Annotated in this window: 81 protein-coding genes, 1 tRNA gene, 1 other RNA gene and 2 pseudogenes; 53 read left to right on the top strand and 32 right to left on the bottom strand. The window is 71.2% G+C overall.

All coding sequences use genetic code 11. The annotated features are described in order from the left end of the window. Positions 1-44: 44 nt before the first annotated feature. Entirely contained in the window at positions 45-632 is a 588-nt protein-coding gene (locus tag AQJ67_RS23535; protein ID WP_062721033.1) for a GNAT family N-acetyltransferase, read from the bottom strand. Positions 633-902: 270 nt separating this feature from the next. On the opposite strand from AQJ67_RS23535, the gene secA reads away from it, so the two are divergent. Beyond that, positions 903-3752, top strand: a complete 2850-nt coding sequence (gene secA, locus AQJ67_RS23530; RefSeq protein ID WP_062721032.1) for a preprotein translocase subunit SecA — start codon at positions 903-905, stop codon at positions 3750-3752. A 184-nt stretch (positions 3753-3936) separates the two neighbouring features. Here the strand turns inward: secA and AQJ67_RS23525 are convergent, their stop codons facing one another. Beyond that, entirely contained in the window at positions 3937-4554 is a 618-nt protein-coding gene (locus tag AQJ67_RS23525; protein WP_062721031.1) for an Rv3235 family protein, read from the bottom strand. A 332-nt stretch (positions 4555-4886) separates the two neighbouring features. Between AQJ67_RS23525 and AQJ67_RS23520 the strand changes: the two genes are divergently transcribed. Next, positions 4887-5402 carry a DUF6912 family protein gene (locus tag AQJ67_RS23520; RefSeq protein WP_062721030.1) on the top strand — a complete coding sequence of 172 codons (516 nt, stop codon included), beginning with the start codon at positions 4887-4889 and terminating at the stop codon, positions 5400-5402. Between the two features lie 87 nt (positions 5403-5489). After that, entirely contained in the window at positions 5490-6155 is a 666-nt protein-coding gene (locus AQJ67_RS23515; RefSeq protein ID WP_062721083.1) for an HAD family hydrolase, read from the top strand. A gap of 129 nt (positions 6156-6284) precedes the next feature. Here the strand turns inward: AQJ67_RS23515 and AQJ67_RS23510 are convergent, their stop codons facing one another. Next, positions 6285-6851, bottom strand: a complete 567-nt coding sequence (locus AQJ67_RS23510) for a DJ-1/PfpI family protein (protein ID WP_062721029.1) — start codon at positions 6849-6851, stop codon at positions 6285-6287. Positions 6852-7750: 899 nt separating this feature from the next. On the opposite strand from AQJ67_RS23510, the gene AQJ67_RS23505 reads away from it, so the two are divergent. Together AQJ67_RS23505 and AQJ67_RS23500 are read left to right on the top strand one after the other, a co-directional pair. Further along, positions 7751-12688, top strand: coding sequence for an NAD-glutamate dehydrogenase (locus AQJ67_RS23505; RefSeq protein WP_062721028.1), 4938 nt, complete (start codon positions 7751-7753; stop codon positions 12686-12688). A gap of 120 nt (positions 12689-12808) precedes the next feature. Further along, positions 12809-14275, top strand: a complete 1467-nt coding sequence (locus tag AQJ67_RS23500) for a hypothetical protein (RefSeq protein ID WP_079056109.1) — start codon at positions 12809-12811, stop codon at positions 14273-14275. A 151-nt stretch (positions 14276-14426) separates the two neighbouring features. Here the strand turns inward: AQJ67_RS23500 and AQJ67_RS23495 are convergent, their stop codons facing one another. The 4 genes from AQJ67_RS23495 to AQJ67_RS23480 all read right to left on the bottom strand — a co-directional run bounded on the left by AQJ67_RS23495 (position 14427) and on the right by AQJ67_RS23480 (position 20307). Next, on the bottom strand, positions 14427-16100 hold the full coding sequence (locus AQJ67_RS23495; protein ID WP_062721027.1) for a glycosyltransferase family 2 protein: 1674 nt from the start codon (positions 16098-16100) through the stop codon (positions 14427-14429). Next, positions 16097-18379, bottom strand: coding sequence for a CDP-glycerol:glycerophosphate glycerophosphotransferase (locus AQJ67_RS23490; protein WP_062721026.1), 2283 nt, complete (start codon positions 18377-18379; stop codon positions 16097-16099). The genes AQJ67_RS23495 and AQJ67_RS23490 overlap by 4 nt, the downstream gene beginning before the upstream one ends. A gap of 226 nt (positions 18380-18605) precedes the next feature. Further along, a complete protein-coding gene (locus tag AQJ67_RS23485; protein ID WP_062721025.1) occupies positions 18606-19391 on the bottom strand; it encodes an ABC transporter ATP-binding protein in 786 nt (261 codons plus the stop codon). Continuing rightward, entirely contained in the window at positions 19384-20307 is a 924-nt protein-coding gene (locus AQJ67_RS23480) for an ABC transporter permease (RefSeq protein ID WP_062721024.1), read from the bottom strand. The genes AQJ67_RS23485 and AQJ67_RS23480 overlap by 8 nt, the downstream gene beginning before the upstream one ends. A 256-nt stretch (positions 20308-20563) precedes the next feature. Here AQJ67_RS23480 and AQJ67_RS23475 point away from each other — a divergent pair, with 256 nt between their 5' ends. Together AQJ67_RS23475 and AQJ67_RS23470 are read left to right on the top strand one after the other, a co-directional pair. Then, positions 20564-21190 carry a TetR/AcrR family transcriptional regulator gene (locus AQJ67_RS23475; RefSeq protein WP_062721023.1) on the top strand — a complete coding sequence of 209 codons (627 nt, stop codon included), beginning with the start codon at positions 20564-20566 and terminating at the stop codon, positions 21188-21190. A 34-nt stretch (positions 21191-21224) separates the two neighbouring features. After that, positions 21225-21869: a response regulator gene (locus AQJ67_RS23470; protein WP_062721022.1), complete on the top strand. Its 645-nt coding sequence runs from the start codon at positions 21225-21227 to the stop codon at positions 21867-21869. A gap of 45 nt (positions 21870-21914) precedes the next feature. On the opposite strand, the gene galE is transcribed toward AQJ67_RS23470, so the two are convergent. From galE to AQJ67_RS23455, 3 genes are all read right to left on the bottom strand, one after another. Then, positions 21915-22895, bottom strand: coding sequence for a UDP-glucose 4-epimerase GalE (gene galE / locus AQJ67_RS23465; RefSeq protein ID WP_062721021.1), 981 nt, complete (start codon positions 22893-22895; stop codon positions 21915-21917). Between the two features lie 29 nt (positions 22896-22924). Further along, the gene (locus AQJ67_RS23460; RefSeq protein ID WP_062721020.1) at positions 22925-24553 is read right to left on the bottom strand and encodes a glycosyltransferase family 2 protein; all 1629 of its coding nucleotides are present in this window, start codon (positions 24551-24553) and stop codon (positions 22925-22927) included. A 242-nt stretch (positions 24554-24795) separates the two neighbouring features. After that, positions 24796-25290, bottom strand: coding sequence for a MarR family winged helix-turn-helix transcriptional regulator (locus AQJ67_RS23455; protein WP_062721019.1), 495 nt, complete (start codon positions 25288-25290; stop codon positions 24796-24798). 126 nt (positions 25291-25416) lie between these two features. Between AQJ67_RS23455 and AQJ67_RS23450 the strand changes: the two genes are divergently transcribed. After that, positions 25417-25830: an organic hydroperoxide resistance protein gene (locus tag AQJ67_RS23450; protein ID WP_062721018.1), complete on the top strand. Its 414-nt coding sequence runs from the start codon at positions 25417-25419 to the stop codon at positions 25828-25830. Positions 25831-25863: 33 nt separating this feature from the next. Here AQJ67_RS23450 and AQJ67_RS23445 read toward each other — a convergent pair whose 3' ends face one another. From AQJ67_RS23445 to AQJ67_RS23410, 8 genes are all read right to left on the bottom strand, one after another. Further along, on the bottom strand, positions 25864-27567 hold the full coding sequence (locus AQJ67_RS23445; protein ID WP_244190557.1) for a hypothetical protein: 1704 nt from the start codon (positions 27565-27567) through the stop codon (positions 25864-25866). A gap of 50 nt (positions 27568-27617) precedes the next feature. After that, positions 27618-29870, bottom strand: a complete 2253-nt coding sequence (locus AQJ67_RS23440; RefSeq protein WP_062721017.1) for a bifunctional glycosyltransferase/CDP-glycerol:glycerophosphate glycerophosphotransferase — start codon at positions 29868-29870, stop codon at positions 27618-27620. A gap of 1 nt (position 29871) precedes the next feature. After that, positions 29872-32073 (bottom strand): CDP-glycerol glycerophosphotransferase family protein, encoded by a 2202-nt coding sequence (locus AQJ67_RS23435; RefSeq protein WP_062721016.1) that lies wholly within the window; start codon positions 32071-32073, stop codon positions 29872-29874. Between the two features lie 37 nt (positions 32074-32110). Next, positions 32111-34465, bottom strand: coding sequence for a bifunctional glycosyltransferase/CDP-glycerol:glycerophosphate glycerophosphotransferase (locus AQJ67_RS23430; RefSeq protein WP_079056108.1), 2355 nt, complete (start codon positions 34463-34465; stop codon positions 32111-32113). A gap of 168 nt (positions 34466-34633) precedes the next feature. Then, positions 34634-35491, bottom strand: a complete 858-nt coding sequence (locus AQJ67_RS23425) for a carbohydrate ABC transporter permease (RefSeq protein WP_062721015.1) — start codon at positions 35489-35491, stop codon at positions 34634-34636. After that, entirely contained in the window at positions 35488-36834 is a 1347-nt protein-coding gene (locus AQJ67_RS23420) for a carbohydrate ABC transporter permease (RefSeq protein ID WP_425264174.1), read from the bottom strand. Before AQJ67_RS23420 ends, AQJ67_RS23425 begins: the two co-directional genes overlap by 4 nt. Positions 36835-36838: 4 nt before the next feature. Further along, positions 36839-38221: an ABC transporter substrate-binding protein gene (locus AQJ67_RS23415; RefSeq protein ID WP_062721013.1), complete on the bottom strand. Its 1383-nt coding sequence runs from the start codon at positions 38219-38221 to the stop codon at positions 36839-36841. A gap of 242 nt (positions 38222-38463) precedes the next feature. Continuing rightward, positions 38464-41940 carry an FHA domain-containing protein gene (locus tag AQJ67_RS23410; protein WP_062721012.1) on the bottom strand — a complete coding sequence of 1159 codons (3477 nt, stop codon included), beginning with the start codon at positions 41938-41940 and terminating at the stop codon, positions 38464-38466. A gap of 360 nt (positions 41941-42300) precedes the next feature. Between AQJ67_RS23410 and AQJ67_RS23405 the strand changes: the two genes are divergently transcribed. The 4 genes from AQJ67_RS23405 to AQJ67_RS46950 all read left to right on the top strand — a co-directional run bounded on the left by AQJ67_RS23405 (position 42301) and on the right by AQJ67_RS46950 (position 47857). Continuing rightward, positions 42301-43983 (top strand): serine/threonine-protein kinase, encoded by a 1683-nt coding sequence (locus tag AQJ67_RS23405; RefSeq protein ID WP_062721011.1) that lies wholly within the window; start codon positions 42301-42303, stop codon positions 43981-43983. A gap of 135 nt (positions 43984-44118) precedes the next feature. After that, on the top strand, positions 44119-45363 hold the full coding sequence (locus AQJ67_RS23400; RefSeq protein ID WP_062721010.1) for a serine/threonine-protein kinase: 1245 nt from the start codon (positions 44119-44121) through the stop codon (positions 45361-45363). 451 nt (positions 45364-45814) lie between these two features. Next, the gene (gene prfB / locus AQJ67_RS23395; RefSeq protein ID WP_062721009.1) at positions 45815-46921 is read left to right on the top strand and encodes a peptide chain release factor 2; all 1107 of its coding nucleotides are present in this window, start codon (positions 45815-45817) and stop codon (positions 46919-46921) included. 294 nt (positions 46922-47215) lie between these two features. Then, positions 47216-47857: an LPXTG cell wall anchor domain-containing protein gene (locus AQJ67_RS46950; protein ID WP_062721008.1), complete on the top strand. Its 642-nt coding sequence runs from the start codon at positions 47216-47218 to the stop codon at positions 47855-47857. 89 nt (positions 47858-47946) lie between these two features. Here the strand turns inward: AQJ67_RS46950 and AQJ67_RS23385 are convergent, their stop codons facing one another. Next, positions 47947-48138 (bottom strand): hypothetical protein, encoded by a 192-nt coding sequence (locus tag AQJ67_RS23385; protein ID WP_048586204.1) that lies wholly within the window; start codon positions 48136-48138, stop codon positions 47947-47949. 297 nt (positions 48139-48435) lie between these two features. Here AQJ67_RS23385 and ftsE point away from each other — a divergent pair, with 297 nt between their 5' ends. From ftsE to dacB, 8 genes and pseudogenes are all read left to right on the top strand, one after another. Next, positions 48436-49125: a cell division ATP-binding protein FtsE gene (gene ftsE, locus AQJ67_RS23380; protein WP_062721007.1), complete on the top strand. Its 690-nt coding sequence runs from the start codon at positions 48436-48438 to the stop codon at positions 49123-49125. A 37-nt stretch (positions 49126-49162) separates the two neighbouring features. Beyond that, entirely contained in the window at positions 49163-50080 is a 918-nt protein-coding gene (gene ftsX / locus AQJ67_RS23375; RefSeq protein WP_062721006.1) for a permease-like cell division protein FtsX, read from the top strand. A gap of 68 nt (positions 50081-50148) precedes the next feature. Further along, positions 50149-51312 carry a S41 family peptidase gene (locus AQJ67_RS23370; RefSeq protein WP_208615026.1) on the top strand — a complete coding sequence of 388 codons (1164 nt, stop codon included), beginning with the start codon at positions 50149-50151 and terminating at the stop codon, positions 51310-51312. Between the two features lie 59 nt (positions 51313-51371). After that, positions 51372-51917, top strand: coding sequence for an SsrA-binding protein SmpB (gene smpB, locus AQJ67_RS23365; protein ID WP_062721004.1), 546 nt, complete (start codon positions 51372-51374; stop codon positions 51915-51917). A gap of 108 nt (positions 51918-52025) precedes the next feature. After that, positions 52026-52394, top strand: a transfer-messenger RNA (tmRNA) gene (gene ssrA, locus AQJ67_RS23360). Between the two features lie 154 nt (positions 52395-52548). Then, positions 52549-53628: a DUF4232 domain-containing protein gene (locus tag AQJ67_RS23355; protein ID WP_062721003.1), complete on the top strand. Its 1080-nt coding sequence runs from the start codon at positions 52549-52551 to the stop codon at positions 53626-53628. Positions 53629-53734: 106 nt separating this feature from the next. Further along, the gene (locus AQJ67_RS23350) at positions 53735-53980 is read left to right on the top strand and encodes a hypothetical protein (RefSeq protein ID WP_208615025.1); all 246 of its coding nucleotides are present in this window, start codon (positions 53735-53737) and stop codon (positions 53978-53980) included. Between the two features lie 109 nt (positions 53981-54089). Further along, positions 54090-55640, top strand: a pseudogene (dacB, locus tag AQJ67_RS50745) (D-alanyl-D-alanine carboxypeptidase/D-alanyl-D-alanine endopeptidase). Positions 55641-55653: 13 nt separating this feature from the next. Here dacB and AQJ67_RS23340 read toward each other — a convergent pair. Continuing rightward, positions 55654-56499, bottom strand: a complete 846-nt coding sequence (locus AQJ67_RS23340) for an SDR family oxidoreductase (RefSeq protein ID WP_062721001.1) — start codon at positions 56497-56499, stop codon at positions 55654-55656. 109 nt (positions 56500-56608) lie between these two features. On the opposite strand from AQJ67_RS23340, the gene AQJ67_RS23335 reads away from it, so the two are divergent. Further along, positions 56609-56974, top strand: a complete 366-nt coding sequence (locus AQJ67_RS23335; RefSeq protein WP_062721000.1) for a winged helix-turn-helix transcriptional regulator — start codon at positions 56609-56611, stop codon at positions 56972-56974. Between the two features lie 21 nt (positions 56975-56995). Here the strand turns inward: AQJ67_RS23335 and AQJ67_RS23330 are convergent, their stop codons facing one another. The 3 genes from AQJ67_RS23330 to yicI form a co-directional block, all read right to left on the bottom strand. Next, positions 56996-57778, bottom strand: a complete 783-nt coding sequence (locus AQJ67_RS23330) for a DUF899 domain-containing protein (protein ID WP_062720999.1) — start codon at positions 57776-57778, stop codon at positions 56996-56998. A 336-nt stretch (positions 57779-58114) separates the two neighbouring features. Next, a complete protein-coding gene (locus tag AQJ67_RS23325; protein WP_062720998.1) occupies positions 58115-59125 on the bottom strand; it encodes a LacI family DNA-binding transcriptional regulator in 1011 nt (336 codons plus the stop codon). After that, positions 59125-61377: an alpha-xylosidase gene (gene yicI, locus AQJ67_RS23320; protein ID WP_062720997.1), complete on the bottom strand. Its 2253-nt coding sequence runs from the start codon at positions 61375-61377 to the stop codon at positions 59125-59127. Before yicI ends, AQJ67_RS23325 begins: the two co-directional genes overlap by 1 nt. 144 nt (positions 61378-61521) lie before the next feature. Between yicI and AQJ67_RS23315 the strand changes: the two are divergent. Next, a pseudogene (locus tag AQJ67_RS23315) lies at positions 61522-62745 on the top strand (cytochrome P450). Between the two features lie 81 nt (positions 62746-62826). Here the strand turns inward: AQJ67_RS23315 and AQJ67_RS23310 are convergent. Further along, positions 62827-64137, bottom strand: coding sequence for an MFS transporter (locus AQJ67_RS23310; RefSeq protein WP_062720996.1), 1311 nt, complete (start codon positions 64135-64137; stop codon positions 62827-62829). A 101-nt stretch (positions 64138-64238) separates the two neighbouring features. Between AQJ67_RS23310 and AQJ67_RS23305 the strand changes: the two genes are divergently transcribed. The 13 genes from AQJ67_RS23305 to AQJ67_RS23245 all read left to right on the top strand — a co-directional run bounded on the left by AQJ67_RS23305 (position 64239) and on the right by AQJ67_RS23245 (position 81554). After that, a complete protein-coding gene (locus AQJ67_RS23305; protein WP_062720995.1) occupies positions 64239-65204 on the top strand; it encodes a LysR family transcriptional regulator in 966 nt (321 codons plus the stop codon). Between the two features lie 529 nt (positions 65205-65733). Next, positions 65734-66813, top strand: coding sequence for a hypothetical protein (locus tag AQJ67_RS23300; RefSeq protein WP_062720994.1), 1080 nt, complete (start codon positions 65734-65736; stop codon positions 66811-66813). After that, on the top strand, positions 66813-69011 hold the full coding sequence (locus tag AQJ67_RS23295) for a bifunctional polysaccharide deacetylase/glycosyltransferase family 2 protein (RefSeq protein ID WP_062720993.1): 2199 nt from the start codon (positions 66813-66815) through the stop codon (positions 69009-69011). Before AQJ67_RS23300 ends, AQJ67_RS23295 begins: the two co-directional genes overlap by 1 nt. Then, the gene (locus AQJ67_RS23290; RefSeq protein WP_062720992.1) at positions 69008-70246 is read left to right on the top strand and encodes an acyltransferase family protein; all 1239 of its coding nucleotides are present in this window, start codon (positions 69008-69010) and stop codon (positions 70244-70246) included. The genes AQJ67_RS23295 and AQJ67_RS23290 overlap by 4 nt, the downstream gene beginning before the upstream one ends. A 159-nt stretch (positions 70247-70405) precedes the next feature. Further along, entirely contained in the window at positions 70406-71377 is a 972-nt protein-coding gene (locus tag AQJ67_RS23285; protein WP_062721080.1) for a hypothetical protein, read from the top strand. A 170-nt stretch (positions 71378-71547) separates the two neighbouring features. Beyond that, a complete protein-coding gene (locus AQJ67_RS23280) occupies positions 71548-72930 on the top strand; it encodes a nitrate/nitrite transporter (protein WP_062720991.1) in 1383 nt (460 codons plus the stop codon). 165 nt (positions 72931-73095) lie between these two features. Further along, entirely contained in the window at positions 73096-74247 is a 1152-nt protein-coding gene (locus AQJ67_RS23275) for a uroporphyrinogen-III synthase (RefSeq protein ID WP_062720990.1), read from the top strand. Between the two features lie 156 nt (positions 74248-74403). Next, positions 74404-75000, top strand: a complete 597-nt coding sequence (locus tag AQJ67_RS23270) for a CGNR zinc finger domain-containing protein (protein ID WP_062720989.1) — start codon at positions 74404-74406, stop codon at positions 74998-75000. A 319-nt stretch (positions 75001-75319) separates the two neighbouring features. Beyond that, positions 75320-75841 carry a sigma-70 family RNA polymerase sigma factor gene (locus tag AQJ67_RS23265; protein ID WP_010039908.1) on the top strand — a complete coding sequence of 174 codons (522 nt, stop codon included), beginning with the start codon at positions 75320-75322 and terminating at the stop codon, positions 75839-75841. Positions 75842-75900: 59 nt separating this feature from the next. Further along, positions 75901-76677: an anti-sigma factor family protein gene (locus AQJ67_RS23260; RefSeq protein WP_062720988.1), complete on the top strand. Its 777-nt coding sequence runs from the start codon at positions 75901-75903 to the stop codon at positions 76675-76677. A gap of 70 nt (positions 76678-76747) precedes the next feature. Beyond that, positions 76748-79162, top strand: coding sequence for a HelD family protein (locus AQJ67_RS23255; protein WP_062720987.1), 2415 nt, complete (start codon positions 76748-76750; stop codon positions 79160-79162). Between the two features lie 314 nt (positions 79163-79476). Then, positions 79477-80901 carry an NAD-dependent malic enzyme gene (locus tag AQJ67_RS23250; protein WP_062720986.1) on the top strand — a complete coding sequence of 475 codons (1425 nt, stop codon included), beginning with the start codon at positions 79477-79479 and terminating at the stop codon, positions 80899-80901. A gap of 371 nt (positions 80902-81272) precedes the next feature. Next, complete coding sequence (locus tag AQJ67_RS23245; protein ID WP_007498188.1) at positions 81273-81554, top strand: HU family DNA-binding protein; 282 nt, start codon at positions 81273-81275, stop codon at positions 81552-81554. A gap of 126 nt (positions 81555-81680) precedes the next feature. Here AQJ67_RS23245 and murA read toward each other — a convergent pair whose 3' ends face one another. Then, positions 81681-83021, bottom strand: coding sequence for a UDP-N-acetylglucosamine 1-carboxyvinyltransferase (murA, locus tag AQJ67_RS23240; protein WP_062720985.1), 1341 nt, complete (start codon positions 83019-83021; stop codon positions 81681-81683). Between the two features lie 254 nt (positions 83022-83275). Here murA and AQJ67_RS23235 point away from each other — a divergent pair, with 254 nt between their 5' ends. The 10 genes from AQJ67_RS23235 to AQJ67_RS23190 all read left to right on the top strand — a co-directional run bounded on the left by AQJ67_RS23235 (position 83276) and on the right by AQJ67_RS23190 (position 95822). Further along, the gene (locus AQJ67_RS23235) at positions 83276-83848 is read left to right on the top strand and encodes a YqgE/AlgH family protein (RefSeq protein ID WP_062720984.1); all 573 of its coding nucleotides are present in this window, start codon (positions 83276-83278) and stop codon (positions 83846-83848) included. Positions 83849-83877: 29 nt separating this feature from the next. Next, on the top strand, positions 83878-84174 hold the full coding sequence (locus AQJ67_RS23230; protein WP_062720983.1) for a DUF3039 domain-containing protein: 297 nt from the start codon (positions 83878-83880) through the stop codon (positions 84172-84174). Between the two features lie 189 nt (positions 84175-84363). Further along, a complete protein-coding gene (locus AQJ67_RS23225) occupies positions 84364-85656 on the top strand; it encodes an extracellular solute-binding protein (RefSeq protein ID WP_062720982.1) in 1293 nt (430 codons plus the stop codon). Further along, complete coding sequence (locus AQJ67_RS23220) at positions 85653-86660, top strand: carbohydrate ABC transporter permease (RefSeq protein ID WP_062720981.1); 1008 nt, start codon at positions 85653-85655, stop codon at positions 86658-86660. The genes AQJ67_RS23225 and AQJ67_RS23220 overlap by 4 nt, the downstream gene beginning before the upstream one ends. A gap of 5 nt (positions 86661-86665) precedes the next feature. Further along, on the top strand, positions 86666-87508 hold the full coding sequence (locus AQJ67_RS23215; RefSeq protein WP_062720980.1) for a carbohydrate ABC transporter permease: 843 nt from the start codon (positions 86666-86668) through the stop codon (positions 87506-87508). 63 nt (positions 87509-87571) lie between these two features. Beyond that, positions 87572-89197 (top strand): beta-N-acetylhexosaminidase, encoded by a 1626-nt coding sequence (locus AQJ67_RS23210; RefSeq protein WP_079056104.1) that lies wholly within the window; start codon positions 87572-87574, stop codon positions 89195-89197. Between the two features lie 226 nt (positions 89198-89423). Then, a complete protein-coding gene (locus tag AQJ67_RS23205; protein ID WP_062720978.1) occupies positions 89424-90317 on the top strand; it encodes an FAD binding domain-containing protein in 894 nt (297 codons plus the stop codon). Next, a complete protein-coding gene (locus AQJ67_RS23200; protein ID WP_062720977.1) occupies positions 90314-91930 on the top strand; it encodes a 2Fe-2S iron-sulfur cluster-binding protein in 1617 nt (538 codons plus the stop codon). Before AQJ67_RS23205 ends, AQJ67_RS23200 begins: the two co-directional genes overlap by 4 nt. Next, positions 91927-94236 (top strand): xanthine dehydrogenase family protein molybdopterin-binding subunit, encoded by a 2310-nt coding sequence (locus AQJ67_RS23195; RefSeq protein ID WP_062720976.1) that lies wholly within the window; start codon positions 91927-91929, stop codon positions 94234-94236. The genes AQJ67_RS23200 and AQJ67_RS23195 overlap by 4 nt, the downstream gene beginning before the upstream one ends. 362 nt (positions 94237-94598) lie before the next feature. Beyond that, positions 94599-95822, top strand: coding sequence for an SUKH-4 family immunity protein (locus AQJ67_RS23190; RefSeq protein WP_062720975.1), 1224 nt, complete (start codon positions 94599-94601; stop codon positions 95820-95822). A 112-nt stretch (positions 95823-95934) separates the two neighbouring features. Here AQJ67_RS23190 and AQJ67_RS23185 read toward each other — a convergent pair whose 3' ends face one another. The 3 genes from AQJ67_RS23185 to AQJ67_RS23175 all read right to left on the bottom strand — a co-directional run bounded on the left by AQJ67_RS23185 (position 95935) and on the right by AQJ67_RS23175 (position 98328). After that, positions 95935-97185 (bottom strand): COG1361 family protein, encoded by a 1251-nt coding sequence (locus AQJ67_RS23185; protein ID WP_062720974.1) that lies wholly within the window; start codon positions 97183-97185, stop codon positions 95935-95937. 133 nt (positions 97186-97318) lie between these two features. Then, a complete protein-coding gene (locus AQJ67_RS23180; RefSeq protein WP_062720973.1) occupies positions 97319-97981 on the bottom strand; it encodes a neutral zinc metallopeptidase in 663 nt (220 codons plus the stop codon). A gap of 275 nt (positions 97982-98256) precedes the next feature. Then, positions 98257-98328: transfer RNA gene (locus tag AQJ67_RS23175), tRNA-Cys, on the bottom strand. 251 nt (positions 98329-98579) lie between these two features. On the opposite strand from AQJ67_RS23175, the gene AQJ67_RS23170 reads away from it, so the two are divergent. From AQJ67_RS23170 to AQJ67_RS23135, 8 genes are all read left to right on the top strand, one after another. After that, positions 98580-100040 carry an MFS transporter gene (locus AQJ67_RS23170; protein ID WP_062720972.1) on the top strand — a complete coding sequence of 487 codons (1461 nt, stop codon included), beginning with the start codon at positions 98580-98582 and terminating at the stop codon, positions 100038-100040. Between the two features lie 32 nt (positions 100041-100072). Further along, entirely contained in the window at positions 100073-100270 is a 198-nt protein-coding gene (locus AQJ67_RS23165) for a hypothetical protein (RefSeq protein WP_062720971.1), read from the top strand. After that, a complete protein-coding gene (locus tag AQJ67_RS23160; protein WP_062720970.1) occupies positions 100270-100638 on the top strand; it encodes a type II toxin-antitoxin system death-on-curing family toxin in 369 nt (122 codons plus the stop codon). The genes AQJ67_RS23165 and AQJ67_RS23160 overlap by 1 nt, the downstream gene beginning before the upstream one ends. A gap of 121 nt (positions 100639-100759) precedes the next feature. After that, positions 100760-102553 (top strand): DEAD/DEAH box helicase, encoded by a 1794-nt coding sequence (locus tag AQJ67_RS23155; protein ID WP_062720969.1) that lies wholly within the window; start codon positions 100760-100762, stop codon positions 102551-102553. Positions 102554-102907: 354 nt separating this feature from the next. Beyond that, positions 102908-103549 carry an IclR family transcriptional regulator gene (locus AQJ67_RS23150; RefSeq protein WP_062720968.1) on the top strand — a complete coding sequence of 214 codons (642 nt, stop codon included), beginning with the start codon at positions 102908-102910 and terminating at the stop codon, positions 103547-103549. A 53-nt stretch (positions 103550-103602) separates the two neighbouring features. Further along, positions 103603-104376 (top strand): hypothetical protein, encoded by a 774-nt coding sequence (locus AQJ67_RS23145; RefSeq protein ID WP_062720967.1) that lies wholly within the window; start codon positions 103603-103605, stop codon positions 104374-104376. Next, entirely contained in the window at positions 104373-105482 is a 1110-nt protein-coding gene (gene menC, locus AQJ67_RS23140; protein WP_062720966.1) for an o-succinylbenzoate synthase, read from the top strand. Before AQJ67_RS23145 ends, menC begins: the two co-directional genes overlap by 4 nt. Before the next feature lie 66 nt (positions 105483-105548). Beyond that, entirely contained in the window at positions 105549-106340 is a 792-nt protein-coding gene (locus AQJ67_RS23135) for a S16 family serine protease (protein ID WP_062720965.1), read from the top strand. A gap of 40 nt (positions 106341-106380) precedes the next feature. On the opposite strand, the gene AQJ67_RS23130 is transcribed toward AQJ67_RS23135, so the two are convergent. Genes AQJ67_RS23130 through AQJ67_RS23115 form a run of 4 tightly spaced genes read right to left on the bottom strand, consistent with a single transcriptional unit; the run spans position 106381 to position 110147 of the window. After that, positions 106381-107340: a glycine betaine ABC transporter substrate-binding protein gene (locus AQJ67_RS23130; RefSeq protein ID WP_062720964.1), complete on the bottom strand. Its 960-nt coding sequence runs from the start codon at positions 107338-107340 to the stop codon at positions 106381-106383. Continuing rightward, positions 107337-108272 carry an ABC transporter permease gene (locus AQJ67_RS23125; protein WP_425264173.1) on the bottom strand — a complete coding sequence of 312 codons (936 nt, stop codon included), beginning with the start codon at positions 108270-108272 and terminating at the stop codon, positions 107337-107339. The genes AQJ67_RS23130 and AQJ67_RS23125 overlap by 4 nt, the downstream gene beginning before the upstream one ends. Then, positions 108269-109507 carry a betaine/proline/choline family ABC transporter ATP-binding protein gene (locus AQJ67_RS23120; protein ID WP_062720963.1) on the bottom strand — a complete coding sequence of 413 codons (1239 nt, stop codon included), beginning with the start codon at positions 109505-109507 and terminating at the stop codon, positions 108269-108271. The genes AQJ67_RS23125 and AQJ67_RS23120 overlap by 4 nt, the downstream gene beginning before the upstream one ends. After that, complete coding sequence (locus AQJ67_RS23115; protein WP_062720962.1) at positions 109497-110147, bottom strand: ABC transporter permease; 651 nt, start codon at positions 110145-110147, stop codon at positions 109497-109499. The genes AQJ67_RS23120 and AQJ67_RS23115 overlap by 11 nt, the downstream gene beginning before the upstream one ends. Between the last annotated feature and the right edge of the window lie 36 nt (positions 110148-110183).

Genomic DNA, 110183 nt, shown 5'->3' with positions numbered 1-110183 from the left:
GCGGCCCCCAGACCCCCGCTGTCGGCCCCGAAAGGGCCTCGTCCTCAAACGCCGGACGGGCTGGTGGGTGCGGGCAGATACGGTGCCGTCGACGGTAGGCCCAGGTCCGAGGGGAGCAGGGAGCCCAGCCAGCAGTCTCGGCGTACGCCCTGGTGGATCAGGGCGGAGCGGAGGGTGCCCTCCAGGGTGAAGCCGGTGCGGACCGCCACGGCGCGGGACGGGGTGTTGCCGACCTCCGCGCGCCATTCCACGCGGTCGATCGACAGGTGGACGAAGGCCCAGCGGGAGGCGGCGAGGACGGCCTCCGTGACGTAGCCGTTGCCGCGGTGTTCTTTCGTGCCCCAGAAACCGATCTCGGCGCTGCTCATGGAACGCATCGTGAGGCCGAGCATGCCCACCAGTTCCTCCCCTTCGGGGAGGAAGAGGCCCCAGGTGAACATCGAACCGTTGGCCCAGCCGTCGGGGGCCAGCTGTTCCGTGAAGCTCTGGGCGTGTTCGTACAGATAGGGCGAGGGGATCGCCGTCCAGCGCTGGATGTCGGGGTCCTGGGCGGCCTCGTACACGGTATGGGTGTCCTTCGGGCCGACCGTGCGCATGAGGAGGCGGCCGGTGGAGAGCGTGACGGGTTCCATCGGCCGATTCTGCTCGGGGTGCCGTAGCAAGCGCCATCCCTTATGCGGTGTGTGAGCGCGCGAACGCATTTCGCACAATTCGTTGGCGGAACGCGGCACCATCCGCGACCCCCGGCCGTTGTCCCTTTGACGGAGATTTGAAGCAGCTGACGTTCGGCGTCCACGGCAGGCTCCCGACGCGGCGGGGTCCTCGCATACGATGGCCGTTGCTCAGTCAAGTCAAATGGAAACCGACCGTCCCAGGCCCGACCGGCAAGGAGACCAACCCCCGTGTCCGTCCTCTCGAAGATCATGCGTGCAGGCGAAGGCAAGATCCTGCGCAAGCTGCACCGCATCGCGGACCAGGTCAACTCCATCGAAGAGGACTTCGTCGACCTCTCCGACGCCGAGCTGAGGGCACTCACCGATGAGTACAAGCAGCGCTACGTAGACGGTGAGAGCCTGGACGACCTGTTGCCCGAGGCCTTCGCCACCGTCCGCGAGGCCGCCAAGCGCGTTCTCGGACAGCGTCACTACGACGTCCAGATCATGGGTGGCGCGGCCCTGCACCTCGGCTATGTGGCCGAGATGAAGACCGGTGAGGGCAAGACCCTCGTCGGCACGCTGCCCGCTTATCTGAACGCGCTGTCCGGCAAGGGCGTGCACCTGATCACGGTCAACGACTACCTGGCCGAGCGCGACTCCGAGATGATGGGTCGCGTCCACAAGTTCCTGGGCCTGAACGTCGGCTGCATCCTCGCCAACATGACGCCGGCCCAGCGTCGCGAGCAGTACGCGTGCGACATCACCTACGGCACGAACAACGAGTTCGGCTTCGACTACCTGCGCGACAACATGGCGTGGTCCCAGGACGAACTCGTCCAGCGCGGCCACAACTTCGCCATCGTCGACGAGGTCGACTCCATCCTCGTCGACGAGGCCCGTACGCCGCTGATCATCTCCGGCCCGGCCGACCAGGCCACCAAGTGGTACGGCGACTTCGCCAAGCTGGTCATCCGCCTGAAGAAGGGCGAGGCCGGCAACCCGCTCAAGGGCCTCGAGGAGACCGGCGACTACGACGTCGACGAGAAGAAGCGCACGGTCGCCATCCACGAGTCCGGTGTCGCCAAGGTCGAGGACTGGCTGGGCATCGACAACCTCTACGAGTCGGTGAACACACCTCTGGTGGGCTACCTGAACAACGCCATCAAGGCGAAGGAGCTCTTCAAGAAGGACAAGGACTACGTCGTCATCGACGGCGAGGTCATGATCGTCGACGAGCACACCGGCCGTATCCTCGCCGGCCGCCGCTACAACGAGGGCATGCACCAGGCGATCGAGGCGAAGGAAGGGGTGGACATCAAGGACGAGAACCAGACCCTCGCCACGATCACCCTGCAGAACTTCTTCCGCCTCTACAAGCGCTACGACCACAACGAGAAGGAACAGCCCGGCCTCTGCGGCATGACCGGTACGGCGATGACCGAGGCCGCCGAGTTCCACCAGATCTACAAGCTCGGCGTGGTCCCGATCCCGACGAACCGGCCGATGATCCGCAAGGACCAGTCGGACCTGATCTACCGCACCGAGGTCGCGAAGTTCGAGGCGGTCGTCGACGACATCGTCGAGAAGCACGAGAAGGGCCAGCCGATCCTCGTCGGTACGACGTCGGTCGAGAAGTCCGAGTACCTGTCGCAGCAGCTCTCCAAGCGCGGTGTGCAGCACGAGGTGCTGAACGCCAAGCAGCACGACCGTGAGGCGATCATCGTCGCCCAGGCCGGCCGCAAGGGCGCCGTCACCGTCGCCACCAACATGGCCGGTCGCGGCACGGACATCAAGCTCGGCGGCAACCCCGAGGACCTCGCCGAGGCCGAGCTGCGTCAGCGCGGTCTCGACCCCGAGGAGCACATCGAGGAGTGGGCCGCGGCCCTGCCCGCCGCCCTGGAGAAGGCCGCGCAGGCGGTCAAGGCCGAGTTCGAGGAGGTCAAGGACCTCGGCGGCCTCTACGTCCTCGGTACCGAGCGGCACGAGTCGCGCCGTATCGACAACCAGCTGCGCGGTCGTTCCGGCCGTCAGGGCGACCCGGGCGAGTCCCGCTTCTACCTGTCCCTCGGTGACGACCTGATGCGGCTCTTCAAGGCCCAGATGGTCGAGCGCGTGATGTCCATGGCGAACGTGCCGGATGATGTGCCGATCGAGAACAAGATGGTCACGCGCGCGATTGCGTCCGCCCAGTCGCAGGTCGAGCAGCAGAACTTCGAGACCCGTAAGAACGTCCTGAAGTACGACGAGGTCCTCAACCGCCAGCGCGAGGTCATCTACGGCGAGCGGCGCCGCGTCCTGGAGGGCGAGGACCTGCACGAGCAGGTGCAGCACTTCATGGACGACACCATCGACGCCTACGTCGGCGCGGAGACCGCCGAGGGCTTCCCGGAGGACTGGGACCTGGAGAGGCTGTGGGGCGCGTTCAAGCAGCTCTACCCGGTGAAGGTCACCGTCGACGAGCTGGAGGAGGCGGCCGGCGACCGGGCCGGACTGACCGCCGAGTTCCTCTCCGAGTCCATCAAGGACGACATCCACGAGCAGTACGCGTCGCGGGAGGCGCAGCTCGGCTCCGAGATCATGCGTGAGCTGGAGCGCCGGGTCGTGCTGTCGGTCCTGGACCGCAAGTGGCGCGAGCACCTCTACGAGATGGACTACCTCCAGGAGGGCATCGGCCTGCGCGCGATGGCGCAGAAGGACCCGCTGGTCGAGTACCAGCGCGAGGGCTTCGACATGTTCACCGCCATGATGGAGGGCATCAAGGAGGAGTCCGTCGGCTACCTGTTCAATCTGGAGGTCCAGGTCGAGCAGCAGGTCGAGGAGGTCCCGGTCGAGGACACCAAGCCGGTGGCCGACCTGGAGAAGAAGGACGCGGTGCCGGCGCAGGCGGGTGCCCGTCCCGAGATCCGCGCCAAGGGCCTCGAAGCTCCGCGCCGCCCGGACCGGCTGCACTACACCGCCCCGAAGGTCGACGGCGAGGGCGACATCGTCGAGGGCGACTTCGACAACGGCGACGAGCCGGTGCGCTCCGAGGCCGACGGCCTCACGCGCGCGGAGCGGCGCAAGCAGGCCCGCGGTGGGCGCCGCCGTAAGAAGTAGCGCCGGCGTGATCGCGGCGTCGTAGCGGCTGGAAGGGCCGGGTCTCCTCTGGGGGCCCGGCCCTTCGGCTTGCGTGCTTCCCTGCCGGGGTTCTGAGGGCCTCTGGGGCCTGCCAGAAGGCCCTGGTCCGCCCGGGCCCTCAGCGGGCCCGGGCGGACCGGCGGCGCTCGCGGGTCAGCCGAGGTCAGTCGTCGTCCGTACGTGGCCTGCGCGGGCCGCCCAGTTCCACCGCCGTGCAGCGCCAGCGCAGGTCGCCGCCCTGTTCCAGGCGGAACGCCATGGCGCGCAGCTGGTCGCCGGCGCCGATCCGGGCGAAGGCCTCGATGGCACCCGTGCGGGGTTCGAAGTAGCCGATGTCGCGGACGACGGGGCGGGCGCCTCGGGTGCGCAGGGGGCCGCGTTCCGCCAGCCGGGCGAGTTCGTCGTAGGCGCGGCCGGCGGTGTGGCGGAGCATCGAGTGGACGGGGCGTTGGCCGCTCAGGACGAGGACCAGGCGGTCGGCGAAGACGTCGGTGGGGCGGGGCTGGGGGACGGCGTGCCCGCAGAGGGGGGCTTCGTTCGCGGGCGGCACGGTCGCTCGCGGCTGGGTGGGAGCGGTGGGCGGGCGGGTGTCGGTGGGGCTGGTGCGGGCGTGGGGGCCCTGCGTGCTGGGTGAGCCGGGTGGGCGGCCGCCGGAAGGCGCCGTACGGGATGTGCCGCCGGTCGGTGTGCGGGGCGGGGCGCCGCCGGGGCGGCGGGTGTCGCGGCGGCTCGGCGGGCGGGTGCCGGGGCGTTGCTGGGTCCTGGTCATGACCTTGTTCATGGGGTCCCCGTTCGGTGGGTCCGGTGGATACCGGTCAGTAACTTCGAGGTTGGTGATCTTGTACGGCCTTCCGGGCCGCGGAAGCAAGGAAGCGGGGATCCCGATCCGGCGGGCGGAATCTTCACTTATCTGGGTGACGCGAACGTGCGGAAGGCCGTGGTGGCGGGCCGGTACCGGGTGAATCCGTGGATCGGGGTGGACGCCGGGCGAGGGGGTGAAGGGGACTCGAAAGGGGACGCCCGCACGTATCCTGAAGGCCCTCCGGAAGGGGCGGGGCCGCCCTCTCCTCTCCGGGTCCTTGTGGAGCCTCTCGAGTACGAAAGCGGTCAGTCATGCGCGTCTACGTCCCCCTGACGCTCCCCGGTCTCGCCGAGGCGTACAAGACGGGCGAACTGGGGGCCGGGCCGCTCGTCGCGTACGCCGTCACGCCCGCGTTGCGCGAGTGGTACCTCTCCGACGACATCGAGGAGTTGGAGTACGCGGCGCTGAACCGGGCCGCGCTCGCCTCGCTGCGGCTGCTGGCGGCGGACGGCGCCGCGGCACGGCGCCGGGTCGTGGTCGCCGTCGACGTGCCCGACGGGGCTGCTGTCGCCGACCCGGACCGGGGGCTGGACCCGGCGGCGCTGGGCGAGGTGCGGATCGCCAAGGGCGTGGCGCTGGCCAAGGCCGCCGCCGTGCACGTCGACTCGGGCGACGCGGAGGCGGATGTGGCGGCGGCCGCGGAGGCGCTGGCCGCGGCGGACGGCGGGGACGACGACGCGCAGTTCGTCGTGGACGGGGCCGAGGACCACGAGCTGCTCTGGTACGCCACCCAGGAGATCCCGAACCTGGTGGAGCCGACGGGCTGATCCCCGTGCCCGTGCCCGTGCCGATGTCCCCGCCTCGTTGACCTGCCGTTCTCTTGATTGTCAGTGGTGGCGGGTACGGTTTTTGGCATGGGGAAGCAGGTAGGGGCACACATCGTCTGGGACTGGAACGGGACCCTGTTCCACGACAACGACGCGATCATCGGGGCGACGAACGCGGCGTTCGGCGAGCTGGGACTCGACCCGATCACGATGGAGCAGTACCGGGCGCTGTACTGCGTGCCGGTGCCGAAGTTCTACGAGCGGTTGCTGGGGCGGCTGCCGACCGATGCCGAGTGGGAGGTCATGGACGAGACCTTCCACCGGTACTACACCGAGCACCGGGTGAGGTGCGGGCTCACCGAGGGTGTTTCGCAGCTGCTCGTGGAGTGGCGGTCGGCGGGGCGCAGTCAGTCGATCCTCAGCATGTACGGGCATGACGAACTCGTGCCGCTGGTGCGGGGGTTCGGGATCGAGGAGCACTTCATACGCGTCGACGGGCGGACCGGGCCGTCCGGGGGCAGCAAGGCCGAGCACATGGTGCGGCACATCGCGGCGCTCGTGAGCGTGGACCCCGCGCGCACGGTGGTGATCGGGGACGCGGCCGACGACGCGGTGGCGGCGCTGCATGTGGGGGCGCGGGCCGTGCTCTACACCGGGGGGTCGCACAGCCGGGCGAGCCTTGAGGAGGTGGGGGTGCCGGTGGTGGACACGTTGGGGGAGGCGGTCGCGGAGGCGGAGCGGTTGGCGGCTTAGGCGAGCGGCCCAGGGCTGGGTGCCGCCGGTGCCGGCGCCGGTGCCGGTGCCGGTGCCGGGCACGGTCCGATGGTGCCCGGCAGTGAAGTCGGCCTGGGTTTGCGACTGCGTCGACTGCGTCGGCTCCGGTTACGTCACCGGTGCCTTCGCCCTCAGTACCGTCAGGAACTCGCGCATCCAGCTGGAGTGGTCCGGCCAGGCGCGTGAGGAGACCAGGGTGCCGTCGACCACCGCCTCGGAGTCCTGGAAGGTGGCGCCGGCTGCCTGCATGTCGAGTTCCAGGGCGGGGTACGCCGTGACGCGGCGGCCGCGGAGGCTGTCGATCGCCGCGGTGAGCAGGGGGCCGTGGCAGATCTGGGCGACCGGCTTGTCGGAGTCGAAGAACGACTTGAGGATCTTGCGGAGTTCGGGGTCGTTGCGGAGGTACTCGGGGGCTCGGCCGCCGGGGATGACCACGGCGGCGTAGTCGCCGGGGTCCACTTCGGAGAAGGCGAGGTCGGCGGGCCAGGTGTAGCCGGGTTTCTCGGTGTAGGTGTCGAAGCCGGGCTCGAAGTCGTGGACGACGAACTGGAGCTGCTTGCGGGTGGGGGCGGCGATGTGGACGTCGTAGCCCTCTTCGCGGAGGCGCTGGTAGGGGTAGAGGACCTCCAGTGACTCTGCGGCGTCGCCGGTGACGATGAGGATTTTCGCTGTCATGTCGGGTGCGCTCCTCTTTTGGCCGGGGTGTGTTGCGACTCCGTCGGGGCTCAGGGGCAACGTGCCTCGGGGGCGGGGGTTTGCCAAGGGGGGCGGCGGCTTGGGGGGCGCCGGGAGGGGGGATTCCGTTGCTGGTGGTCGGTGGGTGCCCGGCGTTGCGGCTGAGGCAGGGTGGGTCGCGCGGCCCGGCGCTTACGGGGTGCCGCCTGCGCCCACCCGTGCCGCCCCAGCGGCACGACTGCCCGCAGGCTGGGGCTGGGTGGGTGACGTTGCCCCGGCCGTGGGTCTCCCGGAGGGTGCACAGCGGCCGTGGACCCGACGAGTCTGGGCGCGGTTGTTTTCGGACACGGCGCGTCTCCCGAGGGCGTGGTTCTGCCTCGGTTTCCTGTTCGTGCCCCGGGGGCGGCCCACATCCCAGCCTCCCCCTCCGTGTCCCGCCCCGCCAGTTACGCCCTGCGCGCCCCGTTTGCCCCTGTGCAGAACGTCAAAGTTCCACCCCCGGTTTTGTACACATACGGCTCATGACGGGCCCCCTGTAAGGAGCGATAGCCTTAGTGGCGTGATCAGCGCGATAGCTCGCGGGGGCAGTGTTGCCCCTGCCCAGCGCCCGGGCAGCACGGACGACATCCGTGGCCGGGCGGCGGTCGCTGGTCTTCGCGGGCGGGAGGGGGGCGTAAGGGCCCCCGGGACGTCATTCACACCCCGGGCCCGGACGTCGCAGAGAGCAGCGTCACACCCCGTGGGCAGCTCAAGATTGGCTCATATATCCCCGCTCATCTCACCTCGCGGCATAGCGTCGAAGCAGACCGGACACCCCGCGTCACGGCGTTACACCGGAGGGGAAGAGACCGTACTTCCTTCTACGTCACGCAACGGCGCGCGACAGGAGCCAGAGGACAATGCAGACCAAGCTGGACGAAGCCAAGGCCGAGCTGCTCGAGAGGGCCGCCCGGGTAGCTGAGAACAGCCCGGTCGGGGGGTACCTACCGACCGGGACGACGGACGAGAGCAGCCCCGGCACCCCGGACCACGACACCGTGCTCTCGTTCCTCCAGCGCTACTACCTGCACACCGCCCCGGAGGACCTGGGCGACCGCGATCCGGTCGACATCTTCGGAGCCGCCTTCTCGCACTACCGGCTGGCCGAGAACCGCCCCCAGGGCACGGCCAACGTGCGGGTGCACACGCCCACCGTGGAGGAGAACGGCTGGACGTGCAGCCACTCCGTCGTCGAGGTCGTCACCGACGACATGCCCTTCCTGGTCGACTCCGTCACCAACGAGCTGACCCGGCAGGGACGCGGCATCCATGTGGTGATCCACCCCCAGGTCTTCGTCCGGCGTGATGTCACCGGCAAGCTCATCGAGGTGCTCACCGCGGCGCCCGCGGACGAGCAGCCGCACGACACGCACACCGAGTCCTGGATCCACGTCGAGTTCGACCGGGAGACCGACCGCGGTGACCTGAAGCAGATCACCGCAGACCTGCTGCGCGTCCTGTCCGACGTCCGAGAGGCCGTCGAGGACTGGAGCAAGATGCGGGACCTGGCCGTGCGCATGGCCGACGAGCTGGTCCAGGAGCCCCATTCCGACCTGCGGGAGCAGGAGTTCGAGGAGGCCCGCGAGCTGCTGCGCTGGCTGGCGGACGACCACTTCACCTTCCTGGGCTACCGCGAGTACGAGCTGCGCGGGGACGACTCGCTGGCCGCCGTGCCGGGCACCGGGCTCGGCATCCTGCGCGCCGACCCGCACCACTCCGAGGGCGACAGCCACCCCGTCAGCCCCTCCTTCGAGCGGCTGCCCGCCGACGCCCGCGCCAAGGCCCGCGAGCACAAGCTGCTCGTCCTCACCAAGGCCAACAGCCGGGCGACCGTGCACCGGCCCTCGTATCTCGACTACGTCGGCGTGAAGAAGTTCGACGAGAACGGCGAGGTCGTCGGCGAGCGCCGCTACCTGGGGCTGTTCTCCTCGGCCGCCTACACCGAGTCCGTCCGCCGGGTGCCCGTCATCCGGCGCAAGGTGGACGAGGTGCTGGAGGCCGCCGGGTTCTCGCCCAACAGTCACGACGGCCGCGACCTGCTCCAGATCCTGGAGACCTACCCGCGCGACGAGCTCTTCCAGACGCCGGTCGACGAGCTCCAGCACATCGCCACCTCCGTGCTCTACCTGCAGGAACGCCGCCGACTGCGCCTCTATCTCCGCCAGGACGAGTACGGCCGCTACTACTCGGCCCTCGTCTACCTCCCGCGCGACCGCTACACCACCGGCGTCCGGCTGCGGATCATCGACATCCTGAAGGAAGAGCTCGACGGCACCAGCGTCGACTTCACCGCCTGGAACACCGAGTCGATCCTCTCCCGGCTGCACTTCGTCGTCCGGGTCCCGCAGGGCACCGAGCTGCCGCAGCTCAGCGACCAGGACAAGGAGCGCATCGAGGCGCGCCTCGTCGAGGCCGCCCGCTCCTGGGCCGACGGCTTCGCTGACGCGCTGAACGCCGAACTCGGCGAGGAGCGCGCCGCCGAGCTGCTGCGCCGCTACTCGGGCGCCTTCCCCGAGGGCTACAAGGCCGACCACACCCCGCGCTCCGCGGTCTCCGACCTGGTCCACATCGAGCAGCTCACCGAGGAGAACAACTTCTCGCTGAGCCTGTACGAGCCGGTCGGCGCCTCCCCCGAGGAGCGCCGGTTCAAGATCTACCGCAAGGGCGCGGCCGTCTCCCTGTCCGCCGTCCTGCCGGTCCTCACCCGGCTCGGCGTCGAGGTCGTGGACGAGCGGCCGTACGAGCTGCGCTGCTCCGACCGCAGCGTCGCCTGGATCTACGACTTCGGTCTGCGCATGCCCAAGACGGCGGGCGGCGCCGGGGACTACCTCGGTGACGACGCGCGCGAGCGGTTCTCGGAGGCCTTCGCCGCGACCTGGACCGGCAAGGCGGAGAACGACGGCTTCAACGCCCTCGTGCTGAGCGCCGGGCTGACCTGGCGGCAGGCGATGGTGCTGCGGGCGTACGCGAAGTACCTGCGCCAGGCCGGCTCCACCTTCTCGCAGGACTACATGGAGGACACCCTCCGCAACAACGTCCACACCACCCGCCTCCTCGTCTCCCTGTTCGAGGCGCGGATGTCGCCGGACCGCCAGTCCGCCGGCCGGGAGATCGTGGACGCGCTGCTCGAAGAGGTCGACGCGGCGCTCGACCAGGTCGCGAGCCTCGACGAGGACCGGATCCTGCGGTCCTTCCTCACCGTCATCAAGGCCACGCTGCGCACGAACTTCTTCCAGGAGGCGGCGGGCGGCAAGCACCACGACTACGTCTCCATGAAGTTCGACCCGCAGGCCATCCCCGATCTGCCCGCGCCGCGCCCGGCGTTCGAGATCTGGGTCTACTCGCCGCGCGTCGAGGGCGTCCACCTGCGCTTCGGCAAGGTCGCGCGAGGTGGTCTGCGCTGGTCCGACCGGCGTGAGGACTTCCGTACCGAGATCCTCGGCCTGGTCAAGGCGCAGATGGTGAAGAACACCGTCATCGTGCCGGTCGGCGCCAAGGGCGGCTTCGTCGCCAAGCAGCTGCCCGACCCGAGCGTGGACCGGGACGCGTGGCTCGCCGAGGGCGTGGCGTCGTACAAGACGTTCATCTCGGCGCTGCTCGACATCACCGACAACATGGTCGCCGGCGAGGTCGTGCCGCCGCAGGACGTCGTCCGGCACGACGAGGACGACACCTACCTCGTCGTCGCCGCCGACAAGGGCACCGCGACCTTCTCCGACATCGCCAACGGGGTCGCCGAGCAGTACAACTTCTGGCTCGGGGACGCCTTCGCCTCCGGCGGCTCGGCCGGCTACGACCACAAGGGCATGGGCATCACCGCCCGCGGCGCCTGGGAGTCCGTCAAGCGGCACTTCCGCGAGCTGGGCGTGGACACCCAGAGCGAGGACTTCACGGTCGTCGGCATCGGTGACATGTCCGGTGACGTCTTCGGCAACGGCATGCTGCTCAGCGAGCACATCCGCCTGGTCGCCGCCTTCGACCACCGGCACATCTTCATCGACCCGAAGCCCGACGCGGCCACCTCCTACGCCGAGCGCCGCCGCGTCTTCGAGCTGCCCCGCTCCAGCTGGGAGGACTACGACACCGAGCTGATCTCGACCGGTGGCGGTGTCTTCCCGCGCACTGCCAAGGCGATCCCGGTCAACGCGCACATCCGCGAGGCCCTCGGCATCGAGGGCAAGGTCGCCAAGATGACGCCGGCCGAGCTGATGAAGGCCATCCTCAAGGCGCCGGTGGACCTCCTGTGGAACGGCGGCATCGGTACGTACGTCAAGGCGTCCACCGAGACCCACGCGGACGTCGGCGACAAGGCCAACGACGCCATCCGCGTCGACGGCGCCGACCTGCGCGTCCGGGTCGTCGGCGAGGGCGGCAACCTCGGTCTGACCCAGCTCGGCCGGATCGAGTTCGCGCTGCAGGGCGGCCGGATCAACACCGACGCCATCGACAACAGCGCGGGCGTGGACACCTCCGACCACGAGGTGAACATCAAGATCCTGCTGGGCGCCCTGGTCTCCGAGGGCGACATGACGGTCAAGCAGCGCAACAAGCTGCTCGCCGAGATGACCGACGAGGTCGGCCGTCTGGTCCTGCGCAACAACTACGCCCAGAACACGGCCATCGCCAACGCCCTGGCCCAGTCCAAGGACATGCTCCACGCCCAGCAGCGCTTCATGAAGCACCTGGTCAGGGAGGGGCACCTGGACCGTGCGCTGGAGTTCCTGCCCACCGACCGCCAGATCCGCGAACGCCTCGGCTCCGGCCACGGCCTGACCGGTCCGGAGACGGCCGTCCTGCTGGCGTACACGAAGATCACGGTCGCCGACGAGCTGCTGCACACCTCGCTGCCCGACGACCCGTACTTGAGCACCCTGCTGCACGCCTACTTCCCGACGGCGCTGCGCGAACAGTTCCCGGAGTACCTGGTCAGCCACCCGCTGCGCCGTGAGATCACCACGACCGTGCTGGTCAACGACACGGTCAACACGGGCGGTACGACGTATCTGCACCGGCTGCGCGAGGAGACCGGTGCCTCGCTGGAGGAGATCGTCCGGGCGCAGACCGTGGCCCGCGCGATCTTCCGCTCGGCGGTCGTGTGGGACGCGGTCGAGGCGCTCGACAACAAGGTCGACGCCGTCGTCCAGACCCGGATCCGGCTGCACTCGCGCCGCCTCGTCGAGCGCGGCACACGCTGGCTGCTCAACAACCGGCCGCAGCCGCTGGAACTCGCCGACACCGTCGACTTCTTCGCCGACCGCGTCGAGCAGGTCTGGTCGGAGCTGCCGAAGCTGCTCAAGGGCGCGGACCTGGAGTGGTACCAGCAGATCTACGACGAGCTGACCGGCGCCGGCGTCCCGGCCGAACTGGCCACCCGGGTGGCCGGCTTCTCCTCCGCCTTCCCGACGCTGGACATCGTCTCGGTGGCCGACCGCGTGGGCAAGGACCCGATGGACGTCGCCGAGGTCTACTACGACCTCGCCGACCGGCTGCGGATCACCCAGCTCATGGACCGCATCATCGAGCTGCCCCGCGCGGACCGCTGGCAGTCCATGGCCCGCGCCTCCATCCGCGAGGACCTCTACGCCGCCCACGCGGCCCTGACCTCGGACGTCCTGGCGGCCGGCAACGGCACCGCGACGCCCGAGCAGCGGTTCAAGGCGTGGGAGCAGAAGAACGCGGCGATCCTGGGGCGGGCGCGGACCACGCTTGAGGAGATCCAGGGGTCGGAGGCGTTCGACCTGGCCAACCTGTCGGTGGCGATGCGGACCATGCGGACGCTGCTGCGGTCGCACACGTAGGCGGTACGACGGGACGGTAGGCGGTGACGCCTTTCCGGCCGTACGGATATCAGGCGCCCCGGACTCTCGCAGTCCGGGGCGCTCGTACATTTCGGGCAAAACGGGAATTACAGTGCTCGCGTGAGTACGATCCGGGACGCGCTGCGCAGGACGACGGTCGTTCCGCAGATCGCTGCCGCGCTGGTCGTTCTGCTGCTTGTGCTGGTGATCGTCCGGCTGCCGTGGGCCGGTGACCTCGGGATGCACGCGGCGACCGTCGAACGTCTGCGGCACAGCCTGGTCGACCCCGGCAATCCGCTGGTCGACGCGGACACGCCGAGCCCGTACTACTCGCCTTGGATGCTCGTGCTCGGGTGCGTCGCGCGGGTGACGGGCTTCTCGGTCTTCGTCGTGCTGCGGATCGGGGCCGTGGTGGGGCTCGGGCTGCTCGTCAGCGGGGTGTGGCGGTACGTGCGGACGCTGAGCGCGCATCGGGCCGCGCCCGCGCTCGCCGTGCTGTGCCTGGTGTTTCTGTGGGGGACTTCGCTGTTCGCGTGGAGCGGGTTTCTCGGGCTGAACTCGCTGGCGTTGACCGTGTCGTATCCGAGTGTGTTCGCGCTGGGGCTGGCCTTTCACTTCTGGGCGTGGCTGGCGGGGGCGGTGCGGGGCGTGGCCGGGTGGGGGGTGTGGGTCGGGCTCGGGGCGCTGTGGGCGGTGATTCTGCTGTGCCATCAGTTCTCGGGGGTGGTGGCCACGTTGGGGGCGTTGGCCACGGTGGTCGCTGCGCGGGCGGGGCGGGGGGTGTGGCTGCGCCTGGCCGGGGGCTTGTTGGTGGGGGTGGGGGTGTTGTGGGGGTGGCCGTACTACGACTTCTTCGCGTTGTTCGGGGCCGGCGGGGAGTTGGAGGCGGTGCATCGGGGGCTGTACCGGGGGCTGGTGGGGCGGTACTGGCTGGTGTCGGTGGGGGTGGTGGCGTTGGGGGTGCGGTGGTGGCGGGACCGGTGGGATCCGCTGGTGCTGTTCTTCGTGCTGGGGGTGGGGGTGGTGGGGCTGGGTGGGGTGAGTGGGCACTACTCGTGGGGGCGGGCGTTGCCCGCGGTGGTGATTCCCGCGCAGGTCGCTGCCGCGGTGGTGGTGGTCGAGGTGCGGGGGTGGTGGCGGGGGGTGTGGGTGGGGGTGCTGGGTGGGGCGCTGGTTCTGGGGGCGTGGGCGCAGGTGGGGACGGTGGGGTACGTCGTTCCGCGGGGGGTGTTGCCGGGGGTGGTGGCGGGGAAGTACCGGGCGCCTTGGGTGGGGTACCACTGGGTCACGCCGTGGGTGAAGTACGGGGATGTGGTCATGGCGCGGAGGGGGGTGGCTCGGCAGATTCCGGCGTATGGGGCTTACACGGTGGCGCCTGGGTATCCCGACTTTTTCCTGCCGGATGAGGGGCGGCGGGTGGCGGATGTGCGGAGGTATTTCGCGGTGGGGACGGGGGAGGGGGTGCGGCGGGGGATTGTGCGGGCTTATGGGGTGCGGTGGGTGGTGGGGCGGGGGGTGGTGGGGCGTGGGTTGCGGGTGGTGGCTCGGGGGCCGGGTGGGGAGGTGCTGTATGAGGTGGTGCGGTGAGTTTTTCGCCCCCGCCGCCCCTACCCGTCCCATCCCTTGAAGGGGCTCCGCCCCTTCGACCCCGCTGTCGGCCCTTCGGGCCTCGTCCTCAAACGCCGGACGGGCTGAAAATGCGGCTCGTCCTCGGACGTCGGACGGGCTGGAAGCCTGCCTAGCGCAGCGCGCTTCTCAGCAAGCGGGCCGCTCGTCTCACCCTTGGGCGGGCCAGGCGGCGTACCAGTGGGCGGATCAGACTTGCCGTGATGCCTGTTGGTTGCCAGCGGATCTGGAGGCGGCCGGGGCCTCTGCCCTCCGGTTCGATGGTGACGCGGTGGGGGGCCGTGTTGGTGTGGTAGTTGATGCGGGTGGTGAGGGGTGGGAAGGAGAGGGGGGCCAGGAGGACGGCGGTGTGGGGCTGGCCCTGGTGTTCGATGCGGAGCAGGGGGTGGCGGACGCCGGCGAAGCCGTGGTGGGGGACGGGGGCCGTGGTCAGGTCCAGGTGGACGTGGCCCTCGTAGACGCCGGGGCGGGTCGGGGTGAGGCGGAAGGGGACCTTCAGGCGCTGTCGGCCGGGGGTGAGGAGGAGGGCGGCGCGGTGGGGGCCCACGGGGAGGCGTAGGCCGGGGTCGTAGGTGCGGATGGTGAGGTCGATCGAGGCGCCGGGACCTCGGGTGAGCTCGGTGATCTCGTGGCGGAACTGGGCGCTGCGGAAGGGGCGGGTGTCCAGCTCCAGGTCGGAGACGTCGAGTTCGCGGCGGGCCCAGGTGGAGGTGGGGAGGGCGGTGCCCCAGTACAGGCGGCCGTCCGCGTCCGGTGTCACGTGCCGGGGCGCCACCGCGCGGCCGAGGCCCCGGGCCGCCGACCGGGCCTCGTGGAAGCGGTGTTCGCGGATCAGCTGCAGGACCACGCGTTCCATGCGGGGCAGGCGGGCGTAGGCGGCGGGGGAGAGGGTCTCCAGGTAGGGGGCGGTGATGTCGGTGAAGGACGACATCCACTCCTCGTCGCGGTAGGGGAGGTCTCCGGCGTACATCCGGAAGTCGTGCTTGAGGAACTTGTAGTCCTTGTCCTCACGCAGCCCGGCGTGGCCGCTCTCGACGAGGAAGTCGTCGATGAGGCGCTGGACGTGGACGCGGTCGCGGACGTTGTCCAGTTTGTGGCGCTGGTTGGAGATCGAGGCCGCCTCGGTGGCCGCGTACGGCGCGATGTACCAGCGGTACACCGGCTCCGGGATGATCGTGAACTCCTTGGCCAGACAGTACGCCTGCGTCGAGAACAGCTGGTCCTCGTAGTGGATGCCCTCCGGGAAGCGGAGGTCGTAGCGGTCCAGGAAGGCGCGGGCGTACATCTTGCTCGTCGACAGGTGCTCGAAGAGCAGGCGGGGTTCGGACTCGATGCCGATCACGGTGCGGCGCTCCGCGACCAGGTGCGGCATCCACTTCGTACGGCGGCCGCTGTCCTCCCGGACCCGCACGACCGCCCCCATCGCGAAGTCGATCTCCCGCTCGCGGTGGGCCGCCAACAGCAACTCGACCGCGTTGTCCGGCAGTTCGTCGTCGCTGTCCAGGAACATCGCGTACGGTGCCCGGGCGATCTCCAGGGCCCGGTTGCGCGGGGCGCTGCAGCCGCCGCTGTTCCGCGGCAGGCGGAGGTGGCGGATACGGGGGTCCTGGGCCGCCAGGTCCGCGGCGACCTGCGGGGTCTCGTCCGTGGAGTGGTCGTCGCTGATGATGATCTCGATGTTGGCGTGGGTCTGACGGCGTACCGACTCCACGGCTCGGGGGAGGCGTGCGGCGTCGTTGTAGACGATGACCGTCACGGTGACGTCCGGGGGCGCGTCGGGGGTCATGCGGCCTCCTCCGGGGTCGGCGCCGGTGTGCGTTCCTCCAGCGGGGTGACCGGGGGCAGGGCGTCCTCGCTCTCGGCCAGGAACACCCGCCGTACGACCCGTTCGGCGGCGTGGCCGTCGTCGTACTCGCAGAAGCGGCGGCGGAAGGCGGCCCGCGCCTTCGCCGCGCCCTCGTCGCGCCAGGCCGTGGTGGTGAGGATCTCGGTGAGCTCGGGCTGGGTGCGGGCGACCTGGCCGGGCGGCTCGGCCGTCAGGTCGAAGTAGACGCCGCGGGTGGAGCGGTACGTCTCCCAGTCGTCGGCGTAGACGACGATCGGGCGGTCGAGGTTGGCGTAGTCGAACATGATGGACGAGTAGTCCGTGACCAGCGCGTCCGCTGCCAGGCACAGGTCCTCTACGGGGTCGTACGCCGAGACGTCGATGACCCGGCCGGTGCGGCGCAGGGCGGTCAGCGGGGACGGGGTGCCGCCGTAGAAGTAGTGGCCGCGGACCAGCAGGACCGTGTCCTCGCCGAGTTGGTCGGCGAGGGTGGCGAGGTCGAGGCGGGGGGTCCAGCCGGCCTCGTAGTCGCGGTGGGTGGGGGCGTAGAGGATCGCGCGGTGGGCCGGGGGGATGCCGAGGCGGGCGCGGATCGACCGGATGTCGGGCGCGGTGGCCGTGTAGTAGACGTCGTTGCGCGGATAGCCGTGGTCCAGGGAGACGAAGCGGGAGGGGTAGGCGCGCTCCCACATCCGGGTGGAGTGGCTGTTCGCCGAGACGCTGAAGTCCCACTTGTCGATCCGGGCGAGCAACGCCTCGAAGTCCAGCCCCTTCGCCGCCGCGGGGAACTCCATCTGGTCCACGCCCATGCGCTTGAGCGGGGTGCCGTGGTGGGTCTGGAGGTGGACGGCGTCCGGGCGTTTCACGATCGCGTTGGGGTAGTTGACGTTGTTGACCAGGTACTTGGCCGTGGCCAGCACCTCGCGGTAGCGGCGGGTGCCGGGGAGCACATGGTCGGTGTGGGGCGGCAGGAGCGGGGCGTTCTCGGGGGTCACCACCCACACCGGGTGGATCTGGGGGGCGAGTTCGGTGAGCTTGGCGGCGATGGCCGCCGGGTTGCAGGCGACTCCGCGGTTCCAGTACGCCGAGAAGACGGCCAGGTGGGGGTCGACCGGGCGGGACAGGGCCGTGCGGTAGTGGCGGTCGCCGAGGGCGGCGGCCACCTGGCGCCTACGGGTTCGTACGGCCGACTTCGCGGCGCGGCGGGCGCGGTTGGCGGCCTGGAAGGCGCGGTACCTGGTGTACGCGTTCTCTTCGAGCAGGGCTCGGCGGATGCCCTCCGGGCCGGCGGGGCGGCGGTACCCGGGCGGGCGCAGACGGACGGCGGCGTCGGCGGCGCGGCGGAAGAACTCCCTGGCCACGGGGTCCGGCAGGGGCGTACGGGCGAAGGTGCGCAGGCAGTCGCGGACCATGACGTCGTAGAGGACGGCGTGGCAGGGGGAGCGAGGGGTGGTTTCGGGGGTGGTCTCGGGGGTGGTTCGGGGGGGCGTCCTGGTGGTGGCCCGGGACGCGTCGGCACTGTTCCGGACGACGGCCAGGGCGATGGCCAGGAGCCTTTCGTAGCGGTCGACCAGGGCGTAATGCTTCTCGGGCGTGACCGGTGGCAGGCTCTCGGGGCGCAGCTCGTGGTGTTCGTACGCCACTTGGTTCAGGGCGGCGACGTGGTCGGCGAGGAGGAGTGCGGCGTAGGCGGCGTACGGCTCGTCCGGGGTGGTGAGTTGGGGTTCGTGCGCCTGCCAGAAGGAGGTGCGCAGCGCGCGGTTGCCCAGCAGGGGCGTGATGCGCAGGGCGCTGCGGGCGAGGTCGTCGATGCGGTGCGCGGCGCGACCCGCGCGGGCCAGCCGGGGGCCGTCCGGGGCGGGGAGGCCGGAGGTCTCCCAGGTGGAGCGGACGTGGTCGAAGAGGAGTACGTCCACCTCGTCCGGCAGTTCCGCGGCACGCTCGGCGACCAGGCGCGGGCCGCCGACGGGGAGTCCGTCCTTCGCGTGCACGAAGTGCAGCCAGCGCCCGGTGGCCCGGGCCGCCCCCGCCGACCGGGCCGTGGCGTCGTCCGTCCCGTCCGGCAGGGGCAGCACCAGCATCTCGGGGGCGTGGGCCCGGGCCGTCTCCTCGGCCCAGGGGCCGACCGCGGCCACGATCACCTCGACCTCGGGGTGGGGGTGGGCGGCCAGCGAGGCGAGGAGTCCGGTCAGCCGGTCCTGGGTGTTCGGTCCGTGGACGATGACGCTGAGCTCGGGCATCGCGGGGACTCCTTCACCTTCTCCATCGCGCCGGGCGCACCCTGTCGGCGTTCAACCCGATCTAGGACATAGTGACACTAATGGGATGAAAGGGTGACTCGCGGTTGCGCCGTACGGGGGAGGCTTCAGGAGGGAAGAGGGGCGGGCGCCGATTCTGTTGGGGCTGGGGCTGGGGCTGGGGCTGGGGCTGGGGCTTCAGGCTCGGCTTGGCCGCCGGCTTGTCGCTCTAGCGGCCCGTGAAGGCCTCGTACTCCTTCAGGACGTCGTTCGTCGGCCCGTCCATACGCAGCTCGCCGCGCTCCAGCCACAGGACGCGGTCGCAGGTGTCGCGGATCGACTTGTTGTTGTGGCTCACCAGGAACACCGTGCCCGCGTGCTTGCGCAGCTCGCGGATCCGGGCCTCGGAGCGCTTCTGGAACGAACGGTCGCCCGTCGCCAGCGCCTCGTCGATGAGCAGCACGTCGTGGTCCTTGGCCGCGGCGATGGAGAAGCGCAGCCGGGCCGCCATGCCGGAGGAGTACGTGCGCATGGGGAGGGTGATGAAGTCGCCCTTCTCGTTGATGCCGGAGAAGTCGACGATCTCCTGGTAGCGCTCCTTGACCTGCTCGCGGGACATGCCCATCGCGAGGCCGCCGAGGTGGACGTTGCGCTCGCCGGTGAGGTCGTTCATCAGGGCCGCGTTCACGCCGAGGAGGGAGGGCTGGCCGTCGGTGTAGATACGGCCGTTCTCGACCGGGAGCAGGCCCGCGACCGCCTTGAGCAGGGTCGACTTGCCGGAGCCGTTGGTGCCGATGAGGCCGATGGCCTCGCCCTTGTACGCCACGAAGGACACCTTCTTGACGGCGTGCACCTTGCGCACCCCGGCCGCCTTCTCGGTCTGCTTGCGGCGCAGGATGCGGTTGAGGGCGGCGGTGGCGGAGCCGCGGCCGGCGCCGGTGCCGTTGACGCGGTAGACGATGTCGACGCCGTCGGCGATGACGGTGGGGATGTTCTCGCTGGTGTTGTCAGCCACGGCCGTACGTCTCCTCAGCCTTCCAGAAGTAGATGAAGCCGCCGACCCCGGCGAGCAGGGCCCAGCCCGTCGCGATGGCCCACACGTGCGGCGGGAGCTGGTCGCCGCGGAAGCTGTCGATGAGCGCGAAGCGCATCAGGTCGATGTAGACGGCGGCCGGGTTGGCCTGGAGCGCCGACGTCACCCAGGACGGCGTGTCCGTGTGCTTGGCCATCATGTGGCTGATGCTGAACATCACGCCCGACGCGTACATCCACGTACGCAGCACGAACGGCATCAGCTGGGCGATGTCCGGCGTCTTCGCGCCCATCCGGGCCATGATCATCGCGACGCCGGCGTTGAAGACGGACTGAAGCACCAGCGCCGGGACCGTCAGCGCCCAGGAAGCGGTGATCGGCATGCCGAGGCAGAGCAGGATGACGACCAGGGCCACCATCGAGAACAGCAGCTGCTGGAGCTGTTGCATCGCGAAGGAGATGGGGAGTGCGGCGCGCGGGAAGTGCAGGGCGCGTACGAGGCCGAGGTTCCCGGAGATCGCGCGGGTGCCCGCCATGATCGAGCTCTGGGTGAACGTCCACACGAACACGCCCGTCACCAGGAACGGGATGTAGTCCGGCACACCGCGGCTGGTGCCCATCAGCTTGCCGAAGATGAAGTAGTACACCGCCGCGTTCAGCAACGGCGTCAGCACCTGCCAGACCTGTCCGAGCTTCGCCTGGCTGTACTGGGCCGTGAGCTTCGCGGTGGAGAACGCCCCGATGAAGTGACGGCGCGCCCACAGCTCGCGGACGTACTGGGGCAGGGAGGGGCGGGCGCCACTGACCGCCAGTCCGTGCCGGGCGGCGAGCGCCGCGAGGTCGGTCTCGGGGGGTGGGACCGGGGCCGTGGTGGGCGGTGTGTGGAGGGCCTGGCTCACATCCGCTGCTTTCGTTCGGGGGTGGGGGGTGAGGGGTGGGCTGCGACGTTCCGTTCCGTTCCGTTCTCTTCTCTTACGTGACTCTTCACGTTTCCTTACGTCGGGACGGGACCGTATCGTCGCAACGTGAGCGTAGGACGCGTTGGCGTCGGAACGCAACCGTTTCGTCGTGACGTGTGCGACGTTTTGCTCCCGGCCCCCGCGAGGCCGTTCGTGGGGACGGGACCGTATCGTCGCTACGCCCTATGCTGTCCGCATGACGACGAACGCCGGCCAGCCCTCGACGAGCCCGCGCCGCCGGACCCCCGCCGGGGCGGCCGTACTCCGCGAGGACGTGACGGAGGCCATCCGGGCGGCGGTCTTCGAGGAGCTGGCGGCCGTCGGCTATGCGCGGATGTCGATAGAGGGCATCGCGCGCCGCGCGGGTGTCGGCAAGACGGCGGTGTACCGGCGTTGGCGTTCCAAGCTGCACCTGGTGCTCGACGTGGTCTCGGCGGTCGCGGTCATGGGGCTGCCCACGCCGAACACGGGCTCGCTGGAGGGCGACCTGCGGATGCTGTACGAGGTGACCTCGCGTGCCCTGCGGCACCCCGTCGTCTCGCAGATCATCCCCGACCTGCAGGCGGAGGCGGCCCGCAACCCGGAGATCGCCGAGGCGCTGCAGAAGGCGCTGGAGCAGGGCCAGGAGGGGGTCGCCAGCAAGATCCTCGCCGGAGCGGAGCAGCGCGGCGAGGTGCGTGCGGGCCTCGACGCCGAGCTGGCCCTCGACCTGATCTCGGGCCCGTTGTACTGGCGGATGGTGGTGGCCCGCGGCCGGAAGCTGCCGAAGGGCTATCTGGACGCCTTGGCCAGGTCCACCACGCAGGCGCTCAAGGCGCTGTGACCCGTACGGCGACCGGAGTAGAGGCGGAACTGCCGTGAGAGTCGTGATCGCCGAGGACAACGCGCTGCTGCGCGAGGGCCTCGTCCTCCTCCTGACGTCGGCCGGACACGAGGTCGTGGCCGTCGCCGGCACCGGCCCCGAGATCCTGCCGGCGCTCCTCGAACACCGCCCGGACGCCGCCGTGCTCGACGTACGGATGCCGCCGAGCTTCCGCGACGAGGGCCTGCGCGCCGCCCTCGCCGCCCGCAAGGAGCTGCCGGACCTGCCGGTCCTGGTCCTTTCCCAGTACGTCGAGGAGTCCTACGCCGCCGAACTGCTCGCCGGCGGCGCGAGCGGCCTCGGCTATCTGCTGAAGGACCGGGTCGGCCGGGTCGACGAGTTCCTCGACGCCCTGGAACGGGTCGCCGCCGGCGGCACCGCCCTGGACCCCGAGGTCGTCACCGAACTGCTGACCCGCCGCCGCGACTCCCCCCTCGACTCCCTCACCCCACGCGAACGCGAGGTCCTGTCCCTGATGGCCGAGGGCCACGACAACGCGACCATCGCCAAGACCCTCGTCGTGACGGAACGCGCGGTCCACAAGCACATCGGAAACGTCTTCCTCAAGCTGGGCCTGCCCCCGAGCGACAGCGGCCATCGGAGGGTACTGGCCGTGCTGACGTACCTGAAGAACTCCTAGCCGGCGCTCAGCCGCCGCGCCGGCTCGCCCGGCGAGGGATCCGGATCAGTCACGCGCCGCCTCCGGATGCAGGCGGATCCAGCCGTCCCAGGCCGACGTGATCATGTCCTGGACGTCGTGTTTGGCCTTCCAGTCCAGTTCGGTGGCGATGCGGTCGGCGGAGGCGACGACGCGGGCCGGGTCGCCGGGGCGGCGGGGGGTGACGGTCGGGGGGTGGGCGTGGCCGGTGACGGCGTTGATGAGGTCGATCATCTCGCGGACGGAGACGCCCTCGCCGCGGCCGATGTTGAGGGTGAGGGTGTGGCCGGGGGAGGAGCGCAGGGCGCGGGCCGCGGCCACGTGGGCCTCGGCGAGGTCGACGACGTGGATGTAGTCGCGGATGCAGGTGCCGTCGGGGGTCGGGTAGTCGTCGCCGAAGATGCGCGGGGGCGCGTTCTCGGTGAGCCTCTCGAAGACCATCGGGATGAGGTTGTAGACGCCGGTGTCGGCGAGTTCGGGGGTGGCCGCGCCCGCGACGTTGAAGTAGCGGAGGGACGCCGTGGACAGGCCCGTCGCGCGGCCCGTCGCCCGGACCAGCCACTCGCCCGCCAGCTTGGTCTCGCCGTACGGCGACATCGGCACGCACGGCGTCTCCTCCGTCACCAGGTCGACGTCCGGCATGCCGTACACCGCCGCCGAGGAGGAGAAGACGAAGGACGGCACGTCCGCCGCCGTGACGGCCTCCAGCAGGACGCGCAGGCCCTCGACGTTCTCCCGGTAGTAGTGCAGCGGGAGGTCGACCGACTCGCCGACCTGCTTCTTCGCCGCCAGGTGGACCACGCCGGTCACGCCGTGGTCCGCGAGGGCACGGGCGACGCGCTCGCCGTCCAGGGTGGAGCCCACGACCAGCGGGACGCCGTCCGGCACGCGGTCGGCGATGCCGGTGGACAGGTCGTCGTACACCACGGCGTGCTCGCCCGCCTCGGTCATCGCCCGTACGACGTGCGCCCCGATGTAGCCGGCGCCGCCGGTGATCAGCCAGGTCATGTGCGGCCGTCCCCTCGTGACAAGTGAAGTCAGTGACAGTGAAGCAGGCGGCGGAGTCTGCCGCGCAGAACCGACAGCACCCCCCGTGAGCCGTGGGCGACGCGCAGTGCCAGCGCCCCCGAGTGGGTGGCGTACGGCTGGACGAGGACGACCGCGTGCCCGGCGCCGATCGCGGCTCGTCGGCGCAGCAGACCGGCGCCCGTCACCGCGTGCGCCGTGACCTCGCGGTACGCGCCGCCCCGGAAGCGCACGCGCAGCCGGAGATCCCACGTGCCCGCCCGGAACGCCGCCCAGTACACCGTCACCTCCGCCGACCGGACACCTTCCTCGTCAGCGGGGCACGACCCGAGCGGCACCCTCGTACGCGCCCCCGCCTCGACCCCCGTCTCCCGGCACCGCCACTCCACCTCCAGCGCCTCCGGCCCCGCCTGCGCCACCCTGCCGTACAGCTCGTGCAGGCGCAGCCGCAGCAGGGCGGTACGCGCGCGTGGGCGCAGTTCCGCGTCGACGGCGAGCGGGAGGACGTGGACGGGGCGGGTCAGCAGCGGCTCCAGGGTGACCTCGGGCAGGTCGGCCGACCAGACGGGAGTGCCGTCGGGCGAGCGGGCGTACGGCGGGAGGAGGCGGGCCGGGCGGGAGGCCAGGTCCCGCAGGCGGGGGAGGTCGCGGGGCTCGGGGGAGGCCAGGACAACCCGGCCGATGAGGCGGCCGGGCGCCGTGGGGTTGTGGGCCCAGTCGGACGTGTCGTACTCCGCGAGACACGCCCGCGTGTGCGCCCACCACGCGCGCCGGTACCGCTCGTGGCGCAACCCCAGCTCACGGGCGTATATCCGCAGCTCGTGGTCGAGGAACTTGGCGCGTGCCGCCCGCGCCAGCTCCTTCTGTCCGGCGCCCAGCAGGATCTCGTACGCCAGCCGGCACGCCTCCGTGCGCGCCCGCCAGTTGGCGATGTCGGCGCGGTCCAGGGAGATCGACAGCCGGTCGGCCGAGCGGCGCACGTGCCAGACGTACACCCGGTCCGGGACGAGGGCCATGCGCGGCCGGGCGGCGAGCACGCGCGCGGTGAAGACGAAGTCCTCGTAGGGGAAGCGGCCTTCGGGGAAGCGGATGCCGTTCTCGCGCAGGAAGTCGGTGCGGTAGAGCTTGTTCACGCAGAGGGTGTCGTGGACCAGGCGCGGGCGCTGAGCGGGGTGTTCGAGGACGGCGTGCGTGGCGTACAGGGGCGCCTGCCAGGGCACTTCGCGCCGTCCGGGCAGCTCCCGCCGCACGCACAGCCCGCCCGCCACCTCCGCGTCCGCCCCCGTCGCCGCCGCGAGCAGCGCGTCCACCGCGCCCGGCGGCAGTACGTCGTCGCTGTCGAGGAACATCACGTACGGCGAGGTCACCCGGTCGAGCCCGGTGTTGCGCGGGCTGCCGCAACCGCCGCTGTTGACCCGGCGCCGGACCACCTTCAGGCGTGGATCGGTCGCGGCGAGGCGGTCGAGCAGGCCCACGCTGTCGTCCGTCGAGCAGTCGTCCACGGCGACGACCTCACGGACTGCGGGCCCCTGCGCCAGTGCCGAGCGGACGGCGGTCGTCACATGCGCGGAGTCGTTGTAGCCGATGACGATGACGCCGACCTGGGGGGCGCGCGCGAGGCGGGGGGCGTGAGCGTGCATAGAGGCCACGTTCCGGAATCGTAGGAATAATGCGCAATCGCCCGTTAGGGGGGACTTGGGGCGCGTTCCGGAAGACGTCGGGAGGTGAAGGCGGGTTCACTCGCGTGCGGCGGCGTTTCGGAGACGGCGGCCTCATCGGCCCTCAGGGCGTCACCGCCCCTGCGGCCTCACCGCTCCCACGGCACGGCCTCACCGCTCCCACGGCACGGCCTCACTGCCCTACGGCCGCGAACCCCGGCAGGCTACGCGCCGCGCCCCGCTGCCGCCGCCTCCGCGGCCGCCTCCTCCGCCGCGGCGGCGTCCAGCGCCTCGGTGAGCTGGTCCAGCCGTGCCCGCAGCGCGCGGATCTCGTCCACGTCGAAGCCCGTCGCGGTGGCGATCCGGCGCGGCACCTGAAGCGCCCGTTCGCGCAGCGCCGTGCCCTCCTCGGTCAGCCGCACCTCCACCGAGCGCTCGTCGCGGGCGCTGCGCTCCCGGCGTACCAGGCCCGCCGCCTCCAGCCGCTTGAGCAGTGGCGACAGGGTGCCGGAGTCGAGGCGCAGGTGTTCGCCCAGCTTCTTCACGGGCAGGTCGCCGTGCTCCCAGAGCACCAGCATCACCAGGTACTGCGGATAGGTGAGCCCGAGGTCCTTCAGGACCACGCGGTAGACGCCGCCGAAGGCGCGGGACGCGGCGTTCAGGGAGAAGCAGATCTGCTGGTCGAGGCGGAGCCAGTCGGCCGCGGGCGTGGTCGTCATGGTTCCAGGGTAACTCGTGCCCATCATTTAGTTGTGCCCAATTGAATTGTGTGCTCTACTTGTGGTCGTGCGGCGGCCGAAGACCGAGCCGCCGACCGTGACTCGACTCGAGAGGGATGGTTTCCCATGGACGCGCTCTACACCGCTGTCGCCACCGCCACCCACGGCCGCGAGGGCCGCGCCGTCACCAACGACGGCAAGATCGACCTCGCGCTCGCCATGCCGGTGGAGCTCGGCGGCAACGGGCAGGGCACCAACCCGGAGCAGCTCTTCGCCGCCGGGTACGCCGCCTGCTTCGGCAGCGCCCTCGGCCTCGTCGGCCGCGCGGCCAAGGTCGACGTCTCCGACGCCGCCGTCACCGCCGAGGTCGGCATAGGCAAGCAGGGCGAGGGCTTCGGCCTGAAGGTGACGCTGCGCGTCGAGCTGCCCGACGCCCTGGACGAGGCGACCGGCCGCAAGCTGGTCGAGCAGGCCCACCAGGTCTGCCCCTACTCCAACGCCACCCGCGGCAACATCGACGTCGACCTCGTCATCGAGTAACCGTCATCGAGTAACCCCACCCCGGACCGACGGTCACCCGATCCGCGCCAGCACCTCCCCCGTCTCCCGGCTCCACGCCACCACCACCGCCTCCTCCGGCACCCGCTTCCACCGCGTCAGCAGCAGCCAGCGCGCGTGGTAGCGCCGGGCGACGGCCGTGCGCCCGGCGCGGGTCGAGTCCGGGGCGAGGTAGGCGCGGACATCGGCGAGCCGGCGCTCGCGTTCCCGCTCGTCCAGGGCGGGGTCGGGCCAGATCGGCGCGGCGAGGTTCGGCCCGTATCCGGGCAGCGAGCGCGGCGCGAAATGCCCGTCCGAGATGACCACCTCGCCCTTGGCGACATGCCGTGCCACCCACGCGTACGACGGCCAGAGCGACGGCTGCTCCAGCCCGACCGGGTCCAGCACGCGCGGCACGACCGCCCCGCCCTGCACGGTCAGGAACCCGACGCACGCCCCGACGGCCGCCGCCCCGCCCAGCACCCGCCGCACCCTGCCCCACGGCCGGGGTGCCGCCAGCTCCACCGCGAGCGCGAACTGCAAGGGCACGAGGGTGAGCCCGAGGATCCTGCCGTACGTGTAGTGGCCGCTGACCCAGCCGTACGCCACCACCAGGCAGTCGAGGGCGAACAGCAGCACCAGCGGATCCTGCCGGGAACCCCTCCGCCACCGCAGCCACAGCGCCGGCAGTCCCAGCAGCGCCAGCCAGAACTGCCCACCGAGGTCCGCGTACAACCGCTGGTGCATCCAGTCCACGCTGCTGTCCCCGGCCAGCGCGAACACGTCGAAGTACGGCCACCCCCCGGCGACCAGCACCGCCGCGGCCGCCATCGCCCCCCACCGCACCCCCACGGCACCCCGCCGCCACCCGCGCTGCCACCCGGCGACGAACGCCACCGCCCCCAGCACCGCCGCCACCGCGGTGATCGGATGGATCAGCAGGACCAGCCCGTACAGCGCGCCCAGCCCCACATACCCGGCAAGACCCGGCAGCCCGCTCGGACCGACGTACCGGACGGCCCCCCGGCCCTGCCGACGCCCATTGCCGTGTTCCCCCTCCTGCCCCCGTGCCCGCGCCCGCGCCCCCGTCAGCGCCCATGCCCAGAAGGTCAGCCCGATGGCGAAGGCCGAGGGGTAGCCGAGGTTCCCGGTCATCGACATCAGGTTCAGATAGCCGCTCCACCAGGCCCGCTCGGTCCCCCACAGCAGCGTCATCGCCCCCAGCGCCAGCACCGGCGCCCACGGCCTCGGCGTCAGCACCCGCACGAGACGGCCGATGCCGGTCAGCAGCACGAGCAGGTTGAGCACACCGGCCAGCCGCACCACCTCCCAGCCGCCCAGCCCCGTCAGCCGGGCGAACGCGCCCTGCGCGACCGCGTACGGCGAGTAGTACGGGCTGCCCGCGCCCGGCAGATCCGCCATCGGATGGCGCGGGTGCAGCAGGTTCGCCTTGAGGCGTTCCACGACCGCCGCGTGCTGACCCGCGTCGCAGCACAACGGCACGGCCCAGTACGCCAGCAACATCACCAGGAAGAAGGCGAAGCCGAAGACCTGGTACGGCGTCGGACGCCAACTGCGGCCGCCGCGCAGGGCACCAGGGCGTGTTGCGAAAGCCCCGCCTGCCGGGCGGACGACGGGACTTTCGCAACACGCCCTAGCGCCGCGCACGGTCCTCCGGACGAGGACACCGACGGACGCGCCCGCGGCTCTGGTCGTGGAGTCTGTGTGGGTTTGAGGCATTTGCCGTATGTTCCCGGCCGAACCGGTCGGGGCAACGGCTTCGCCTCACATCACCTCATCGAGTGAGCCCCCGGTGCCGCCGGAGCCGGCACCCGCCCCACCCCTCCCGGCTCCACCCCGCCCGGCGGCTCCGGCATCCGCTCACCCAGCATCAGCGTCCGTACGACCCGCTCGGCGGCCAACCCGTCGTCGAACTCGCAGAACCGCTCCCGGAACCCGGCCCGCAACCGCGCCGACTCCCCGTCCTGCCACGTCCCGGACGCGAACAGCCACGCCAACTCCCGGTACGAGCGCGACACATGGCCCGGCGCGTCGGCCGTGATGTCGAAGTAGGCGCCCCGGCTCGCCACGTACGCCCCCCAGTCGTCGGCGTGGATCACGATCGGCCGGTCCAGGTTGGCGTAGTCGAACATCAGGGCGGAGTAGTCGGTGACCAGGACGTCGGCGGCGAGCAGCACGTCCTCGACCCGCGGTTCGTCCGTCGCGTCGATCAGCACGCCCCGCCGGTGCAGATCGGCCAGCCCCGTCCCGCGAGCCGTGCCCTGCGCCAGCGAGGGATGCAGGCGCACGACGAGCGTGTGGCCCGGACCCAGGTCCCGGGCGAACCGGGCCAGGTCGATCCGGTCGACATGCCCGCCCCTGCGGTACTCGCGACGGGTCGGCGCGTACAGCACGACGGTGTCCCCCGCGGGCACACCGAGCCGCGCGCGGGCGGCCTCACCGGCCTGTGGACCCGCGTTGACCAGCACGTCGTTGCGCGGGCTGCCCGTGCGCAGCGAGGTGAAGTGACACGGGTACGCCCGCTCCCACGCCAGCTCCGAATGCCGGTTGGCGACCAGGCTGTAGTCCCAGCGGTCGGCCCGCCACAGCATCTTCGGCACGTCGAAGCCGTGCCGGGCGCCGGGCTTGGTCAGCAGGTCGGCCGCCATGTACTTGAGCGGGGTGCCCTGGTGGGTCTGGACGTGGACGGTGCCGGGGCGCTTGGCCAGGGTGCCGGGCCAGTTGACGTTGTTCACCCAGTACGTGGCCCGCGCCATGACCTCGTGGTAGCGCCGCGAGCCCGGAACCACGAAGTCTGTGCCGGGCGGCAGCGTGTCCACCGCGTCCTCCTGCACCACCCACACGCCCTTGATGTGCGGGGCGATCTCACCGGCCTTGGCGTGGATCGCCGCCGGATCACCCAGCACCCCGCGATGCGAGAACGCCGAGTACACGGCCAGGTCGGGATCGAGCGGCAGCCTCGACCGGACGGCGTACCAGGCCCGTTGGGCCCGCTGCGACGCCGCCCGCGTCACCCGCCGCTTACCGGCCCCCGCCACCCGCCGCACCTCGCGCAGCCCACGTGCCACGGCGTACGACGCGTAGGGCGCCGTCGCCAGCAGCCGCATCTCCTGACCGCGCCATCCGTCGGGCAGGGCGAAGCCCCCCTCCGGGACGTGACGGGTGTGGAAGGAGCGGATCTCGCGGTAGAAGTCCGGCCGGTCGGCGGGCCGCACCCGGTCCTCGCGCGCGAGCACGAACAGCATGTGGTCCAGGGCCCGTTCGAACAGCAGCGGACGCGCCCACTCCAGGTCCGGCCGAGCTTCGACGAACCTGAACAGCCCCTCGTACTGCGGGAAGATGTCGAAGTGCCGCCGCCCCGGCGTCCTGGTGATCGCCCCCTGCCGGCGCTGCCGGTACTCCACCCCGATCCGCTCCAGACAGGCGACGCGGTCGGCCAGCACCATCGAGCGGTAGGTGACGGGCGCGTCCTCGTACAGCCCCGGCGCGTAGCGCAGCCCGTGCTTCAGGAAGAAGTCCCGCCGGTACGCCTTGTTCCAGGCGACCAGGAACAGATGCAGGTACTCCGGCTTCTCGCGGACGCTGAAGGTGCCCGTACCGGCCGCGGCCAGCAGGTCCGCCGCCGTACTGCGGCCGCCGCGTCCCCACCAGTGGGTGCGTACGTGGTCGAAGACCACGATGTCCGGGTCGTCGCCCGCCTCCAGACGCGCGGCCACGGCGGCCAGCAGACCCGGCGTGTAGCAGTCGTCGCTGTCGAGGAACAGGACGTAGTCGCCGCTCGCCTGCTCAAGGCCGGCGTTACGGGCCCGGCCGAGGCCGACGTTCTCCGGCAGGTGCAGCACGCGCACGCGTGCGTCGCGCCCGGCGTAGCCGTCCAGGATGGCGGGGCAGCTGTCGGGGGAGCGGTCGTCGACCGCGATCACCTCGAAGTCGGGGTACGACTGCCCGAGCACCGAGTCCAGGCACTCCCGCAGGAAGCCCTGCACCTTGAAGACGGGCACGATGATGCTGAAGCGGGGCACGTCAGTTCCTCACTAGGGTCGCGGCGGCGGGGGCGGGGATGCGCTCGGCGAGCGGGATCACCGGCGGGATCGCCTCGGGCGGCTCGCCCAGCAGCACCCGGCGGACGACCCGCTCGGCGGCCTGTCCGTCGTCGAACTGGCAGAACCGCTCCCGGAACGCGGCCCGCAGCGCCCCCGCCTCCTCGTCCGCCCACGAGCCGTCGCGGAACACCGCCGCCAGCTCCCCCGGCGTCCGGGCCACCCGCCCCGGCGGCTCCTCCATCAGGTCGAAGTAGACGCCCCGCAGCTCCCGGTAGACCTCCCAGTCGTCCGCGTACACCACGATCGGCCGGTCCAGGTTGGCGTAGTCGAACATGATCGAGGAGTAGTCGGTGATCAGCGCGTCGGCGGCCAGGCACACGTCCTCCGACGAGCGGTGCCCGGTGACGTCGATGACCCGGCCGCCGCCGCGCGCGCCGCCCCGGTCGTAGAAGTAGTGGGCGCGCAGCAGCACCACGTACTCGTCGCCGATCTCCTCGCACAGCGCGTCGAGGTCCAGGCCCGTCTCGAAGCCGGTGGCGTGGTCGCGGTGCGTCGGCGCGTAGAGCAGGGCCTTCTTGCCCTCGGGGACGCCGAGTTCGCGGCGGACGCGGGCCACGTCGGCGGCGGTCGACGTGTAATAGGCGTCGTTGCGCGGATAGCCGTACTCAAGGGTCTCGTGCGCGGCGGGGTACGCGCTCTCCCACATCTGCGTGGAGTGCCGGTTGGAGGTGAGGTTGTAGTCCCAGCGGTCGACGCGGGCCAGCAGCCTGGCGAAGCTGCCGGTCGCCGCGGCCACCACGGGGTACGTCGCCTGGTCGGCGCCCATCTTCTTCAGCGGGGTGCCGTGCTGGGTCGACAGATGCACACTGCCCCGGCGCTTGACCACGGCGTCCGCGAAGTTGGCGTTGTTGACCAGGTACTTGGCCCGCGCGAGCACGTCCCAGTACTTGGGGCTGCCGATGACCGCGTACTCCACGTCGCTCGGCACACTGTCCACCGCGTCCGGCTCGACCAGGAACACCGCGCGCAGATGCGGGGCCAGTTCCCGCGCCTTGGCGTGGATCGCGGCGGGGTTGCAGGTGTAGCCCCGGCCCCAGTACGCGCAGTACACGGCGAGGTTCTGGTCCAGACGGCGGCGCAACTGCACGCGGTAGCGCAGTCGGGTGCGCAGCCCGCGCGGCCGCGGAACGGACGAAGTGACCTTCACCGCTGCCTGGTTGGCGCCGCGCAGCGCCCGGAACGCCGCGTACGCCCCCCGCGCCAGCAGCCGGTGCTGGACCCCGACGCTCCCGCCCGGCGCACGGAACCCGGCGGGCCGGTACCGCCGGTAGAGCCCGCTCGCCCGCCGGAAGAAGGCACGGCGCCGGCCCGGCAGCCGTCGCGGATGGGCCGCCGTCTTCAGCACGGCGGCGAAGAGCTGCTCGAACAGCGGCCCGAGCCGTCGCGCGGACAGCCCGTGCCCGGCGGCCCGCGCCAGCACCAGCTCGACCTGGTCGAGCAGCTCGAAGTGGTGCTCCCCCGGGAGGTTCAGCCGGTTGCCCTGCCGCCGCAGCAGATGCCGTACGACGACCTGCCGCAGCACCGCCATGCGCTCGGCGCACAACACGACCAGACCGCCGAAGCCGACGTCGGTGAAGTGGCCGTCGGGGAAGGCGAGTTCCTGGTCCAGGAGGAAGACCCGCCGGTAGGCCGCACTCCACGCCGGGAGCTGGACGCCCGTCAGCCCGGCCGCCTCGCGCGGCGCGAAGACCCCGCCCGGCGCCCGTGCCAGCAGCAGCGCGGCCGGGTTGCTCGGCTCGCCCGTCCACCACGGGGTCCGCTCGTGCTCGAAGTACAGGACGTCCACGTCACCGGTCTCGCGCAGCCGGGCGTCCAGCGCCGCCAGCGCGCCCGGCACCAGCACGTCGTCGCCGTCCAGGAACAGCAGCCAGTCGCCCAGCGCCGCCCGCAGCCCCGCGTTGCGCGCCCCCGCCAGACCGGCCGCCGGGGGCGCGTGCACGGGCGCCACCCGGCAGTCCCGCTCGGCGTACCCGGCGGCCACGTCCGCCGCCGGTGAGCCCGGGGCGTCACAGACCGGGATCAGCTCGAAGTCGCCGAAGGACTGGCCGAGCACCGAGTCCAGCGCCTGGGACAGCCGGCCGGCGACCCCATGGGACGGAACGATGATGCTGAAGCGGGGCATACTGCTCTTTCTGTCGAGGTTCTGGCAGCCGGGTTCTTCAGGAGGCCGAGTCGGCTTTCGTCTCAATAAGCGGGACCGCATCGCCCCTCAGGGGCGCGGGGAACTGCGCGACCCGCCACGACGGCGCGGCAGACGACCGACGACCTGTCGCGGCACCCTCCGCGGCGCGCTCCGCGGCACCCTCCGCGGAGCGCTCCGCGGCCGGGGACGGAACGGGGTGGCGCCGGTCCAGCGGCACGACCGGCGGCAAGTCGGTCTCGCCCAGCACCACATGGCGGACGACCCGCTCGGCGGCGCGCCCGTCGTCGTGCGGGCAGAACCGCTCCCGGAACGCCGACCGCAGCTGCACGGAACGCGAGCCCCGCCAGTGCCCGGTGGCGAAGATGTCGATCAGCTCGTCCTCACTGCGCGCCACCGCACCAGGCGGGAAGGACCGCAGGTCGAAGTAGGTGCCGCGCGCGGCCTCGTACGCCTCGGCGTCGTCGGCGTGGATGACGATCGGCCGGTCCAGGTTGGCGTAGTCGAACATGAGGGACGAGTAGTCGGTGACCAGGGCGTCCGAGGCGAGGCACAGCGACTCGACGCTCGGGTGGTCGGTGACGTCGATGAGCCGGCCGGGCTCGGTGGCGTCGGTGAGCGGGCCACCGTGCCGGCGGTGGGCGCGGGCCAGGACGACGTAGCGGGGGCCCAGCCGGCGCAGGACGCGGGGCAGGTCGAGCGTGCTGCGCTGGGTGCGGCGGTAGTCGCGGTGGGTGGGTGCGTAGAGGATCACCACCGAGCCCTCGGGGATACCGAGCTGCTCACGGATCCGGGCCACGTCGGCCGACGTCGCCTGCTGGAAGACGTCGTCGCGCGGGCTGCCGTACTCCAGGGTCCGGTACGTGCCCGGGTGGACGCGTTCCCAGGTCAGGGTGGAGTGGCGGTTGGCGGAGACCACGTAGTCCCACTTGTCGACGTTGTCGAGGAGCTCGTCGACGTCCAGGTCACCCGCGGCGGCCGGGCGTTCCCGCAGGTCCAGGCCCTGGTGCTTGAGCGGGGTGCCCCGCTGGGTCTGCACGAAGACCTGGCCGGGGCGCTTGACCAGACGACGGTCGAAACCGGCGTTGTGGACGAGGTACTTGGAGCGGGCGAGGGCCGTCCAGTAGGCGGCCGAACCGGGCCGCAGCCGGCGGGTGCCGGACGGGACGGCGTCGGCCTGCTCGGCCTCGGCGACCCAGGCCGTGCGGATGTGCGGCGCGTGGGTGCGGAACGCCTGCTCCAGGGCGCCCGGGTGACAGCCGTGACCGCGGACGCCCTCGGCGGCGAACACGGCACGGTCGGCACGCACGGGCAGGCTGCGCTGGATGCGGTAGTGCAGCCGCAGGACGGCCGAACGCAGACCCTTCAGCAGCCGGCCCGTGACCTTGGCGGTACGCCGGGCCAGGGCGAACGTCAGCTGCAGGGCGCGGTACGTGCGGTGCAGGCCCAGCCGGATCAGGGTGTGGTGGACCCGGGCGCGCGGCGGTACGGGGACGCCGGGGGAGCGGTAACGGCGGTAGTGGGTGCGGGCCTTGCGCAGGAACGCGGCGCGGCTGCGGCGCGGGAGACGGTCGCGCCGGGCGAACACCACCACCAGGTGGTGGACCATCCGACGGAACAACATCGGCCGCCACCGGGCGAGTTCGGGGTTCTGGTCGACGTAGGCGAAGACCCGCTCGTACTGCTCGAAGATGTCGAAGTGCCGCGGGCTGACCGTGCCGAGGATGGCGCCCCGGCGCCGCTGCCGGTAGTGCACGCACACCCGGTCCAGGGTCGCGATCGACTCCGCCGTCATCAGTACCGGGTACGTCCACGGCGTGTCCTCGTAGTAGCCGGGCGGGAAGGCGAAGCCCTCCTGCTCGACGAACTCCCGGCGGTACGCCTTGTTCCAGGCGACCATCAGCAGCCGCAGCAGCCCCGGCCGGTCCGCCAGCCGGAACGGCGCCGGGCCCTCCTCCGAGAGCAGGGTCGCGACCTGGTTGCGGACGGTCTCGCCGGTCCAGAAGGTCCGCGCGTAGTCGTAGACCAGGACGTCCGGCTCACCGGTCTCCTTCAGCCGGTCGGCGATCGTGTGCAGGGCGTCCGGGGTGAGGGTGTCGTCGCTGTCCAGGAAGATCAGGTAGTCGCCGGTGGCCGCCGCGACACCGGCGTTGCGAGCGGGCCCGAGGCCCTGGTTCTCGGCGAGGTGCACGGGACGTACCCGCTGGTCGCGGGCCGCGAACTCGTCGATGATCGCGCCGCACGCGTCCGGCGAGCAGTCGTCGACGGCGATCACTTCGAGATCGGGGTACGACTGGGAGAGCACAGATTCCAGGCACTCGTGCAGGTACGCCTGAACCTTGTACGCGGGGACAATGACACTGAACCTGGGCAAGGGACATCCACTTGGTCGACCGGGACGGTAGGCGGCGAGCGCGCCTTGCCCGGCAACGGCCAAAGGAGTGACTTGGTTACGGAGAGGTACGGCATACGGGGGATCACGGATGAACGAACGGGGGCGGACCGATGACGGCCCGCCCCCTCAAGTGTGCTTGTCCTTGCGCTACTTGACCGCGCCCGCCATCACGCCGGACACGAACTGCCGCTGGAACGCGAAGAACACGACCAGCGGGATCACCATGGAGATGAACGCGCCGGGCGCCAGGATGTCGATGTTGTTGCCGAACTGCCGTACCTGGGTCTGCAACGCGACCGTGATCGGCTGGCTGTCGGCGTCCGTGAAGATCAGCGCGACCAGCATGTCGTTCCACACCCACAGGAACTGGAAGATGCCGAGCGCGGCGATGGCCGGACCGCCGAGCGGCATCACGACACGGAAGAACAGCCGCAGTTCACCGGCGCCGTCCAGCCGCGCCGCCTCCAGCAGCTCCCTCGGGATCTCCGCGAAGAAGTTCCGCAGCAGGAACACCGCGAACGGCAGCCCGAAGCCGACATGGAAGAGGATCACGCCGATCAGGGAGCCGAAGATGCCGATGTTGCCGAACAGTTCGGCGATCGGGATCAGCGCCACCTGCACCGGCACCACCAGCAGCCCGACCACGCCCAGGAACCACCAGTCGCGGCCCGGGAACTCCATCCACGCGAACGCGTAGCCCGCGAGCGAGCCGATGACGACGACCAGGACCGTCGCCGGGACGGTGATCAGCACGGTGTTGAGGATCGAGTCGGTGATGTCGCTGTTGCCGAGGAGCTTGTCGTAGCTCTCGAAGGTGAGCTGGGAGGGCTTGCTGAAGACCTCCCACCAGCCGCTCACCGTCATCTCCTCCGGCGGCCGCAGCGACGACAGCAGCAGACCGATCGTCGGGACCAGCCAGAACAGGCCGACGACGACCAGGAACACCCGCACCAGCCCACCGCTGACGAAAGAGGCCAGCCGGGAGCCGAGGGACTCCTTACTCATCGCCGCACCTCCCGTCGCAACCTACGGACGTTGAACCACATGACCGGGATCACCAGCAGCAGCAGGAACACCGCGATGGCGCTGGCGATGCCTGGCTGGTCCTCGGAGAAGCCCTTGCGGTAGAGCTCCAGGGCGAGGACGTTCGCGTCGTCCTGGGAGGAGCCCGGGGCGATGATGAAGACCAGGTCGAAGACCTTCAGGACGTTGATCATCAGGGTGACGGTGACGACCGCGAGCACGGGTGCCAGCAGGGGCACGGTGACCCTGCGGAACACCTGCCACTCGCCCGCGCCGTCGACACGGGCCGCCTCCAGCAGGTCGCGCGGGATGCCCGCCAGCCCGGCCGCGATCAGCACCATCGCGAAACCGGCCCACATCCAGATGTACGAGACGATGATGGACGGCGTGACGAGGGACGGGCCGAGCCAGTCCACGCCGTTGTACGGCTCCTTGAAGTTGTCCGGCGGCAAGCGCAGTTGGGCCCCTTCGGCGGCGGCCGGCAGCGTGAACGTACCGTCGTCGGCGGCGTTCGTGGAGGCGACCACCTTGCCGTCCTTGACGGCCTCGATCCTCAACCCGGCGTATCCCAGCTCGGACGCGTCGACCCCGCCGAGCGTGCCCACGCCCTTGCCGCGTGTGAAGTCCTGCCAGGTGGTGCCGGTGATCCCGTCCGGATCGGCCTTCGCCTGTACGGCCCTCTTGGCGTCGTCCGGCATCTGGTCGGGGGCGACGCCCACGAGGGGCAGGGTGACCGGCGTGCCGGCGCTCACGGTGGCCTTGGTGATGAACCCGCCGCCCGGTGCCGCTTCGAGCGGCGACTCCCGGCCCGGATGGGCCTTCGGGAACGCCGACGACTGCGCGAAGGTGTCATGGACGCCCACCCACACCGCGTTCGCGACGCCCTTGTCCGGGTCCTGGTCGTAGACCAGCCGGAAGATGATGCCCGCCGCCAGCATCGAGATCGCCATCGGCATGAAGACGACCAGCTTGAACGCCGTGCCCCAGCGGACCCGTTCGGTCAGCACCGCGAAGATCAGACCGAGCGCGGTGGCGACGGTCGGGGCGAACACCACCCAGATGACGTTGTTCTTGAGGGCCGTGCGGATGCCGTCGTCCGTGAAGAGCGCCTGGTAGTTGTCGAACCCGGCGAACCCGTCGCCGGACTGGTCGTAGAAGCTGCGGATGACCGAGTACCCGATCGGGTAGACCACGAGCGCGCCGAGCAGCACCAGGGCGGGCAGCAGGAACAGCGCCGCCACGGCCCTGCGGGTGCCGGTCACGCTCCTGCGCGACTTGGGTGCGGCAGGAGGCGCGCCGCCCCCTGCCGCCTGTGTCGACGCCATCGCGTCAGTTTCCGTACGCCGCGGCCGCGTCGGCTTCCAGCTTCGCCTGCGTGCCCGCGATGTCCGACGGGTTCTTCAGGAAGTCCTGCAGGGCCTTCCACTCGCCCTTGCCGGGCGTACCGCCGAAGGCCTGCGGGGCCTGGTCGGACATGTCGAAGCGGAAGTCGTCACCGGAGTCGATGAGCGCCTTGGCGATCTTCCGCTGGACGTCGTTCGGGTACGCCGAGTTGTCGACGTTCTTGTTCGGCGAGAGGTAGCCGCCGAGCTTCGCCTGGATCGTCGCCGCCTCCGGGGAGGCGAGCCAGGTGGCCAGGGCCTGCGCCGCCTTGGAGTCCTGGAGGATGACGGCCGCGTCGCCGCCGGACACGACGGGCGCCGTGTCACCGACGGTCGGGAACGGGAACACCTTCGCGTCCGTGCCCACCTCGGCCTTGGCCTGTGTGATGTTGACCTGCGCGAAGTCGCCCTCGTAGACCATGGCGGCCTTCGGCTGGTCGCCACCGGTGAAGGTCTGGGTGACGGAGGCCGGGAAGTCCGTCTGGAGCGCGCCGGTCGCGCCGCCCGCCACATAGTCCTTCTTGCCCCACACCTGGGCGAGCGTGGTCAGCGCGTCCTTCACGGACGGATCGGTCCACTTGATCTCGTGCTTGGCCAGCTGGTCGTACTTCTCCGGACCGGCCTGGGAGAGATAGACGTTCTCGAACCAGTCGGTGAGGGTCCAGCCCTCGGCGCCGCCGACCGAGAACGGTGTGACACCGGAGTCGTAGACGGTCTGGGCGGTGGTGAGCAGCTCGTCCCACGTCTTGGGCTCACTCGCCCCGGCGTTCTCGAAAACCTGGTTGTTGTACCAGATCAGGGACTTGTTGGCGGCCTTGTAGTAGACGCCGTACTGCTTGTCGTCGACCTTGCCGATGTTCTGCCAGCCCTGCGAGTAGTTCTCCTGGAGCTCCTTGATCGCGTCGGCGCCGAGGGGCTTGGCCCACTTCTTTTCGACGGCCTGCTTGATCGCGCCGGGCTGCGGAAGCATCGCGATGTCCGGCGGCTGGCCGCCCGCGACCTTCGAGCCGAGGAAGTTGATGATCGGGTCCTGTGCGGGCACGAAGGTCACCTTGGCGCCCGTGCGCTTCTCGAACTCCGCGAGGACCTTCTTGAAGTTGGCCTGTTCGGCACCGGTCCAGACGGCGGCGACCTCAAGGGATTCGCCGTTCAGCTTGGGAAGGGTGACGGTGCTGCCGGTCTCCTGACCGGTCCCGCCCTGTTCGTTGCCACTGCCGTTGTCGTCGTCGCCACCGCATGCGGTGAGCGAGACCGCGAGGGCGCCCGCGAGTACGGCCGCCGCGGCCCGTGCGGCCCTGCTTGTCCGGTTCCTGCTGCTCGTGCTGCGCATGACTGCCCCGTTCTTCGTGCCTCGTCGAACGTTCGAGCGCTGTCCCGTGCGATCTGGTCTACGCCTTGGGTTTGGGGTCGGCAAGACCGCGTCCGCTGTCAAGCAGGGGATCGTGACCGCCTCGTGACCAGGCACCCAGCGTTGGTGTGAACGTCGCTGAGGGCTGCCGCCCCCAGACCCCCGCTATCGGCCTGAACGGCCTCGTCCTCAAGCGCCGGACAGGCTGAAAACGCCGACCCGCGTCACAGGAGCGACGGCACCTCGGTCGCCGATACCTCCCGTGCCGCCCGCTCCAGCGCACTGGCGAGCAACGCAAGATCCGTGGGCCCGTTGCCCAGCTCGCGGACCGGGCGGCGGGCCGGCGGGTCGCCCATGCGGTGCCACTCCAGCGGCACGACCGTGGGCCGCAGCGTCGCCGTCCGCGGGATACGGCCCGTGACCCGGCCGCCCTGGAACGGCACCGCTCTGCCGTCCGCCCGGGTCAGCCGCCCACGCCCCGGCGCCGGCTCGTCCGGCCCCGCCGTCACCGCGTCCAGCGTCACCCGCAGCGTCGCCCGGCGGGCCGGCTCCGACTCCGCCGTACGGCCCCCGACGCCCGCGGCGGCCACCAGATGCACCCCGAGCCGCTCGCCCTCCCGGGCCACCGCCTCCAGCGCGCGGATCACCGAACCCGCGGCGGGCCTGCCGGTCGAACCCAGCGCGGGCGACACCAGCGCGTCCAGGTCGTCCACGACCACGACGAGCCGGGGCAGTGGTGGCACGGCCTGCGCCTCGGCCTGCCGACGGGCCGCCCCCGGCCGCAGCCGGATCGTCGAACTGGGCGGCGAGTCCAGATCCCCGGTGAAGTCACCGCCCCCTGCACCGCCCCCTGCACCGGCCCCGGCGCCGCCCGCCGCGCGCTGTGCGACCACCCGGCCCGACAGCGCACGCCCCGTGTGCCACTCGGCGAAGTCGGACCGCCCCAAGAGCTCGGCGCGCCGCTTCAGCTCCGCGCTCAGCGACTGGGCGAACTCCCGCATCCGGACGGGGTCGTTGGCGGTGAGGTGGGTGGTGACATGGGGCACGTCCGTGCAGACCCGCAGCCCGTCGCCGTGCGCGCCGCCCGCGCCGACGCCGTCCCGGCCGTCTATCAGCACGACGCCCAGCCGGTCCGGCCGCTCGGCCGCGGCCAGCGAGGCGACGACGGCCCGCAGCAGCTCCGTACGCCCGCTGCCGGGCGGCCCCTCGACCAGCAGGTGCGGTCCGTCGGCCCCGAGGTCCACGCCGACCGGGCCGCGCGGTCCGGCCCCGAGCACGGCACACGCGCGCCCGCCGAGGGCCTCCGGATCGTCGGCCGCGTCGGCCCAGCGCGCCATCAGCGACGCCGGGGTGGCCCGGGCCAGCCCCAGCTCGTCCAGCAGCCGTGCCGCCTGAGGCAACGGCACCGACACACGCGCGTGCCGCTCCCCGACGGCCCCCTCCGTACGCAACGGCGCCAACGCCCGCGCGAACCGCTCCGCCCAGGCGAGCGAGACGGCGTCCACCGCGGCGACGGTGCCGTGCCCGACGGGACCGTGGGCAGGGGAGGCAAAAACGGAGGCGGGGGCGGGGCCGTGGTCCGGGGAGCTGTGTCCGGGCGGGTTGTGTGCGCTGCCCGAGCTGTGGCCGGCCATGTCACCGGGTGCCTGCCCGGCCGTCGGGACCGCCCCGCCCCGAGCCACCCGCACCAGCCGCAGCGCCGTCGCCACATCACCGCTCAGCAGCCCGACCGCCCCGCACTCGCGGAACGCCGGCGCCACCGTGCAGGCCGCTTCATAGGTCTCCGTCACCGGTGACGCGGGCGAGGCCGCGGCCGTCTCGGCGAGGCACACCACGTGAATACCGGCCCGCGGGCCCTCCAGCGCCAGCCGCGCCACCGCCTCCCGCAGATCGGTGCCCCCGGGGTCGCCGTCCACGACGACCACGGTGTACGGCCCCGCGAACCCGTCCGCCGTCCCGTCGCCCGACTCGTCGTCCCGCGCCCAGGAGGGCCGGCGACCGGCACGCCGGTCCGGGACCTGGCCTTCCGCGCCGGCGACCGTCGTCCGGGCCGGACTCGCGCCCGCGGCCCCGTCCGCCGACTCCGCCGTCAGGTCCTCCAGCCGCCGCAGCAGCTCCTCCGTGCGGGCCGCCGCCTGTTCGCGGTCGTAGGCCAGCAGCAGCCGGCAGTCCTGGCCGTGCCCGGGCCGGACATGCGGGAGCCAGCCCAGCCAGGCCCACTCCGCGGTGCGCTCCTCCACGGACCGGGAGCGGTCCGCGCTGATCAGGACCGTCTCCAGCACGTCCGGCGAGTGCAGCGCGGCGAGCTGGGCGATCACCGCGCGGGCCAGCCCGGCGAGCCGCTCGCGCGGGCCGGCCAACCCCAGCGCCCCGACCTCCCGCAGATCGGCGGTCACCGGTACGGCGGGCAGCAGCCCCGAGCCGTCGGGCGCCGCGCGGTCGGCGGTGCCGAGCCGCACCGTGAGCGCCTCCGGGTGCCCCGGTGCGCGCTCCCACAGCCGGGGTCCGGGGCCGAGGGCCGTCAGCAGCAGTGACGCCGGGTCCGGCCAGGTCTCCGGCTGCCGGGAGCCGGTCGTCGCCGTGGGGAGCCCGAGCGCCTCGGCTGGCGGCATCTCGTCGTCGTACGTCTCGTGCCCGGTCGCCGCGCCCTGCTCGCCGCGTCCGCCCGTCAGCCGTCGCGCCCATGCCGTGAGCCCGCCGCGCCTGCGCACACCGGGCGGCACGTCGGTGCCCCGCAACGGAGTGCCCTTGCGGCGGCTGCCGGCGCCCCCGCCCTCGGGGCTGCCGTCCTCGTCCTCGTCACCCTCGTCGAGCGCGCCCACTCCGAAGCCGGCGCCGTGGGTGTCGCCCGCGCGCGGTGCCGGGAGCGTCCTCCCGGACCCGCCGTCCCGTTCGATCCGCGGCGCCCTGCCCTGCACCGGCACGCCGGACGGCTCGACCGGGCCGCGGTCCCGAGCCGTCGTGTCGCCGCCGTCCGCCACACGCGCGTGAGGCACCGGCGCCCCGGCTCCCGAGGGCGGGCCGTCCGGCGCGTCGACGCCCTGGCCGGCGGCCGGGACGCGGGTGTGCCCCTCGCCGTCCGGCTCCGTCCGCACGCGCGCCCCCGGGCCCCCGGTCGGAGCCAGCCGCAGCGCCGACTCACCGATCCGCAGCAGCGCGCCCGGCGCGAACCGCACCGGGCGGGTGGTCACGCGGGTGCCGTCCAGCGTCGTGCCGTTGGTGGAGCCGAGGTCGGCGACCGAGACGCGGCCGTCGGAGGCGACCGTGACCGCGCAGTGCAGCCGGGAGACGTCCGGGTCGTCGAGCGGTACGTCGGCCTCGGCGGAGCGGCCGATGCGGATCTCGCCGCCGTGCAGCAGATGGACCCCGCCCGCGTCCGGGCCCGCCACGACCTGGAGCTGGGTCGGGGCGTCGTCCAGCTCGGGGTGGGGTTCGGGGGCAGCGGGGGCGCCCAGGGACAGCATCGCGCCGTCTGTCAGAGGGGGTTCGCCGAGAGTGCTGCGCCGGTCGTCGAGCCGCTCCGCGCCCGCGTACAGCACGACCGGGCCGTCGCCCGCGGACACCGCCGAGGCGAGCGCCGACGCCACCGCGGCCAGGGCCGTACCCGCGGGCGCCGTGACCAGCACGTCGCAGCTCGCGGCGCGTCCTCGCGCCGGGGTGGACGGGGCCAGCGGGTCTACGACGGTCAGCCGGATCTGCATCGGCGTCAGCGGTCCCTTCTGCGAGGGCGCCAACCACCCCCACCCCACACGAGCACATCGGCCAGTACTCCACGCACTGCAGGCATCCTCGCACCTGCCACTGACAACGCGCCCCCCGCCCGAAGGCAAGTGATCTTGATTGGTCGGCTCTGCCCGCAAAAGTGCCTGACAACTGCACCGCCGGCGATCAGTTGAGATCGCTCACTTCCGCTTGCGGCAACCACGAGACAGAGCCGAGCGTCTTTCCTTCGAACATGTGCGGGAAGCCATACGTAAGACGCACAGAATGACGACAAGCCGGTGCCCGGGGGCACGGCACTACAGTGGTTCGGAACGTAGGCAAGCAGCAGGGAGCGCGACGTGCGGCCGGTAGGCAGCAAGTACTTCCTCGAGGAGCCGCTCGGTCGCGGCGCCACGGGGACCGTCTGGCGAGCCCGCCAGCGGGAGACCGCGGGCGCCGAGGCGGCCGTGCAGGGCCAGCCCGGCGAGACCGTCGCGATCAAGGTCCTCAAGGAGGAGCTCGCCAGCGACGCCGACATCGTCATGCGGTTCCTGCGGGAGCGCTCCGTCCTGCTGCGGCTGACCCACCCGAACATCGTCCGGGTCCGCGACCTGGTCGTCGAGGGCGAGCTGCTGGCCCTGGTCATGGACCTCGTCGACGGCCCCGACCTGCACCGCTACCTGCGCGAGAACGGCCCCTTCACCCCGGTCGCCGCATCCCTGCTCACCGCGCAGATCGCCGACGCCCTCGCCGCCAGCCACGCCGACGGCGTCGTCCACCGCGACCTGAAGCCCGCCAACGTCCTGCTGGAGCAGAACGGCGGCCAGATGCACCCGATGCTGACCGACTTCGGCATCGCCCGCCTCGCCGACTCCCCGGGCCTGACCCGCACCCACGAGTTCGTCGGCACGCCCGCGTACATCGCGCCCGAGTCCGCCGAGGGCCGCCCGCAGACCTCCGCGGTCGACATCTACGGCGCCGGCATCCTCCTCTACGAGCTGGTCACCGGCCGTCCGCCGTTCGGCGGCGGTTCCGCCCTGGAGGTCCTGCACCAGCACCTGAGCGCCGAGCCGCGCCGCCCGTCCACGGTCCCCGACCCGCTCTGGACGGTCATAGAACGCTGCCTGCGCAAGAACCCCGAGGAACGGCCCAGCGCCGAGAACCTCGCCCGTGGCCTGCGCGTCGTCGCCGAGGGCATCGGCGTGCACGCGAACTCCGCGCAGATCGCCGCCGCCGAGGGCGTCGCCGCGCTGCTCGCGCCCGACCCCGCGCCGGCCGCCGTGCCGGGCTCGGCCGACCCCACCCAGGTGATGCAGCACGGCTCGGCGCCGGGAGCGTACGACCCGAACGGCGCGACCAGCGTCCTGCCGCACACCGGTGCCCCCGGCCCGACGGGCGCCGCCGACCCTACGGCCGTCATGCCGTCGATGCCGCCGGGCCCGCCCGGACAGCAGCCAGGTCAACCCGGCCCCGAGGAGCCGCACCCCTGGCAGAACCAGCTGCGGGCCGCCCGGGACCGCAACGAGCAGACCCAGGTCCAGTACCTCGACCCCAACCAGGACCCGCTGCGCCGCCGCCCGCAGCGCCAGGTCGCCCACCCGCAGCAGCCCCAGCAGCCGCCGCACCCCCAGCAGCAGCGACCCCCGCAGGGCCGCGGTCAGCAGGGCTACGGCCACCCGCAGCAGCAGCCGCAGCAGTACGCCCCACCGCGCCAGCCGCAGCAGCAGCCTCAGCAACAGCCCCAGCGATACGCCCCGCGGCCCACGCCGGAGCCGCAGCGGCCGCAGCGCGAGCCGCGTCAGCCCCGGCAGCGCAGCGCCAACCCGATGCGGATCCCCGGGCTCGGCTGCCTCAAGGGCTGCCTGTTCACGATCATCATCCTGTTCGTCGCGGGCTGGCTGATCTGGGAGCTGAGCCCGTTGCAGGACTGGATCGGCACGGGCAAGGGCTACTGGGAGCAGCTCAGCGACTGGTTCAGCAGTGTGTCCGGGTGGATCGGGGACCTGGGCGGGGGTTCGGGCGGAGGCTCGGGCACCAACTGACCCTGGGTCACCACCCGGCCCGCGTCGGCTGGTTTGGTTATTTGTCGACATCTGGCGGGTGATTTCCGCCTCGGCGGTGAAGGTTGGCTCTCCGGACGCGTAGTTTTAGCGACACACGCGTCTGTAGGAGCAGCCTTGGCACGGAAGATCGGCAGCCGGTACACCGCCAACCAGATCCTGGGGCGGGGCAGCGCCGGCACGGTGTGGCTGGGCGAGGGGCCCGAGGGGCCCGTCGCCGTCAAACTGCTGCGCGAGGATCTCGCGTCCGACCAGGAGCTCGTCGGACGCTTCGTGCAGGAGCGCACGGCACTGCTCGGTCTGGAGCACCCGAACGTCGTCTCCGTGCGCGACCTGGTCGTCGACGGCAACGACCTCGCGCTCGTCATGGACCTGGTCCGGGGCACCGACCTGCGCACCCGGCTCGACCGCGACCGGCGGCTCTCGCCCGAGGCGGCGGTGGCGATCGTGGCGGACATCGCCGACGGCCTGGCGGCGGCGCACGCGGCCGGGGTGGTGCACCGGGACGTCAAGCCGGAGAACGTCCTCCTGGACATGCAGGGCCCGCTGGGCCCGGGCGGCGCCCACCCCGCCCTGCTGACGGACTTCGGCGTGGCGAAGCTCATCGACTCACCGCGTCGTACACGCGCCACGAAGATCATCGGGACCCCGGACTACCTGGCGCCGGAGATCGTGGAGGGCCTGCCGCCGCGGGCCGCGGTCGACATCTACGCCCTCGCCACGGTCCTGTACGAGCTGCTGGCCGGCTTCACGCCGTTCGGCGGCGGCCACCCCGGAGCGGTCCTGCGCCGCCACGTCACGGAGACGGTGGCGCCGCTGCCCGGCATCCCCGACGAGCTGTGGCAGCTGCTCATCCAGTGCCTCGCGAAGGCGCCGGCCTCGCGGCTGCGGGCGTCGGAGCTCGGGGCGCGGCTGCGGGAGCTGCTGCCGTTGGTCGCCGGGATGCCGCCGCTGGACGTGGACGAGCCGGACGCGGAGTCCGCGGAGGACGAGGCTCCGGTGGTGGCGGAGGAAGCGGCGCCGGCGGGGGAGCGGGTGCGGCGGCGGGGTGCGGTGCCGTTGGTGCCGGGGGCGAAGCCGGCCGACTCCAACCGGGACACGCATACGTCGATGAGGGTGCCGGGGCCCGACGAGCTGGCCGGGGGTGCGCGGGGTACGGCCCGGGTGCCGCGGGCCGCCGGGGCGCCCCGGCCGGGGTCGGCGCGGCATCGGGCGGTGGCCCGGCGGCGGCGGGTGGCCTTGGGGGCGGCCGCGGTGGCGCTGGTCGCGGCGGCGGGGGTGGGCACGTGGCTGGCGACCTCCGGGGACGACGCGGACGCGACCCCGCAGGACACGAACAACTCGGCCCCGGCAAGCCCCTGACCTCCCTCGCCCCCGCCGCCCCTACCCGTCCCATCCCTGGGGGCTGCACCCCCAGACCCCCGCTGTCGGCCCACCGGGCCTCGTCCTCAAACGCCGGACGGGCTGGAAATGCCTGGGTCGGTGTAGTCCCCTGTGGGTGGGTGGGGGCTGGGGGCGGCTGAGACTTGTCCTCAAAACGTCGGACGGGTTGAAAGATCCAGGCCCGGCGCCCCCCGCGGGTGGGTGAGGGCTCGGGGCAGGGCCTCGTTCTCAAATGCGGGACGGGCTGAGGGGGACGGTTGAGTCCCGAGGTTTCGAGTCCGGCCTCTTGGCCGACCGAGTCGGGCGGTGGGTGGGCAAAGGTCCGGGGGTCCAGGGGGCGGAGCCCCCTGGTGCGCCAGCGGTGATGCCGGGTGCGGCTCGGCCAAGGGCGGCGGGGTCCGGCGCTTGGCGGAGCCGTTACGCTGGAGGCGTGGCAGTCGTCGATGTATCCGAAGAGCTCAAGTCCCTCTCCTCGACCATGGAGTCGATCGAGGCCGTTCTGGACCTCGACAAGCTGAGGGCAGACATCGCCGTGCTCGAGGAGCAGGCGGCCGCGCCGTCCCTGTGGGACAACCCGGACGAGGCGCAGAAGATCACCAGCAAGCTGTCCCACCTCCAGGCGGAGGTGCGGAAGGCCGAGGCCCTCCGCGGTCGTATCGACGACCTCGGCGTTCTCTTCGAGATGGCCGAGGAGGAGGACGACCCGGACACCCGTGCCGAGGCCGAGTCCGAGCTCGCCGCCGTCCGCAAGGCGCTGGACGAGATGGAGGTGCGGACGCTCCTCAGCGGTGAGTACGACGCCCGTGAGGCGCTCGTCAACATCCGCGCCGAGGCCGGCGGCGTCGACGCCGCCGACTTCGCCGAGAAGCTGCAGCGGATGTACCTGCGCTGGGCGGAGCAGAAGGGCTACAAGACCGAGATCTACGAGACGTCGTACGCCGAAGAGGCCGGCATCAAGTCGACCACCTTCGCCGTGCAGGCGCCGTACGCCTACGGGACCCTCTCCGTCGAGCAGGGCACCCACCGGCTCGTCCGTATCTCGCCCTTCGACAACCAGGGCAGGCGGCAGACCTCCTTCGCGGGCGTCGAGATCCTCCCCGTGGTCGAGCAGACCGACCACATCGAGATCGACGAGTCCGAGCTGCGCGTGGACGTGTACCGGTCGTCCGGCCCCGGCGGTCAGGGCGTGAACACCACCGACTCCGCGGTGCGACTCACCCACCTCCCCACCGGCATCGTCGTCTCCTGCCAGAACGAGCGGTCGCAGATCCAGAACAAGGCGACCGCGATGAACGTCCTCCAGGCCAAGTTGCTCGAGCGGCGCCGCCAGGAGGAGCAGGAGAAGATGAACGCCCTCAAGGGCGACGGCGGCAACTCCTGGGGCAACCAGATGCGGTCGTACGTGGTGCACCCCTACCAGATGGTCAAGGACCTGCGCACCGAGTTCGAGGTCGGCAACCCCGAGGCCGTGTTCAACGGTGAGATCGACGGGTTCCTCGAAGCCGGAATTCGCTGGCGCAAGCAGCAGGAGAAGTAACTTTGTCGACAAGGCAACTGCCGCCACCTCGGCGGCGGTTGCCTTTTCTGTGCCTGCATGTCTGGGTTTTACATCACACTCACAGGCTCCAACCCCTGTCATAGCTCCCGTATTTGGACATGGCGCCCGCAAACGGCCTTGACGTGTCTTTGAAAAATGGGAAGGGTAAAGCGTGGCATGCGTATCTCTGGGGCGCATGTGAACCGGGGGGCTTGAGTTTCAGTACTACCTCCGTCGATCACGGCCCCCGAGCGCCGCCTCACTGACGATTCAGCTACTGGGGGTAGCAACCACATGACGAAGAAGACGCGGGTCCGTATCGCGCGCCTCGCGGCCGGTGCCGTGATCGCGGCTGGTGCTTCGATCACCGCTGCGGGTGCCGCATCCGCCGCGCCGTCGGAGGACTGCCTGCTCGGCATCTGCCTCGGAGGCCCGACCGACCCGACCGACCCGCCGGTTCCCACCGACCCGCCGGTTCCGACGGACCTCCCGACCGACCCGGGCATCCCCACCGAGGAGCCCACCATCCCGACGGACCCGACGGTGGACCCGACGGAGCCGCAGGAGCCCACCCAGGACCCGACCATCGACCCGACCGACCCGGGTGACGACGGCAACGGGAACGGGAACGGGAACGGCAACGGGAACGGCAACGGCAACGGCAACAACGGCGGCGGTAACGACAACACCGACCCCGACGGTGGCACGTCCCCGCAGGAGGAGGGCTCCTCTTCCCTGACGGACACCGGCACGGAGACCACCGGTACCGGCACGGGTGCCAGCACCTCGGCCCAGGGCGGCGGTGACGAGCTCGCCGAGACCGGTGCCGCTCAGACCACGTTCCTGCTGGTCGGCGCTGCCACGATGATCGCCGGCGGTATCGGCTTCCGTATCCTGCCGCGCCTCGTGAGCGGCCGTGGCGGTGCGGCTGCCTGACGGTAGCCGGTCGCCCACGCTGCGTGATATCACGCCGTACGGCCGAGGGGCCCGGAGCGCCTACGCTCCGGGCCCCTCGTCATGTCCGCCTATGCGGTCTGGTGCGCCAGCAGAGCCACCGCCGCGATCAGCACCGCCAGCAGGGCGATCAGCGTCATCGGGTTCAGACCCGCGAACGGGTTCTCCTGCTGGAGCCGCTCTCGGTTCGCCCGGCACACGGGGCAGCGGCCCTCACTCACGGGTGCGGCACAGTTCGCGCACACCAGCCGGTCGTACGTCATGCGCCACCCTTTCCCTCCGGGGGTTCAACGGATGCGGCCCCGAGAATGTTCCCCTCCCTCTACTGTGCCAGGTTCCTCCTGGGAGGGCGCGGGCGCTCTCGGAGGGGTGGTTTCCCATTGTCTCGCGGCCGCGGGCCGTATGGGGCTGGTCGCGCAGTTCCCCGCGCCCCTTTGGGGCGTCCCCCTCATCCGGCACAAATGTGCACAACCCTTGCGCAACCCCTTCCGGCGACTGCGCCTCCGCCCCCGGTTCGCGTATGGTCCCCCCATCTACCCCCGGCGACCCATGGTGCACCCGTGATCCGACTCGACAACGTCTCCAAGGTCTACCCCAAGCAGACCCGCCCCGCACTCAGGGATGTGTCCCTGGAAGTGGAGAAGGGCGAGTTCGTGTTTCTCGTGGGGTCCTCGGGCTCCGGAAAGTCCACCTTCCTGCGGCTGATCCTCCGCGAGGAGCGGTGCAGTCACGGGCAGGTGCACGTTCTGGGCAAGGACCTCGCGCGCCTGTCCAACTGGAAGGTGCCGCAGATGCGGCGCCAGCTGGGGACGGTGTTCCAGGACTTCCGGCTGCTGCCGAACAAGACGGTCGCCGAGAACGTGGCCTTCGCGCAGGAGGTCATCGGCAAGTCCCGCGGCGAGATCCGCAAGTCCGTCCCGCAGGTGCTCGACCTCGTCGGCCTTGGCGGGAAGGAGGACCGGATGCCCGGTGAGCTGTCCGGTGGTGAGCAGCAGCGGGTGGCCATCGCGCGCGCGTTCGTCAACCGGCCCAAGCTGCTGATCGCGGACGAGCCCACGGGCAACCTCGACCCGCAGACCTCCGTCGGCATCATGAAGCTGCTCGACCGGATCAACCGGACCGGTACGACGGTCGTGATGGCCACGCACGATCAGAACATCGTGGACCAGATGCGCAAGCGCGTCATCGAGCTGGAGAAGGGCCGCCTCGTCCGCGACCAGGCGCGCGGCGTCTACGGCTACCAGCACTGACCCCCGTAGAAGTCCGGAAAGGCCTGAAGAAGCCGCCATGCGCGCCCAGTTCGTACTCTCCGAGATCGGTGTCGGTCTCCGCCGCAATCTGACGATGACGTTCGCCGTCGTCGTCTCCGTCGCCCTGTCGCTCGCCCTGTTCGGCGGGTCGCTCCTGATGAGCGACCAGGTCAACACGATGAAGGGCTACTGGTACGACAAGGTCAACGTCTCGGTCTTCCTGTGCAACAAGGCCGACGCCGAGTCCGACCCCAACTGCGCCAAGGGCGCGGTCACCGAGGACCAGAAGAAGCAGATCCTCACCGACCTGGACAAGATGACGGTCGTCGACAAGGTGACGTACGAGTCGCAGGACCAGGCGTACAAGCACTACAAGGAGCAGTTCGGCGACTCCCCGCTGGCCGCCTCGCTCACGCCTGACCAGCTGCAGGAGTCGTACCGGATCAAGCTGAAGGACCCCGAGAAGTACCAGGTCGTCGCGACCGCCTTCAACGGGCGGGACGGCGTGCAGTCCGTGCAGGACCAGAAGGGCATCCTGGACAACCTCTTCAAGCTGCTCAACGGCATGAACTGGGCGGCGCGCGCGGTGATGGCGCTGATGCTCGTCGTCGCGCTGATGCTGATCGTCAACACGGTGCGTGTCTCGGCGTTCAGCCGTCGGCGGGAGACCGGGATCATGCGCCTGGTCGGCGCCTCCGGCTTCTACATCCAGGCGCCGTTCATCATGGAGGCCGCGGTCGCCGGCCTCATCGGCGGGACGGTCGCCTGTGCGTTCCTGGTCATCGCGCGGTACTTCCTCATCGACCACGGCCTCGCCCTGGCCGACCAGCTGACCTTGGTCAACTTCATCGGCTGGGAAGCCGTGTTGACCAAGCTCCCGCTCATCCTCGCGACGAGCCTGCTGATGCCCGCGTTGGCGGCGTTCTTCGCGCTGCGCAAGTATCTGAAGGTGTGACCAACGCCAAGGGGGCCGTACGGGCAACGGACCGTGCGGCCCCTTCGCGTTGTCCTAGACTCACCGGCATGTCAGGTCGTGACCTGTTCTGTCAGCCCCGCCGCTTCGGCCGCGGGGCCGCCCTGACATTGGTGTTCGCGAGCGTGCTCGTCGCCGGTGCGGCGACCGGCTCCCTGCCCGGCGACCGGAAATCCTCGGCCGACGCGGCCGGTTCGGCCGCCCCCGCGGGCCGGCGTGTGGACGTCGCCGCGGCGGCCGCCGAGGCCATGGCCGCCGGCAAGTCCCCCGTGGAGGCCGCCGAACGCGCGGTCAGCCGCAGCGGGGACCGCTGGGGCGCCGTCTACTCCGAGGGCGAGTACGAGGAGTTCGAGGAGGCCCTCGACGGCGAGTACACCGGCGTCGGGCTGTGGGCCCGGCGCGAGCGGGGCGGCCGTATCGAGGTGACGAAGGTGCGGGCCGGGTCGCCCGCCGCCACCGCCGGGATCCGCTCCGGCGACCTGTTGCGCAGCGTCGACGGCAGGACGGTCGACGGGCGTCCGGTCACCGAGGTCCTCTCGTTACTGCGCGGCGACGCGAAGGACGCGCCCGCCGGGACGCCGGTGAAGGTGGGCCTGGAGCGCGGCACGCGCGCGTGGGACCTCACGCTGCGCCGCGCCCGGCTGTCCACCGACTCGGTCACCGTCTCAGAACTCGCCGGCGGCATCACCGTCATCCGGATCTCCTCCTTCACCAAGGGCTCCGGCGACGCGGTCCGCGACGCCGTCCGGCAGGCCCCCGCCACCGCCGGCGTCGTGCTGGACCTGCGCGGCAACTCCGGCGGCCTGGTCACCGAGGCCGTCACCGCCGCCTCCGCCTTCCTCGACGGCGGCCTCGTCGCCACCTACGACGTCGACGGCGAGCAGCGCGCCCTGCACGCCGACCAGGCCGGCGACACCGGCAGACCCCTGGTCGCGCTCGTCGACGGCGGCACGATGAGCGCGGCCGAGCTGCTCACCGGCGCCCTCCAGGACCGCGGCCGCGCGGTCGTCGTCGGCGCCCGCACCTTCGGCAAGGGCTCGGTCCAGATGCCGAGCCGCCTGCCCGACGGATCCGTCGCCGAGCTGACCGTCGGGCACTACCGCACCCCTTCCGGGCGGGCCGTCGACGGCCGGGGCATCACTCCCGACCTGGAGGCCGACCGAGGCGTCCTGGAGCGGGCCGAGACGGTCCTCAGCGGACTCGGCGACTCGTAAAAGGGCTTTCCGCCCACCCCCCGCGTAGTGCGAAAATGGACGGCACTATGAGCAAGGGAATGTACGTACCGAAGGAGTCCCAGCCCAAGCAGGGCGGGACGGCGGGCGCGAAGGCCAGGGACGGCGAGAAGGGCGGCAAGCGCAAGATCGTCGCCCAGAACAAGAAGGCCCGCCACGACTACGCGATCATCGACACCTTTGAGGCCGGTCTGGTGCTCATGGGCACCGAGGTCAAGTCGCTGCGCGAGGGCCGGACGTCGCTGACCGACGGCTTCGTCCAGATCGACCGGGGCGAGGCGTGGCTGCACAACGCCCACATCCCGGAGTACCACCAGGGCAGCTGGACCAACCACTCCGCGCGCCGCAAGCGCAAGCTCCTGCTGCACCGCGAGGAGATCGACAAGCTGGAGGCCAAGTCCCAGGAGACGGGTCACACGATCGTGCCGCTCGCCCTGTACTTCAAGGACGGCCGGGCCAAGGCCGAGATCGCGCTCGCGCGAGGCAAGAAGGAGTACGACAAGCGGCAGACCCTGCGCGAGAAGCAGGACCGGCGGGAGTCGGACCGGGCCATCGCGGCGGCGAAGCGGCGGCAGCGGGGCGTCTGACGGGCGGGAATACAGTGGCATCGGCGTGCGTTGGTCACGTACGATGGCACCAACACCGGCCAGGCTGGTGGGCGCATTGAGCTGTTTTTAATTGAATAGTGGCAACATGGGGATGATCGGTTTCGACAGCGGCTGTTGAAACAGGGGAAGCGTGTCGAGGAAGCGGCAATGATCTCGTAAACCATATGTCGCAAAAAATAATCGCCAACACCAAGCGCGATTCCTTCGCCCTCGCTGCCTAAGTAGCGACTTGCGAAGTGTCAGCCCGGGGCTGTTCCCGACCCGGATCCTGGCATCAGCTAGGGAACTAAACCTTGATCCCGGTCACGGGGTGAAGAGGGAAATCTAACAGTGACTGGGCCCGTCGGCGACTTGTTCGCGTGATCGCCGGGGCCGAGAAAATCACAGCGAACTGCACACGGAGAAGCCCTGATTCTGCACCGTTGGACGCGGGTTCGATTCCCGCCATCTCCACGATCAGGAGGTTTTCGGACCTCCAGTCACCCATGTGGGCAAAGGCCCCGCCGCCTTCGGGCAGCGGGGCCTTTGTCATGTGATCTGTGACAGCGCTGTGGCCGGAGGTATGGCTTCCGTCACAGCCTGCCGGGCGCCACCCTGGTGAGCTGGGCGGATGCCTACCGCCTCGCGCACCGTCCCCGCCGCCTTCGCCGGTGTCCTGCTGCTCGCCGCCTGTGGTTCCCAGAGCGCCACGCAGGGCGATGACGCGGCACGGGCGGGTGGCGCCGGTGCGCCGGTCAACGCCGCCGCGCTGTGCCCCTCGGGCTACTCCCAGTACGGCAGCCTGCCGTCCTCCGCCGGGGACGATCCGTCCGTCGCCCCGTCCGGTACGCCGACGCCGCTGCCCCTGCCCTCTCTCACCGGTCCGGACGAGGACGGCGTGCAGGTCACCGGCCTGTACGCCTGGGAGGCGGGGAGCGGCTGCCAGGCCGACTACTCGGCCGCGTTCGAGATCACCAACTCCGGGACAAGGAAGGCCACTTACACGGTGACCTTCTCCTTCCTCTCCTCGTCCGGCGGCGCCGTCGACAACGTTGAGCAGACCGTCCAGGACGTAGCGCCGGGGCGGACCGTCAAGGGGGCCGTCGCCATGAAGGGGGAGGTCATGCACACGCCCGAGGTGTCGGGCGTCGACGTGCTCAAGGTGCGCAGCGTTCCCGCCGACGAGGCGCCGTCCGCCTCGGGGCCGTGCCCCGCGTCCGGGGTGCATGTCTACGCGGACCAGGGGGACGCCGCCATGGGCCTGCGCGTCGTCGGACTGCGTCTCGTCAACTGCGGCACCAAGACCTACGAGCTCAACGGCTACCCGGAGCTCGAACTCCTCGACGAGCGCCACGGCTCGGTGGACGGTGTGCGGATCCTCCAGGGGACCGGCCGGATCAGCACCGCCGTCGGCGGGGGCGACAGCCCGCGGCCCGTGACCCTGCGGCCCGGCGAGGCCGCCCAGTCGACGCTCGCATGGCGGAACACCACCGGGTTCGGCGATCCGGTGAACGTGCCGTACGTCCGGGTGCGGGCGAAGTCCGGTGCCGCCCCCGTGATCGTGCAGCCGGAGCTGGACCTCGGGACGACGGGGCAGCTCGGCGTCGGACCGTGGCAGAAGGACGAGACGTCCCGCGCGACCGGCACCGGAGCCGAGCGGCCGACGTCACCGCTCCCGTCCCCGGTCTCGCCGACCTTCCCCTCCCCGTGAACCGCCACCGCGCCTCCCTCACCGTGTGAACCACCATGGCGGAGGCGTCCGTTGTGGTGTCCGATTCCATATCGACGGGTCGTTCGTGCTTCTACGGTCCCTCCGCATGACACAGACCCGAGCCGCAAACCGTCGCATTCTCCTGGGGGCGACTCTTCTCGTCGCCGCCCTGATCGCCGCCTTCCTCTCGCCGGGCAGAGCCACGGCCGCCTCGCTCCAGGAGGTGACCGGGTTCGGCGCCAACCCCGGTGCGCTGCGCATGTTCCGGTACGTCCGGGGCACGGGCAGCCCGTCGACCCGGGGAGCGGGAGCGAGCAGTGCGGGAGCGCCGGGGCGTATGTCCTGGACGTGAACCTGTGCGCCGCGTACCGGACGGGGCGGGCCTGGGGACTGGGCTGAGCCGGTCGCGGGAGCGGAGGCGCTCTGTTGCCGGGGGCGGTTGTCCGGAATGCTGCTGAGGCATGAGCGGACCCGTGGGAACGTCCGGGAGAGGCTTCAACTCCCGTGGAAGAAGATGGATTTGGCCCGTCGCCGTGGCGCTCGTCGCCGCCGTTCTCGGGCCCGGCGCGCAGGCCGGTGCGGACGCGGACCGTACCGGCCTGCCGGAGGCCGTCGACACCGTTCTGGGCGATACGCGGATGGAGGGCGGCGTGGCGAGCGTCGTGATCGCGGACGCCGGCACCGGTGAGCTCCTCTACCAGCATCTGCCCTCGACCCGGCTGATGCCCGCCTCCAACACCAAGCTCGCCACCTCGGCGGCGGCCATGGAGATCCTCGGGCCGGAGTACCGGTTCACCACCGATGTGCTGGCCACCGGACGGCGGCACGGCTCCGTGCTGCGCGGCGACCTGTATCTGCGCGGCACCGGAGACCCGACCCTGCTCGCCGACGACTACGACGGACTGGCCGCGCGCATCGCCGCGGCCGGGATCAGACGCGTGGAGGGACGGCTGCTCGCCGACGACACCCGGTTCGACGACGTACGGCTCGGGCGGTCCTGGGCCGCCGACGACGAGACCTCCTACTACTCCGCGCAGATCAGCGCGTTGAGCGTGGCGCCGGACACCGACTACGACACCGGACGGTGACTGTGCAGGTCACGCAGGGTGCGCAGTCCGGGGTCCAGCTGCACGGCACAGTGGTCTGGGGTCGGCTGCGTCTCCGCGACGACAGAGGCGCCGGTCACCCGTGCGAGTGATGGTCAGGTGCAACCTCACCACGGGGCTGTCCATTCGCTACGGTACTCGGTGTTCGAGGGCGTCAGCGCCTTCGGCCTACCGCCGGGCTGGCGGGAAGTCAGGTCTGTGGAGTCGACGTAAGACCACTGGGCGGTACCCCGTCCCTAGCCTTGACCGGGGTGGCAGTTGGCGGTGAAGCAGAAAAGCCTGGTCCGCGAGGGCCGGAATCGGCTCTGTTCGCGGGGACGATGAGGTCAAGAAGCTCTCCAACAACAGGAGGAGCACCCCGGGCGCCTTTGCCGGGCTTCGTTCGTGAGGCCCGGCGCGCCCGGGCTCGCCGCGGTCAGCGGCTACCTCAAGGGCGTCGGCGTCGACTCCGGGAAGGTGCGGCAGGTCGACGGGTCCGGGCTCTCGCGGATGGACAACTTCCCCGCCGGGCAGCTCGTCGAACTGCTCCTCGCCGTGCGCGCCGAGCCCTGGTACGCCGACTGGTACCGCTCGCTGCCCGTCGCCTGCGCGCCCGACAGGTTCGTCGGCGGCACCCTGCGCTCACGGATGTGCGGGACGCCCGCCGCGCTCAACGCCCGTGCCAAGACCGGGTCGTTGACGGGGGCGTCGGCGCTCTCCGGGTACGTCACCGGTGCCGACGGACGGGAGCTCGTCTACGGCATCGTCCTGAACAACTATCTGGCCTCGTCGGTGAAGCCCCTGGAGGACGCCATCGTGGTGACGCTGGCCCGCTCGACCGCCGAGGCCGCGACACCGGCCGCCACGCTCAGGAGCGACGCGAGGGCCGACGTCGAGTGCTCGTGGCGCAAGCCGCTGTCCTGCTGAGACGGCACGGGCGTCACGCGAAGGCGTGGGCGTGGCGCCGTGCCCACCCCGCGAACGGGCCGGCCGGGCGGCCGAGGAGCTTCTCGACGTCGGGGCTGACCCGCTGTTCGGCGGGGAGGGGCTCGCCGAGGACGTCGAGGGTGCCGTCGATCACCGGCTCGGGCATGAACCGTGCCATGTGCTCACGCGCCTGCGCACGGGTCAGCTCCACGAAATCGACCTGCTCGCCGAGCGCCTCGGCGAGCGCCGCCGCCTGCCGGCGCGGGGTGACGGCGACCGGTCCGGTCAGTTCGTACGTCTGTCCCGCGTGGCCCTCGTCGCGCAGGACCAGGGCGGCGACCTCGGCGATGTCCGCCGGGTCCACGACCGGGAGGGCGACGTCGGCGAACGGGGCGAAGACCGTGCGCCGGGTGCGGACGGTCTCGCTCCAGGCGTAGGCGTTGGAGGCGAAGCCGCCCGGCCGCAGGATCGTCCAGGCCAGTCCCGAGGAGCGTACGGCCTGCTCGAACTCCCGTAGCCGGCCGTGTGAGGGGGCGTCCGGGCGGGTGCCGTTGATCTGCGAGGAGAGCAGGACGACGCGTCGCACGCCGGCCTCCCCGGCGGCCGACAGCACCTCGGCCGCGGGCGGGCCGCCGCCGAGCAGCTCACCGGCGGGCAGGAGGAACAGGGCGTCCGCGCCGTCCAGGGCCGGGCCCAGGGTGGCGGGATCGGCGAGGTCGGCGCGGACATGCCGGGCGCCCTCCGGGAGGTCGTGGGGGAGGGGGTTGCGGGACACGGCCGTCACCTTCTCGCCCGCGAGGGCGAGCGCCTCGACGAGCGGGCGGCCGATGTTTCCGGATGCTCCGGTCACGGTGATCACGAGAACTCCCAAAGTTGGTGAAAGCGGGTGGAGTTGAGCGATGTCCGTGACGCTAGCATCCTCGGTATAGTAGGTACCTAGAAGAAAGTGACTTCCCTGGGAGGGCCTGATGGGCGGTGACTCGGAGCAGGCGTGTCCCGTCTCGCCGGTCGTGGATCTCGTCTTCAGCCGCTGGACGACGCCGATCCTGTGGACGCTGAACGAGTTTGGCCGGCAGCGTTTCGTCGAACTCCAGCGCGCCATCGGCACCATCACACCGAAGGTCCTCACCCAGCGGCTGCGCCAGATGGAGCGCGACGGCCTGGTCGTGCGCACGTACCACCCCGAGGTGCCGCCCCGGGTCGAGTACGAGATCAGCGACCTCGGCCGCAGCCTGGCCCCGGTCTTCGCCCACCTCGCCGACTGGTCCGCGCAGAACCTTCCGAAGGTCGAGCGGGCCAGGCAGGAGTTCGACGCGGCGGGCGAAACGCGGTAGGGCTCCTTCGCCGCCCAGGCGTCAGTGGTGGTGGCCCTGCCGGCCGAGGGTGTCCACGGGGGTCGCGCCCGGGCGGGTCCACTGGGGGACGGGGCGGCTGGTCGGGCCCCAGGTGGCGTTTCCGTCCGCGTCCGAGCGCCAGGACCAGCACGCGTTGCCGCCCTTGGGCCAGTCCTCGGGGTTGTCCTCCCAGGTCTCGCCGCGGCCGTAGGGCGTCATGTCGAGCAGGCCGAGGGAGCCGTTGACCCGCTCGTTGCCGCGACCCGTCGTGGAGTAGGTCAGGAACACGCGGTCGCCGTCGCGCAGATAGCTGGTGAGGTACCCCATGTCGCCGCCGGCCGGCCCGTCCACGCCGCGCACCGAGTACCAGGGCTGGGTGTAGCCCATGAACTCGACGTAGGCGGCCACCTCGTCCCAGCGGCCCGTGGTCAGGACGGCGAACGACACACCGCGGGCGTTGAGGTAGGCGGCGTCCGTCAGGTGCCAGGCCGTGGTGGTGCAGCCCTCGCACTGGCCCTGGTGCGGCGCGCCGTCGTACCACATGTGCTTGTAGACCACGAGCTCCTCGCGCCCCTGGAACAGGTCCAGGAACGGCACCGGCCCGTCCGGCCCCACGACCTCGACGGTCCCGTCGAACTCCACCATCGGCAGCCGCCGTCGGGCCGCGGCGATGGCGTCGCCCTCGCGGGTGTGGGCCTTCTCTCGGACCAGCAGCTCGTCGCGGGCGGCCTGCCAGGTGGCCAGGTCGACGACGGGCGGGCGGCCGGGCAGCTCGGTGTTCGGTTCGTCCGGCGTGGTCGTCATGGCGTCCTCCGTGGCGTCTGGTGTCGCGGGCACCGGCGTAGCCGTCCTACGCCGGTCGCCGGTCACCACACCAGACTCCCGGCCGGCCCGAAACTCATCGCGACGCCGCGCCCTCCCCGCCCCGAGGCCCCCTCACGCGACGGCCCGCGACGTCGCGCTCCCTCCGAGCCGCCCTCACGCGACCGCCCGCGGCGCCGTGCTCCCCCGTTCCGTCATCCGCGGCGGCAGCAGCGTCGCCTCCGGTACGGCCGTTCCGTCCAGCTTTCTCATCAGCAATTCCACGGCCCGCGTGCCGACCTCGTCGCGACGCCGCGCCCTCCCCACCCCGAAGCCCCCTCACGCGACCGCCCGCGGCGCCGTGCTCCCCCGTTCCGTCATCCGCGGCGGCAGCAGCGTCGCCTCCGGCACGGCCGTTCCGTCCAGCTTCCTCATCAGGAGCTCCACGGCCCGGGTGCCGACCTCGTCGGCGGGCAGCGCGATCGACGTGACCGGCACTCGCAGGGAGGCGGCGACCTCGTCCGGGCAGATGGCGGTGATCGACAGGTCGGCCGGCACCCGCAGGCCCAGCTCCTCGAACGCGTCGATCAGGGGCTCCAGGACCGTCTCGTTGTGGACGACGACCCCCGTCAACCCGGGCTGCTCCCGCAGCAGTCGCTCGGCGACCGCCCGGGCGGCCTCGGGCGAGGCCTCGCACGGGTGCACGGCGGAGGCGAGCCGCCCCCGGTCCGCGGCGGCGGTGAAGCCGCGCACCACCCGCTGGGCGAACGCCGTCCCCCGGACGTACACCTCCGGCGGCGACCCCACCAGCGCCACCGCCCGGTGGCCGAGCCGCGCCAGATGCTCCACGCACGCCTCACCCGCCGCCGTGAAGTCCAGGTCGACGCAGGTCAGACCCTCCGGATCCGCCGGGAAGCCGATCAGCACCGACGGCCGGCCCAGGCCGCGTAACAGCGCCGGCCGGGGATCGTCCAACTGCACGTCCATGACGATCAGCCCGTCCACCCACGCCGTGTCCACGACCCGCCGCAGCCCCTCCGGACCCTCGTCCTGGGTCAGCAGCAGCACGTCATGGCCATGGCGCCGGGCCGTCGTCACCACCGACACCGCGAACCGCATCGCCACCGGCACGTCGATGCCCGGCCGCAGCGGCACGGCCAGGGCCAGCACGTTCGACCTGCGGCCGGCCAGGGCACGGGCGCCGGCGTGCGGGCGGTAGCCGAGCCGGCGGACGGACTCCTCGACGCGGTGCCGGGTCTCGTCGGAGATCGGCCGCTTGCCGCTGAGCACGTACGACACGGTGCTGGGGGAGACCCCGGCATCCCGCGCCACGTCCGTGATCCTCACCATCAGCCCAGCTCCAGGGAGAGGAACCCGGTCCCCGCCTGCGCCCGCACCTCGCGCTCGCCCGCCGCCAGCCCCCAGGGCGCGGCCGGGTCCCCGCACGACGCCCGCAACGTGTCCCCTTCCCGTACGACCGTGAAGACCACCTCCCCGACCCGCACCGCCACCCGCGCGCCCCGCTCCAGCCCGAACGCCCGCAGCGTCACCCCGTCGGCGTGGTCGTAGTCGGGCCGGTCGTCCACCGCGCCCACCGGGATCACCGCACCCGGCCGCACCAGCAGCGGCACGCTTGTGAAACCGTGCTTCTCGCGCACCCACCGGGGCCCGGTCACCGTCCGCCCGCCGAGCAGGTCGGTCCAGGTGCCCTCGGGGACGTAGTACGAGACGTCCCCCTCGTCGCTGAAGACGGGCGCCACCAGCAGGTCGGACCCGAGCATGTACTGCCGCTCCAGATGCGCGCACCCGGGATCGTCCGGGAACTCCAGGACCATCGCCCGCATCATCGGCACGCCCTCGGTGTGGGCGGTGCGGGCGGCCTCGTAGAGGTAGGGCATCAGGCGCAGCTTGAGGCGGGTGAAGTGGCGGGTCACGTCCACCGACTCCTCGTCGAACTGCCAGGGGACGCGGTACGACGACGACCCGTGCAGCCGGCTGTGCGAGGACATCAGTCCGAACGCCAGCCACCGCTTGAACAGCGCGGCCGACGGCGTGCCCTCGAAGCCGCCGATGTCATGGCTCCAGTACCCGAAGCCGGACAGGCCCAGCGAGAGACCGCCGCGCAGCGACTCCGCCATCGACTCGTAGGTGGCCTCGCAGTCGCCGCCCCAGTGCACCGGGAACTTCTGACTGCCCGCCGTCGCCGAGCGGGCGAAGAGCACCGCCTCGTCCTCGCCCCGGTGCTTGCGCAGCACGTCGAAGACGGTGCGGTTGTAGAGGTACGTGTAGTAGTTGTGCATCCGCTCCGGGTCGGAGCCGTCCGACCAGACCACGTCGACCGGCACCCGCTCGCCGAAGTCGGTCTTGAAGCAGTCGACGCCCTGCGCGAGCAGCGCCTCCAGCTTCGCCGCGTACCAGTCGCGGGCGGCCGGCAGGGTGAAGTCGACCAGCGCCATCCCCGGCTGCCACAGGTCCCACTGCCAGACGCTCCCGTCCGGCCGCTTCAGCAGGTACCCCAGCTCCTTGCCCTCCGCGAACAGCGGGGAGCGCTGGGCGATGTACGGGTTGATCCAGACGCAGACCCGCAGGTCCCTCGCCTTCAGCCGGGCCAGCATCCCCTCGGGGTCGGGGAAGACGCGTGGGTCCCACTGGAAGTCGCACCAGTGGAACTCCCGCATCCAGAAACAGTCGAAGTGGAAGACGGACAGCGGCAGTTCACGCTCCCGCATGCCGTCCACGAACGACGTCACCGTCTCCTCGTCGTACGACGTGGTGAAGGACGTCGACAGCCACAGGCCGAACGACCACGCGGGCGGCAGCGCGGGGCGGCCGGTCAGGGCCGTGTACTTGCGCAGGATGTCCTTCGGCGTCGGGCCGTAGACGACGTAGTACGTCAGCTCCTGGGTCTCCGCGCTGAACTGCACCCGGGAGACGACCTCCGAGGCCACCTCGAAGGAGACCTTGCCCGGATGGTCGACGAAGACGCCGTAGCCCGCGTCGGTCAGGAAGAACGGCACGTTCTTGTACGCCTGCTCGCTGCACGTGCCGCCGTCGGCCTGCCAGATGTCGACGACCTGCCCGTTCTTCACCAGCGGTCCGAAGCGCTCGCCGAGGCCGTAGACGGACGTACCGACACCGAGGTTCAGCTGTTCGCGCAGATAATGCGCCCCGCTCGCGTCCCGCATGATGCCCATGCTCTTGGGGCCGCTGGAGGTGAGCGTACGGCCGCCGGCCAGGAAGTCGACCTGCCAGGAACCTGCGCGCGCGACGCGGACCGACAGCGCGCCGGAGGTCAGGGTCGCGTGCTCGTCGTCGTACGAGATCTGCGGCACCGTCTCCGCCGACTCGGTGAGCTCGAACTCGGGGCCGCGCGGCTGCTCACCGCTGAAGTGGGTGAGGGTGAGGCCGATGACGTCGGGCATCGGGGTGTGGGCGTTGATCGTCATGACCGGTCCCGTCATCAGGTCGCCGCGCGAGCGGATGGGCCGGGTCGGCGCGTGGATCTCCAGGGCGCCGGCCGACTCGGTGACGTCCAGGACTTCGGCCGGGTGGGCCGCGGTGACGCCTTCGCGCAGCAGCCAGTAGCCGTCGGTGAACTTCATGTGGGGGGTCCCTTACAGCGTCCGGTCCTCGGTCCTCGGTCCTTTGTCGAATCGTTTCGATCAAGATTGTCGAAGCGCTTCGATTGGCGAAGGTATGTGCGACCGGAGGGTGAGTCAATGGGGCGACACGGGAAGGGGGGCACCATGACGATGACGACGACGGCCGCCCAGGCGCCGATCGTGACGGGGAGCGCGTTACTCGGCTCGATGAGTGCCCTGCTGAACGATCCTCTCGCCGCCTATCTGCGAGCCCGCCGCGACCATGGCGACGTGGTGCGCTTCCGGGCCGGACCCCCGGGACTGCGGTCCGAGATCTACGCGGTCTTCTCACCCGAGGGCGCCCAGCAGGTGCTGGCCACCCAGGCCGCCAACTTCCGCAAGGACAACACCTTCTACGAGGAACTGCGCCAGTCCGTCGGCAACGGGCTGCTCACCAGCCAGGACGACGCCTACCTGCGCCAACGGCGCCTCGTGCAGCCGCTGTTCACCCGCCGCCGGGTGAACGGGTACGCCTCCCAGGTGGCCGAGGAGGCGACCGTGCTGGCCGCCGCCTGGCGGGGGGCGACGGGCGGCGGTGACGGCGCCGGGACCGTCGAACTGGTCGGTGAGATGCATCGGTTCGCGCTGCGCGTCGTCGGCCGGATCGTCTTCGGTACGGATGTGGAGCAGGCCTTCGAGGTCGTCGGGCGCACCCTGCCCGCACTCCAGGAGTACTCCCTCAAGCGCGGCTTCTCCCCGCTGAAGCCGCCGCGCACCTGGCCCACCCCCGCCAACCGCCGCGCCGGACGCCTCCAGGCGGAACTGCACGCGCTGTGCGACGGGATCGTCGCCGGCCGCCGGGACTGCACCTCCTCGCCCGGCACCCCGAGGAACAGCGGCGCGTACGGGACGAGGTGGACCAGGTGCTCGGCGGCCCCGGCGGGCGGGCGCCCACCGCGGACGACATGGAGGCGCTGCCGTATTTGGCGATGGTGCTGAAGGAGGCGATGCGGCTGTATCCCTCCGCGCCCGTGATCGGCCGCCGGGCGGTCGCCGAGGCGGAGATCGACGGCGTACGGATACCCGCCGGCGCCGACCTCCTGGTCAGCCCCTGGGTCACCCAGCGCCACCCCGACCACTGGCCGGACGCCGAGCGGTTCGACCCCTCCCGCTTCACGCCGGAGGCGGAGGCGGGGCGGCCTCGGTACGCCTGGTTTCCGTTCGGCGGGGGGCCGCGGGCGTGTATCGGGCAGCATCTGTCGATGCTGGAGTCGGTGTTGGGGCTGGCAGGGGGAGGTCCCGTTGGGGGCGGGGATCACGCTGATGGCGAAGGGGCCGGCATCCGTACGGGTTGCTCCGCGGGTTCAGCGGGTGGGGGGTGCCGTGTGAGGGTTGTTCTTTGGGTGCGGCGCCGTGGGGGCTTGTCGCGCCCACGCGGCGGAGCCGCATATTGATGCAGCCCCGCGCCCCTTAGGGGGTTGTTGCCAGGGTGATGAGTAGTGCTGTTGCGGCTGCTGTGAGGGGGACTCCGTAGGCGGCTGTCGGGGTCAGGTGCTCTGCCGTCCAGCCTCCGATCGCGCTGCCGCACGCGATGCCGCCCAGGAGGGCGGTCACCGCCAGGGTCATGCCCTCGTTGAGGCGGTCGGGCGGGGTGCGGTGCTGGACCAGGGCCATGTTGGTGATCATGGTGGGGGCCGTGGCCATGCCGGCCACCAGGAGGGCGAGGGCCAGCAGGGGGAGGGAGCCGGTGAGGGTGGCGGTCAGGAGGGGCAGGGTCAGGAGGGCGGTCATCGCCGCCAGGCACCAGGGGTAGCGGTACTCGGCGGGGCCCGAGAGCCTGAGCCGGCCGTACAGCAGGCCCGCCGCGCAGGAGCCGGCCGCCTGGAGTGCGAGCACCACGCCTGCCGCCGTGCGGTGGCCCGAGGTGTCCGCGAAGGCGATGGTGACGACCTCCGTCGAGCCGAACACGGCGCCCATGGCGAGGCAGACGGCCAGCAGCGAGGGCATGCCGGGGGCGCGCAGCGGCGACTGCACGGCCGTGTGTTCCCGGGGCGGCGGCTCCGTGGAGCGCTGGGCCGCGAAGAGCAGCACGCCGGTCACCAGGAGCACCGCCCCGACCAGCGTGCCCGCCTCCGGGAAGAACGTTCCGCACAGGAAGGCCGCGAGCACCGGGCCCAGCATGAAGCACAGTTCGTCGGCGGCCTGCTCGAAGGAGTTCGCCGTGTGCAGGGACCCGGGGTCGCCCTTCAGCAGGTGGGTCCACCGGGCGCGGGACATGCCGCCGGTGTTGGGGGTGGTCGCCGTGGCGGCGTACGCGGCGAAGAGGGTCCAGGCCGGGGCGTCGTAGCGCACGCACAGCAGCAGCGCGAGGCTGCCCAGCGCGGCGACGAGCGTGGCGGGCACGGCGACCCGCGCCTGTCCGTACCGGTCGACGAGCCGTGCCGTCCAGGGGGCGACCAGCGCGGTCGCCGCGAGGCCGGTCGCGGTGACGGCGCCGGCGAGGGCGTACGAACCCCGGGTGCCGGCGATCATCACGACCGCGCTCACGCTGAACATGCCCATGGGCAGACGGGCGGTCAGGTTCGCCAGGGTGAAGGCACGGGTGCCGGGGTGGGCGAAGAGCCGGCGGTACGGGCCGGGGGGCCGGTTCCTCGTGCGGGAGCCGAAGTCGACGGCCACGATCGTGTCGGCGGTGAGGGTGAGCAGGGGGGCTTTCGGAGTGTTCAGGGAGTTCGTGGTCTTCGTGGTCTTCGGGGCTTCTCTGTACGACGGTTGCGGCATGAATCAACCGTCGCCCCGAGTGGATCACGGGGTCCAACACCTGCTGGGCGCTGATTCACGCACCTGTGTTGTGAGACGGGCGTGAGCTGTATGTTCCCGGCATGCCCGCACACCTCGACCCCCGGCTCCTGCGCGCGTTCCTCGCCGTCGCGGAGGAACTGCACTTCACGCGTGCCGCGGCGCGGCTGTACGTCGCCCAGCAGGCGCTCAGCCGGGACGTACGGCGGCTGGAGCGGGAGTTGGGCGCCGAACTGTTCGTGCGGACGACCCGGCAGGTCACGCTGACGGGGGACGGTGAGCGGCTGGTGCCGTACGCGCGTCGCGCCCTGCAGGCCCAGGACGACCTGCTCGCCGCGTTCGCGCAGGCGCGCGCCCTGCTGGTGGACCTCAACTCCCCGGGCCTGCGCACCCCGCGCCGGGTCCTGCACCGGGCCCGCGAACTCGCCCCCGAGTACGAACTGATGGCCCGCTACGAGAGCGGCCTGACGTGGGCGGCCGGCGAGATGGTCGCCGGGCGGTTGGACGCGTCCTTCGGGCGGTTCGCCGGTCTGGACCCGGCGCTGCGGGCGGCGCTCGACCATCAGCCCGTCCGCTACGAGCCCATGGCGATCCTGCTCCCCGAGGACCATCCGCTCGCGGCGCTGGAAGCGGTGCCGCTCGCCGCGCTCGCGGGTGAGGTCGTCTACGCCGGGGCCGGGAACCCCCGTACCCCGGAGTGGACCGACCTCGCGCGCCGGCTGTTCGAGGGGCGGGGCATCGAGCTCGCGGCACCCGCTCCGCTCGCCGTGGGCGACGAGGAGTTCGAGCGGCTCATGGCCAAGACGCGGACGCCCGTGCTCGTCGTCGTGGACTTCCCGCCCATGCCCCGGACCGTGCTGCGTCCCCTGGTCGATCCGGTGCCGCTGTCACCCGTTTCCCTGGTCTGGCGAAAGGGGCTCGCGCACCCCGCTTTCGACAGCCTTCGACGGGCTGCGGCCCAGGTGGCGGCCGAGGAAGGCTGGCTGCGGAGGCCTGCGGACGGGTGGCTTTCGGCCAAGGATTCGGCCACTATGAGCGCGCAGGATTGACACATCGCAAACACGAAACCTCCGCGTGCGCTACATTCATGGCCTGAGCACGGTGTGGTAATGGGGGGCGCTCGGCCGGGTGGGGGCTCGGTACGGCGACGGGTGCTCAGTGTCGTACGCGCACCCAGAACGGTCCCGTGGGGGGATGTGCGTGCGCGTGAAGAAGTGGCGAGAAGAAGCCCAACCGGAGTGGCCCGAGATCGCGGGGGGCTCCGGAGGCGGCTCTTCCGTGGGGGGCTCCCGGGCTGACACCCAGGCCTTCCCGGCGACCGGGGAGACCGAGGTTCCCGGTCGGGGCCATCGCTCCCGGTCCGAGGCAAGGGAGACGGAGATACTCCACGGTGGCGGACGCGCGTCCTCGGACGCCGACGAGACACAGGTCCTGGGGGGCGGTTCCGGTTCGTCCGCTTCCGGTTCCTCTTCCGGTGGTTCCTCCACCGGTGGTTCCTCTTCCGGTGGTTCCTCTTCCGGGGGGTCCGCGTCCGACGCGGACGGGACCGCGGTGCTTCCGGCGATCGGGAGACCGGCGGTGGGGGGTTCCGCCCGGCCCACGGGGAAGACGGAGGCCTGGTCGGCCTTCGACCGACGTCCGCCGACTCGCGGAAGCGACGGGGCGCCGGCGGTCGGGGGTGACGGGTTCCGTGCTTCCGGCCACGCGTCGCAGGCCTCCAGGGCCGACGCACCCCCGGCCTCCCCGGCCTCCAGGACCGACGCGTCCGGCGCCCCCGGGTTCGACGCGTCCCCGGCTTCCCGGAACGCTCCGTTCCAGGCGCCCGGTGAGACGCGGGTCGCCCCCGCCGTCCGTGACCCGTGGGCCGAGGGCGACGCACCCTCCGAGGTAGCCGCCCAGGCGGTCGCGGGGGCCGGTGCGCCCGGTGCCACCCATGACCCGCACGAGGTCACCATCCAGCTCGACGGCGTCGGGCTGCAGCTGGACAACATGCTGCGCGCGGCGAAGGACGCGCCGGGCGGGGGCGGCGAGGGGTCCGACGGGCCGGTGTTCGTCGACGAGTCGGGGCGTCGTAGTCGTCGTTTCCGCCGGATCGGCATGGCCGTGGCCCTCGCCTGCGCGGTGTACGCCATCGTGATCGTCGCCACCGTGCTGTCCGGCAACTCCGACGCGCCGTGGCTGCCCGTGGAGGGCCCCAAGGAGCAGCCGGCCGGTCAGGTCGACACCCCGCCACTGCCCGCCGAGTCGGCACCGGTGCCCTCCGGCACGGGCAGCGTCTCCCCGGGCGTCTCCCCGACGGCCGACGCCGGTACGACCCCGTCCCCGGGCGCCGGCGTGTCCGCACCCGGCGCGTCGGCCGGCGCCGAGAGCCCGGGCGCGTCCGCCGACCCGAAGCCGAGCGCCACCAAACCCAGCGTGAAGCCGGACACGGATCCCACCCCGGATCCCGACCCGACCGTCGAGCCCACCGTGCCCGACCCCGACCCGACCCCGACGGACGGCGGCGGCCCCACCGAGGAGCCGACCGACACCCCGACCGTCGACGAACCCGGCACCGGCACGGTCGCCGACGGTCCGAGCGACCCGTCACCCATCGCCCAGGAACCGGGCGCCACCGCTTCCGCTCCCGCCGCCCCGTCCCCGGAGTACACCCTCTGATGGCATCCCGCACCCGCCGTCAAGGCCCCGCGAAGGGAGCCCCCGACGGCTCCCGGCGCCGCCGCGTGCCCATGCGCCTGCTGCTGCCCTGCCTCGTCCTCGTCGCGCTGATGGCGATGCTGATGCTGCGGGGCTACGTCCACAGCGAGATCCTCGCCGACTACCGGGTGGCGCCCGCCGCCGCCAACGACAAGGTGCCGCGGGACGTCCTCAAGGGCGGCCCCGTCATCGACACCCGCGGCGGCAAGGCCACCACCCTGCGCGTGCCGGACGACAGCGTCGTCCTCACCTTCGACGACGGCCCCGACCCCGAGTGGACGCCGAAGGTACTGGACGCCCTGAAGCGCAACGACGCGCACGCCGTCTTCTTCATCACCGGCACGATGGCCTCCCGCTACCCGGACCTCGTCCAGCGCATGGTGGACGAAGGCCACGAGATCGGGCTGCACACCTTCAACCACCCCGACCTCTCCTACCAGTCCAAGAAGCGCGTCGACTGGGAGCTCTCCCAGAACCAGCTCGCGCTCGCGGGCGCGGTCGGCATCCGCAGCTCCCTCTTCCGGCCGCCCTACTCGTCCAAGTCCGAGAACATGGACAACAACTCCTGGCCGGTCACCGAGTACATCGGCAGCCGCGGCTACATCACGATCGTCAACGACACCGACAGCGAGGACTGGCGCAAGCCCGGTGTCGAGGCCATCGTCCGCAACTCCACGCCCAAGCCCGGCAAGGGCGCGATCGTCCTGATGCACGACTCCGGCGGCGACCGGCACCAGACGGTCCGGGCCCTGGACCGGCTCATCCCCCAACTCCAGGGGAAGGGCTATGAGTTCCAGAACCTCACCGAGGCCCTGGACGCCCCCAGCGCCCACACCGAGGTCACCGGCCTCGACCTGTGGAAGGGCAGGGCCTGGGTCTTCCTCGTCGACGCCTCCGACAACATCACCGCGATCCTCGTCGTCGGCCTCGCCGCCATCGGCTCCCTCGTCATCGCCCGCTTCGGCCTGATGCTGCTGCTCTCCGGCCTGCACGCCCGCCGCACCCGCCGCCGCGACTTCAGCTGGGGCCCGGGCGCGCCGGTCACCGAGCCGGTGTCGGTGCTGGTCCCGGCGTACAACGAGGCCAAGTGCATCGAGAACACCGTGCGGTCCCTGATGCGCAGCGAACACCCCGTCGAGATCATCGTCATCGACGACGGCTCCAGCGACGGCACGGCCCGGATCGTCGAGGGCCTCGGCCTGCCGAACGTCCGCGTCATCCGCCAGCTCAACGCGGGCAAGCCGGCCGCCCTCAACCGCGGCCTGGCCAACGCCCGGTACGACCTGATCGTGATGATGGACGGCGACACGGTCTTCGAGCCGTCCACGGTCCGCGAACTCGTCCAGCCGTTCGCCGACCCGCGCGTCGGCGCGGTCGCCGGCAACGCCAAGGTCGGCAACAAGGACACCCTCATCGGCGCCTGGCAGCACATCGAGTACGTGATGGGCTTCAACCTGGACCGCCGTATGTACGACGTCCTGCAGTGCATGCCGACCATCCCCGGCGCCGTCGGAGCCTTCCGGCGCTCGGCCCTGGAACGGGTCGGCGGCATGAGCGACGACACCCTCGCCGAGGACACCGACATCACCATGGCGATCCACCGCGACGGCTGGCGCGTGGTGTACGCCGAGAAGGCCCGGGCCTGGACCGAGGCCCCCGAGTCGGTCCAGCAGCTGTGGTCCCAGCGCTACCGCTGGTCGTACGGCACCATGCAGGCGATCTGGAAGCACCGCAAGGCACTCGTGGAAGGGGGCCCGTCGGGCCGCTTCGGCCGGGTGGGTCTGCCCCTGGTGTCCCTCTTCATGGTCCTGGCCCCGCTGCTGGCCCCGCTGATCGACGTCTTCCTCATCTACGGCCTGATCTTCGGCCCCACCGAGAAGACGATCCTGGCCTGGTTCGGCGTCCTCGCCATCCAGGTGGTCTGCGCGGCCTACGCCTTCGTCCTGGACCGCGAGCCCCTCACCCCCCTCATCTCGCTCCCGCTCCAGCAGATCCTCTACCGACAGCTCATGTACGTCGTCCTGCTCCAGTCCTGGATCACCGCCCTCACCGGCGGCCGGCTGCGCTGGCAGAAACTGCGGCGCAAGGGCGGGGTGTCCGCCCCGCCGACCGTTCCGGCCCAGCGTCGGCAGATCATGGACGAGAGGCCGGTCCGATGAACCCACCCACCCCCGCGACCGCACCGACGTCCGAAGCGACCACCCCGCTCCCACCGGAGACGGCGCCCGAGCAGACCGCCCGCAGAGCCCCGGTACGGGACCGCTACTTCGACCTCCTGCGCGCCCTCGCCCTGTTCCGCGTGGTCCTCTACCACCTGACGGGCTGGGCCTGGCTGCCGCTGGTCTTCCCCTCCATGGGCGTGATGTTCGCCCTCGCCGGCAACCTCATGGCCCGCTCCCTGAAGCGCCCGGCCCTGCAGGTCATCAGGAGCCGCATACGCCGGCTGCTGCCCCCGCTGTGGCTGCTGGGCGTGGTCGGCGTCACCGGCATGGTGATCCAGGGCTGGGGACCGGACGCCGACGGCCACCCCGGCTGGTGGTGGATCCACCTCGCCTACTGGGCCGTCCCGCTCAGCGACCCGCCCTACGGCGAGGGCCTCCCCGGCCTGCACGGCTTCATCGGCGAGAACTGGGCCTCCGACCTCGCCGGACCGCTCTGGTACATCCGCGCCTACCTCTGGTACGTCCTGCTCTCCCCGTTCCTGCTCAAGGCCCTGCGCGCGATGCCGCTGGCCACCCTCCTCGCGCCGCTCGCCCTGTCGGCGGCCTTCGAGCTGGGCTACCTCAACCTCCCCGGCGAGCGGATCCCGTCCGCCCTCACCGACTTCAGCACCTTCGGCGCCTGCTGGATCCTCGGCATGGCCCACCAGGAGGGCATCCTGCGCCGGCTGCCCCGCTACGTCGTGCCGTCCGTGGCCCCGGTGTTCGCCCTGGTCGGCCTCTGGTACGCCCTCCACCACGACTTCGGCGAGGGCAACGACCTCGACAGCATGCCCCTGGCCCAGGCCCTCTGGTCCTTCGGCACGGTCCTGCTCCTCCTCCACCTCAGCCCCTCCTGGTCCGAGTGGCCACGCCGCCTGCGCCGCTGGGACCGACTGATCACCCTGCTCAACTCCCGCGCGGTGACGATCTACCTCTGGCACAACACCTGCATCCTCATCGCCGCGACCATGTGGGACCAGCTGTGGGGCATCGACCTGATGTGGATGCACTTCTCCTGGCTCCTCGAAAGCCCCTGGCCGGTCCTGGCCTTCACCTGGGTACTCATCGGAAGCTGCATCGTGTGGTTCGGGTGGGCGGAGGACCTGGCGGCGAAGAGGAGGCCGCAGTTGTGGCCGGACGGTTCCACGAAGCGGACGGGCGGCCGCAGGGCCAAGGGCGCCAAGCGGCACTGAACCTGTCAACTCAGGCAAGGTTCCCCCAAGATCCTGTGAACCCACCGGCCGAGATACCTGACTGTCAGACCCCCGTGGAACACTGATCGCGTTGCGGAAGTGAACGGGGCGGCCCTGGTGGCCGGGTGGGCCCAGGTGGCCGGTGGGGAGCAGGGACTGATGAGCAAGCGGCAGGTGCAGAAGATGCTGCGGCTGATGGCGAGCGGGGAGCCGGTCGAGCTCACCAGCCCGCTGGCCTCGGTGAAGAAGCTCGCCAGGCTCGCCTTCATCGCCCAGCAGTTCGGGTACGAGTACGCGGACGTACGGCAGAGCGCCGGGCGGAACAACGCGCTCGTCATGCTGATCGCCCCCGACCCCAGCCCCCAGGCCCGCGCCCGCGCCGGGCAGAACTGGGCGCAGTACCCGAACGCCGGCGACGGGGTGTCCGTACCGCCCCTGATCCCCGACGCCTTCGAACTGCTCAAGGCCCGGATCAACTTCGACCTCACCGGCAAGAACGCCGAGAAGCGGATGGGCTACGCGGCCATCGGCCTCACCATCGGCGCCGTGATCCTCGGGCTGCGGCTCGGCGCGGACGGTGCCGCCTGGATCGCCGCGTTCCTCACCTGGGCGTTCTTCATGGCGATCGTCGGCATCGGCTTCGCCGTGACCCGCAAGCGCAACGCCAAGTTCGCGGCCCGCCTCCAGGCCGCCGGGTTCACACCGATCACCGACCAGGCGGGCCGGGTGCGCTATCTGCCGCCCGGCGCGCAGATCCCGGGGCAGCACAACCCCTTCGCCTCCGGTCCCTACGGCAACCAGCCCCCGCCCGCCCCCGCCGGTTACGGCCAGCAGCCACCGCAGCAGCCGTACGCCGCGCCGGCCCCGGGCCCGTACGGCGGCGCCCCCCAGACCCCCGGCCCGTACGGCGGCGCCCCCCAGACCCCCGGCCCGTACGGCGGCGCCCCCCAGCAGCCGCCGTACGGCCAGCCGCAGCCACCGCAGCAGCCCCAGCCCCACCCGCATTACGGTCAGCAGCCTCAGCCCCACGTGCCCTACGGTCAGCAGCCTCAGCCCCAGCCCCAGCCGCCGTACGGCCAGCCCCAGCCCCACCCCCAGCAGAACCCCCACTGGCAGCCCCCGCAGCGCTGACACGCGCCCCTCCAGAGGGCCCGGCCGGTAAACCTCTCATCCACCCCCCTCGCCGGGTGAGAGCAAAGTTCCTTTCCGGTCACTCGGTGCCACAGCGCGGAAACGAGCCCTCTCTACCTTCGGGATCAGTCACCCGTACCGCGACCGGGCCCGAAGACCGTGGAGGCGTCATGACAGCCAGTAGCACAGCCCCCGCTGCAAGCAGGGGAGGCCGCTGGATCGAGCACTGGGATCCCGAGGACGAGACCTTCTGGAACGAGACCGGGGAGAAGATCGCCAAGCGCAACCTCTTCTTCTCCGTCCTCTCCGAGCACATCGGTTTCTCCATCTGGACCCTGTGGTCGGTGATGGTGCTGTTCATGGGCCCGGAGTACGGGCTCACCCCCGCCGACAAGTTCACCATCGTCTCCATGGCCACCCTGGTCGGCGCCGTCGTCCGCGTGCCCTACACCTTCGCCGTCGCCATCTTCGGTGGCCGGATCTGGACGGTCGTCTCGGCGAGTCTGCTGCTCGTGCCGACCGTCGCCGCGTTCGCCGTGATGGAACCGGGGACGTCCTTCGGCACCTTCCTGGTGTGCGCGATGCTGGCCGGTGTCGGCGGCGGGAACTTCGCCTCCAGCATGACCAACATCAACGCCTTCTTCCCGCTCCGGAAGAAGGGCTGGGCGCTCGGACTCAACGCCGGCGGCGGCAACATCGGCGTCCCCGTGGTCCAGCTCATCGGCCTCGCGGTCATCGGCGCGAGCGGCGGCCCGCGCCTGCTGCTCGGGATCTACATCCCGTTCATCGTGATCGCCGCCGCCCTCGCCTGGCTGAAGATGGACAGCATCGCGTCCGTCAAGAACGACACCGGCGCCGCCCGGGACGCGGCGAAGGACGCCCACACCTGGATCATGTCCTTCCTCTACATCGGGACGTTCGGCTCGTTCATCGGCTACAGCTTCGCGTTCGGGCTGGTCCTCCAGACCCAGTTCGGCCGTACGCCGCTGCAGGCCGCCTACGTCACCTTCATCGGCCCGCTCCTCGGCTCCCTGATCCGCCCCGTCGGCGGCTCGCTCGCCGACCGGTTCGGCGGCGCGAAGATCACGCTGTGGAACTACGTCGCCATGGCCGCCGCGACCGCCGTCGTCGTCGTGGCCTCCATGCAGAAGTCGCTGCCCCTGTTCACCTGCGCCTTCATCGCCCTGTTCGTCCTCAGCGGGCTCGGCAACGGCTCGACGTTCAAGATGATCCCCGGCATCTTCCACAACAAGGCCCTCGCCAAGGGGCTCACCGGTGAGGAGGCCGCCGCCTACGGGCGCCGCCTGTCCGGCGCCTCCATGGGGCTCATCGGCGCGGTGGGCGCGCTCGGCGGGCTCGGCATCAACCTCGCCTTCCGCCAGTCCTTCCTCACCGTGGGCTCCGGCACCGGCGCCTTCCTCGCCTTCCTCGCCTTCTACGGCGTCTGCTTCGTGGTCACCTGGGCCGTATACCTTCGCCGCCCGGCGGCCCCCGAGACCGACACCACAACGGCGACGGAGGAAAAACCGCAGCTCAGCTACGCGCAGGTGTGACGTAACACCGCCGACATCCAGCCGAACCGAGCCTGTCACGCACCGTTGACAGGCTCGCTCGGCATGCAGGTGTAACCACCAAGGGTGCGATCAGTAAGCACCTCCGGCCACCCTTGGTGTGAGCATCTGGCGCAAGCACCACGACTCGAGTGCGGGACGAGAGTTATGTACGACGAACAGCAGCAATCCCAACACGGGCCCCTTGAGGGGTTCACCGTGGGCGTCACCGCCGCGCGCCGGGCCGACGAGCTCGGGGTGCTGCTCCAGCGGCGCGGCGCGGCCGTGCTGCACGCCCCTGCCCTGCGCATCGTGCCGCTCGCCGACGACAGCGAACTGCTCGCCGCCACCAAGGAGATCATCCAGCGCACGCCGGACGTCGTGGTCGCCACGACCGCCATCGGCTTCCGGGGCTGGATCGAGGCCGCCGACGGGTGGGGGCTGGGCGAGGACCTGCTGGCCCGGCTGCGCGGCGTCGAGCTGCTCGCGCGCGGGCCCAAGGTCAAGGGCGCGGTACGGGCCGCCGGGCTGACCGAGGACTGGTCGCCGTCCAGCGAGTCCATGGCCGAGGTGCTGGACCGGCTGCTGGAGGAGGGCGTCGAGGGACGCCGGGTCGCCATCCAGCTGCACGGGGACCCGCTGCCCGGGTTCGTGGAGTCGTTGAAGGCCGCGGGAGCGGAGGTGCTCGGGGTGCCGGTGTACCGGTGGCTTCCGCCGGAGGACATCGGGCCGGTCGACCGGCTGCTGGACGCCGCGGTCTCGCGCGGTCTGGACGCCGTCACCTTCACCAGCGCCCCGGCCGCCGCGTCCCTGCTGTCGCGGGCCGAGGAGCGCGGCCTGCTTCCCGAGCTGCTCGCCGCCCTCAACCACGACGTCCTGCCGGCCTGTGTCGGGCCGGTCACCGCGCTGCCCCTGCAGGCCCTCGGCGTCGACACCGTCCAGCCGGAACGCTTCCGCCTCGGGCCGCTGGTCCAGCTGCTGTGCCAGGAGCTGCCCGGACGGGCCCGGTCCCTGCCGATCGCCGGGCACCGGGTGGAGATCCGCGGTCATGCCGTGCTGGTCGACGGGGTGCTGCGGCCGGTGCCGCCGGCGGGGATGTCGCTGCTGCGGGCGCTGTCGCGGCGGCCGGGATGGGTGGTGCCGCGGGCGGATCTGCTGCGGGCGCTGCCGGGGGCCGGGCGGGACGAGCACGCCGTGGAGACGGCGATGGCCCGGCTGCGTACGGCTCTGGGGGCGCCGAAGTTGATCCAGACGGTGGTGAAGCGGGGGTACCGGCTGGCGCTGGACCCCGCGGCGGACTCCAAGTACGCGGACGTGTGACCCCGCCGGCCTGGCCGGTCCGGGCCGGGCCGGTCAACCGCCGGTACGAGGGGTTCCGGCTCCGCCGCCGGGCAGGCACTGTTAGAGGGAACGGTTCCCCCAGCTCTCCTCACCGACCCCTCCTTACCGGGGTGACCCCTAGGCGGTGACAGGCACATGGCACTGGGTTCGGCCACGGGCGCGTACGAGCTGCGGTTCGACGCGGGGCGGCTCTGTCTGGATCTCCTCGCGACCACGCACCCCGAGGAACGGTTCGACTCGGTCGAGGTGTTGTGCGCCTGGATCGTCGGGGCCGGCCTCGCGCCGCCGGGCACACCGCTGAGCCACGCCGACGCCTCCTGGCTCGTCGACTTCCGTGAACTGCGCGGAAGAATCGGGCAGTTGGTGCGCGGCGGACTCGCGCCCGAACCCTGGCCGTCATACGACATCGCGCTCGCCCGGGTCAACGACATCGCCCGCGCGGCACCGCCCGCGCCGCGTGCCGTACGCGCGGAAGACGGCACCCTCGTCCGGCAGTTGGATCATCCGCCCGAGTGCGCGGCGCTGCTCGGCGCCCTCGCGCGGGACGCCCTGGAACTGCTCACCGACCCCCTCGCGCGGGCCGGCCTGCGGGAGTGCGAGGGCGACAACTGCCCGATCGTTTATGTCGATACGTCCCGGGGACGCAGGAGGCGCTGGTGCTCCAGTGAGGTCTGCGGGAACCGGGAAAGAGTGGCCCGGCACCGTCGTCGAGCCGCCCTCGCCCGCGCCTGACGGTCCGTTATGCGGCTTCTGCGGAACGGCTGTCGAAGTGATTTCGATTACATGCCGTTTACCTACGCACCCGTAGGGAAGCCCGCTTTCGATCTTGCCGATGTGACGGAAATGTAAAGATCGCACGGTGAGAATGTGCTGCCATGTCCCGCTCGTCACGTCACTCCGAAGAAAAGTGTCGCCTCGGTTTGAACACTCAACGGGCCGCTTCCGTACGGGTGGTCGAGCGACCGACTGGGGGAACCCCCGGACATCGGAGGTGGGCGTGCGCAAGGATTCCGTCGTGGCCAATGAACGTGGATCGAGGGCCCGACATCGCATGTCCCAGCCCTCGGAACCTGATGAGGAGCTGATGCGTGCGCTGTACAGAGAGCACGCCGGACCCCTCCTTGCGTATGTCCTTCGACTGGTCGCCGGTGACCGGCAACGAGCAGAGGACGTCGTGCAGGAGACGCTCATCCGTGCCTGGAAGAACGCCGGACAGCTCAATCGAGCGACCGGATCGGTACGCCCCTGGCTGGTGACGGTCGCCCGGCGCATCGTCATCGACGGCCACCGCAGCCGGCAGGCCCGGCCGCAGGAGGTCGATCCGTCGCCGCTGGAGGTCATCCCCGCGGAGGACGAGATCGACAAGGCGCTGTGGCTGATGACGCTGTCGGACGCACTCGACGACCTGACCCCCGCCCACCGGGAGGTCCTGGTCGAGACGTACTTCAAGGGGCGTACGGTCAACGAGGCGGCCGAGACGCTGGGCATACCCAGCGGCACCGTTCGCTCAAGGGTTTTCTATGCCCTGCGGTCGATGAAGCTGGCTCTGGAGGAGCGGGGGGTGACGGCGTGATGAGTGTTTACGGGGGAAACCAGGGATTCGGGATGGGCGGTTCGGGTATGTCTGGACCCATGCAGGGACATTCGGCCCCGAGCGAGCACGAGACCGTCGGCGCCTACGCCCTCGGGATCCTCGACGACGCCGAGGCAACCGCTTTCGAGGCCCACCTCGCGACCTGCGAATGGTGCGCCCAGCAGCTGGACGAGCTCGCCGGCATGGAGCCGATGCTGGCCGCGCTCGCGGACCTGCCCGGCGCCGGTACGCCCGCGATCGGTGACTCCCTGTCCGCCAAGCCCAGCCCGCGCCTGGTGAACAAGCTGGTCGACGAGGTCGCCGAGCGCCGCGCCCAGAAGCGCCGGCGCAGCTTCTACATGGTGGCCGCGGCGGCCGCGCTCATCGTCGGCGGCCCGTTCGTGGCCGTGGCGACCAACGGCAGCGACGGCGGCGGCGGTGGCACCGAGGGCAACAACACCGTGGCGGCCGCCAACCCCGCCAAGGACCTGTTCGACAGCATCAAGAACAAGGCCTCGGGCAACGACACGACGACCGGCGTCAGCGCGACCGTCGCCATGTCGGAGAAGCTCTGGGGCACCGAGACGGCCCTTGAGCTCAAGGGCGTCAAGGGACCGCTCAAATGTTCCCTGATCTTCGTCAGCAAGAGCGGCGAGCGCGAGACGGCCGCCTCCTGGTCCGTCCCGAAGTGGGGCTACGGCATCCCGGACGCCAAGACCGAGCAGGCCAGGAACCCGCTCTACGTCAGCGGCGGCGTGTCCATGTCCCCCGACGACGTGGACCACGTGGAGGTCATGGACTTCGACGGAAACAAGCTGGCCGAGGTCGACGTATAGCGTGCCGTAGCTTTTCCGGGTCCCCTTCGCGTACGGTTGACGGCTGCCCAGCACGTCAGAAGGGGGCCCGGTGGCCGCTCAGGCTCCACAGGAAACCGCGCTCGAAGACTCCTCGAGAGACCGCGAGATCGGCGTCGAACAGGAACACCTGGACCGGGTGTACCAGCGGCTCGAGGAGAAGATCCACGAGGCCGAGTTCCTCATGAACGACGCGGCCAAGCGCGGCCAGGTCGGCACGCCCGGCGCACTCGCCGAGCGCGACGCACAGGTCTTCCGCGCGGGTGTCCACCTCAACCGGCTCAACAACGAGTTCGAGGACTTCCTCTTCGGCCGGATCGACCTGCTCCTCGGCAAGGACGGCAAGAAGGGGCCCGACGGCGCCTACACCGCCGTCGAGCCCGCCGAGGGCGCGGTCCGCGAGGACAACACCGCCGACATCGCCGAGACCCTGCACATCGGCCGTATCGGCGTGCTCGACCAGGACTACGCCCCGCTGGTCATCGACTGGCGGGCCCCGGCCGCGGCGCCGTTCTACCGCTCCACCCCGGTCGATCCCGGGCGGGTCGTACGGCGCCGGGTCATCCGCTCCAAGGGGCGCCGCGTGCTCGGCGTCGAGGACGACCTCATGCGCCCCGAGCTCAAGGCCTTCCTCGGCGGCGACGAGCTGGCCGTCATCGGCGACGGCGCCCTCATGGCCGCCCTCGGCCAGGCCCGCAGCCACACCATGCGGGACATCGTGGCCTCCATCCAGGCCGAGCAGGACCTGGTCATCCGCGCGCCCGCCGCCTCCGTGACGTACGTCGAGGGCGGCCCCGGCACCGGCAAGACCGCCGTGGCCCTGCACCGCGCCGCCTACCTGCTCTACCAGGACCGCCGCCGCTACTCGGGCGGCATCCTGATCGTCTCCCCGACCCCGCTGCTCGTCGCGTACACCGAGGGCGTGCTCCCGTCGCTCGGCGAGGAGGGCCAGGTCGCCATCCGGGCGATCGGCTCGCTCGTCGACGGTGCCGAGGCCACGCTGTACGACGCCCCGTCCACGGCCCGCGCCAAGGGCTCGTACCGCATGCTCAAGGTGCTGCGGAAGGCGGCGCGCGGCGCGCTGGAGCTCGGGCCGGGCGGCCGGGCCCCGCAGGGCCGACCCGCCTCCGGCGGCACGGCCGCGAACCGGACGGGCCAGCTCGCCTTCGGCGACGACCCGGGCGACGACGACACCGGTACGCCCGCGCGGACCCCGGCCGGGCCGCCCACCCGGCTGCGCGTGGTCGCCTTCGGCCGCCGTCTCGAACTGGAGGCCGCCGAGCTGGAACGTGTCCGCCGCACCGCCCTCGGCGGCACGGCACCCGTGAACCTGCTGCGCCCGCGCGCCCGCAAGCTGCTGCTCGACGCCCTGTGGACCCAGTCGGGCGCCGGCACCCGCCACAGCGACCCCGAGCTCGCCGCCGAACTGCGCTCCTCCTTCGACGAGGACGTCAGCACGGAGGACAGCTTCATCGCCTTCCTCGACGCCTGGTGGCCGGAGCTGACCCCGCAGGCCGTCCTGGCCGCGATGGCCGACGAGCGCCGCCTCGGCCGCTGGGCCCGCCGCATCCTCAACCCCGGCGAGGTCCGCAAGGTGGCCCGCTCGCTCAGGCGGGACGGGTACTCCGTGCACGACATCGCCATGCTCGACGAACTCCAGGCGATCCTCGGCACCCCGGCCCGCCCCCGGAAGAAGCGCGACCTCGACCCGCTCGACCAGCTCACCGGCCTGGAGGAGCTGATGCCGGTCCGCGAGGAGTCGCAGCGCGAGCGCGCCGAGCGGCTGGCCGCCGAGCGCACCGAGTACGCCCACGTCATCGTCGACGAGGCCCAGGACGTCACGCCGATGCAGTGGCGGATGCTCGGCCGCAGGGGCCGGCACGCCACCTGGACGGTCGTCGGCGACCCGGCCCAGTCGTCCTGGTCCGACGTGGACGAGGCGGCCGAGGCCCGGGACGAGGCGCTGGGCACCCGCCCGCGCCGCCGCTTCCAGCTCACCGTGAACTACCGCAACCCGGCCGAGATCGCCCAGCTCGCGGCCAAGGTGCTGGCCCTGGCCATGCCCGGCTCGACCTCACCGTCGGCTGTCCGCTCCACGGGCGTCGAGCCACGCTTCACGGTCGTACGGGACTCTCTCGCACAGACCGTCCGTGAAGAAGCCGCGCGTCTGCTCGACCGTGTCGACGGCACGGTCGGCGTCGTCGTCGCCATGCAGCGGCGCGAGGAGGCGGCCAAGTGGCTGGCGGGGCTCGGCGACCGGGTCGTGGCGCTCGGCAGCCTGGAGGCGAAGGGGCTGGAGTACGACGCGACGGTCGTCGTCTCCCCGGCGGAGATCGCGGACGAGTCACCGGCCGGACTGCGCGTGCTGTACGTCGCGCTCACCCGGGCCACCCAGCAGCTCACGGTCGTGTCCGGGGACCGGGACGAACCGGACGACTGCGGTGTGCCGGACCTGCTCAGGGATTGATCCGCAGGAACCACTGTTGGGGGAATGGCCTTACGGGATCCGTTTGTTAGCCTGGGTGTGGCACCGGCTCGATCCAAGCCCCCGGGCCCAACCTTCGTCGCTACGAGCGACCACCCGCCGCGAGGCGAGCATGGCGGGCCGGTGTCATGAACGAAGAGAAGAGACCCACGTCACCAAGTGACGTGGGTCTCTTTTCATGAGAAGGCGTGGCGAACAATACGTTCGCAATTCAAGCCCGGCTAACTCCTACTCGGCGGTAGGTGCGACGATCGGACGGCATCCAGCGTCACAGGTGAAAGCAGAGGAAGTCGGCCATGGCAACGGCGCCCAGCGTCTCCTACTCGATGACGGTCCGGCTGGAGGTGCCCGCGAGCGGAACCGCGGTCTCCCAGCTCACCACGGCCGTGGAGTCCCACGGAGGCTCGGTAACCGGCCTCGACGTCACCGCTTCCGGGCACGAGAAGCTCCGGATCGACGTCACCATCGCCGCCACCTCCACGGCGCACGCCGACGAGATCGTCGAGCAGCTGCGCACCATCGAGGGCGTCACGCTCGGCAAGGTCTCCGACCGTACGTTCCTGATGCACCTCGGCGGCAAGATCGAGATGGCGTCGAAGCACCCCATCCGCAACCGTGACGACCTGTCGATGGTCTACACGCCCGGCGTGGCCCGCGTCTGCATGGCGATCGCCGAGAACCCCGAGGACGCGCGCCGCCTGACCATCAAGCGCAACACCGTTGCGGTCGTGACGGACGGGTCCGCGGTCCTCGGCCTCGGCAACATCGGCCCGATGGCCGCCATGCCGGTCATGGAAGGCAAGGCAGCTCTCTTCAAGCGCTTCGCTGACATCGACGCCTGGCCGATCTGCCTGGACACCCAGGACACCGACGCGATCGTCGAGATCGTCAAGGCCATCGCCCCCGGGTTCGCCGGCATCAACCTGGAGGACATCTCCGCGCCCCGCTGCTTCGAGATCGAGGCGCGGCTGCGCGAGGCCCTCGACATCCCCGTCTTCCACGACGACCAGCACGGCACCGCGATCGTCGTCCTGGCCGCCCTCACCAACGCACTTCGCGTGGCGGGCAAGGCGATTGAGAACATTCGTGTCGTGATGTCCGGTGCCGGCGCGGCCGGTACGGCCATCCTCAAGCTGCTGATCGCCGCCGGCGTGAAGAACGCCGTCGTCGCCGACATCCACGGCGTCGTGCACGCCGGCCGCGAGGACCTGCGGGACGCCCCCGCGGACTCGCCGCTGCGCTGGATCGCCGACAACACCAACCCCGAGGGTCTGACCGGCACGCTGAAGGAGGCCGTGCGCGGCGCGGACGTCTTCATCGGCGTCTCCGCCCCGAACGTCCTCGACGGCGACGACGTGGCCGCCATGGCCGAGAACGCGATCGTGTTCGCGCTCGCGAACCCGGACCCCGAGGTGGACCCGGCAATCGCCCGTCAGACGGCCGCAGTTGTGGCCACGGGCCGCTCCGACTTCCCGAACCAGATCAACAACGTGCTGGTCTTCCCGGGTGTCTTCCGCGGTCTGCTGGACGCGCAGTCCCGCACGGTCAACACCGACATGATGCTCGCGGCCGCGAAGGCGCTGGCGGACGTGGTGACCGAGGACGAGTTGAACCCGAACTACATCATCCCGAGCGTCTTCAACGACAAGGTCGCGGGCGCGGTCGCGGGCGCGGTGCGCGAGGCCGCGAAGGCCGCCACGGCCGCGGGCGCGGGCGAGTAATCAGCCGGAATCTCAGCCGGAATCAGTGCCTCACAGCCCGCGAAGTGTGCGCGGGCTGTGAGGATCGCCACGGCAAGCCCTTGTAACGGCGCGTCGTGGAACCTGGGTCCTTGGGACGCCGTTTATCGTGACGGCCAAGTTCAGGCCCTCTCTTCGTGTGACTCCCAAGGGTTGTCTCACGACTCCTCCGGGCGCCGGATTGGCTTTCCCGCCGCAGGTAGGGGCAGGATGCGTCTCTGGGCGCGAGGGTCTGACGACGGACCCGGGTCCCGGGTCTCACCGAGGACCCTGGCAGCATCGACATCGCTGTGCCCGACATGCGGCTTCGCCGCGTGGCACGCCTCAAGGCAAATGAACACGGGAGTAACAACATGAACCGCAGTGAGCTGGTGGCCGCGCTGGCCGACCGCGCCGAGGTGACCCGCAAGGACGCCGACGCCGTGCTGGCCGCGTTCGCCGAGACCGTCGGCGAGGTTGTCGCCAAGGGCGACGAGAAGGTCACCATCCCTGGCTTCCTGACCTTCGAGCGCACCCACCGTGCCGCTCGCACCGCCCGCAACCCGCAGACCGGCGACCCGATCCAGATCCCGGCCGGCTACAGCGTGAAGGTCTCCGCGGGCTCGAAGCTGAAGGAAGCCGCGAAGGGCAAGTGACCTTGCCGTCTGTACGCCACGGGACGGCGTGCGGCTTGTAGAACGCCGATGGGGCGGCGCCCGGTTCTCGGGTGCCGCCCCATCGTGGTTGCTCACCAATGGCCTCAAACGCCGGCCGGGCTGGAACTACCCGAGTGCCTTGCCCGGCAGCTCGACCTTCGCGCCCAGTTCCACGAGCTTCTCCATGAAGTTCTCGTAGCCGCGGTTGATGAGGTCGATGCCGTGCACCCGCGAAGTGCCCTGGGCGGCCAGGGCCGCGATGAGGTATGAGAAGCCGCCGCGCAGGTCGGGGATGACCAGGTCGGCGCCCTGGAGTTTGGTGGGGCCCGAGACGACCGCGGAGTGCAGGAAGTTGCGCTGGCCGAAGCGGCAGTCGGAGCCGCCGAGGCACTCGCGGTAGAGCTGGATGTGGGCGCCCATCTGGTTCAGGGCGGAGGTGAAGCCGAGGCGGGACTCGTAGACCGTCTCGTGGATGATGGACAGGCCCGTCGCCTGCGTCAGGGCCACCACCAGGGGCTGCTGCCAGTCCGTCTGGAAGCCCGGGTGCACGTCCGTTTCGAGCGCGATGGACTTCAACTGGCCACCGGGGTGCCAGAAACGGATGCCCTCGTCGTCGATCTCGAAGGCGCCGCCCACCTTCCGGTAGGTGTTGAGGAACGTCATCATCGAGCGCTGCTGGGCGCCACGGACGTAGATGTTGCCCTCGGTCGCGAGCGCCGCGGACGCCCAGGAGGCGGCCTCCAGGCGGTCCGGGAGGGCGCGGTGGGTGTAGCCGCCGAGCGAGTCCACACCGGTGATGCGGATCGTGCGGTCGGTGTCCACGCCGATGATGGCGCCCATCTTCTGCAGGACGCAGATGAGGTCCTCGATCTCCGGCTCCACGGCCGCGTTCGAGAGCTCGGTGACGCCCTCGGCGAGGACGGCCGTCAGCAGGACCTGCTCGGTCGCGCCCACGGACGGGTACGGCAGCCGGATCTTCGTGCCGCGCAGCCGCTGCGGAGCCTCCAGGTACTGCCCGTCGGCGCGCTTCTCGATCGTCGCGCCGAACTGCCGCAGCACCTCGAAGTGGAAGTCGATGGGCCGGCCGCCGATGTCGCAGCCGCCGAGGCCCGGGATGAAGGCGTGCCCGAGGCGGTGCAGCAGCGGACCGCACAGCAGGATCGGGATCCGGCTGGAACCCGCGTGGGCATCGATGTCAGCGACGTTCGCGCTCTCCACGTGGGAGGGATCCATCACCAGTTCGCCCGGTTCCTCACCCGGACGGACCGTCACCCCGTGCAGCTGGAGCAGACCGCGGACGACCCGCACGTCACGGATGTCCGGCACGTTGCGCAGTCGACTTGGCGCGCTGCCCAGCAGGGCAGCCACCATGGCCTTCGGTACGAGGTTCTTCGCACCGCGGACACGGATCTCGCCCTCCAGCGGGGTTCCGCCGTGGACAAGCAGGACATCGTCGTTGACGGTCATGTATCTCGCGTTCCGATGAGTTGGGCAGGGGCCAGAAGGGAAAGGGTAATCGCCGCCGCCCCCCCTTCAGTAAGCCCAAGGACGGCTCAGGAACGTCATAGCTCTGTCACAACACGATCCGTTCCACGTCGGGCACGAGCGGTTACCGACCCCGGCCGCGCGCCGGGGGGCGCTCCTTTCCGCCCTGAGCTGCATTCACTCCCGAACCGGCATTGCCTCCCCAGATGAAGGGAAGATGCGGGATCATGTCTGGCATGACCGAGGTGTCCTCGCTCACAGGGCGGCTGCTCGTGGCAACGCCCGCCCTGGCGGACCCGAACTTCGACCGCGCTGTGGTGCTCCTTCTCGACCACGACGAGGAGGGCTCCCTCGGTGTCGTCCTCAACCGTCCGACGCCCGTGGACGTGGGCGACATCCTGGAAGGCTGGGCGGACCTCGCCGGTGAGCCCGGTGTCGTCTTCCAGGGCGGCCCGGTCTCCCTGGACTCGGCGCTCGGCGTCGCCGTCATCCCCGGTGACGCGAACGGCGAGACCGCACCGCTGGGCTGGCGCCGGGTGCACGGCGCGATCGGGCTCGTGGACCTGGAGGCCCCGCCGGAACTGCTCGCCTCGGCCGTCGGATCCCTGAGGATCTTCGCCGGATACGCCGGCTGGGGACCCGGCCAGCTGGAGGACGAGCTGGTGGAGGGCGCCTGGTACGTCGTCGAGTCCGAGCCGGGAGACGTGTCCTCGCCGTCGCCGGAAAGACTCTGGCGCGAGGTCCTGCGCCGGCAGCGCAACGAGCTCGCGATGGTGGCCACGTACCCCGACGACCCTTCGCTCAACTGATGCCTGTGAGCTTCAGTACTCTTGGCGTTATGAGCACTCTCGAGCCCGAGCGCGGGACTGGTACGGGGACCCTCGTCGAGCCCACGCCGCAGACTTCCCACGGCGACGGCGACCACGAGCGCTTCGCCCACTACGTCCAGAAGGACAAGATCATGGCGAGCGCCCTCGACGGGACCCCCGTCGTGGCGCTGTGCGGCAAGGTCTGGGTGCCCGGCCGCGACCCGAAGAAGTACCCGGTGTGTCCCATGTGCAAGGAGATCTACGAGTCCATGGGCGCCGGCGGCGACGACAAGGGCAAGGGCGGCAAGGGCGGCGACAAGAAGTAGCCCTCCCCTCGGCCTGAGGTTTCGCAAGGCCCCCGAGGCGCGTTTTGGCGCGCCCCGGGGGCCTTTCGCGTGTCACGAAGTGGTTGAGACCTCTTGTGGACATGTTCACGCAGTCCCTAGGCTCCGATGCGTTGTGCAGAGCGAAACCGTCATTGCATATGCTGCAACGCACGCCCGGAGGACCGCTCCATGAAGCTCGCCCCCAGACTCGCCGTACTGCTCACCGCCCTCGCCGTCACCGCCTGCGCCCCGCAGACCTCCACCAACTCCTCCTCCGACAAGGACGACAAGACCGGCACCCTGCGGGTCTGGCTCTTCCAGGAGGTCGGCAACAAGCCGAAGGAGAAGGTCGTCGACTCCGTCGTCACCGCCTTCGAGAAGGCCCACGACGGCACGAAGGTCGACGTCGAGTACATCCCGGTCGAGACCCGCGCCCAGCGCGTCAAGGCCGCCTTCAACGACCCCGCCTCCGCGCCCGACGTCATCGAGTACGGCAACACCGACACCGCCGGCTATGTGAAGGACGGCGGACTCCTCGACGTATCGAAGGAGTTCGGTGACTGGACCGAGGCGAAGGACACCGACCCCACCGCCAAGCAGTCCGTCACCGTGGACGGCAAGGTCTACGGCGCCCCGTTCTACGTCGGCGTCCGCGCCCTGTACTACCGCACGGACGTCTTCAAGGAACTCGGCCTCGAAGTCCCCAGGACCATGGCCGAGTTGGCGACCACGGCGCGCAAGATCCGCGCCGAGAAGCCCGAGCTGTACGGGCTCGTGGTCGGCGGGGCGTACACGTACGGCGCGATGCCGTTCGTCTGGGCCAACGGCGGTGAACTCGCCACCGGCGAGGGCGGCTCGTACACCTCCGCTATCCACAGCGCGGCCGCCCAGAAGGGCATCAAGGCGTACACGTCCCTGTTCGGCGACGACAACTGCCCCGCCGCCAAGTGCGCGGGCATGGGCGGCAACGACACGATCACCGCGTTCGCGGCCGGCAAGGCGGGGATGGCGATCGGCGGCGACTTCAGCCACACCGCTGTGGAGGCCGGGAAGGTCAAGGGCAAGTACGCGGTCGTGCCGCTGCCCGGCGTGAAGGCGGGGTCCGTCGCGCCGGCGTTCGCCGGGGGCAACAACATCGGGGTGCTCAAGAGCACGTCTCATCGGACGCGGGCGGTTCAGCTGATGGAGTCGCTGGCCTCTAAGGAGACGCAGGCCTCGATGTTCGAGGCGATGGGGTTCTTGCCGACGTTCTCCGACGTGCGGCAGCGGGTTGCGGCGGAGCAGCCGTATGTGAAGCCGTTCGCGGAGACGCTCGCCGCGGGGACCAAGTTCGTGCCTGCCTCGCCCGCGTGGGCCCAGATCGACTCGTCGCTGGTGTTGCCGACCATGTTGCAGGAGGTCATCAGCGGTAAGAAGGATGTGGCTGGGGCTTCGGGGGATGCGGCGAAGAAGATGGACGAGGCGTTTGGCTCCGCCGGATGACACCGGGTGCGCCCAGTAGCTCGGGGGTTCTGGAGCGTCGGCGGGTGCGGCAGGGTCGTGGCTTGTCGCGCCCACGCGGCGGTAGCCGCAAATCCAACACAGCCCCGCGCCCCCAGGGGCGTCGCCGTGGGCGGAGTCAGAGGACACCCTGGCTCTATCTCGCCCCCGCCCTCGTCGTTCTCGGCGGGCTGCTTGTCTATCCCGTCTATCAGCTTGGGCTGATCTCCTTCTTTCAGTACACCCAAGCGCAGGTCAGCGGGGGTGAACCGACCACCTTCGAAGGGTTCGGGAACTACGCCGAGCTCTTCGGGGACCGGCAGTTCTGGGAGGTGTTGCTGGCGACCGTGCTGTTCGCGGGCGCCTGTGTCGTGTCCACCCTCGCCGTCGGCTGTTCTCTCGCCGTGCTGCTCACCCGCGTACGTGCCGTGCCGCGGCTTGCCTTGATGCTGGCCGCGCTGGGGGCCTGGGCGACCCCGGCCATCACCGGGTCGACTGTGTGGCTGTTCCTCTTCGACCCGGACTTCGGGCCGGTGAACCGGATGCTGGGGCTCGGGGACTACTCCTGGACGTACGGGCGGCTCAGTGCCTTCTTTCTCGTGCTGCTCGAAGTGGTGTGGTGCTCCTTTCCGTTCGTGATGGTGACGGTGTACGCGGGGATCAAGGCCGTTCCCGCCGAGGTGCTGGAGGCCGCCGCGCTGGACGGGGCCTCGCAGTGGCGGATCTGGCGGTCGGTGCTGGCGCCGATGCTGCGGCCGATCCTGGTGGTTGTCACCATCCAGTCGGTGATCTGGGACTTCAAGGTCTTCACGCAGATCTATGTGATGACCAACGGGGGCGGCATCGCGGGGCAGAACCTGGTCCTGAATGTGTACGCCTACCAGAAGGCGTTCGCGTCCTCGCAGTACAGCCTGGGTTCGGCGATCGGTGTCGTGATGCTGCTGATCCTGCTGGCCGTGACGCTCGTATATCTGCGGCTGCTGCGCAGACAGGGGGAGGAGATGTGAGGTCCTTGAGTTCCGTGCGTCTCGTACGGCGGCCCTGGCGCCTGTTCGCCGAGGCGTCCGCGCTGCTGATCGCCGTGGTGGTGGCGTTTCCGCTGTACTGGATGGTGCTCAGCGCCTTCAAACCGGCCGGGGAGATCGAGTCGAGCGAGCCTCGGCCGTGGACGCTGGCGCCCTCCTTGGATTCCTTCCGGCGGGTCTTCGAGCAGAACGAATTCGGCCGGTACTTCCTCAACAGCCTCGTCGTCGCGTGCAGTGTCGTGATCGTCTCGGCGTTGATCGCGTTTCTCGCCGCGACCGCGGTGACACGATTCCGCTTCCGCTTCCGGACCACCCTGCTGATCATGTTTCTGGTGGCCCAGATGGTGCCGGTGGAGGCCCTGACGATCCCCCTGTTCTTCCTCATGCGGGACTTCGGCCAACTGAACACGCTGGGCTCGCTGATCCTGCCGCACATCGCCTTCTCGCTGCCGTTCGCGATCTGGATGCTGCGGGGGTTTGTGAAGGCCGTTCCGGAGGCGCTGGAGGAGGCCGCGTACATGGACGGGGCGAGCCGCTCGCGATTCCTGTGGCAGATCCTTTTCCCGCTGGTCTTCCCGGGGCTGGTGGCCACCAGCGTTTTCTCCTTCATCTCCGCCTGGAACGACTTCCTGTTCGCCAAGTCCTTCATCATCAGCGACACCTCGCAGTCCACGCTGCCGATGGCCCTGCTCGTCTTCTACAAGCCGGACGAGCCGGACTGGGGCGGCGTGATGGCGGCTTCCACGGTGATGACGATTCCGGTACTGGTCTTCTTCGTGCTCGTGCAGCGCCGGCTGGTGTCGGGGCTGGGCGGAGCGGTCAAGGACTGAATCAAGGACCGAGTCAAGGACCGAGTCAAGGACCGAGTCAAGGGCTGAAAGGTCTGATCATTCATGGATCTCATTCCGGCACCTCGCCAGATGGAGCGGGCCGAGGGTTTCTACGAACTCGGTGACGGCTTCGGGATCGAGGCCGGGCCGGGCACCGAGGACGTCGCGCGCCGGCTGCGCGGGACGCTCGGCGCGGCGACCGGGCTGGCGCTGCCGCCCAAGAAGGGAGACGAGCACGACGTCCTCCATCTGTCCGTCCAGCCCGGCCTCGACTCCGTGGAATACCGCCTCGTCGTCGCCCCCCACGGCGTCCACATCCAGGGCGGCTCGCCCGCGGGTGTCTTCTGGGGCGCCCAGACGCTGCGCCAGCTCCTCGGCCCCGACGCCTTCCGGCGCGCACCCCTTCCCGGCCGTACGTGGCGGCTGCCGCTGACGGAGATCCGGGACTCGCCCCGCTTCCGCTGGCGCGGCCTCATGCTCGACGTGGCCCGGCACTTCATGCCCAAGGACGGTGTCCTGCGCTACCTGGACCTGATGGCCGCCCACAAACTCAACGTCTTCCACTTCCATCTGACGGACGACCAGGGCTGGCGCATCGAGATCGAGAAGTACCCGCGGCTGACGGAGGTCGGCTCCTGGCGGGCCCGTACGAAATTCGGCCATCGGGCCTCCCCGCTGTGGGAGGAGAAGCCGCACGGCGGCTACTACACCCGGAACGACATCCGCGAGATCGTCGCCTACGCCGCCGAGCGGCATATCGCCGTCGTCCCCGAAATCGACGTACCCGGCCACTCGCAGGCCGCCATCGCCGCGTATCCGGAACTCGGCAACACCGACGTCACCACCGCATCCATTGAGGGGGGCACCGTCCTCTCCGTCTGGGACACCTGGGGGATCAGTCCGAACGTACTCGCCCCCACTGACAACACCCTGCGCTTCTACGAGGGGGTCCTCGAGGAAGTCCTGGAGCTGTTCCCGTCGGAGTTCGTTCATGTCGGAGGTGACGAATGCCTCAAGGACCAGTGGCGGCGGTCGCCGACCGCACAGGAACGCATCCGGGAACTCGGGCTGAGGGACGAGGACGAACTCCAGGCCTGGTTCATCGGCCACTTCGACAAGTGGCTGACCGCGCGCGGGCGCAGGCTCATCGGCTGGGACGAGATCCTGGAGGGCGGTCTCGCCGACGGGGCGGCCGTGTCGTCCTGGCGCGGGTACGCGGGCGGCATCGCGGCGGCCCGCGCGGGTCACGACGTCGTCATGTGCCCGGAGCAGCAGGTGTACCTGGACCACCGTCAGCACGCGGGCGCCGACGAGCCGGTGCCGATCGGCTATGTGCGCACCCTGGAGGACGTCTATCGGTTCGAGCCGGTGCCACCGCAGTTGACGTCCGACGAGGCCCGGCACGTGCTCGGTACGCAGGCCAACCTGTGGACCGAGGTGATGGAGGACCAGGCGCGCGTGGACTACCAGGCGTTCCCGCGCCTCGCCGCCTTCGCCGAGGTCGCCTGGAGCCGCCTGCCCGCCCCCGCGGAACGGGACTTCGCCGACTTCGAGCACCGGATGGCCACCCACTACCGGCGGCTCGACGCCCTGGGAGTCGCCTACCGTCCGCCGACGGGACCGCGGCCGTGGCAGCGGCGCCCCGGCGTGCTCGGCCGCCCGATCGACGGCCCACCCCCGAACAGGTAATTGAAAAAAACCGGCAAGGGGTCACCGAAGAGTGTCAATCGGTAAACACCGGTGATGCCGTACGAAAACGGACCATCTCCCCGATGAGGTGGGCGAATGCCTCCTAGCGGACCCCTGTCCTCGGGTCCTGCGAAGATGTGCCAGAGTTGCCACGTCCGCCCTGTCAGCACGTACCGTACGGCAGCACAGGTGGGACCAGGTGGGGCAGCGGGAAGGGGCAGCCGGTTTGACCACGAGCGCACCGCAGGCGGCGCAGGCCGTCACGCTGCCCACGACGCTGGACGAGGCCGTGGCGGCACTCGCCGCCGTGCCCGCCGCCGTGCCCGTCGCGGGCGGCACCGACCTCATGGCCGCCGTCAACTCCGGGCAGCTCAGGCCCGCCGCACTGGTCGGCCTCGGCAAGATCAGCGAGATCCGCGGCTGGCAGTACCAGGACGGTCACGCCCTGCTCGGAGCGGGCCTCACGCACGCGCGTATGGGTCGCCCCGACTTCGCCGCCCTGATCCCGGCGCTCGCGGCCGCCGCACGCGCCGCGGGCCCGCCGCAGATCCGCAACGCGGGCACCCTGGGCGGCAACATCGCCTCGGCGTCCCCGACCGGTGACGCGCTGCCGGTCCTCGCCGCCCTCGAAGCGACCCTGATCATCGCGGGCCCGGGCGGAGCCCGTCGGGAGATCCCGGTGTCGCACCTGCTGGCCGGCATGGACATGCTGCGGGCCGGTGAACTCATCGGCTACGTGCGCGTGCCGCTGCTGCACGCCCCGCAGGTCTTCCTCAAGGCCACCGGCCGCACCGGCCCGGGGCGCGCCATGGCATCCGTCGCCGTCGTGCTCGACCCGGCGCGGCGCGGCATCAGGTGCGCCGTCGGCGCCATAGCGCCGATGCCGCTGCGGCCGCTGGACGCCGAGCACTGGGTCGCCCAGCTGATCGACTGGGACAACAACCGCGCGATCGTCCCCGAGGCCCTGAACGCCTTCGGGGAGTACGTCGCCGCGGCCTGCATCCCGGACCCGGCCCCGGCCGAGGACGGCTCCGTACCGCAGCATCCGCCCGCCGTACTGCACCTGCGGCGCACCGTCGCCGCGCTGGCCCGACGAGCACTGGGGAGGGCGCTGTCGTGACCGACGACCAGCACGGAGAGGGCACGCCCCAGGGCGGCGGTCGCTGGGACCCGCTGCCCCAGGGCGACTACGACGACGGCGCCACCGCCTTCGTCAAGCTTCCCGAAGGGGGCGTCGACGCCCTCCTGGCCTCCTCGGACACCCCGCTCGCCGCGCGCGGCCACGGCTATGTGCCCCCGCAGATAACGGCCACACCGGGACCGGCCGGGAACGCCGACCCCGCGGCCCCGGGCGGCTGGCCGGTCGCGGGCCCGCCCGGCGACGGCAACCAGTGGCCCGACCCGAACGCCATGGCGCAGGGCGCCGGCACCGGCCAGTTCGCGTACAACCCCGGGGCGACCCAGCAGTGGGACTTCTCGGAGACCGCGCAGGGCCAGGCCGGCCCGGCGGGTCACGAGGCCGCTGCCGCGCCCGGTCACGACGTCACCGGGCAGTGGTCGATCCCCGTCGCCGATGGTGACCTTCCGGATGAATCGGGCGAGTTCACCACGTCGTCGCTCGTCGAGCAGTGGGGCGGAACCCCTCCGGCCACCCTGCCCGGCGGCGCGCCCGCGCCCTGGGCGACGCAGCCGACCGGGCAGCCGTGGGGTCAGCAGGCCGAGGCCGCCGCGACGGCCGAGGAGGCGGTGGGAGCCGGGTCCGCGGCCGGGCACGTGCACGGGCAGCCGCCGCACCCCGACGCGTACGCCGCCGAGCAGCCCGTCCCGCACCCGCACGAGCATCAGGCCCAGAGCGCGCCCGAGTTCACGCCCGAGCCGCCCGCCGAGGAGTCCGCCGAGAGCCCCTCAGAGCCCGCACAGGCCTCACAGACCGCCCCCGGGCCCGGTGAGGTCGCCCCGGACACCCAGGGCGCCCCAGAGGCCGCAGAGGGCCCGGCAGAGGCGTCCGCCGAGACCGCCCCGGCCGAGGACGGCGCCCCCGCCGAGGAACCGGCCCGGACCGCCGCCTCCGACGGCGTACCGGCCCCCACCGGCGAGGAACACCCCCTCGCCTCCTACGTCCTGCGCGTCAACGGCGTCGACCGGCCCGTCTCGGACGCCTGGATCGGTGAGTCGCTGCTCTACGTGCTGCGTGAACGGCTCGGCCTCGCGGGCGCCAAGGACGGCTGCTCGCAGGGCGAGTGCGGGGCCTGCAACGTGCAGGTCGACGGACGGCTCGTGGCGTCCTGCCTGGTGCCCGCCGTCACCGCCGCGGGCAGCGAGGTCCGTACCGTCGAGGGCCTCGCCGAGGACGGGCAGCCCTCCGACGTGCAGCGGGCGCTCGCGCGGTGCGGCGCCGTGCAGTGCGGCTTCTGCGTGCCGGGCATGGCGATGACCGTGCACGACCTGCTGGAGGGCAACCCGGCGCCCAGCGAGATGGAGACCCGCCAGGCACTCTGCGGCAACCTCTGCCGTTGCTCCGGATACCGGGGCGTGGTCGAGGCCGTCAAGGAGGTCGTCGCCGAACGCGAGGCCCACACGGCGGCCGGCGACGGCGAACAGAACGGCGACGAGCCACGTATTCCCCACCAGGCGGGCCCCGGGGCCGGCGGGGTCAACCCGTCGGCGTTCGAGGCACGCGGCCCCGGGGGACCGCATGACCAGGCGTACGGACAGGACGGAGGCCAGGCGTGAGCAACGAAGCCGCCACCGCGACCACAGCCGCGGAGGCAGCACCCGCCCCCGAGCCGATCCCGCACGGCCTCGGCGCCTCCCTGCCGGCCGCCGACGCCCGCGCCAAGACCGAGGGCACGTTCCCGTACGCGGCCGACCTGTGGGCCGAGGGCCTGCTGTGGGCGGCCGTACTGCGCTCGCCGCACCCGCACGCGCGCATCACGTCCATCGACACCTCCCACGCGCGCGAGATGCCCGGCGTCCGGGCCGTCGTCACGCACGAGGACGTGCCGGGCAGCCCTCTGCACGGCCGCGGCACACCGGACCGCCCGGTCTTCGCCTCCGAGGTCGTACGCCACCACGGCGAGCCCATCGCCGCGGTCGCCGCCGACCACCCGGACACCGCGCGACTGGCCGCCGCCGCCGTCATCGTCGAGTACGAAGTACTCGACCCGGTCACCGACCCCGAGCAGGCCTTCGAGGCCGAGCCGCTGCACCCCGACGGCAACCTGATCCGCCACATCCCGCTGCGCCACGGCGACCCCGACGCGGCCGGCGACATCGTGGTCGAGGGCCTGTACCGCATCGGCCGCCAGGACCCCGCCCCCATCGGCGCCGAGGCGGGCCTCGCGGTCCCGCGTCCCGACGGCGGCGTGGAGCTCTACCTGGCCTCCACCGACCCGCACACCGACCGCGACCGGGCCGCCGCCTGCTACGGCCTGGAACCCGAGCGCGTCAAGGTCGTCGTCACCGGCGTCCCCGGCGCCACCGCCGACCGCGAGGACCAGGGCTTCCAGCTTCCGCTCGGCCTGCTGGCGCTGAAGACCGGCTGCCCGGTGAAGCTGACGGCCACGCGCGAGGAGTCCTTCCTGGGCCATGTGCACCGCCACCCGACGCTGCTGCGGTACCGCCACCACGCGGACGCCGAGGGCAGGCTGGTGAAGGTCGAGGCGCAGATCCTGCTGGACGCGGGCGCGTACGCGGACACGTCCGCCGAGGCCCTGGCCGCCGCCGTCGGCTTCGCCTGCGGTCCCTACGTCGTCCCGAACGCCTTCATCGAGGGCTGGGCCGTGCGCACCAACAACCCGCCCTCCGGCCACGTGCGCGGCGAGGGCGCCATGCAGGTCTGCGCCGCCTACGAGGCGCAGATGGACAAGCTGGCCAAGAAGCTCGGCGTGGACCCGGCGGAACTGCGCCTGCGCAACGCCATGGCGACCGGTGACGTCCTGCCGACCGGCCAGACGGTGACCTGCCCGGCGCCGGTCGCGGAACTGCTCCAGGCCGTACGGGACTACCCGCTGCCCGCCCTCCCCAAGGACACGCCCGAGGACGAGTGGCTGCTGCCCGGCGGCCCCGAGGGCGCGGGCGAACCGGGTGCCGTGCGGCGCGGCGTGGGCTACGGCCTGGGCATGGTGCACATGCTCGGCGCCGAGGGCGCGGACGAGGTCTCCACGGCCACGGTGAAGGTGCACGACGGGGTGGCCACGGTGCTGTGCGCCGCCGTCGAGACCGGCCAGGGCTTCGCGACGCTGGCCCGGCAGATCGTCCAGGACACGCTGGGCATCGACGAGGTGCACGTGGCGCCCGTCGACACCGACCAGCCCCCGGCGGGCGCCGGCTGCCGAGGCCGTCACACCTGGGTGTCGGGCGGCGCGGTGGAGCGCGCGGCCAAGATGGTCCGTACGCAACTGCTCCAGCCCCTGGCGCACAAGTTCGGCATGTCCACCGAGCTGCTCCAGATCACCGATGGCAAGATCACGTCGTACGACGGCGTCCTGTCGACGACCGTCACCGAGGCGCTGGACGGCAAGGAACTGTGGGCCACGGCCCAGTGCCGCCCCCACCCCACCGAACCGCTGAACGAGACGGGTCAGGGCGACGCCTTCGTCGGCATGGCCTTCTGCGCGATCCGCGCGGTCGTCGACGTCGACATCGAGCTGGGCTCGGTCCGCGTGGTCGAGCTGGCCCTCGCCCAGGACGTCGGCCGGATCCTGAACCCGGCCCAGCTGGAGGCGCGGATCGAGGCGGGCGTGACGCAGGGCCTGGGCATCGCGCTCACCGAGAACCTGCGCTCGGCCCGCGGCCTGATCCGCCACCCCGACCTGACGGGCTACTCCCTGCCGACGGCCCTGGACGCCCCCGACATCCGCATCGTGAAGCTGGTCGAGGAGCGGGACGTGGTCGCGCCCTTCGGCGCGAAGGCGGTGAGCGCGGTCCCGGTGGTCACCTCCCCGGCGGCCATCGCCTCCGCCGTACGCGCGGCGACGGGCCGCCCGGTCAACCGCCTGCCGATCCGTCCGCAGGCGGCGGTGGTGACCGGGCAGTGACCGGCACGCCCCGGATGCCGCGACGGCTGTGACGGACGGCGTCGTCCTGGCGTCGGGTGCCGCGGATCGGGTTGTGGCCAGCAGGAGGTTGGCGGACTCCTCGGAGCTGACCGTGGCGCAGACCGTCGCGGCGATTGTGGCGCAAAGGCAACGTGCGAGGGTGCCCTGAGCGTCTACTGAGGTGAAGCGCTGTCAGTGGGTGTGCCGGGCCGGGGGAGTTGCCGGCGGCCGGGCTGATCCGGGGGCGTTGTCAGTGGTGGCGCGTAGTGTTCTGGGCAGTGGGGACGGCGGCTGGGTCCGGCGGGCCGGGCGGTCGGCCGTGTCCCGCCCTGGGGCGGTGAGCAAGCGCATGCGGGGGAGCCATGAGCACGACGATCACGACACACGCCGGTGATACGGCGATCATCCTGACCGAGGCCGAGCTGGAGCCTTACGTCACGCACGCGGAGACGCGGCGCTGGCTGACGGGCCCCGGACTGCCCTGCGACAGCGGCGTGTTGAGCTTCGCCGAGCTCTGCCGGGAGGACCGGCAGGACCAGGAGGGCCGCGAGGTCCTGCGGACCGTGGCGCAGACGACGGGCGATCCGGGCGACCGGCTGGCGGCGGAGCTGCGGGACCAGCTGGTGATAGGCGGACTGCTGGGCCCCGGTGGCCTGGCGGCGGAGTCGGTCCTGCTGGACGGCGCGACGGGCGAGATCTCGACGACGTACTTCCTGTACGACCGCCCCGACCTGATGGACCGCCGCGCGCTCGCGCCGTCGCTGCGGACGCTGGTCCGGTTCGCCGGGGCGACGGATGAACTGGCGGGCCTGCGCGGCCAGTTCGCGTCCTACGTCGGCCGGTACGGCCCGAAGGCGGTCGCGGAGGCCTCGCAGCACCTGCTGGCCGTGTTCGAGGAGGGCACGGACGGCGAGCCGGCGCCGTTCTGGAAGATGGCCGCGCTGATCCGCCCCCTGGCGCTGGTGGCGGGCCGGGCCGGGGCGTCGGGGCTGGCCCTGGACCTTCCGTCGCGCCTGCTGGACCAGGAGTTCGGGCAGGGCAAGGTGGTGCGCTTCGAGGAGGTCGACTTCCCCGCCACGCTCGCACACGAGCCGACCCGTCGCTTCCTGCGCGAGGTGGGCCTCCCGGAGAACGGCTTCCTGTTCTCGCTGGACACCGACGTGCCGCTGCAGACGCTGGCCGAGTACTACGCCGACGAGGAGTGGACCGACGAACTCCCCGCCGGGGCCGGCCGCTTGATACGCCTCGGCCACCTCGTCGAGGACAACAGCCTGGTCATCGACGGCGAGACGGGCGCGGTCCTGAACTGGAGCGAGCCCGAGGCGAGACTGTTCCCCCTGAACACCGACGTCTCGACCCTCGCCTTCACGCTCTGGCTGCTCCACCGCGAGCAGGCGATCGACGAGGAGTCCGGCCACGAGCTGACGACCCCCGACACCTACGACCAGCTGGCCATCACGATGCTCCAGGTCCTGTCGGCGGTCGACCCGACCGGCACCCGGGCCGACGACGGCCGGCACTACTGGACAGAGGTGTTCCAGGACGAGGCGAGCGGGGTCTTCGAGTCGGTGGGCGGGGCGTGGTGACGGGCCTGGACCACGTGATGGCGAGGACGACGCCTGTCCCTGAGGCCGGGTAGCGCCGGGTAGTGCCGGGCGCCTTGGGGCACCTCGGTCGCCGGCCTCAGGGGAGGTGGTGTCAGCCGGACTGGGCGGTGGCGCGGCGGCGGCGCACGGCCATGACCAGGACGCCGCCGAAGGCCGCGGCGGCGGCTGCGGCGCCGGCGATCAGCGGGGTGCCGTCGGATCCGGTGCTCGCGAGGTTGCCGTCGACGGAGCCGGTGGTGGAGGCGCCGGTGCCGCCGGTCGAGGTGCCTGCGGAGGTGCCGGCCGACGTGCTGCCCGTGCCGCCGGTGCTGCCTGTGCCGCCGACGGACTGGCCGTCGGGGTCGTTGCCGTTGCCGGCCGTGGTGGAGCCGTCGGTCGGGTCGTCCGAGGGGGACGGCTCGGGCTCGTAGTCGGTCGGAATGGCGATGCGGATCCGGTCCTTGTCGTTGGCGGGGTTCTTGTCGAAGACCGGGTGGATGTCGTAGACGGAGGTCGCCTTCACCTCGCCGGTGGTGGTCTTCGTGTCGTCCTTGATGTCCAGCATGAAGGTGAAGGAGAGGGACTCGCCCACGTCGAGGGTGTGGTCGGCGGGCCAGCAGACGTACTTGGCCTTGCCCGGGGTCCCCGCGGGCCCGGACGGGCCGTCGATCCCGAACGGGGCGCACTCGTCGGGGACTTCGGCGGCGACCGTGCCCGGCGGGATCTGCACCATGAGCGCCGTCTGGTCGTCGCTGTCCTGGTTCTGGATCCAGCCGGGGCCGTCGTTGCGGAGCTTCACCGTGATGGACTGCCGGTCGCCCGCGAGTGCCTCCGTGTCCTCACCGACGGCCACGAGGTCGGCCGAGCTGTCCGCGGTCAGGGTCAGCCGACGGTAGCTGTCGTCGAACCCCTCGCCCGGGGCGGCGCCGGTCGCCGAGGTGCCGTACTCGACGGCCTCCATCAGCGCGTCGGGCAGGGCCTTGAAGCGGATGGGCGTCTCGACGGAGGCGCCGGGTTCGATGACGGTGTCGAGCTCGCAGAGCGCCTGCCTGACCTGGTCCTCGACGGTCGAGTAGGTGCAACCCTTCACCGCGTCGGGGAAGTCGAGCCCTCGGGTCAGCCGGATCCGGAAGGTGACGCCGTCCGCCGCCGCGGTGCCCTTGTTGGTGATGACGACGGACTCGTCGTAGACGTCGCCGGGCTTGGGAGACGTGCGCGGCAGATTCGAGATCACCAGGGAGGGCTCGCCCTCCTCGGCGTGGGCCGAGGGCGCGAGGGCCGTCGGAACGGCCGCGACGACCGCGGCAGCGGCCACGAGGGCCGCCGAGTGACGGATGTGCGAGGGGCGGATGCGCTGGCGCACGGGTTGGTCTCCTCGGGACAGGAAGCACGGCGACCGGAGGATTACCGTCCAGTCATGTCCTGGACATCCGGACGCCGCCCAGGGTTGTGCCGCTGTTTGAGGAGATGTTGCGAAGGGGTGCCGCGGGGTGCCGCTAGGCCGTCAGGGGGAGACAGGCGTTGACGCCGCCGTCCAGGCCCCGGACAAAGGCCTTCGTCCGCTGGTCGGCGTCCCCGTGGTCTTCGGGATTGGTCCAGGGGAGCTGATCGGAAACGCTGTGTATCGCCTGCTCCAGTTCGGCGGCGTCCCCGTCCTCGAAGACGATCGATTCGTCGTCCTTGGCGCCCTGGAGTTCCGCGCCTGCGAGGCAGTCGGCCTGTAGTTCCGTGGAGACTTCCTGCAATGTGACGTCCAGCCGGCTCTGTATCGCGTGCCCCCATTCATGGGCGACGACGAAATAGACGTAACTGTCCCCGGTCGCATAACCCTCTTGCATCAGACCGACGTCCCACGCGAGGAAGTCCTCCGACGGGCAGTAGAGCGCATTGCCCGCTTCCAGTGCGACGCCGTCGCAGGTGGGCGCGTCCGCCGCCGTGCCGTCGTACAGGCCCAACACCTGTGGCGGGGTATAGCTTTCGGTGAAGTATTCCGACCAGTGCTTCTTCCAGAACTCGTCCACGCCCTGCACCGCCGCGTCGATGTCCTCCTGCATCGGGTCGCCGTAACGCGCGGGCGCGCCGTATGCGTAACCTCCGCTGACGAGCAGTATCGGCGCGATCACTGCCGCGCACACGCGCATCCGGAATGTCCTGCTCATGGCTTACCTCGAACGGCATGAGGAGATTTCGGCGTCGAGTACCGAACGCGAATCGCGAGGGCGCGGTGGACGCGGCGGACGCTGATATCCATTCAACACCCGGTGTTCGTGGGCCGCATCCTCATGCTCCTCCGGAGGAGCGACCCGCCCCGCGCCGTGGCTACCCGCCCTGTCTGGTGGACGCCGTGCGTGCCGAGAACGCGCGGTGGGCTCGGTGGAGGGCGGACGAAGGTGGTGCCCCGGGGGTGCTGCCACGCGTCGGGTAGGTGTATTTGAGGCCGTGGCGGGATTCGAACCCACGTAACTCGCTTTGCAGGCGAGCCCCTGAACCACTCGGGCACACGGCCGTTACCGACCACTCGGGCACGCGGCCGTCGGCAAGTCCGGTCCGGTTGGTGTGGTTTGGGCCGGGCTTGGTCGGTGGACTGAGCGTATGCGGGGGGTCGGGCGGGGCTCAAGGGGATCGGGGGTGGCGTAATGGGACTGCCACACCCCGTTCATGAAACCCCGATCCCGCCGGTCGTACGACCAAGGTCGCAGCGCGGAGCCCGTCTCCGGACAGGGGTCAAAGTTGGTTGCGGGCCTTACGCTGGCGGCCATGACCGTCCTTGAACCGCGTGACGCCGATGTCACGAAGAGAGCCGACGCCCCGCTGGTCCCCGAGGCCGAGGAGACCGTGCTGAGCAGGGCCTATCGGGCTCTCAGCATCGGGATCGTCTCCGTCGTGCTGCTCATCGCCTTCGAGGCGACCGCGGTCGGGACGGCCATGCCGGTGGCGGCGCGGGAGCTGGACGGAGTGGGGCTGTACGCGTTCGCGTTCTCGGGGTACTTCACGACCAGCCTGTCCGGGATGGTGCTCGCGGGGCAGTGGTCGGACCGGCGGGGTCCGCTCGGGGCGCTGACTGCGGGGATCGCTGCCTTCGGGGCCGGGCTGCTGTTGTCCGGGACGGCGGGGGCCATGTGGCTGTTCATCCTCGGGCGGGCCGTGCAGGGGCTGGGCGGCGGGCTGGTGATCGTCGCCCTGTACGTCGTCGTCGGCCGGGCCTACCCCGAGCGGCTGCGGCCGGCGATCATGGCGGCGTTCGCGGCGAGCTGGGTCGTGCCGTCGATCGTGGGGCCGTTGGCGTCCGGGGCCGTGACCGAGCATCTGGGCTGGCGCTGGGTGTTCGTCGGGATCCCGGTGCTCGTGGTGTTCCCGCTCGCCCTCGCGCTGCCGCAGATACGTCGGCGGGCGGCGGGGCCGGTCGGCGGCTCGGCGGGCAGCGCCTCCTTCGACCGGCGCCGGATCCGGCTCGCCCTCGCCATCTCCCTCGGCGCGGGGCTGTTGCAGTACGCCGCCCAGGACCTGCGGTGGCTCTCCCTGGTCCCCGGCGTCGCCGGCGTCGCCCTCCTCGTGCCGGCCGTGCTCGGACTGCTGCCGCGCGGCACGTACCGGGCGGCGCGCGGGCTGCCCTCGGTGGTGCTGTTGCGCGGCATCGCCGCGGGGTCGTTCATCGCGGCCGAGTCCTTCGTGCCGTTGATGCTGGTCACCCAGCGGGGCCTGTCGCCGACGTTGGCCGGGTTCTCGCTCGCGGCGGGCGGGGTGACGTGGGCGCTGGGGTCGTGGGCGCAGTCGCGGCCGCGGGCGGCGCCGTACCGGGAGCGGCTGATGACGGTCGGGATGGTGCTGGTCGCGGCATCCATCGCCGCCGCGCCCGCCGTGCTGATCGACTCCGTGCCGGCCTGGACACTGGCCGTGGCGTGGGCGTTCGGCTGCTTCGGGATGGGGCTGGTCATCTCCTCCACCAGCGTGCTGCTGCTCCAGCTCTCCGCGCCGGAGGAGGCGGGCACGAACTCCGCCGCCCTGCAGATCTCCGACGGCCTGTCCAATGCCGTGCTGCTGGCCATCGGAGGCGCGGCCTTCGCGGCGCTGGGCGGCGGCGCGGTGAGCCATGCGGCGACGGGGGAGTCCGGCGCCGGGTCGCATCCGGCGGCGTTCGCGGCGGTGTTCCTGCCGATGGCGGGGGTGGCGTTGGTGGGGGCCTGGGTGGCGACACGGCTGCGTGACGAACCCCGGTGACACCGAGTGGTACCGCCTAGTACCGTCGAAGTATGGCTGGACTGAACCTGCGTTTCTCGGACGAAGAGCTCGACGCCTTGCGTGAGCGCGCGGCGGCGGAAGGGCGAAGCATGCAGGCCTTCGCGCACGACGCCGTGATCGCGGCCATGAACGAGCACTCACGGCTGTTCAACGAGGCTGCCGAGCATGTGCTGAAGGCCAGCGCCGAGCTGAACCGGAGGCTCGCCTGATGCACTACCTCACGCTGCCGGAGCAGCTGAATCTGGCGCAGCGGCTCGGGGCGGACGAGGTGCGCGACTACGGACTGCTGGATTCCGCACTGGCACGTCCTCAGTCGAGCGTGTTCGGGCAGGACGCCTACCCGGACGTATGGCAGAAGGCCGCCGCGCTGATGGAGTCCCTCGCCCGCAACCACGCACTCGTCGACGGGAACAAGCGCATCGCCTGGTACGCGACCTGGGTCTTCCTGCACATGAACGGGCACCCCTTGGACTCGGACTTCGACGTCGACGAGGCCGAACGGTTCGTGCTGGACGTCTGCCAGGGCGCGCTGGACGTACCCAAGATCGCAGCCCAGTTGCCGCGCTTCGCGCGCTGAATGTGACCTCGATCCCACCCACGGGCGACCCTGCCCGGTCGGCGCCGTGACCCCACCACCCCGCCGGTAGGGTGGCCCGGTTGTCATACCCAGCCGAGCCGCACTACCCCCTACGGAGACCGTGACTACCACCGCCGCCTCCTCCTCGCACCACCTATCCCCCGCCTTCCCGGGCCGGGCCCCCTGGGGCACCGCCAGCAAGCTGCGTGCCTGGCAGCAGGGGGCTATGGAGAAGTACATCCAGGAGCAGCCGCGTGACTTCCTCGCGGTCGCCACGCCCGGCGCCGGGAAGACGACCTTCGCCCTGACGCTCGCGTCCTGGCTGCTGCACCACCATGTCGTGCAGCAGGTGACCGTCGTCGCGCCCACCGAGCATCTGAAGAAGCAGTGGGCCGTGGCCGCCGCGCGGATAGGCATCAAGCTCGACCCCGAGTACAGCGCGGGGCCGCTCGGCAAGGACTACCACGGCATCGCCGTGACGTACGCCGGTGTCGGTGTGCGGCCCATGCTGCACCGGAACCGGGTCGAGCAGCGCAAGACCCTCGTGATCCTCGACGAGATCCACCACGCCGGCGACTCCAAGTCCTGGGGCGAGGCCTGTCTGGAGGCCTTCGAGCCCGCCACGCGCCGCCTCGCGCTCACCGGTACGCCCTTCCGGTCCGACACCAACCCCATCCCCTTCGTGACGTACGAGGAGGGGAACGACGGCATCCGGCGCTCGGCCGCCGACTACACCTACGGCTACGGCAACGCGCTCGCCGACCATGTCGTGCGGCCCGTCATCTTCCTCTCCTACAGCGGCAACATGCGCTGGCGCACCAAGGCGGGGGACGAGATCGCCGCCCGGCTCGGCGAGCCGATGACCAAGGACGCGATCAGCCAGGCCTGGCGCACCGCCCTGGATCCGCGCGGCGAGTGGATGCCGAGCGTGCTGCGCGCCGCGGACCAGCGGCTGACCGAGGTCAGGAAGGGCATCCCGGACGCCGGAGCCCTCGTCATCGCCTCCGACCAGGACTCCGCCCGCGCCTACGCCAAGCTCATCCGCGAGATCACCGGCACCAAGGCGACCCTCGTCCTCTCCGACGACACCGGCGCGTCCAAGCGGATCGACGACTTCAGCGGCAACGACGACCGGTGGATGGTCGCGGTGCGGATGGTGTCGGAGGGCGTCGACGTCCCTCGGCTGGCCGTCGGCGTGTACGCCACCACCATCTCCACGCCGCTGTTCTTCGCGCAGGCCGTCGGACGTTTCGTACGGTCACGCCGGCGCGGTGAGACCGCCTCCGTCTTCCTCCCGACCGTCCCCGACCTCCTCACCTTCGCCAACGAGATGGAGGTCGAGCGCGACCACGCCCTCGACAAGCCGAAGAAGGAGGGCGAGGAGGACCCGTACGCCGAATCCGAGAAGGAGATGGAGGAGGCGAACAAGGAGCAGGACGAGGACACCGGCGAGCAGGAGCAGTTCTCCTTCGAGGCGCTGGAGTCCGAGGCCGTCTTCGACCGGGTGCTGTACGACGGTGCCGAGTTCGGCATGCAGGCCCACCCGGGGAGCGAGGAGGAGCAGGACTACCTCGGGATCCCCGGGCTGCTGGAGCCCGACCAGGTCCAGTTGCTCCTCCAGAAGCGGCAGGCCCGGCAGATCGCCCACAGCCGCAAGAAGCCGGACACCGAGGCCGACCTGCTGGAGCTGCCCGCCGAGCGGCGGCCCGTCGTCTCGCACAAGGAGATGATGGAGCTCCGCAAGCAGCTCAACACGATGGTCAGTGCGTACGTGCATCAGAGCGGGAAGCCGCACGGGGTGATCCACACCGAGCTGCGGCGGGTGTGCGGGGGGCCGCCGAGTGCGGAGGCGACGGCGGGGCAGTTGCGGCAGCGCATTGCCAAGGTTCAGGAGTGGGCCACGCGCATGAGGTGAGCGGTTCGGCAGGTCGTATGTCGGCGGCGGGCCGGTGGGGGCTTGTCGCGCAGTTCCCCGCGCCCCCAAAAAAGCGTCTGCGCCCCGCTCCTTTCCGGGCAAACCCGACGTGGTCCTACCCGCCGCTGCCCGGATTCTGGACGGAGCCTTCCGCTCAGCGAACCGGCTTCGCTAATGTCCCGCTACGCACACGCCCCGTGGCAGCGCCGCCGCGGAGCGCAGCCGTGAAGCGACGCGGTTCGGACACTCCGAGCCGCCGGCCGATCGGCGGCCTCTGAAGCGCGTCACTGACGGGACTCGGTGACGCATCCGCCGCGAGGGGGCTGCCGACCTCACCACTAAGGAGTGGGCGTCGTGACCGCGGAGACCTCTCAGACGCTCGACCGGGGACTGCGTGTCCTCAAGCTGCTGGCCGACACGGACCACGGGCTGACCGTCACCGAGCTATCCAACAAACTGGGCGTGAACCGGACCGTTGTGTACCGGCTGCTCGCCACGCTTGAACAGCACGCACTCGTACGCCGTGACCTGGGCGGCCGCGCGCGGGTCGGGCTCGGCGTGCTGCGCCTGGGCCGACAGGTGCACCCGCTGGTACGGGAGGCCGCGCTGCCAGCGCTGCGCTCGCTCGCCGAGGACATAGGGGCGACGGCCCATCTGACGCTGGTGGACGGCACGGAGGCCCTGGCCGTCGCCGTGGTGGAACCGACGTGGACGGACTACCACGTGGCCTATCGGGCCGGCTTCCGGCATCCCCTGGACCGCGGTGCCGCGGGCCGGGCCATCCTCGCCGCCCGGCAGCAGCCGCTGGACGACCCCGGATACACCCTGACCCACGGGGAGTTGGAGGCGGGAGCGAGCGGGGCGGCCGCGCCGCTGATCGGGGTCACGGGCGTCGAGGGCAGCGTGGGCGTGGTGATGCTGGCCGACGCGGTGCCGGAGCGGGTCGGACCGCGGGTCGTGGACGCGGCACGGGAGGTGGCGGAGGCGTTGCGCTGACGCGTACGTACACCCCCTAGGCAGGGCCCTGAACCACCTCCGACACTCGTGTCATGACCTCACTGAGCATCCGCACCGTCCACGAGCCCGCCGGGTTCACCGCTGTTGCCGACTACTTCAGTGACGTATGGCAGACGCCCCGCAGCGCGCCGCCCCTGCTGCCCGAGACGCTGCACAGCATCGCCCACGCGGGTGGGGCGGTGCATGCCGCGTACGACGGGACGAGGCTGGTCGGGGCGTCTGTCGCGGTGTTCGGGCCGCCCGCGTCCAAAGAGACGTACTCCATGCTCACCGCCGCCGACCGGGGACTGGGGAGTTACGTCAAGTTCGCCCAGCGGGACTGGGCTCTGGAGCAGGGTGCCCGCACCATGCGCTGGACCTTCGATCCGCTGGTCGGCCGAAACGCCCGGTTCAACTTCGTCAAGCTGGGCGCCGCGGGCACCGAGTACCTCGTCGACTTCTACGGCCCCATGGCGGACGGTGTGAACGACGGCGACGAGACCGACCGGCTGTCGGTGACCTGGGACCTGATCGAGCCGGAGCGGGACGAGGACGCCGGCGGACCCGGTGACCGCGAGGCCGCGCCCCCCACCCACGCGGCGCCGGACGGCGGCCCACTCGCCCGTCGCGACCTCTCCGACCGGTACGTCTGGTGCCGGGTGCCGGACGACATAGTGGCGCTGCGGGCCACCGATCCCGAGCTGGCGCTGCGCTGGCGGCGGGCCGTGCGGGAGGTGTTCACGAAGGCCTTCGCCGACGGCTTCGTCGCGACGGGTATGTCCCGGGACGGCTGGTACACGCTCACCCGTCGGGAGGCAGCCTCGTGAAACTCGAACGCGTCGAGCTCGTCCACGTGGCGATTCCGCTGGTCAGGCCCTTCCGTACGTCCTTCGGCACCATGACGACGAAGGACACCTTCCTGCTGCACGTCGTCACGGACACCGCGGAGGGCTGGTCGGAGTTCGCGGGCGACCCCGAGCCGCTGTACTGCTCGGAGTTCGTGGCCGGCGCGGAGATCGTGCTGCGTGACTTCCTGCTGCCGCGAGCCGCCGCGCTCCCCGAGCTCACCGCGGCCCGCCTCGCGCCCGCGACGGCCGGGGTCAAGGGGCACGAGCTGGCGAAGGCGGCGCTGGAGACGGCCGTACTCGACGCGGAGCTGCGGTCGTACGGGATGCCGCTGGCCACGTATCTCGGGGCGGTGCGGGAGCGGGTGCCGGCGGGGGTGTCGGTCGGGATCCACCGGACGGTCGCCGAACTGCTGGACGCGGTCGAGGGGTATCTCGCCGAGGGGTATGTGCGGATCAAGCTGAAGATCGAGCCGGGCTGGGATCTGGAACCCGTACGGGCCGTACGGGCGCGCTTCGGGGCGGACCTGCCGCTCCAGGTCGACGCGAACACGGCGTACACGCTCGCGGACGCCGAGCATCTGCGGCGGCTCGACGAGTTCGGGCTGCTGCTGGTCGAGGAGCCGCTGGGGGAGAACGACCTGTACGCCCACGCCCGTCTCCAGCAGCGCATCGCGACCCCTGTCTGCCTGGACGAGTCCCTGCACAACGCCCGTGACACGGCGGCCGCCATCGCGATGGACGCGTGCCGGGTGGTCAACGTCAAGGCCGCGCGGGTCGGGGGGTACCTGGAGGCGCGGCGGGTCCATGACGTGGCGTACGCGCACGGGGTGCCGGTGTGGTGCGGGGGCATGCTGGAGACGGGGATCGGCCGCGCCCCGAACCTGGCCCTGGCGGCCCTGCCCGGCTTCACTCTCCCCGGCGACACCTCGGCGTCCAGCCGCTATTTCGCCGAGGACGTCACGGAGCCGTTCGTGCTGGTGGACGGGCGCCTTCCGGTCCCGCGGTCGCCGGGCATCGGGGTGGAGCCGCTGCCGGAGGCGCTGCGGCGCTTCACCGAGGAACGCCGAGACCTGTACGTGATCTGAACGGGGCATCCTGGGCAGCTCCCACCTGCACCAGGCCGGATTCCGTCGCCACGTTAGATTGATCCCGTGTTCTCTCGTCTCACGCGCCCCCGGGCCGTCGCCGTCTGCGCTCTGCCGGTCGTGGCCCTGCTCGCCACGGCGGCCTTCGCGCCACTGCCGTTCTCGCTGACGCAGCCCGGCCTGACGGCGAACGTCCTGGGCGAGAACAAGGGCGAGCCGGTGATCACGATCTCCGGTGCCCCGACCCGGGACACCAGCGGTGAGCTGCGCATGACGACCATCGAGGCGACGTCCCCCGACACGGACGTGCGGTTCGGCGACGTGATCGACGCCTGGTTCAGCACGGAGCAGGCGGTCATGCCGCGCGACTCGGTCTATCCGAGCGGGCAGAGCCCGCGGGAGATCGAGCAGTACAACACCGAGCAGATGAAGGAGTCCCAGGACGCCGCGACCGAGGCCGCGCTGAACTACCTGGACCTCAACGACAAGAACGTCAAGGTCACCCTCACCCTCGCGGACGTGGGCGGCCCCAGCGCCGGCCTGCTCTTCTCCCTCGGCATCATCGACAAACTCGACGGCGACGGCACCGGCGGCGACCTCACCGGCGGCCGCACCATCGCCGGCACCGGCACGATCGACGCCGCCGGCCAGGTCGGCGCGGTCGGCGGAGTCTCCCTGAAGACCCAGGCGGCCAAGCGCGACGGCGCGACCGTCTTCCTCGTCCCCAAGCCGGAGTGCTCCGACGCCAAGGCAGAACTCCCGAAGGGGCTGCGCCTCATCCCGGTGACCACGCTGAAGGGGGCGGTGAACGCGCTGGAGGCGCTGGACTCTGGGAAGGGCTCGGTTCCGAGCTGCTAGACGGGTCCAGGAGCCGCCCGCTCCCAGCCCGGAACCTCCCTCACTTCACGAACCCCTCCTCCTTCATCCAGTCCAACGCCACCTGATGCGGATCCTCCCCGTCCACGTCCACCTTCGCGTTCAGGTCCTGGGCCACGGAGTTGTCCAGCTTCTTGCTGATCGGGTCGAGGACGTCCGGGATGGCCGGCCATTTCTTGAGGGTGTTGGTGTTGATCATGGGGGCGGCGTTGTAGTTGGGGAAGAACTTCTGGTCGTCGTCCATGACCACGAGGTTCATGGACTTGATGCGGCCGTCCGTCGTGTAGACCTCGCCGTAGACGCAGGCACCCTTCGCGACCTGGGTGTAGATGATCCCGGTGTCCATCTGGGTGATGTTCTTCGCGGGCAGGTTCATGCCGTACGCCTTCTCCATGCCCGGCAGCCCGTCCGCGCGGTTGGCGAACTCGACCTCGACGCACAGGCTCACCGCGCCGGGGTCGGACTTCGACAGGGCGGCGACCTCGGACAGGGTGTTCGTGCGGTACTTGCGGTGGTTGGCCTGGTTCATCGCCAGGGCGTAGGTGTTGTTCAGGGCGGAGGGCGCCAGCCAGGTCACCCCGTTCCTCGCGTCCTCCTTGCGCACCGCCTCCCACTGCGCCCGCGGGTCGGGGATCGGTTCGCTGCGGCCCAGGTACGTGATCCAGGCCGTGCCCGTGTACTCGTACCCGGCGTCGGCCTCCCCCTTGCGCACCGCCTCCCGGCTGCCGATGGACCCCTGGATGCCGGTGCGGTCGACCACCTTCGCGCCGGCCGCCTGGAAGGCGATGCCCATGATCGCGCCGAGGATCAGCTGCTCGGTGAACGACTTGGACGTCACCGTCAGCTCGGCGCCCTTCAGCGGCTCGCCCCGCCCGATCGTGCCGGGCTTCACGTCGTCGGCCATGGGGGAGCCGCTCGTCAGACCGCACCCCGAGGGCGCGAGGAGCACCGTCGCCAACAGGACAGCCGCGCCGCGCCTCATGTCTCCAACCCCCGTGGCCGCAGCAGCACTTCCGCCAGTGACGCCAGCCAGTCCACCAGCAGGGCGAGGGCGACCGTGAGGACCGAGCCCAGCACCAGCACCGGCATGCGCTGGTTGGTGATGCCGGCCGTGATCAGCACGCCCAGGCCGCCGCCCCCGCCGAAGACCGCCAGGGTGGCCGTACCGACGTTCAGCACCAGGGCCGTGCGGACGCCCGCCAGGATCAGCGGGACCGCGAGCGGCAGCTCCACCCGGGTCAGCACCCCCATGGGGGACATGCCGATGCCGCGCGCCGCCTCCAGCAGCGTCGGGTCGTTCGCCTTCAGGCCGGCGATCGTGTTGGACAGCACGGGCAGGACGGCGTAGGCGATCATGCCGATCAGCGCGGCCTTCCGGCCGATGCCGAGCCAGATCACCAGCAGGGCGAGCAGACCGATCGCCGGGGTCGCCTGGCCCATGTTGGCGAACGCCATGGCCACCGGGGTCGCCTTCCGGAACGGCCGCCGGGTGAGCAGGATCCCCAGCGGGATCGCGATGATCAGCACGAAGAACGTGGAGATCACCGTGAGTTCGACGTGCTGCCACAGCGCCTTGGAGACCTGGCCGTTCGACAGCGCGTTCTCGGAGACCGCGTCCAGGTCGGCCTGCTGGAACCACAGCCAGGTCGCCAGCAGCATCGCCACCAGCAGGGCGGGCACGAAGGTGAGCTTCTGCCAGCTCACCTTCCGGCGCGGGGGCTTCGTGGCGGTGGGGGAGGAGGGGGCGGTGGGAGAGGAGTCGGAGGAGTCGGCGGAGGGCGCGTCGGGCCCGCCCGTCCCGTCGGAGGCGTAGGGCACGCCCGTCCCGTCGGACGCGTCGGGCACGCCCGTCCCGTCGGACGCATCCGTCTCCTCCGGCGCCGCCCCCGTCCCGGGAGCCTCCGGGCCGCTCACGCCTTCCTCTCCCCTCCGTCGCCCTCCTGCTCGGCGTGTGTCAGGTCGGCCCGTGTCTCCTCCAGGTCGTGCTGGGCCTCCAGCGCCTCCAGCCGGTCCGCCTCCAGCAGTTCGTGCACCGAGTTCATCAGCGTCTCCATGTCGACGACGCCCGTGTACTCACCGCGCCGCCCGGTCACCGCGACCCGCCCCGCGTTGTCGATGAGGACCGCCTCCAGGGCGTCCCGCAGCGTGGCGTCCCGGGTCACCGTGTCGTGCACCAGCGTCCCGGCCCGGGCCAGCGAGCCCCTGGCCCGCATCAGGTCACCGCGCCGCAGCCACTTGTAGGGCCGTCGGCGCTTGTCCAGCAGCAGGATCTCGTTGGTGCCGCTGGACCGGAGCCGGTTGAAGATCTCCTGGAGCGGGTCGTCGACGGTCACCGTCGGGTAGTCGGTGATCTCCACATCCCGTACGCGGGTCAGGTTCAGCCGTTTCAGCGCCGCCCCGGCGCCCACGAACCCGGAGACGAAGTCGTCCGCCGGGTTGGTGAGGATCGCCTCGGGGGTGTCGAACTGAGCGATGTGGGACCGTTCGCGCAGCACGGCGATCCGGTCACCGAGCTTGATCGCCTCGTCGAAGTCGTGCGTGACGAAGACGATCGTCTTGTGCAGCTCGTGCTGCAGCCTGATCAACTCGTCCTGGAGGTGATCGCGGGTGATCGGGTCGACGGCCCCGAACGGCTCGTCCATCAGCAGCACGGGCGGATCGGCGGCCAGGGCCCTCGCCACCCCCACGCGTTGCTGCTGGCCACCGGAGAGCTGACGCGGATAGCGGCCGTGGAACTCCCCGGGATCGAGGCCGACCAGGTCGAGCAGCTCCTCGACCCGGTCCCGGATCCGTTCCTTCGACCAGCCGATCATCTTCGGTACGAGTGCGATGTTCTGGGCGACCGTCATGTGCGGGAAGAGGCCGGCGGACTGGATCGCGTACCCCACCTTGCGGCGCAGCTTCACCGGGTCGATGTCGGTGACGTCCTCCCCGCCGATGCGGATGCGGCCGCCGGTCGGTTCGATCAGCCGGTTGATCATCTTGAGCGTGGTCGACTTACCGCACCCGGAAGGGCCGACGAAGATGACCACCTCGCCCGCCTTGATCTCCATGTTCACGTTGTCCACGGCCGGCTGCGCGCTGCCCGGATACCGCTTGGTCAGGTTCTCCAGCTCGATGGAGGCGCCGTGGTTGTCGCTATCGGACACGGATCCCCCTGGGAATCGTCAGCCGCCCGACCAGGACGTACGCGGCGTCGAACAGCAGCGCCAGGATGATGATCCCCACCGTCCCGGCGAGCACCTGGTTGAGCGCGTTCGCGCTGCCCAGCGAGGCCAGACCGCGGAAGATCACATTGCCGAGCCCGGGCCCGGAGGCGTACGCCGCGATGGCCGCGATGCCCATCAGCATCTGCGTCGAGACCCGGATCCCGGTCAGGATCGGCGGCCACGCCAGCGGCAGCTCCACCCGCAGCAACCGCGCGAGCCGGGACATCCCGATACCCCGGGCCGCGTCCACCAGCGTCGGGTCGACACCGCGCAGCCCGACGATCGAGTTGCGCACGATCGGCAGCAGGCCGTACAGGGTCAGGGTTATCACCGTGGGCGGTACGCCAAGACCCACGATCGGAATGAGCAGACCGATCATGGCGAGCGACGGAATGGTCAGAATGCCCGAGGTGGACAGGGTGGCGAAATTGCCGGCCCACTCGCTGCGATAGGTGACCACACCGATCAGCACCCCGAGCAGGGTCGCCACCACCATGCACTGGAACACGGCACTGGCGTGCTGCCAGGCGTCGGCGAGCAGCTGCTGGTGGCGGTTGCCCAGGTACTCCCAGAAGCTCACGCGGACTCACCCCACCAGGTCACGGGCCCTAGGCCC

The organism is Streptomyces caeruleatus (genome assembly GCF_001514235.1).
Lineage (GTDB): Bacteria > Actinomycetota > Actinomycetes > Streptomycetales > Streptomycetaceae > Streptomyces > Streptomyces caeruleatus.
This window is presented reverse-complemented; position numbering and strand designations above follow the sequence as displayed.

Coding starts and splice junctions, on each gene's coding strand:
- AQJ67_RS23275 (WP_062720990.1), top strand. CDS start 73,096: ATGTACGACGAACAGCAGCAATCCCAACACGGGCCCCTTGAGGGGTTC.
- AQJ67_RS23370 (WP_208615026.1), top strand. CDS start 50,149: ATGTCAGGTCGTGACCTGTTCTGTCAGCCCCGCCGCTTCGGCCGCGGG.
- AQJ67_RS23230 (WP_062720983.1), top strand. CDS start 83,878: ATGAGCACTCTCGAGCCCGAGCGCGGGACTGGTACGGGGACCCTCGTC.
- AQJ67_RS23350 (WP_208615025.1), top strand. CDS start 53,735: ATGACACAGACCCGAGCCGCAAACCGTCGCATTCTCCTGGGGGCGACT.
- AQJ67_RS23290 (WP_062720992.1), top strand. CDS start 69,008: ATGAACCCACCCACCCCCGCGACCGCACCGACGTCCGAAGCGACCACC.
- AQJ67_RS23310 (WP_062720996.1), bottom strand. CDS start 64,137: ATGCCGCAACCGTCGTACAGAGAAGCCCCGAAGACCACGAAGACCACG.
- galE (WP_062721021.1), bottom strand. CDS start 22,895: ATGACCTGGCTGATCACCGGCGGCGCCGGCTACATCGGGGCGCACGTC.
- AQJ67_RS23425 (WP_062721015.1), bottom strand. CDS start 35,491: ATGAGTAAGGAGTCCCTCGGCTCCCGGCTGGCCTCTTTCGTCAGCGGT.
- AQJ67_RS23325 (WP_062720998.1), bottom strand. CDS start 59,125: ATGGTGAGGATCACGGACGTGGCGCGGGATGCCGGGGTCTCCCCCAGC.
- AQJ67_RS23335 (WP_062721000.1), top strand. CDS start 56,609: ATGGGCGGTGACTCGGAGCAGGCGTGTCCCGTCTCGCCGGTCGTGGAT.
- AQJ67_RS23525 (WP_062721031.1), bottom strand. CDS start 4,554: ATGAACAAGGTCATGACCAGGACCCAGCAACGCCCCGGCACCCGCCCG.
- AQJ67_RS23235 (WP_062720984.1), top strand. CDS start 83,276: ATGACCGAGGTGTCCTCGCTCACAGGGCGGCTGCTCGTGGCAACGCCC.
- AQJ67_RS23445 (WP_244190557.1), bottom strand. CDS start 27,567: ATGCCTCAAACCCACACAGACTCCACGACCAGAGCCGCGGGCGCGTCC.
- AQJ67_RS23225 (WP_062720982.1), top strand. CDS start 84,364: ATGAAGCTCGCCCCCAGACTCGCCGTACTGCTCACCGCCCTCGCCGTC.
- AQJ67_RS23420 (WP_425264174.1), bottom strand. CDS start 36,834: ATGGCGTCGACACAGGCGGCAGGGGGCGGCGCGCCTCCTGCCGCACCC.
- AQJ67_RS23415 (WP_062721013.1), bottom strand. CDS start 38,221: ATGCGCAGCACGAGCAGCAGGAACCGGACAAGCAGGGCCGCACGGGCC.
- yicI (WP_062720997.1), bottom strand. CDS start 61,377: ATGAAGTTCACCGACGGCTACTGGCTGCTGCGCGAAGGCGTCACCGCG.
- murA (WP_062720985.1), bottom strand. CDS start 83,021: ATGACCGTCAACGACGATGTCCTGCTTGTCCACGGCGGAACCCCGCTG.
- AQJ67_RS23165 (WP_062720971.1), top strand. CDS start 100,073: ATGGCTGGACTGAACCTGCGTTTCTCGGACGAAGAGCTCGACGCCTTG.
- AQJ67_RS23490 (WP_062721026.1), bottom strand. CDS start 18,379: ATGCCCGAGCTCAGCGTCATCGTCCACGGACCGAACACCCAGGACCGG.
- AQJ67_RS23355 (WP_062721003.1), top strand. CDS start 52,549: ATGCCTACCGCCTCGCGCACCGTCCCCGCCGCCTTCGCCGGTGTCCTG.
- AQJ67_RS23460 (WP_062721020.1), bottom strand. CDS start 24,553: ATGCACGCTCACGCCCCCCGCCTCGCGCGCGCCCCCCAGGTCGGCGTC.
- AQJ67_RS23330 (WP_062720999.1), bottom strand. CDS start 57,778: ATGACGACCACGCCGGACGAACCGAACACCGAGCTGCCCGGCCGCCCG.
- AQJ67_RS23190 (WP_062720975.1), top strand. CDS start 94,599: ATGAGCACGACGATCACGACACACGCCGGTGATACGGCGATCATCCTG.
- AQJ67_RS23505 (WP_062721028.1), top strand. CDS start 7,751: ATGCAGACCAAGCTGGACGAAGCCAAGGCCGAGCTGCTCGAGAGGGCC.
- AQJ67_RS23475 (WP_062721023.1), top strand. CDS start 20,564: ATGACGACGAACGCCGGCCAGCCCTCGACGAGCCCGCGCCGCCGGACC.
- AQJ67_RS23495 (WP_062721027.1), bottom strand. CDS start 16,100: ATGACCCCCGACGCGCCCCCGGACGTCACCGTGACGGTCATCGTCTAC.
- AQJ67_RS23280 (WP_062720991.1), top strand. CDS start 71,548: ATGACAGCCAGTAGCACAGCCCCCGCTGCAAGCAGGGGAGGCCGCTGG.
- AQJ67_RS23170 (WP_062720972.1), top strand. CDS start 98,580: ATGACCGTCCTTGAACCGCGTGACGCCGATGTCACGAAGAGAGCCGAC.
- AQJ67_RS23250 (WP_062720986.1), top strand. CDS start 79,477: ATGGCAACGGCGCCCAGCGTCTCCTACTCGATGACGGTCCGGCTGGAG.
- AQJ67_RS23410 (WP_062721012.1), bottom strand. CDS start 41,940: ATGCAGATCCGGCTGACCGTCGTAGACCCGCTGGCCCCGTCCACCCCG.
- AQJ67_RS23130 (WP_062720964.1), bottom strand. CDS start 107,340: ATGAGGCGCGGCGCGGCTGTCCTGTTGGCGACGGTGCTCCTCGCGCCC.
- AQJ67_RS23180 (WP_062720973.1), bottom strand. CDS start 97,981: ATGAGCAGGACATTCCGGATGCGCGTGTGCGCGGCAGTGATCGCGCCG.
- AQJ67_RS23535 (WP_062721033.1), bottom strand. CDS start 632: ATGGAACCCGTCACGCTCTCCACCGGCCGCCTCCTCATGCGCACGGTC.
- smpB (WP_062721004.1), top strand. CDS start 51,372: ATGTACGTACCGAAGGAGTCCCAGCCCAAGCAGGGCGGGACGGCGGGC.
- ftsX (WP_062721006.1), top strand. CDS start 49,163: ATGCGCGCCCAGTTCGTACTCTCCGAGATCGGTGTCGGTCTCCGCCGC.
- AQJ67_RS23265 (WP_010039908.1), top strand. CDS start 75,320: ATGTCCCAGCCCTCGGAACCTGATGAGGAGCTGATGCGTGCGCTGTAC.
- AQJ67_RS23510 (WP_062721029.1), bottom strand. CDS start 6,851: ATGACAGCGAAAATCCTCATCGTCACCGGCGACGCCGCAGAGTCACTG.
- AQJ67_RS23295 (WP_062720993.1), top strand. CDS start 66,813: ATGGCATCCCGCACCCGCCGTCAAGGCCCCGCGAAGGGAGCCCCCGAC.
- AQJ67_RS46950 (WP_062721008.1), top strand. CDS start 47,216: ATGACGAAGAAGACGCGGGTCCGTATCGCGCGCCTCGCGGCCGGTGCC.
- AQJ67_RS23515 (WP_062721083.1), top strand. CDS start 5,490: ATGGGGAAGCAGGTAGGGGCACACATCGTCTGGGACTGGAACGGGACC.
- AQJ67_RS23210 (WP_079056104.1), top strand. CDS start 87,572: ATGGATCTCATTCCGGCACCTCGCCAGATGGAGCGGGCCGAGGGTTTC.
- AQJ67_RS23160 (WP_062720970.1), top strand. CDS start 100,270: ATGCACTACCTCACGCTGCCGGAGCAGCTGAATCTGGCGCAGCGGCTC.
- AQJ67_RS23435 (WP_062721016.1), bottom strand. CDS start 32,073: ATGCCCCGCTTCAGCATCATCGTTCCGTCCCATGGGGTCGCCGGCCGG.
- AQJ67_RS23450 (WP_062721018.1), top strand. CDS start 25,417: ATGGACGCGCTCTACACCGCTGTCGCCACCGCCACCCACGGCCGCGAG.
- AQJ67_RS23245 (WP_007498188.1), top strand. CDS start 81,273: ATGAACCGCAGTGAGCTGGTGGCCGCGCTGGCCGACCGCGCCGAGGTG.
- AQJ67_RS23305 (WP_062720995.1), top strand. CDS start 64,239: ATGCCCGCACACCTCGACCCCCGGCTCCTGCGCGCGTTCCTCGCCGTC.
- AQJ67_RS23145 (WP_062720967.1), top strand. CDS start 103,603: ATGACCTCACTGAGCATCCGCACCGTCCACGAGCCCGCCGGGTTCACC.
- AQJ67_RS23220 (WP_062720981.1), top strand. CDS start 85,653: ATGACACCGGGTGCGCCCAGTAGCTCGGGGGTTCTGGAGCGTCGGCGG.
- AQJ67_RS23270 (WP_062720989.1), top strand. CDS start 74,404: ATGGCACTGGGTTCGGCCACGGGCGCGTACGAGCTGCGGTTCGACGCG.
- AQJ67_RS23260 (WP_062720988.1), top strand. CDS start 75,901: ATGCAGGGACATTCGGCCCCGAGCGAGCACGAGACCGTCGGCGCCTAC.
- AQJ67_RS23385 (WP_048586204.1), bottom strand. CDS start 48,138: ATGACGTACGACCGGCTGGTGTGCGCGAACTGTGCCGCACCCGTGAGT.
- AQJ67_RS23520 (WP_062721030.1), top strand. CDS start 4,887: ATGCGCGTCTACGTCCCCCTGACGCTCCCCGGTCTCGCCGAGGCGTAC.
- AQJ67_RS23285 (WP_062721080.1), top strand. CDS start 70,406: ATGAGCAAGCGGCAGGTGCAGAAGATGCTGCGGCTGATGGCGAGCGGG.
- AQJ67_RS23455 (WP_062721019.1), bottom strand. CDS start 25,290: ATGACGACCACGCCCGCGGCCGACTGGCTCCGCCTCGACCAGCAGATC.